The organism is uncultured Hymenobacter sp., from assembly GCF_964242765.1.
In the GTDB taxonomy this organism is placed as follows: Bacteria; Bacteroidota; Bacteroidia; order Cytophagales; family Hymenobacteraceae; genus Hymenobacter.
This window is the reverse complement of record NZ_CAXTBM010000010.1, coordinates 1-115,343: the sequence shown is the minus strand read 5'-3', so window position 1 is coordinate 115,343 and position 115,343 is coordinate 1. Positions and strand designations below refer to the sequence as shown.

Sequence of the window (115,343 nt, the reverse complement as noted above, 5' to 3'; positions counted from 1 at the left end):
CTTCTTACCGTTTCTGTTTCGCTTAATTGCTTTATGTTCCGCCGCTTGCTCGTCTTATTTGCTGTTGCTGGCAGCTTGTTGGTTTTCACACGATGCGCCTCGGTGGAAGTGCAAAGTGCTGCAACCATCTCGCAACGGGCTATTCGTTTAGAGCAGGCCGAGCCTTTGCTGCTGGACTCGGCGGCGCTAAGCGCTGCTACGGCGTCGGCAGCAGATGCGGCAGTTGAGGTACCTAAATCCTTGAATGATTACCGGGCAATGATAGCCGCCGCCGATGCCCTGTTGGCTAGTACACCCGGCGACGTGCAGGTACTGCTGGTACGGGCCAAGGCGAAAAGCCACCTCAAATACTACGATGCAGCTATTGCCGACTGCAACACGGCGCTGCGCTTGGCTCCTGCTTCTGCCAGTGCTTTTTATCAGCGCGGCCTCAACCGCCTCAAGATGAAGCAGTACCCGGCCGCCATAACCGATTTAACGAAAGCCATTCAGCATAATCCGCAGTATAAAGAAGCCTTTTTCGGACGCGGGGCGGCCCGTATGCAAACCCTTAACTTCCGAGCGGCCATTCCAGATTTTACCGAAGCCATCCGCCTCGATCCCCAGTACGCTGATGCGTATGAGTATCGGGGTATCAGCTATGCCTCCATCAATAAGCCCGCCGAAGCTAAAGCTGACCTGGAAAAAGCCACCCAACTCAACCCGAAAGCCGCGCAAAGCCTCCGGCGCTACGTAGAGCAATAAGGTTACTTCCCAACCAGCAGCTTTAAGTAAAAGCTTGGCTGACGCAGCCGCTCACGCATGTCTAGGTCCAAAAACATCATCGAGAGAGTTTCGGCGATGGTAGGGTTGTTGGCCGCGCGGTTGGCAACGAAATTGAACAGCCACGGATAACTCAACAGGCGCTGCATAACGCGGCTCAAACGCAACTCCTGCCCCAACCGATTGTACACGGCTTTGTCGTAGCCAGCTAGAAAACCAGCGCTGAAATCTTGGGCGACAAGGGCGCGGCCAACCCAATCGGCCGCGTGCCTACCCGATACCATGGCGTGGCTGATACCCTCGCCGCTGAAAGGGTCGATGAGCGAGGCCGCGTCGCCGAGTAGCAGGTAGTTCGAGCCCGAAAGTTTGCGGCGTTTCGAGCCCAATGGCAGCCCAAAGCCCCGGACCGGCCCCAGACGCTCGGCCTCGGCAAATCGGTCTTTCAGGGCCGGATGGGTGGCAAGCATATCGGCGAGCCGCTCGCGCAGGTTCACCTTTTTCTTGGATACGGCCTCGGTGAGCATGCCAACGCCTACGTTGGCCTCACCGTTGGGCAGCGGAAACACCCAGAGGTAACCCGGCAGAAAGTCCTTGATGAAGTGCAGCTCAATGAAATTGTCGGGGTGCAGGTTGCGCACGCCGCGGTAATAAGCCCGCAGGCCGGCGCAATGATGTGCTGGTTCCAGTGCGTGCCCCCCAATCTGCCGCGCAAACGACGACTGCGCGCCGTTGGCCACTAGCAGTAACCGCGTTAAAACCACGGGCACACCCGCGGCATCCGTTAGCAGCCAACGGCCGTCGGGTTGCTGCTGATGCCCACTGATGTCAACACCTTCGCATAACTCGATTTCGGGGCGGCGGCGCACTTCTTCGATCAGGAAGTTGTCGAAGTCGATACGCTTGCTGATGTGGCCGGCGGCGCGGTCGGTGGCGGCGTTGTAATTGGGTTTGAACGGTACGGCTAGCTTGCGGCCATTGGGCGCGTAGAAATCGATGCCCCACGAGGGAAGTTGCACCGGCGCGGCCTCCAGGCAGGCAGGCAGTGAGGCATCAATCCGGCGCAGCTCACTCAGGACTTTCCCACTCAGCGCGTCGCCGCACACTTTGTCGCGGGGGAAGGTGGCGCGGTCGAGGAGTAGGCAGGACTGGCCGGCATTAGCGAGGTGCAACGCCGCCGTAGCACCACCCGGTCCGGCGCCCAGAATACAGATTTCAGTTTCGAGCATCAGGGCGAAGGTAACGCTCTTGCGGCTGCTTGTTTATGGCTTACCGTTCAGGAGGAAGTGCCGGATGTGGTTCCTGCCCAGGTTCAGCTCGAAACTGACTTCAATAGAGGCAAACGGCGGATTGGATTTGGCTGGTGAATTTGTGTAGGTTGACCGCCAGATGTAGTGAACGTGTACCAGATACCCCACTTGACAGCCGCCTGGCACTGAAAACTACCCACCAGAAACCTATCTTCGCCCCCATGACAAAATTGCTCGACGGAAAAGTAGCCCTGATTACGGGCGCATCCAAAGGAATCGGCCGCGCCATTGCGGTACATTTTGCCCAGCTTGGGGCGCAAGTGGCTTTCACTTACCTCTCTAGCGTGGAGAAAGGCCAGCAACTCGAACAAGAACTGGCTGCTCACGGCACTAAAGTGAAGGGATACCGCTCCGATGCCTCCGTGTATGCGGAAGCCGAAAAGCTGGTGGAGGACGTGCTAGCAGATTTCAGCAAGCTGGATATTCTGGTCAACAATGCCGGTATTACGCAAGATGGCCTACTGATGCGCATGAGCGAGCAACAGTGGGACCAGGTAATTGCGGTGAACCTGAAGTCGGTGTTCAACCTCACCAAAGCGGCCACCAAGCCCATGATGCGCGCCAAAGCGGGTAGCATCATCAACATGACGTCGGTGGTCGGCATCAAAGGCAACGCTGGCCAGGCCAACTACGCGGCTTCGAAATCAGGCATCATTGGCTTCACGAAGTCGGTGGCCCTGGAGCTAGGCTCGCGCAACATCCGTTGCAACGCCATTGCCCCTGGTTTCATTGAAACCGAAATGACCGATGCCCTCGACCAGAAGCAAGTGGACGAGTGGCGCAAGGCTATTCCGCTGCGCCGCGGCGGTTCACCCGAAGACGTAGCCAAAGCCACCGCTTTCCTCGCCTCCGACGATTCCAGCTACATCACCGGCCAAGTATTGCAGGTTGATGGCGGCATGCTGACCTAAGCAAATCTGTTGGTTGCAGAGGCATTAAATAACATAGAAAGGCCGTCATGCTGTGGAAGCATGACGGCCTTTTACTTATGCCAACTATCTATTCCGTCAACTTGAAGGAGGCGGTTTGTACGTCGCGGGAGTTGCCACCGACGAATACTTGGAAGTCGCCGGGCTCGGATACGAACTTGAGGTCGGTGTTGTAGAACTTCAGGTCGTCGGGGGTTAGCTGGAAGGTAAGGGTGCGGCTCTCCCCTTTTTTCAGCATCACTTTTTGGAAACCTTTCAACTCTTTTACCGGGCGCGAGATGGAGCCAACCATGTCGCGGATATAGAGTTGGGCTACTTCTTCGCCGTCGTAGTTGCCGGTGTTTTGCACAGTCACTTTCACATCGAGGGTGGCGTTGGGGCTTAGGGTGGTAGTGCTGAGTTCGGGCTTGCCGTAGGTGAAGGTGGTGTAGCTTAGGCCATACCCGAACGGGTAGAGCGGGTCGTTGCTAACGTCCATGTAGCGCGACTTGTACTTGTCGAGCGCCACACCGGCGTAGGGGCGGCCAGTGTTTTTGTGGTTGTAGTAGAGGGGTACCTGCCCCACCGTTTGGGGGAAAGTAGCCGTGATTTTGCCAGCCGGGTTGTAGTTGCCGAACAGCACATCAGCAATGGCGTTGCCGGCTTGGGAACCCGCAAACCAGGTTTCCAGGATGGCATCGGCGTTTTTGTCTTCCCAGCTTAGCGTGAGCGGCCGGCCGTTCATGAGCACGAGCACCAGCGGCTTGCCAGTTTTCTTTAGTGCTTTAAGCAACTCCAGTTGCTGGCCCGGCAGACCAATATCGGCGCGGCTGGCAGCTTCGCCCGTCATGCCCTGCGACTCGCCTACTACGGCCACCACTACGTCGGCGCCTTGGGCGACCTGCATGGCTTCCTGAATCATAGCCTCTGGGGTGCGTTTGTCGATGTTTAGCTCGCCGCCGTGGGCATTGAGGCGGGCTATCATCTGCTCGTCGTCGGTGACGTTAGCGCCTTGAGCGTACACCACTTTCACGGCGCTGCCGGCCACATTCTTCAAGCCCTGCTCCACCGAAACGGCTTGTTTCCAGTCGCCGGCGCCGCTCCAGTTGCCAATCATGTCGCGCTGGCGGTTGGCTAGCGGCCCGATCAGGGCAATGGTTCCCGACTTCTTGAGAGGCAGCGTGTTCTTATCGTTTTTGAGCAGTACGAGGCTCTTCCGGCTGATGTCGCGGGCATCGGCAATGAACTGCTTGTTCATCATGGTGGCCTTCGCGCGCTTGTCGGTCACGGCGCGGTACGGATCTTTGAACAGGCCCAGGATGTATTTGGCTTCTAGCACGCGGCGGCAGGCCACATCAATCTGCTCTTGCTTCACGGTGCCGTCTTTCAGGTTTTGCGCCAAGTTCTTCAGGAAGATTTCGCCCACCATGTCTTGGTCGATACCGGCATTGAGGGCCAGCGCCGACACCTGCGCATCGTTGCCCATGCCGTGCGCCGTCATTTCGTTGATGGCGGTGTAGTCGGTGGCCACGAAGCCTTTGAAACCCCACTGCCCACGCAGCAAGTCGGTCATCAGCCACTTGTTAGCGGTGGCGGGGATGCCGTTGATGTCGTTGAACGAACTCATAACCGAACCCACGCCCGCGTCGATGGCAGCTTTGTAGGGCGGCAGATACTCGTTGTACATGCGCACCAGGCTCATGTCGGTGGTGTTGTAGTCGCGGCCGGCTTCGGCGGCGCCGTAGAGGGCAAAGTGCTTGAGGCAGGCCATGACGCTGGTGAGCTTGCTCATGTCGGTGCCTTGGTAGCCGCGCACCATTACGCGGGCAATTTGGGCACCGAGGTATGGATCTTCGCCCCCACCTTCGGCAATGCGGCCCCACCGTGGGTCGCGGGCAATGTCCACCATCGGCGAATACACCCAGTTGATGCCATCGGCGGCAGCTTCTTCGGCGGCAATGCGGGCACTGCGCTCAATGGCTGTCAGGTCCCAGGAGGCGGCCACTCCCAACGGAATCGGGAAGATGGTGCGGTGGCCGTGGATGACGTCGTAGCCGAAAATCAGCGGAATGTGGAGGCGCGATTCTTTCACGGCCAACTCTTGCAGCTTGCGCGCCGCTACGGGCGTATAGGTGTTGAGCACGGCCCCTACGTTGCCCTTCCGAATGTTGGCGTCCACATCTTTACTCACCACTGGCCCCGTCACGTCGAAGCCTACTGATACTAGGTTTAGCTGCCCGATTTTCTCTTCCAGGGTCATCTTCTGCATCAAATCCGCAACGAACTTACTCATCTTGGGGTCATCGGCAGCTGCCGTGGCGGCAGTGGCAGTTAAGGTGGTTTTTTGGGCTTGTAGCTGTGGGGTCAGCGAGAGGCCAAGCGAAAGCAGCAAAGCGATTCGGAAGGTACTTTTCATGTGGGAATGAAGGGCTATGAGTAGGATGGTGAGGTGAGCGAATGCGAAAGTAGAGGGTTGTGCTTTATCTAGCTTCTGCTTATCGAAGCATCGCGCGTGCTAACGTCAGATCAAGCATGACTTCGTTATGGTTTACTGTGCGGCACGTGTACTCTCCTATTTCGCTGTCACGACGGGAATACGGGAGGAAACGCCGTTTTCGTTGATGGCTTCTATGGTGAAATAGTAGGGCTGGTCTTTGTCCATGCCTTTGAAGTAGTAGTCGTTTTGGCCGTGCACCATAATGCAGTTGTAGAGCTTGTCGGGGCTGATGCCGACGTGGATGTTGTAGGCATACGCGTTGTCGGTGGGCGTCCATTTCAGCCAGGCGCTGCGCTTGTCCTTCTCGGTTCGGAGCACCACGAATCCCTTCACCAAATCGGGTACAGAGCCACTTCCCCGCCCGAACACGCGCAGGCCGCTGATGGCAAACTTGCCAGTGGGCATGTGCACATTTTCCAGCTTGAGGTAGCGGGTACGGACCGGCTCGGCTAGCTCGATGTAGTCGTGGGGTACGTCGGTTTTGTTGGCGCTTTTATCGACCAGCATTTTCCACTTCTTGCCGTCCAGGGAGTGCCAGAGCTTGTATTGATGATAGATGTTCAACTGCTTGCCGAGAAACTGCGCATCCTGGTCGGCGTAGTTTATTTGGATGGCGTGCACGGTGTTGAGGCCACCTAAATCGGTTTGCAGATACTCCCCTTTGTTGCCCGTGGCCGCGCTCCAATACGTTCGGATGCTCTCATCAACCGCGTAGTTGGGCAGGTAGCTGCCCAGCGTGGAAGATACTTGCACCGGCTTCTGGTAGTTGAGCAGCATCCAGCCCGCGAAACGACTCTTCAAATGATCCTCGGAACTGGTGGGCAAATAGTGCGGATAGTCGCCGAAGGTGGTATTGCTGTAGAGTACGCCGTCTTTGTCGAAGCCGGCGGGCCACAAGCCGAGCCGCCGCTCGAAGTTGTTTTTCACTGATACCACCATCGTAGACAGATGCCACCAGTTGCCGTAGGTGTCTTGGAAGGTGTTGCCGTGACCGGCCCCGCGAGCAAAGCCGCCAGGCTTATAGGCAAACGGGTTGTGCGGCTGCGGCTTGAAAGGACCCAGCGGTTTGTCACTCACTTGCACGCCGTCGGCGTAGCCGCTGAATTCGGTGCCGGGCGCGCCATATTGGAGGTAGTATTGCCCGTTGTACTTGTTCATCCAGGCGCCTTCCATGAACGGGTCGAGGAAAGTATTGTCGAGGTACTCGCCGAAACGCTGCCAGCCGAATTGCTTGTCGTTTAGGCCGAACATCTCTTTCCGCTCCCCAATTGGCTGGAAAGTTTTGCGGCTGATTTGCTGCCCATAGAGCGGATATACGTTGCTGCTGCCCCAATACAGGTACAGCTTGCCATCAGTATCCAGAAAAAAATCCGGGTCCCAGGCGCCAATCTGGAACGGGTCGACGGCGGGCTTCCACTCGTTGGCTTTGGGATTGGTGCTCATCCAGATGGGAAAGTTTTTTTCCTGCGTGGAGCCATACACGAGCAGGGTATCCCCGAGCACGAACACTGCTGGCGCGCACAAATCGTCATACACCTTGTGCTCGGGCCGCAGAAAGGAGCGCGAAATAAACTTCCAGTTGTAGAGGTCGGGGCTGTGCCAGTAGCCCCACTGGTTGGTCGAGAACAGGTAATACTCGCCCTTGTAGAGCGTGATAACCGGGTCGGCGGTAGCGCGGTGCTTGCCGGCTTCAGCGAAGTTCGGGATGGGCGTGTAGCCGTAATCTAGGTTCAGCGGATTGCAGTACGTGCGCTGGCCAGGGCTAGAGGTGGGTTGCGCCTGCGCGGCCAGGCTTAGCAGAAGTAGCCAAATAAGGCACCCCACCCCCCGGATGAAGCTTTTCATTCTGATTTCTTGATCTGCGGGCTTTCGAAACCGAGCTTGGTGAGGCCACGCTGCACGTCGGGGCTGCTCATGAAAAGCTTCCAGAGCAAACCGGTCCGGTGGTTTTCTATCATGCCCACAATGGGCCCTTGGTCGATGGCGAGGTGCGACTTGGCGTACCAATTATGGTGCTCACTGAAGCCATCGACGAAACCGTATTCGCTCCAAATGTTGTCGCCGAGGTCGTTGTAGAAGTGCTTGAGGGCAGCCATCGACTCGGCGGGCGCGTAGGGCATGGCGGAGAGGGCGGCCGTGGGCGAAATTACGCCGAGGTCTTCGCTAGGCGAGTGGGCGGCGTAGCCTTTATAGCTGTCGGAGGCGGTGAGGCCCCAGCTGTTGGGACCGTAGCCTTTGTACTTCTTGGGGTTATCGACGCAGTAGGCGTAGTTGATGCGGGTGTGCGCCTGGTTTTGCTGCATGTAGTCGGCGTACTGATCTTTGAGGCCACGGGGGTCGAGGCCGAGGAAGGTGTAGTGCGAGAAGAACAGCGGGCCGCCGTAATCGAAGCCCAGGGGCAGTTTGGTTTTATAGAACTCCTTGCCATTGCGGAAGTAGTCGCCGGTGGCCCAGCCTTGGTCGTACACCTTCTTGTCGATGGCGTATTTGGGCGAGGACGCGGCCAGCACGTAGGTGATCAGACACTCGTTCCAACCGTGAATCTGGTGGTTCATGCTCCAGCCATTATTGGGGCTCCAGTGCCAGTATAGCACGTTTTGGTTGCCTTGGGTGTGCCAGTTCCACTCTACTCCTTCCCACATCCAGAGAATGTGGTTGCGTAGCTCCTGCTCTGTTTTGGTTTCCTGCGTGAAGTATTGGCGGGCACAAATCAAGCCTTCAAACAGAAACGACGTTTCCACCAAGTCTCCCCCATCGTCCTTCTGGCTGAACCGGATGACCTTACCGGTTTCCCCATTCAACCAATGTGGAAATACGCCGTGAAATGAATCCGATTTTTCTAGAAACTTCACGATTTTCAGGATGCGCGTGGCGGCCTGCTCCCGCGTAATCCACTTGCGGTCCGCGGCCACGATGATGGCCATGATGCCGAAGCCCGTGCCACCGGTCGTCACCACCTCGTTGCCGTACTCGTAGGCCACGTTGCTCCGCTCGCGCGCCATACCCGACACGGGGTGCCCGAAGTCCCAGAAGTAGCGGAACGTTTGCCGCTGCACTTGGTCGAGTAGTTGCTCGTCGGTTAGGTTGCGGGGCCGCTGCCGCGGGTCGAATTTGGTGGTTGATGCTTTTTTCGGCGCTGGCTTCTGCTGCGCGCAGAGCAAGCCAGGCAGCAACAAGCACAGGAAAATGAGAATTTTTGTGTTCATAGAGTAGTGCGTGCAACAGTGTAGCCAGAGCTAAAAAGCTAGCGCCCCTCCCAGTGTTGCTGCAAACAGGGAGGGGTTAGCCTCAGGTCGAGCATTGCTCTTTTAATAGCCGGGATTCTGCGTGAGTTGGCCGCCGCTGAGGTCAATTTGTGGCTGCGGGATGGGGTACAACTCGTTTTTGCCTTTCACGAAGGTTTTGCCTTGGGCGGCGAAAATGGGCACGATACGACCGGGCTGCACACTTTCCTGGCGTACTAGGTCAAAGAACCGGTCTTGCTCTAGAGCTAGCTCCACGCGGCGCTCCTGCCAGATTTGCGTGAGCGTAGGAGCTGTGATGCCCGCTAGGCCGGCGCGGGTGCGCACCAGGTTCAGGCTGGTAGCAGCGGCGCCGGCGTTGCCGGTTTGCAGGGCGGCTTCGGCGTTGATGAGCAGCACGTCGGCGTAGCGCAAGATCCGGACGTTCTTGGGCAGGTAGTCGTTGTTGCCGCAGTTGGCTTCGCGGGTGCGGCTGTGGTAAGCCTTGTAGCTGTAGCGCAAGCCTTCCACCGAGTCTTTGCTCGGAATCCGGAAACCGTCCCAAAGCACGGTGCCGGTGGACCGCTGACCAGCCGGAGCCGTTGGGTTGATGAAGATAATAGAGCCGGCCCGGCGCACGTCGTTAGCTTCGTAGGCATTGGCCAGGTCCTGCGTGGGCGTGTTGAAACCGAAGCCCAAGTCAGCCCAGCCGCCACGCCCGCCGGAGCGGGGCCCCTGGCTGACGGTGTAAATGCTGACCGCTGAGTTGTTGCAGGCCGCGTTAATCCCCGTTTGCACTTCGAAGATGGATTCCGAGCTGTTCGCGCCCGGCGTGCGCCACACGTCGGCGTACGTCGGATACAGCGCGTAGGCCCCCGACCGGACCTGGATGATTTCGTTGGTTAGGGCGTAGGCTTGCTGATAGTTTTTCTGATACAAATACACCTTGGCCAGCATAGCCTGCGCGGCGGCCTTGGTGGCCCGGCCTGGTTGCGTGGCAGCTTTCAGCGCCAGATTATCTGCCGCAAACTGCAAGTCACTCACAACAAGTTGGTATATCTGCTCGGCGGTGGCGCGGCGCTGAAACTCCGGGTTGTTGATTTCCGAAGTAGCGGGCACCCGGTCGAGCAGAGGCACGCCGCCGTAGAGGCGCACCAGGTTGAAATAGAAGTACGCGCGCAGGAAGCGCACCTCGCCTAGCAACTGGTTTTTGGTGGCCTCCGGGGCGGGGCTCAGCGGAATCTTGTCGAGAGCCTGGTTGGCGCGCGATATGGCCTGAAAGTGCCCGTTCCAGACATTATTGATGACGCTATTGGTGGATGTCAGCGTGAAGTTGTCCACGGCGGCGGCATCAGCGTAGTCGTTGGGCGTACTGCCTTTGTCGGCGTCGTCGGAGGCAATATCGGTCAGGATGATGAACTGGAAGCTGTGCACGTCGGGACCGAAACCGCCGAGGTACAACACGTTGTACACGCCATCAACCAGTTTTTGAGCGGCGGTGGGGTCGGTCCGGATGGCGTCTTCGCTGAGCTGGCCCTGCGGGGCCACGTCGAGGTAGTCGTTGCAGCCGCTAACCAGCGCCAAAGTGAGTGCCAAAGCCGCCGTGCCGGTACGGCGCGAGAAAGAGGTGGGAAGTTGGAAAGACATCGGCGTAGCTTATTTGAAGTTGACATTCAGGCCCAGCGTAATCACGCGGCTGATGGGATAAGAAGTGGCTTCGATGCCCGAATCGAGCGGACCACCCGCCAGTTCCGGCGTGAAGCCGCTGTAGTTGGTGATGGTGAACAGATTTTGGGCCGAGGCAAACACCCGCAACGAACTCAACCGGAACCGCTCCAGCGCCGTGCCCGGCACCGTGTAGCCCACCACTAAGTTGGTTAGCCGCATAAAATCACCCGATTCCAGAAAGTAAGTGGAGTTGGGCAAACTGCTCGGAATAGACCGTGGGTTGGTGTTGGAAGGGTTAGCGGCCGTCCACCGGTCGTTGGCGAAATCGGCTTCCACGTTGTCGGTGCCGGTGGTGCGCAGCTGCTTTTTGGCGTTGTATACCTTGTTGTTGAGGTTGCCCGACAGCACCAACGAGAAGTCTACGTTCCGGAAGTTCAACCCGCCATTGATGCCGTAGTAGATAGGCGGCTGGTACGAGCCGAAATACGAGCGGTCCAGCAAGTCAATCACATTGTCGCCGTTGGTGTCGGCGTACTTCAGGTCGCCGATTTGCGGGGTGCCGAAGGTGGAGCGCGGCGAACTGGCAATTTCATCGGCCGTTTGGTACACGCCAATGGCATCGAGAAGGTAGAAGCTACCGGCGGCCACGCCGTTGTCGGAGCGCGTGACGAGGTTGGTGCCGCCGAACAGGGCCTGGCCGCCGTTCAGGTTGGCAATGCGGTTCCTGTTAAAGGTGGCATTCACCCCGAAGTTGTAGCTCCAATCGTTACTGCCTCCGAGGCTGGCGCGCCAGTTCAAGCCCGCTTCAATCCCTTTGTTGGTGATGTCGGCGGCGTTGGTGATGTACTGGTTGTCGGGGTCGCCGAGGATGCCGGGGATGGTAACCGGAATCAGGGCGTCGGAAGTGGTTTTGTCGTAGTAGGTTACTTCACCGGTCAGGCGGTTGTCGAGCAAGCCAAACTCCACGGCCACGTCGTACTCGGTGGTGGTTTCCCAGCGCACGTTCTGGTCCTTGAGCTGCGTGATGGTCGCCCCGAGCACCGGCTGGTCATTGATGACGTAGGGAATGTTGGAATTGGCCGTTACCACGTACGAGTTGGCCGGAATCTGGTCGTTGCCGAGTTGCCCGAAGCTGGCGCGTAGCTTGAAGAAGTTCAGCACGCCGTTGTCTTGCAGAAAGGCTTCGTCGGAAACCACCCAGCCCAAGCCTACCGAAGGGAAAAAGCCGTTGCGGCGGTCCTGGTTGAACTTCGACGTCGCGTCACGCCGCAGGTTGGTCGTGAACAGGTACCGGTCCTTGAACGTGTAGTTGACGCGCCCCAAGAACGAAATGCGGCGGTCCTTGGCCGGCAAAAACGGGTCGGGGTCGAGCGGGTCAACGAAGCCGTTGACGGCCGTATTCGGGTCGCCGGCGTTCAGATACCACTGATTCGGGTCGGCGGGCACATCCCGGCGCGAAGCCGAGAAGGGCGTAAACTGGCCTTCTTCCACCACCTGCCCCACCAGCACGGTCAGGTTGTGCTGGTCGTTGAAGGTTTGCTGAAACGTGGCCGTGTTTTCCCAGAGGTAGCGGTAGGTATCGTTTTTCGTGATGTTGAGGTTGCTGCGCTGGTTGCGCTGGTTGCCGCCCGTGGTCAGGAAGGTGTTCTGGTCGTTGAGGTATTGGTAGTCGTACACGCGGCGGTTCAGCGCGTTCAAATCCACGTTGATAGCCGAGCGGAAAGTCAGCCACGTTACGGGCTTCACGTCAATACCCACGTTGCCTTGCAAGCGGTTTTCAAGCAGCTTGTTGTCGTTCTTCTCGATATCGAGCACCGGGTTGCCCACGTTGCCGAAAGCCGAAGTGTTGCCGTACAAGTCGCCCACCTTGGCCAGAATAATCGGCGCCGCCCGGTAGGCATTGCCGTAAGCCGTCCCGATGTTCACGTCGCGCGCATCAGCATGGCTAAACGAGGCCTGCGAGCTGATCGTCACCTTGTCGGACAGGTCGAACGCCGTGTTGGAGCGGACGGTGAGGCGCTGAAACTTGTTGTTGATGACGATGCCATCATCCTGTAGCAGATTGCCCGAGAAGTAGTAACGAACATTCTCACTAGCACCAGAAACGGCCAGATTGTGGTTCTGGTAGGTGCTGCGGCGCAGAATCTCGTCGTACCAATCGGTAGTACCCGAGAAGTCGGGAATGGTGGTAGTCGGCGACGTGTCGCGGAGGTAGCTCACGTATTGGTCGGCGCTGGCCATGTCCACGAGGCGGGCGGCCTGCTTGAAGCCGCCGGTGGCGCTGTAGCTCAGAATCGGCTTGCCGAGCTTGCCTTTCTTGGTGGTGATGATGATAACGCCGTTGGCCCCGCGCACCCCGTAAATAGCCGCCGCCGAGGCATCCTTCAGCACGTCGATGGTTTCGATGTCGGCGTTGCTTAGGTTGCGGATATCGGTGGTTTGCACGCCGTCCACCACGTAGAGCGGGTTGGCGCCGGCCAGCAACGTGCCCGTGCCCCGGATGCGCACCGTGGGCTGCGAGTTAGGCGCGCCGTTGGTGGTGATTTGCACGCCGGCAATCTTGCCCTGCAAGGCTTGGGTGGGCGTTTGCACCGGCTGATTCACAATTTCGTCGCCTTCCACGCGGGCTACGGCCCCGGTCAGGTCGCGCTTACTTTGCGTGCCGTACCCCACTACCACTACCTCACTCAGCGCCTTGCTGTCGGGCGCCATGGTGAGGTCGACGGTGGTGCGGCCCCCGATGGCCACTTCCTGCGCGGTGTAGCCCACAAACGAAAACACCAGGGTGCCATTGTCGGGGGCGGTGAGGGTGTAGGTGCCGTCGGGGCCGGTTTGGGTGCCGTTGGAAGTGCCTTTCACTACCACGTTCACGCCGGGCAAGCCCGAGCCGGTTTCGTCGAGCACCCGGCCGGTTACGTTGATATCGGCGGTGGTAAGTGGCTTAAGAATGATGTCGTCTTCTACAGCCTCGTACTTGATGTGCAACGGGTCGAGCAGCTTGTGTAGCACATCGGCCAGCGGCTCATCGGTGGCCGTTATCGACACGCGCCGACTAGCGCCGATTAGCTGCTTGCTGTACTGAAACCGCACATCCGACTGGCTTTCAATCTTGTTCAGCACCGCGTACATGGGCTGGTTGCGGGTTTCGAGCGTAATGGGCTGCTCCAAGAAATCTTGGGCCTTGGAGGGGTGCGGCGAAGCCAAACTAACCGTGCTTAGCAGGGTAATGCCCAGCGTTTGGGCGAATACCACGCGCCGGAGGAAGCGGCCGGAAGGGGAATGGGGTAATAAGGGAATCATGCGAAAGTGGGAATTAAGTGGAGTCTCATGACGAGGCGAGAGTTTTTCGCGGTCTGCCAGCGCCCATCCCCCGAAACGACAGGTGACAACAGCACTGGCAGAAGGTGGCATGCGGGGCGGCTATCTACTCATAGGCAAGTGCAAGGAATTAGGTGGCAGCCCCGGATTAGCTACCCTGGCAGCCGGGACCGTGAAACAGGATTTGCGCATTCTCTTCTTCGTAGGAGGCGCCCAGCGTTTTGCAGAGCACATCGAGCTTGCCGTACAGCGACTTATTGCGCAGGGCCAGCGTTACGGTGCAACTCGCCAACGCCTTGTTGTCGAATACGATGTGCACACCGTAGGCTTTTTCCAGCGCCGTCAGCACTTCCGCCACGGGCCGGTCGTCGAACACAAACGACTGCGACGTCAACTGTACCGGCTGCGCCACCAACTCACGCTGCAACTGCTGGCGCCCAGGCGAGTATACCGCCTGCTGGTTGGGTAGCACCACAATGGCGGCGGGCAGGGCTTTGCTGGCTGAGGCGCTGGCCACGGGGCGCGGACTCACGCGCACGCGCCCCGTTTTCACTTCCACCACCGCCTCTTTCTGGCCTTGGTAGGCCTGCACCGTGAAGCTGGTGCCTAGTACGGTGGTCAGCATTTGGGTGGTGTACACCTGAAATGGACGCGCGGTATCGCGCTGCACTTTGAAAAAAGCTTTGCCCACCAAATACACCGGCCGTTGCTTCGCCCCAAACCGGCGAGGGTACTTCAACTGGCTGCCCGGCGAAAGCTGCACCCGGCTACTATCGGGCAGGGTAATGCTGACCACCCGCTGACTATGGTTAGGATACACCACCCATTGCGTAGCTGGTGTGGCCGTAGTGCCAACCACTTGCGGTTTAACTACCGGCCAGAATTGCCGGGCTCCTATCCCTAAGCCCAAGGCCAGCACGGCCGCTGCGGCCCACCGCGCAGCTGGCGCCGCCAACCACGCCCGATCTTCGGGATCTTCTTTTAGGTTGATAGTTTGTTCACTGATTCGGTTCCAGAGGGCGAGCCGAATGGCTTCCTGCTCTTGTGACGTTACGCGTAGTTCCTGCTCATCACCTAATGCCTGGTACCAATTCTCGACTAAGCGCTTTTCTTCCGCAGTGCAAGTTCCCTGCTGATAGCGCTGCAATACGTCCCGTAAATCTGCCTTATCCATATAGTATCGTATAGTTGTTTGAATCACAGGACGAGGCTTCTATCCCTATAGTCGGCCAACTGCGCTTGCACCCTAGCCTATTGTGAAAATATTTCGCAAAAAAGCCCAACTATCGGGCGGCAGTTGGGCTTCTGAGCCTTTCAGAACATATTTGGTTTAGCACCAGAACGATGTAGAGACGCGACACTTCGCGTCTCGGCGTTGCTGACGTTGTTCAAGCCACATGGATTAGGTCGTTCAACGAGGAGACGCGAAGTGTCGCGTCTCTACATCGTTCTGGTGGCATACACTATGCAGTGTAGCGCTGCATGCCGTTCGCGCTACTGGCGTGGCAAATGCTACCAGAGGTACACTAGCAGCACGGCAATAAAGTCGCGCAGGCTAACGCGGAGCAGCTTTAGGGCGCGCGTGAGGTGGTACTCCACGGTTTTGCGGGAGAGGTTGAGTTGGCCGGCGATTTCGGGTACCGATTGGTGTTCGAATCGGCTCATCAGAAATACTTGCCGCGTGTGTTCTGGCAGATGCGTCAAGCTGGCTTCCAAAGCGCCCGATAAGTCGTGGGCGGCAATGGTGTCTTCGGTGCTGTGGTCGGGCTCCGGCAGATGGGCGCGGCTGTAGTGCAGGTAGCCGGTTTCCGAGAGGCGCAGCTTAATCAGGTCGATGATGCGGTAGCGGACGGCCGTGAACAGGTAGCTTTTGAGGCACTGAATGTGGTTGGTTTGGCGCTTGTGCCAGAGCGAGGTAAATACGTCTTGCACCACTTCTTCGGCGGCTTCCCGCGAGTTGAGCTTGCGGTACGCCACGCACAGCAGCTGATACCAGTACCGCTCGTACACTTCGGCAAAGGCCCGCGTATCGCCCTCACTCAGGGCGCGCACCAGAGCTTGATCATCCCACGCGCTGCGGGGCACGAGCAGCCTTACCTTTAACCGCGGGGCGCGCGCCATGGGATAAAGCCAATTAACAAACAGCAACCATTCGGACTTGGGGGCATGTCTTGCAGGCAACAAAGGTGGGCGGAGAGCCTAGACAACTGGAAACGAATGCCAACTTCAACGATCCTCCCACGGCCGGGTTCTATCCGGGAGGTACTACAGCCTGTTGTTTAGGCATTGAATATAAAAACAACTGACAAATGTTCTATACGTTGTTCAGCTTACGAAGGACATTAGCTGAGCGATACAGCTAACTACTGATGAATATTTGTTGAAAGGACACCAGCAGAATCTGTTGACCGTCCTGCTTCGATAAGCGGATGCCAGATGAAGCAGGACGGCCTTTAGTTTGCTGTCTACACTCCCTACTGCCGCCGAATAAACGACTTGCCACTGAACTGTTGTTGAAAGCAATCCGTGGATAGGTTCAGTCGAAAGGCGTGCGCTACGTCAAGTTAGGGTACCTTTGCAGAGGCCTTCGCCGGAAAATCGGCTTTTTCAAACAACAACAAAGAACTTGGGGTTGTCAGGCTTCGGTCAGGAAACCTCGTAGCTCAACACGTACCCGTCGCGCCATTTCAAGCGCAGCCAAGCTTTTCATGAAATCAAAACTTGCACTGGTTCCCCTCACATTGGGCGGGTTCGGCATCGGCATGACGGAATTCGTCATGATGGGCATTCTGCCCGATATAGCTAGCGCTATGCGCATCACCATTCCCGAGGCGGGGCACTTTATTTCGGCGTATGCGCTGGGGGTAGTAGTGGGCGCGCCGTTGTTGGTGGCCCTCACGGGCAAGCTTGCACCCAAGAAGATTCTGGCCTTACTGATGGGCTTGTTTGCTGTCGGTAACGGACTTTCCGTGTTGGCTCCCAACTACGAGCTTATGGTCTTGACCCGGTTTATTTCCGGCTTGCCGCACGGTGCCTTCTTTGGGGTGGGTGCGGTGGTGGCGGGCCGCTTGGCCGAGCCGGGCAAGGAAGCGCAGGCAATATCCATCATGTTTGCGGGCCTCACCATTGCCAACATCATCGGCGTGCCCATTGGCACTTATTTGGGGCATACCTACAGCTGGCGGATTCCTTTCGTGCTGATTGTGGTGGTGGCCCTGCTTACAGTGCTGAGCGTGTGGCGCTGGCTGCCCAACCTGCCCGCCAAGGAAAGCAACCTGCGGCAAGAGTTTCAGGCCTTTACCCACTTAGAGCCCTGGATGATTATTGGCATTACCATCCTCGGCAACGGAGGGTTTTTTGCGTGGTTCAGCTACATCGTGCCGTTGTTTACGGAGGTATCGGGCTTCAGCAACAACGCCGTTACCTTCCTGATGGTGCTGGCGGGCGTGGGCATGGCCCTGGGCAACATTCTGGGCGGTTGGCTTACCGACCGTATGTCGCCGCTCCGGGCTACCACGTGGCTGTTGCTGGCTATGGCCACCTCCTTGCTCGTAATTCCGGTTGCGGCGCACTACCAGATTCCTACCATCCTGATAACCATGCTGACGGGCGCTCTGGCTTTCTCGACGGCGGCCCCCATCCAAATGCTAATGATTCGGTCGGCGAAGGGCTCGGAAATGCTAGCTTCTTCGCTCAGCCAATCGGGCTTCAATACTGGCAACGCGCTGGGCGCTTACTTGGGCGGGCTGCCCATTGCGGCCGGCCTGGGCTACACCTCACCCGAATGGATAGGGGCGGCGCTGGTTGCGGGCGGCATCTTGTTTTGCATAGCACTGGTGGCCAGGCGGCGGAAGAAGGTCCAGCTTGAATTGGCATTGCGGTAGGTCGTGCTGAGCGTTTGGGGCGCCGGTAGCAAAGCGCCTATCTTTAGCCAGCAGCCTCACTTGTTTGGGCTGACGCCTACTCATGAAGCTTACATTTCTACTGTTTCTAGTACTGCTGCTGGCTTTGGCTACATTGGCGTATCCGCGCCTGCAACACCGCCTCACCCGCTACCAGCAGGCCCGCCACGCCGAAACTGCTGTAGCAATTCTTGCACCCAAGCTTCACGACGGGGACCTGATTTTTCAGACGTCCACCTCCGCTCAAAGTCGGGCCATTCAACTTGCCACCCATTCGCCCTACAGCCACTGCGGCATCTTGTTCAAGCGCAACGGGGAATGGCGCGTATTCGAGGCCGTACAGCCCGTAAGCGAAACCTCCCTTGCCGCCTGGACAGCGCGGGGCCAACGTGGCCGATTCGTAGTAAAGCGCCTGCGCGATGCCGAAACGGTTCTTACTCCTGCCGCCTTGCAACGGCTGCAGACCGCGGGTGAGCAATACCGTGGTAAGAGCTACGACCTCTACTTCGGCTGGTCCGACGACCGAATTTACTGCTCGGAGTTGCTCTGGAAAATGTACCAGCAGGCCACCGGCCGCCAAATCGGCCAACTTGAAACCCTCCGCGAATTCGACCTCAGCCACCCCGCCGTGCAAGCGAAGCTCAAGGAGCGCTACGGCAACCAGATTCCGCTCACGGAGAAGGTGATTTCGCCAGTGCGGATGTTGGAGAGCAAGGAGTTGGTGGAAGTGCGGTAAACGAAAAGCGCCGTCCTGCTTTCTTTCAAACCCGTATCTTCCCTCATGAACCCGATTGAAATAACGCAGTACATCGGCCTGAATCCCGAGGTTCGCTTTGGTAAGCCCGTAGTGAAAGGCACCCGCACTACGGTAGCAGAAGTGCTGGAGATGCTAGCCAACGGCATGAGGCCAGAGCAGATTCAGGAAGACTTTCCAGCCCTGGGGCCACCCCAAATCCGGGCGTGCCTGCTGTACGCGGCCTACAAGGAAAGCATCGTTCTAGTAGCCGCCTGACCTCATGCGTCTGCTGCTTGATGAGAATATTTCCTGGCGAGTAACAACCTACGCCCGCACTGCGAAGCTGTCCTGCACGTCCGGGACATTCAGCTTGCCAGTAGCCCCGATACCTCTATCTGGCGCTACGCCAAACAGCACAACTTCCATCTGCTAACGAAAGATGAAGACTTTATCCGGCTACTGCTCATCGAAGGATTTCCGCCCAAAGTCATAGCAATTATCAATGCGCAAGTGCCAGTGAAGGACTTAGCTGCTTTTCTGCTTGCTCACCTGGAACAGGTACGGGCTTTTCTGACTGAGCAGGAACCTTCGGAAATGCTGCTGTTACGCCTGCCGTAATTCCAGGCTACGCCAGTAACCTATTTGCCTTTGCAAGCGCAACTGGAAAACGCTACAGAAACCGAATTCCGCTGACGGAAAAGGTGATTTCAGCAGTGCGGATGTTTGAAAGCAAGGAGTTAGTGGAGATGCAGTGAACAGGTTTAGAACCTGTAAGAAATTACTCTTTTTCATTCCGAAAGATGAAGTCTATTCTCCATTAGCCATTTCTTAGCTTGCTCAACAACTACGTCTGCAATATCCTTTCCGTTAGCTTCAGGCCAATAATACTGATGTTCATTGCCGTAATCTAAATCGTCCCAAGCCCACCAGAGCAAGTAAAAATCATAAACGCAACTCTCGTAGTTATGATCCCGGCAGTATCTATATACCCTTGCCAAATTCTCCTTTACATCTTCACCTGTTGCAATCTTTTTGATGAAGTAACTGCTGTAGCTCAGTATCGCTTCCTCACCTTCTTTTATGTTTATGCCTAGGTCTTTCAAAGCCTCTTTCACGTAACTTATTGTCTCATAAAATAATGCAGGCTTCTTTAGTCCTGCCAATGTATAGAGAGCTTCCGATTCATAGCCAAGAACCATCATCTCTAATGCCCAATCAACAAAAATATCTGTCTTAAAATCAGGAATTTCTTTAAAAGCAACGACTTGACTTGTCAATTTGCTAGTCATATCTTTTGTAGTTGTGTGATTAACTGATGTTACTTACGCACGACTTGCGCTTACTTGCTGGAAAGGCACTTTACCAGCGCAGTGAAAGGGTATTTCCAGCGAGTCAGCACAGGCACTGCGTAACATCGGTGATTAAATGTAGGGACAGCTGCCAATTCTATATCCTCCCTCGCAACTCCCTAACTTAGCCCACGCCGCTCTTCAGTAGCGGCGGCTAAACTAAGGCACGCAACTCTACGGCCTGTTTTAGGGTTCTTGGTATTCTCACTCGCTATTCCTGTCTTTGATTTCCGTCGCTGCTTCTCCCTGGTTTATTCTGCTGTGCCTGGCTGCGGGCGCGGGCTATGCGGCTCTGTTGTACTCAGCGAAGGCCCCTTGGAGCAAGGCGCTCAACCTCGGGCTAGCCGCGCTGCGTTTTGTGGTGGTGAGCTTGTTGTGCTTTCTGCTGCTTTCGCCCTTCCTCAAAACGACCACCAACACCACCGAAAAGCCCACGCTAGTGCTGGCCGTCGACAACTCGCAGTCGGTGGGGCTGTTCACGCCGCCGGCCGTGCTCAGGCAAGCCAAAACGGGGCTGCAACAGCTCACCGAAACCCTGCGCGGCCGGGGCTTCAACGTGGAAACCCGCACGCTTGGCGCTGCTACCGCCCGCCCTGTGGCGCCCGACTCGGTGCAGTTCAACGCTGCTGCTACCAATCTGGATGAACTGCTCACTGGCGTCCGCGAGACGTATGAGGGCCGCAATTTGGCGGGGGTAGTGCTGGTGTCGGATGGTATTGTCAACCAAGGCCGCTCCCCTGCTTACTCGGAGTTCAACTTCCCAATCTATTCGGTGGCGGTGGGCGACACGCTGCCCAAGAAAGACCTGAACCTGCCCACGCTGAACTACAACCGAGTGGCGTTCAGCGGCAACAAGTTTCCAATTGAAGCCGAGGTGACGTATGATGGTTTTGCGGGCGGCACGGCGGTAGTACAATTGCGCGAGAATGGCCGGGTGCTGCAAACGCAGCGCGTCCGCCTACCGGCCGGCCAGCGGCGCACCAAAACCACATTTACCCTTGTGGCGCCCGCGCCCGGTAAGCGCCGTTACGAAGTGGTGGTTGCAACCCAACCCAGCGAGTTCACTACGCTCAACAACAGCAAGTTTGCCTACGTCGAAATTGTGAAAGGCAAGCTACGGGTGTTGCTAGCCGGCGCGGCCCCTCACCCCGATTTGAAAGCCTTACGCGCCGCCATTCAGCAGAACGACAACTTCGACCTCGTCACGTATTTGCCCGGCATCAGCCCATTGAAAAGCCAGGATTACGATGTGGCTATCCTGCACCAGCTACCAGCGCGGGACGGCGCGGGCGCGGAGGTGCTGGCGCAGGTGCGGAGCCGCCGGATTCCGGCCCTCTACATTTTGGGGGCACAATCGGACTTCAATGCCTACAACAGCGCCGGCGCGGGCCTGACGGTGCTACCCCGCGGCTCGCAAACCGACGAGGTAACGCCCGTGCTCAACCCCAGCTTTTCGCGGTTCACTTTCGAGGAAGACGCGCTACGCCGCTTCACTTCCTACCCACCCGCACCAGTTCCGTTCGGCGACATACGCCTGAGTGGTGGGGCTGAAGCAGCGTTGTTTCAGCAGGTAGGCCGCCTTCGCACGCAAAAGCCGCTGTTGGTATTCGGGGGCACCGCGGCGCAGCGCCAGGCTACGCTACTCACGGAAGGTAGCTGGCAGTGGCGCCTGCAGGAAGCCGTGGAGCACGATGACCGGCCCGATGCCTACGACCGGCTCATCGTCCGCACCCTGCAACTGCTCACCCAGAATGCCAACAAAAAGCGTCTCGACGTGTACCCCACGCAGGATGCTTTCAGTACCCAAGACGACGTAACCTTCGGTGCTGAGACCTACAACGCTATTTTCGAGCGCACCTACGGCCAGCAAATCACGCTCACGCTTACCGATGAGCAGCAGAAAACCCGCACCTTCAGCTACACTAATTCCGAAGACGGCGCGCCCCTGCACATTGGTACGCTGCCCGGCGGCTTTTACCGCTACGCCGCCCGTGCCAACCTCAACGGCCAACCTCAGCAAGACCGCGGCGAACTACTGATTCAGGAGCAGCAGCTAGAAGCCCTCGACGCCCGCGCCGACCATAATCTACTCTATCAACTCGCGCGCCGCAGCGGTTCCCGGCTCTATTATCCGCAGCAATTCACCCAGCTCACTCAGGACATCCTGAAAGCCGATTACAAGCCCGTCATCTATTCCCAAGAAGACTTAAAGGACCTCATCAACCTGAAGTGGCTGTTCTTCCTAATTCTGGCTCTGGTGACGGTGGAGTGGGCCACACGCAAGTATTCAGGCGGCGTGTAAGGCGAAGCGCCAGCAGTACGATACTACTGGTTCAGGTAAAGTAAAATCAACGCTGAAACGTCCTTGCTACTGAATTGCTTGCCGCTTCGGGAGGCTAAGGTAGCCGTGGCCTACATTGGAAAGCGAAGACAGGTACTGCATGTGCCAACCATCACAGCATACCTGAACGTGCAATAGGTAGGCGTACACGCATGAGAAAACCACTAAAACGCTTCCTTTTGACAACGAGCGGCATCATCGGCACTATTCTACTGGCAGCAGTGGCCTTCACAGGACTAAGCTCGGAGTTCGGCGGCAAGCCCACCAAGGCCGAGCGGCAGATTTACGCACAGTCGGGGCATTATCAGGACGGTGAGTTTGTAAATCTAGTGCCTACTTCCGTCTCGACTGGCGGCAGCTTCGCGGCCACCATGTGGAAGTTTATTTTTCACAAAGACCCGCACGCCACGCCAACTGGGCCGTTGCCTATGCAGCAACTGGACTCGCTTGGCATCACGCGCAAAACGCCAGACCTCGTGCGCGTAACGTGGTTTGGGCACTCGGCTAGCTTGGTGGAACTAGCCGGGAAAAATATCTTGCTCGACCCCATGCTGAGCGTCGACCTGGGGCCTAGCGCCTGGCTGACGCCTGCTCGCTACAATTCCATCCTGCCCATCAGCCCCGAGCAACTGCCGGCCATCGACGCCGTGTTGATTTCACATGACCACTACGACCACCTCGACTACCAAACCATCCGGCGTCTCAAAAGCAAAGTTGCTCGTTTCTACGTGCCGTTGGGCATTGGTCCGCACCTACGAGCGTGGGGCGTGGCCCCGGAGCGCATCACGGAAATGAACTGGGGCGACGAAGCGCAAGTGGACGGCCTAACGGTGGTGTGCACGCCCAGCCGCCACTTTTCGGGCCGCGGCCTGACCAACCGCAATTCCACACTGTGGAGCTCCTGGGTGCTTAAGTCCAGCACGAAACGCATCTTTTACAGCGGCGACGGGGGCTACGGCCCCCATTTTAAAGCCATTGGCGCCACCTATGGCCCCTTCGACCTCGCTTTGATGGAATGCGGCCAATACAATGAAGATTGGGCCGAGATTCATATGATGCCCGAGCAAAGCGTGCAGGCGGCTGTTGATGTGCGTGGGAAGGTGATGCTGCCAGTTCATTGGGCCGCCTTCACCGAAGCCAACCACGCCTGGACCGACCCCATCGAACGGGCCACCGCCGCGGCTATGCGTCTGCATTTGCCACTCACCACACCCCAGCTTGGCGAGTTGGTTACGTTGGGCACTACCCCGCTTCCTAGCTTGCCGTGGTGGCGCGGGGTGCGTGGAAAGTAGTGAAAGGCCCAAAAGGCGCGTAACTTTGCGTTATGCGTTACATTCTGGTCAACAAACCCTACGAAGTCCTCACTCAATTCACCGACGAGCAAGGCCGTGCCACGCTCAAGGACTTTGTAGCCATTCCGAACATTTACCCCGTCGGGCGGCTGGATTTCGATTCCGAAGGCCTCGTGCTGCTCACCGACGACAAGCAGCTCCAGCATCGCCTTTCCGAACCTCGCTTTAAAGTAGCCAAGACCTACTGGGTGCAGGTAGAAGGCATTCCGACCGAAGAAGCGTTGGAGACGCTGCGCCGCGGCGTGGACATCAAAAGCGGCTTTACCTCCCCCGCCGAAGCCCGCTTGTTGCCCAACGACACCGAGCTGTGGCCCCGTAGCAAGCCCGTTCGCTTTCGGGCCAACATCCCTACCAGTTGGATTGAAATCACAATTTCGCAGGGCATGAACCGGCAGGTGCGCAAGATGACGGCGGCCGTAGGCTTCCCGACGCTGCGGCTAGTCCGCGTGGGCATTGCCGAGCTGCGCGCGGAAGACCTGGCGCCCGGCAAATGGCGCGAGCTAACCGACCAGGAAGTACAGGCCCTGAAAGAAGATATGGCGGCCCAAACAGCGGCAGCCGGCACCTTCAAAACGCCTGGCAAGGCTGAAACCTTCTGGCCGGGGGGCGTCCGTCCGGCTGGCGCCAAGCCGGCCCAGAATAGCGCTGGGGGCTACAGCCGAGGCGGTTTTGGGGGAGCAGGCAACCCGAAAGCAATTGATGGTGATGGCCGTTCGGCAGGGAGCCGGGGCTCGGGCCGCAACAGCGGGGGCACTTTCAAGGCAAAGCCTACGGGTGGCAAGGCAGGTGGTGGCAAAGCAACCCCTGGCAAAACCGGCAGCAAGCCCGGTCCTAAATCGGCAGGGCGCGGCAGTACTGGTCCGGCCGGGCGGGGCGGGGCCGGCCGTAAGCCGGGTGCCACCGGCAGCAGCCGTAACGGGCGCGGCTAATGGCCAGAACTTCTTCGCGCAAACCCCAGCGCCTCCGGCAACTGCTTTTGCTGGCGGTGCTGGGGTTGGTAGTTGTTAATGCAGTAGCGTTTTTTCATGCCTGGCGCTTCACGCATTTCACCGCCGAAGCCGGCCCCCACACCGATAACCCCGAGCACCTTACGCCGCTGCAAAAATTTGGCGTTTTGCTTACGGGCCTCAAAAATCCGAAGCCTCGCAACCAAGTCACGCCAGCCTTCCCGTACCGTACTATCTACCTCAGTAGCCCCAATGGTCTATTAGAAACCTGGTACAGTCCGGTTGCACGGCCCCGCGGCACCGTGGCGCTGTTTCACGGCTATACTAGCTGCAAAAGCAAGCTGCTAACCGAAGCCGCCTATTTCCGCAGTGTTGGTTACTCCGTGCTTCTCACCGATTTTGCTGGTAACGGCGGCTCCACGGGCAACGTCTGCACGGTGGGTTACCACGAAGCCGCCGATGTGGCGGCCGTAACGCGCTGGCTGCAACGCCGGCCCGGCTCCGTGGTGCTCTACGGCAACTCCATGGGCGCCGAAGCCATTCTGCGGGCTGAGAGTGAACTAGGCGCACGCCCAACGGCTAACCTTATCGAATGCCCCTACGGCAGCATGCTTGAAACGGCGGCCAACCGTTTTCAATCCATGCATGTGCCGCCTTTCCCATTGGCCAACCTACTAGTGTTTTGGGGTGGGGTGCAAAACAACTTTTGGGCATTTGATTTAGATGCCACCCACTTCGCAACCACTATCAGCACCCCCACCCTGCTCATGTGGGGTGAAGCCGACCCGCGCGTAACGCGCCAAGAAACCGATGCCATTTTCGCCAACCTACGCGGCCCCAAGCAACGGCAAGATTTCCCTCGTTCCGGCCACGAACCTTATTGGCGCAAAAATAAAGCGTTGTGGGAGCAGACCATAGCTGGCTTTTTAGAAAAGCAATAGCATTAAGTTCTTGCTTGACACAGGCATACAACAAATACTTCAGTATATCAGCGCTACAAGTAAGCTATAAATAGCTACCATCATTCCGAATGACACCTAATTTATAATTGTCTATGCTCTCATCCTATGCAGCGCAGAGCTTGCAAATATTATTAGATGCCTTTCCTGCTTTCAAGGATTCGGTAAAAGAGCAAGAAGATTATTTTGAAATCGAGGTTCGGTCACCGTCTGGTTACGAGTTATGTATATCTACTGATTGTAATGAGTTGACAGTATATTTTGCTGAACACCATCATCATTTCAGCAATTTTGACGAGCAGAAAAACATTGAAAATCTGCCTGCTGAAGATGCAGCCGCCGCTATCCAATATCTGCGTGACTTGCTTACAGGTGTAACTGGTATTGCGGTATGGTATAAGAATGGAAAGTTTTTAATGTCCCATACTTTCCTGTTACAGGATGGGCCTTATGCTTATCAAACTAACTTTATTCAAAGGTGGCTGATGCGTAAGCGCACTGTTGATGTTAGAGTTTGGTCATAGCTGCACGTAACTCTTGCTAGCTTACGCTAGCCGCACCATACCCTGCCCTGCTGGCAGAATATGCCGCATCCAGAAATTTCATAGAAGTCAGTCCGGCGGATAGTTCGTATGGTGCACCTTTAAAAATGACAATCTGTCACAAATAAAGCACTTTGCTGGGGCTGGTACGAGCCTTGTAACTCCCCCCGTGCGAATGATTCGCACTTATAACCTGACACCTCAACTACTCCATAAACACCATTAAAATGGGCAAAATAATTGGTATTGACCTCGGAACCACCAACTCGTGCGTGGCCGTAATGGAAGGCAACGAGCCGGTGGTAATTCCGAACAGCGAAGGCCGGCGGACGACTCCGTCGATTGTAGCTTTCCTGGACAACGGTAAGGGCGAGCGGAAAGTCGGTGACCCGGCCAAACGTCAAGCCATTACCAACCCTACGAATACTATTCAGTCGATCAAACGCTTCATGGGCCGCGGCTTTGGCGAAGTGACTGAAGAAGCTAAAAACGTATCCTACGCGCTAGAGCGCGGTTCTAATAGCACGGTTGCCGTGAAAATTGGCGACCGTCAATATACGCCGCAGGAGATTTCGGCGATGGTGCTTCAGAAAATGAAGCAGACTGCTGAAGACTACCTCGGCCAGACCGTGACGGAAGCCGTTATTACGGTTCCTGCTTACTTCAACGACGCCCAGCGCCAGGCTACTAAAGAAGCTGGTGCCATTGCCGGCCTTGATGTGAAGCGCATCATCAACGAGCCGACTGCTGCTGCCTTGGCCTACGGCCTCGACAAAAAGCACACCGACCAGAAGATTGCTGTGTACGACCTTGGCGGTGGCACCTTCGATATCTCTATTCTGGAGCTCGGCGACGGCGTATTTGAAGTACTTTCTACCAACGGTGACACCCACCTCGGCGGTGACGACTTCGACCAAGTAATCATCAACTTCTTGGCAGAAACTTTCGCTAGCGAAAACGAAGGCCTCGACCTGCGTAAAGATGCTATGGCTCTTCAGCGCTTAAAAGAAGCTGCCGAGAAAGCCAAAGTGGAACTGTCTTCTTCGACCGAGACTGAAATCAACCTGCCGTATGTAACGGCCACGGCTTCGGGTCCCAAGCACTTGGTGGTGAAACTGAGCCGCGCCAAGTTCGAGCAGCTAGCTGACAGCCTCGTGCGTCGGTCGATGGAACCCTGCAAAAAGGCACTGCAAGACGCCGGTTTGAGCACATCGGATATCAACGAAGTTATCCTCGTAGGTGGTTCGACCCGTATTCCGCGCATCCAGGAAGAAGTAGAGAAGTTCTTCGGTAAGAAGCCTTCAAAAGGTGTTAACCCCGACGAAGTAGTGGCCATCGGCGCTGCTATCCAAGGTGGTGTACTGACCGGTGAAGTGAAAGATGTACTCCTGCTCGACGTAACCCCGCTTTCGTTGGGCATTGAGACGATGGGCGGCGTTATGACCAAGCTCATCGAGTCGAACACGACTATTCCGACCAAGAAGTCCGAGACTTTCTCCACGGCTTCCGACAATCAACCTTCGGTGGAAATCCACGTGTTGCAAGGCGAGCGTCCGCTGGCTTCGCAGAACCGCACCATTGGCCGCTTCCACCTCGACTCGATTCCGCCAGCACCCCGCGGCGTTCCGCAAATCGAAGTAACCTTCGACATCGACGCTAACGGTATTCTGCACGTATCGGCCAAGGACAAAGGCACCGGCAAAGAGCAGAAGATCCGCATCGAAGCTTCGTCGGGTCTCACCGACGCCGACATCGAGCGGATGCGCAACGAAGCCGCTGCCAACGCCGAAGCCGACAAAGCTGAAACCGAGCGTATCGGCAAGGTGAACGCGGCTGACTCGATGATCTTCCAGACCGAGAAGCAGTTGAAAGAGTACGGCGACAAACTGAGCGCTGGCAACAAGACGGCCGTTGAAAATGCCCTTGGCGACCTCAAGAAGGCCCACGAGAGCAAAGATATCAGCCAGATTGACACCGCCATGGAGGCTATCAACGCCGCTTGGCAGGCTGCCTCGCAGGAGATGTACGCCGCCACCCAAGGTGGTGCCGACGGCCAGCCCGGCGCTGATGGTGGCAACCCCTTCGGCGGTGCCGGCCAGCCGAATGGCAACGGCCAGCAAGGCCAGCCTCACGACAACGTAACCGATGTAGATTATGAAGAAGTAGGAACCAAGTAGTCATCGACTATCAACTAGAAAAGGCCCGAAGCATGTGCTTTGGGCCTTTTTTTTTGCCCATTGGTTGCGCAGTGAGGTTAGGTTTTACAGCTTTATCCTACTCCGAGCAGTTGTCCTTCCGACGCAGGAGGAATCTGAATTAATCTACTCGAAGGCTCTACTCAGATTTCTCCTGCGTCGGAAGACACTCGCTTTGCGCAATGGTAAATATCAAGGTAGTCCCAAGGGATAAAAGTCAACGTACTGTTCAGATGATAATACGAGCCGCACCGGTGGCATAATCAATACATCTTTAGCACTACCTTCACTGGCCCTTTCGTGCGCCGCATCTGTTAGGGCGCCGTTTTGACCGGGGCTGTTTAGCCCTCGTTATCCAACTGGCATTGAGTCTACTCGGTCTTTAGGTTGGGCACTGTCGAGCCGGCAGAATACTGATAAGAGCCGCGTCGAAGCCGCGCAAATCGTTGGCAACTGGCCGCAGACGTATGAGCAAGACCGCGCAAAACTCCGCTGAACCGTCCAGCAAGCCGAAGCAAAAGCTCGACAGACCAGCGGTAAAACAGGCCAAAGGCTTCTCGAAAGCTGCTTTGTTGCACCTTTAGGCTTGAGCTTAGATACTGTGGCATCGGCAGTTGAGGACCGCAACGCCACCCCAGAAGAAGTAGCCAAGCCAGATATAGCCGCTGCTTAACTTGCTGTTTATAATTCAATAAAAAAGAAAAGCCCTGCCTCACGGCAAGGCTTTTTGTGGCTTAGAAACCTGTTGCAGGCGGCTATTCTAGTTTGGAACAGGTTCTCAGCTAGTCACTTCCTTTGCTCTTTCGGAACTAGCTGCTTCTTCCAGTTCTTCCTCTATTTCCTCTTCGAAACCTTCCCGGATTTTCTCGTGTGCCTCTTGATGGTCCTCGGTGTCGGCTTCCTCGGCGTTTTCCTTTTGCTCTTCTTTGGCGTGAGGCTCGTAGCTGAGCTTGATATAGATGGGAAAATGGTCGGAGCCAACGTAGGGCAAGCGCTGGATGTCATCGACCTTGAAATCGGGCGAAACGAACACGTGGTCGAGGGGCCAGCGCAGCGCCAGATAATCGGCGTGAAACGTGGGCAGTAAGCCGCGCCCTACGCGGGGGTCCATCAGGCCACTTATCCGCCGAAACAGTTCGGAGGTGTGTGACCAAGCCACGTCGTTCATGTCGCCAAAAACGATGGTGGGTTCCTCTTTCTCGTTTATTTCCTCGCCTACTAGCAGCAATTCGGCGTCGCGCTTGGTACTGGTTTTCGATTCGGCAGGCGCGGGCGGCTTGGGGTGCAGGCCGTAGAGGCGCACCCACGTTTTGCCGTCAGGCAACTGGACGCGGGTGTGCAACGAGGGCACGTCGTCGTCGAGCAGGTACTTCACTTGGCACCCCTCCAAGGGCAGCCGGGAGAAGAAAAGCAGCCCATAGGTGTTGTCGAGGGGCTCGTGGCAGGTGTAGGGGTGCGTTTTTTCCAGGGGCTTCAGCTGCTCGTGCCACCACTCGTCCGTTTCGACCGCCATGATAACATCGGGGTCTACCTGTTGCAGTACCGTTAAGGCCATGTCGCTGTGCTTGTTGTATTGCAGCACATTCATTACAGCCAAACTTATCTGCTTTTCTTTATCCTTTAGCGTGCTATCTCCTACCTGCTTTCTGGCTATCGGGGTATAAGGAGCAATCCGCACCGACTGATAAAGCACCACCGCGCCGAGCGCAGTCATCAGCCCCGGACCTAGCCAACCAGGCAATTGGTGCCAGCCAAGCAGCCAAGCCGCGCCCACTACCAGTATGGTTACGCCCACAATTTGTAAGCGCGGAAAATCAAATATCCGAATCCACCAGGCCGTTTGGCGCAACAGGGGCAAGAGGGTAGCTACCACCGCCAGTATGGCCAACAGCAACGTAAGGCTATGCGCTAGTAGAATCCAGGTAGGGGCGTTGAGGGTGGGCACGGGTGGGGAAAGGAGAGGTGTGGGAACGAGGGAGCAAGTCTAGCAAGTCGGCACTTTGCAAGTACCGCGCCATGAGAACGGAAGGTCGTCAGTTACATGCTCGTCTGTACGCTGAAGCGGCCTTACGGTTGACCTGTCAAACATAACATTTTCCTGATTGCCGCTTCTATTAAGGCGTGTACCTTTGTGTTGCCTCTCACTGGCTCCTGCTGCATGGAAATTCTGCTCGCCACCTTTACCACGCTGTTTTCGGTCGTCAATCCTTTTGGAGCTATGCCCGTATTCCTGACACTAACCGAAGAAGACACGCCCGCTGAGCGGGCCAATATTGGCCTGCGGGCCTGCCTCTACATGATTGGCGTGTTGGCGGTGTCGTTTTTTGCGGGGCAGTACGTACTCAACTTTTTTGGCATCAACATCTACCACCTGCGCATTGCGGGTGGCATCTTGCTCATACGCTCCGCCTTCGACTTGCTTACGCCCGGCGGCAACCGCTCGAAAGTTTCGGAAGCCACGCTGGAAGAGAGCATGCACAAAAACGATGTTTCTTTCACGCCACTAGCCATGCCCATGCTTTCGGGACCGGGCTCGATGGCCGTCTGCATTGGTTTGTTTACCGAAAAGCTCAGCTACCTAGATATGGGCCTGATTGTGCTGGGCTTTGTGCTGGTGGCGTTTGCCGCTTATATTATTCTGATGTCGTCTCTGCGGCTAACCCGATTCTTGGGGCGGCCAGGTATGGCGGCCCTAGCCCGCATTATGGGCTTTATCACCTTGGCTATCGGCGTAAATTTCATGGCGTCGGCCATCAAGGCCCTGTTTCAGGAATAGCCCTTGAAGTTAGCTTGCGGCTCTTGGCTGAAACGGTACTTGTAGAGATAACTAGCCGGCTTAGAAAGCGTGCGTGCTGCTTCTTACGCGCACCACCTGAAACTTGGCACTGAATTTTGCTGGCAGCTAGTTTGTCGAAAGGTTTCCGGGACCCCAGGGCCTTTTCCGGAGAACCCGGCCGTGGCTACCCGCTAATAAGCTGTTTCAGGACTTTTCACTGCCAGATTGTGTGGTACCTTGTAGCCGATTTCTATGCCACTGCGCCTTCTATGCTTAAAAACGACCTTCTCCTCCGTGCCGCCCGCGGCGAAGAAACCGAACGTACACCCGTATGGCTGATGCGCCAAGCCGGCCGCATCCTCCCCGAATACCGCGCCCTACGGGGCCGCCTCAGCGGTTTCAAGGAACTGGTTGAAACGCCCGCCCTAGCCGCCGAAGTCACCATTCAGCCCGTGGATGCGCTGGACGTAGACGCCGCCATCATCTTCTCCGACATTTTGGTGGTGCCCGAAGCCATGGGCCTAACCTATGAAATGCTAGAAGCCAAGGGTCCGCTCTTCCCCGAAACCATCAAAACCGCGCAGGACGTAGCCCGGATGCGCGTTGCCGACCCGGAAGAGCACCTCGGCTACGTGCTGGAAGCCATTCGCGTCACTAAACGCGCCCTCAACGGCCGGGTGCCGCTTATCGGTTTCGCCGGCGCCCCCTGGACTATTCTGGCGTACATGGTGGAAGGCCACGGCTCGAAAACCTTCAGCAAAGCCCGCCGGATGCTGTACGCCGAACCGGCACTAGCCCACGAGTTGCTCGCCAAAATCACCGCCACGACCATTGCCTACCTGAAAGCGCAAGTGGAAGCCGGGGCCAACATTGTGCAAGTGTTCGATTCCTGGGCCGGTATTCTGCCGCCCGCGCACTACCAAGAATTCAGCACGCGCTACATAGCGGAAATCTGCCGGGCCATTCCCGAAGTACCCGTTACGGTATTTGCTAAAGGCGCCTTCTGGGCCGTGGAAGAGTTTGCGCAGTTGCCCTGCCGTACGATTGGGTTAGACTGGAACCAGGATGCGCGCACCGTGCGCCCCTTGGTCGGCGACAAAACCCTGCAAGGCAACCTCGATCCGTGCGCCCTCTACGGTAGCCCCGCCCAAGTGCGTGCCGCCACCACCGCCATGCTCGACCAGTTCGGCCCGCACCGTCACATCGCCAACCTCGGCCACGGCGTCTACCCCGACACCAATCCTGACAACGTGAAGGTGTTCATTGAAACGGTGAAGGAGTATAGCCCGAAATTGCGCTAACCTTCAACGCCTTGGCGACTTCCAATCTCTTTATTGCTAACGCAGCCCGCCCTGTAGGCGGGCTGCGTTCTGTTTATGTGCATTTCACCAGATGCTCCCTGTTTGCAGCGAGTTTACTGAGTTGCTGTTGGCGAGAGTTCAACTCACGGCTATTGTCAACCAACTACTACGGACAGAATGATTGTATTTTTTATCCAAACCGCTACTTGCCAGCTACTTATCTCATCTACATGAAACGTCTTTTCCTACTGCTGTTGCTCTTTGGATGGTGCACTAGCCAGAGTGAAGCCCGCAACCAAGTGCGAGTGCTGCTTCGGGTGCAGCCCGAAACCAAGCAGTTTTGGTGCCGCTACACCCTAACTCTGCCCGCCAATGCCGCGCCCTCGCAGATTCTGCTTAACCTCAACAAGCAATACAAAATTCTTTCCGTACGCAGCCCCAGGGCCAAGCAGCAGCGCATCGAGCGGTATCTGTATTTGGTTTTTCAGGATACGATGCAAGGCATCAACCTCAGCTATGCCACCCAGGACCGACGAGCCAAGGAAATTACCGTAACCTACAAAGGCACTCTAACAGCAAAGTACGCCACCGACCAAGTAATGGAGCTTAGCGGGCACACCGCTTGGATGCCCCTGCTGCCCTACAAAGACTATGAAACAGTTGACTATAAGCTGGACGTAGAAGCGCCCAGTGCCTACTCCGTTATCAGCTCCTCCCCGCCGATCAGACGACGCGCCGGACACTACAGTTTCGAGGGCGCAACTTGTGCCATTGAACTCACAGCCTTGGTAGCCAAGCAGTTCAACCAGCTTGCTTCTGCTTCGGCAGCACCATTAGTTACCGTATACAAAGCCGGCCGCCCATTCATTAGGCTGGACTCTCTACTGTTGAGCGAGTCAGAACAAATTATTGCTTTCTATAATCAATCGATTGGCCGCCGGGATGCTATTACGCGCTTTTCCATCTTTTTGCCGGGCACCGACCGGGATGCTTTTGGACTGCGGGATAACGCCACGGTCATAACGTATCCTGACTTCGACATTCGGAAACAAGAGGACCATTTGATTCTGGCGCACGAAATCAGCCACAAATGGTGGGGCTACGGCGCCTACGGTGACTACAACGATTGGCTCAACGAAGCTTTTGCCACGTATTCGAGTTTTCTCTACCTGCGGGCCGCCGGTGATACGGCCGCTTACCGACAGGCACTAAACACCAAGATCAAATCGGCAAGCGGCGCGCCGGCTATTATCGGGTTCAATAAACTCGCCTACGACCATGCCACCTACCGTCGCGTAATTTATGATAAAGGCTCCGTCGTGTTGTCGGCCTTGCACAACCGGGTGGGCGACGCGAAATTCCTGGATATTCTGGCGGCAACCGCCGCGCAGAAAACAGCCACCACCGACGCCTTTCTAAACTTAGTTGCTCAAGAAGTGGGCGAAGAAACCCGCCGCTGGCTAAGAGCTGAACTTACGCGGTAGTTGCACCAACCAAGCAAGTCGGCTTCGTGTGCGCATTTCCTTACGCTGAAAGCTGCAACCCTACTCCCTGGGCCTCTTCTAGCAACAGCTGTTTTTCAATCGGCACAACGCCTACCTGCTCGCAGACCAAGCCACCACCCAGGTTAGCCAGCGCCGCCGTAACGGAAGCTGGCAGCTGTAGCGCTACGCACAGCGCCGCAATACTAATAACGGTGTCGCCAGCGCCGGACACGTCGGATATGGTGCGCAGATGGGCCGGCAGATACGTGCGCTGCTCGTGCCCGTTCTCTACGAAGACTCCCCGCTCGGAAAGCGTGACCAGCACAATTTCCGGAGTAAGCAACTCACGCAGGCGCGTTACGGCGGCCTCGAAGTGGGGCCGGTCGGCATCGGTGTCGCTGAACTCCAACTTGAGCCCTTCGCGCAGCTCTTTCAGGTTGGGCTTGAACAGCGTGCAGTGACGGTAAGCCAGAAAATTCTTCTTTTTGGGGTCGACTACGGTGGGGATGCCGCGCTGCCGGGCCAAGCCAATGAAGTGCTGAATGCTAACCTCGGTGAGTACCCCTTTGTCGTAATCCTCGAAAATCACGACGTCAACGCGGGATAACAGCGCTTGGTAGCGGGCCGTTAGCTGCGCGTTTTCTTCCGCGTTCAAGTTGGTTTCCACCTCCGAATCAATACGCAGCAAGTGCTGACCGGCGGCCAGGATGCGCTGCTTCACGGTAGTAGGCCGGTGGGCACTGCGCACGACGCCTTCGGCGGAGAGGCCCGTGGTGCGCAGCAACTCTAGTAGCTGGTCGCCGCCTTGGTCCTCCCCTATCACCGCGCACAGCAGCGGCGTGGCGCCGAGCGCTTGCACGTTCAGGGCCACGTTGGCGGCTCCCCCGAGGCGCTGTTCGGTGCGGCTTACGTTCACGACGGGCACCGGCGCTTCGGGCGAAAGGCGGGTGGCTTTGCCCCACACGTATGCATCCATCATGACGTCGCCCACAACAAGCACCGTAAGCTGATTGAAGGCATTGAAAAGTTCGGGAAGCGTAGTGGGGGCGGCAGGTACGGGCATTCTGGCGGTTTAGGATAAGGCCGCAAAGGTACATGGTCCTACGAATTCCCTGAGTGGGCTCGTAGGACCATGTCCAGACAGGTGCAGCAACCTACTAGTGGCTCGCGGGAGACTAGCCGAATCCGTTGCCGTCTACTTCAGCGTTGCCAGGCTCTTCTTGATTCGCTCGAAGGCTTCGCGCAGCTTCTCATCGGCGGCGGCGGTGCTGAACCGGATGCAGTTGGGCGCCCCAAATGCCCGGCCATCGACGGACGCTACGTGGGCATCGCGCAAAATGAACAAGGCGAGGTCGTAGGCATTTTCTATGGTTTGGCCATCGGGGGCCGTCTTGCCGAAGTAGCCGCTCACATCCGGAAAAATGTAGAAGGCGCCACTCGGGGTAGGTGTGCGCAAGCCCGGAATATCTTTCACTAGCTCCAGCACCAAGTCGCGGCGGCGGTGGTAAGCTTCGGCCATTTCGTCGGCCGTGGCCCGGCCCCCTTGCAACGCCACAATGGCGGCCCGCTGGGCAATAGAGCACGTGCCAGACGTAATCTGACTCTGGATTTTCTCGCAAGCACAGGCAATATCAACGTGGGCCGCAATGTAGCCCACGCGCCAGCCCGTCATGGCGTAGCCTTTCGAGAAGCCATTGACGGTAATTACCCGGTCTTTGATGTCGGCGAATTGCGCGATGCTCACATGCTCGCCCACAAAGTTGATGTACTCGTAAATCTCATCGGCCAGCACGTATACCTGCGGGTTGCGGGCTACTACGTCGGCAATGGCGGCCAGCTCTGCGCGCGTAAACACCGAGCCCGTCGGGTTGCACGGCGAGGAGTACATAATGAGCTTGGTACGGGGCGTAATGGCCGCTTCCAGTTGAGTTGCAGTGGCTTTGAAGTCGTCTTCAATTGAACCCACTAGCTCCACGGTAACTCCTTCGGCAAGCTTCACTATCTCGGTGTAGCTCACCCAATAGGGCGCAAACACGATAACCTCGTCGCCGGGGTTTACTAAGCTTAATACAACATTGGCCAACGACTGCTTGGCGCCGGTGCTAACCACAATGTTCTCGTTCTTGTAGTCGAGGTTGTTGTCGCGCTTCAGCTTTTCGCAGATGGCTTTGCGCAGGTCGGGGTAACCGGGAACGGGCGTGTAGAACGTGTAGCCCTCGTCGAGAGCCACTTTAGCAGCATCCTTGATGTATTGAGGCGTCTGAAAATCCGGCTCGCCAAAGCCTAGGTTAATGACATCGATACCCTGAGCACTCAGTTCCCGGCCCTTTTTGACCATGGCAATGGTCTGCGATTCCTCCATGGCTAATATCCGGTCGGATAGCATGGACGTGGGTGACTGAGCGAGCGTGACAGCTTGAGACATAACTACAAAGACGAATTGGTGAAGCGAGCGAATGTAATGAGTGTAGCGTAATTAATCAGCACCAAAAATAGATTGCTACACAAGCTAACTACACAGTATTCACCTTCTACCACCGCAAATTCATCCTCCTTTCTTGTCCGTAGCTGTCGGCGATTTCAATGAGAGCCTAACCGTCATAGGTGCTCCTCCCAATTGATAACGCTACTAAACGCATTAAAAACGGGTTTTCCTGTCGTAAAGCGACTGATTATTGCCCCACCGGATAGCCAAATACTTCTTTTTTCGTCGCCTTATTTCTTCTCGGCGTATTTCCGAAGAGTAATTATTTCCAACGAATCTACAACTGCTTTCTAACGCCCGTTTTTGCTTGAAGTGCGGGCGACAGCGGCTAGGCCACGCCATGTCTTTTAGCGGTTCAGTCGCAGGTGTGGATTGCATAATCTGGCATCCCACCAACGATACTCCTTGAAATAGCGGTAGCAAAAATTGCTTTCTGCCTATTCCGTTCCCAGCCACCGAAAGCGCCGGAACAGAATGCTTATGTCGGTACTGGGCTCGTAATCCTTGGCGTAGAGCAGTTCTAGGCGGCGGCGAGTGGCTTCGGTGAGCGGGGTGGCGGCCTGGGCTACATCGGCTGGCGACAGGATGGCGCGGGCCAAGCGACCCGGCGCCGCCGCGTGCAGCATGCCTACCCACGTGCGCGTACCACCGAGCACGCGCAGGCAATTGCGTACAAACCCTCCTTTGTTGAACTGAAACCCGACCAGCAGCGGCGCGGCCATCAACAGTAGCAGACTCGCCAGAATATCTAACACGCGCTTGTTGCGCACTTGCTGCGGCCGAAACAGGTTGAGCGTGATATCGAGAGCGTAGTAGTCGCCAGGGACATCTTTAGACGAGCTACCGATGATATACTGGCTGTCTTGGGGCAGTATTTTGTAGGCCACCGGCGGGTGCTGAGGTAAGCTGACCATCAAGCCAATAATCTGACTAGCTGATAAATCCTTACCGCAAAAAATCAACTCATCCAATGCGTAAATGCGGATGATTTCCGCGAGTTGCCGCACTTCGCCTAATTGGTCGTCGGACGGCGGCGGGGGTGCTACAGTAGCGGGAGCTTCCGCCACAGCAGCCATCACCGCCGCCCCCAACCGGGAAGCGCCTCCCCAAGCGGACGCAGCGGCCGTAACCAGCGCACTTTCGCGCACTACCACGTCGGGGCTGGCATCGGGGCTTATGTAGCCGATAAGACGAGCTTGTACGCCAGAGTGCTCCAGCAACCGACGTACCCGCAAGCTTTCCACCGATGAGCCGACAATGGCTACATTTTTCTGGCGCCGCTCATTCAAACGCAAGTCATGATAGCGAAGAAAATGCGTGGCCATCATCCGCACAACCAGCGCTGCTACGGCCCATACGCCGCCCAGCACAATCAGCGCTTTCGAGAAGCGCCACGCATCGAAGAAGTTGCTGATAGCTGAAATCAGGACCGTACCCAGGAAGATGCCACGGGCAATGCGCGAGGTTTTGCTCGGCTGGTCATAGGCGCCGCTGAAGTAGGCGGAAGTAAGCCAGACCACGATATAGGCCGGTACCGCCACCAACATAAATTGCGCCGGGTAAGGCGTGCGCACAAACTTATGGTTGTGTTCCCAGTAGGTTTTCAAAAACGAAAGTCCCACGTAAATCAAACCAGCATCGAGGAGCACGGGCGCCGCTCTAGTTATAAAACGCTCGGCTACCGCTACACCCGCCCGCAACCAAATGGCGGCGTTGATGAGCAGCGAAAACATACCCGCCTGCTTAGGGGCGAAGTGCTTGCGGGCAAAAATCACCATGGCCCGGTAGAACACGAACACATAGTTAACGCTCGTGCGCTTGGTGCTTTCGCCTTTGTAATGGATGATACGGGTGTGAGGAAAATAGTAATTTTTCCACCCTCCCTGGGTAATGCGGTACGAGAGGTCGATATCCTCGCCGTACATAAAATAGTCTTCGTCGAGCAGGCCCACTTGTTCCAGCGTTGCCTGGCGCATCATCATAAAAGCGCCGCTCAGCACCTCCACTTCGTGCGTCTGGTCTTTGTCGAGAAACCCGAGGTGGTAACGCCCGAACTTGCGCGATTTTGGGAACAGCTTGGCTAGCCCGAAAATCTTGTAAAATGCCACCCAGGGCGTGGGCAAGCCACGCTTGCTTTCCGGCAGAAACTTGCCTTGCCCATCCAGCATTTTCACACCCAGGCCGCCCGCATTCGGGTGCTCGTCCATGAACGCGCAGCACGCCCGGAAGGTGTCTTCCTCCACCACCGTGTCGGGGTTGAGAAGCAACAGGTACTCGCCCTGGGTTTCCCGCAGGGCTTGGTTGTTGGCAACCGAAAAGCCAGGATTGTCTTTGTTTTCAACCAGGATAACCTCCGGAAACCGACTCCGCACCATAGCCACGGAGCCATCCACCGAATTGTTGTCTACCACAAAGACCTCGACCGGCTGCTCCAGCTTTTCCGCTGCCCGCCGCACCGAGAGTAACGCTTGCTCTAGGAAGTAGCAGACGTTGTAGTTGACAATGACGACAGAAAGCTTCACGGGCGCAAAACGGACGGCTAATTCTGGAGAGGCAATGTAAGATACGCAGAGTAAAGCCCCGGAACTACAGGCACTGGTACCGACGAGTTCCTGCCTCAGCTATATTGTACACCACATATCACGTATATATCAGAAAAACAGTGTTTTATTTAAAGCAATAACGGCGGCTCGGAAGTCGGCGCGCGCAATTAGAAACTGAATGTTAACCTTGCGCAAGGCAAAACCAGCACTCATGATGTTGATATTGGCCTCGGCCAGGGCCCCGGCCGCCTTCGCCAGCAGACCCGGTTGGTCGATGTTGGAGCCAATCAGACACACCATGGCGGCCTTCTCCACGGTTATCTTTTCGTACTTCTCTTGCAGGTCTTGTACCAACTTTTTGTTGAAGTCTTTCTCCCAGATAACTACCGAGATACTGTTGGCGCTGGTGGCCTTGAAGCTGTAGCTGATGCCCAGGTCGTAGAAGGTTTGCATGATGTGCAGGTCGTAACCGGCAGCACCCACCATCAACGGGTCGTACACATCAATGATTAGCACTTTTTCGGTACCGGTAATAACTTCCACCCGCTTGGTCGGCGACACGTAATCTTCGGTGATGAGCGTGCCGGGATGCTCGGGCTCGAAGGTGTTCTTGATGCGTAGGTTGATCTTGTTGATTTCCAGCGGCTTCGACGCTTTGGGGTGAATTGCTTCCATGCCCACGTCGGCTAGTTGGTCGGCTACATCGTAGTTAGTGAAGCCAATAGGTTCACAATTGTTTACCCCCACCATCATGGGGTCGGCGGAGCACAGATGGTATTCTTTGTGAATAATGGCTTCTCTGGGTTTTACGGCCACTGCTATCTTGCTGAAAGTCACTTCCGAATACCCTCTATCGAACTCACGCATAATACCTTCAGTGCCTTTCACGTAACCCGTGACAATGCAGATGGTTTCGGCGAAGTTGATCCGCTTGAACGCGTGCCGAATGCGCTGGTCGATGGTATACGACTTATGGTCGTGAAAGCCGCTCAAATCCACTAGCGTAGCGTTGATTCCGCGGTTTTGCAGGATATTAACCGAGTTGAATGCCGAGTGCGTTTCTCCAATGGAAGCCAGAATTTCGCGGGCGGCTTGCAGAATATTATAGCTGCTCACGTAGCCGGAAGCCAGGATATTGGTTAGGCTGTTGAGGTAAGTTTGCGCATCCTGAATGCGCTGTTCAATAAAGGCGTCGGCTACGGTTAGGTCCAGTCCCAGCGGCTCGTACTGCCGGTTTAGCGCCTTGAGTTTGGTGGCTACTTCGGCCAGCGCCTGATGAAACTTCTTGTATTCGGTGATGCGGTGGTAGACGCCGGGTTCCCCGGTTTTCTTGTTTTCGAGCAGCCAGTTGGTAACTCCAGCATAGGCTGACACCACAAAAATCCGGTTGTAGAGTTCAGCACCCGTGCGGTTGAATTCAATGATGTTGCGCAGCACGTCGCCGAAGGCACTCATCGACGTACCACCTATTTTTTCTACGGTGAGCATGAAAAGAAACAAAGGTTGGAAGGCAAACATAGACACCAAGACCCACATATTCAGTATGCAAGGCAACACCTCAACCGCTAGTTGCCAACCTGAAATGCATACGCACTTTTGTCTGGGTAAGGATTGCCCAACAAACTAACCCCAATGAAAAAGGCCATCACTTACCGTGATGGCCCTTCAGAAAGCAAGCAAAACGAAGTTGCTTTTATTTAGCTTGACGCTGACGCTCTACTATGCTGCGGCCGAGCGTGATTTCGTCGGCGTACTCCAACTCGCCGCCCATCGGAATGCCGCGGGCAATGGAACTGATGTGTACTTCGGCGAAGTCGCGCAGCTTACGCGAAAGATAGAAGGCCGTGGTATCGCCCTCCATAGTAGGGCTGATGGCCAGAATAACTTCTTTAATTTCCGAACCCGGCACGCTAATGCGTTCCACCAACGACTCGATCTGAAGGTCGCTAGGACCCACACCTTCGATGGGCGAGATGACGCCGCCCAGCACGTGGTAGCCGCCTTTGTACTGACCGGTGTTTTCGATGGCAATTACGTCGCGAATATCCGACACCACGCAAATGGTGCTATGGTCGCGGAGCTTGTTGGCGCAGATGGTGCACTCGGCCGTGTCGGAAATATTGTGGCAAGTGTCGCAGTAGCGGATGTCGAAGCGCATTTTGGCCAGTGCTTCGGCCAGTGAAGCGGTAGTATCCGTCTCGGCCTTAAGCAGATGGAGAGCTAAACGCAACGCGGTTTTTTTACCAATGCCGGGCAGCTTGGACAGTTCCCCAACGGCGTTTTCAATCAGTTTGGAAGGAAAATCCATTTAGTTGATGTGCTGATTTTTGATGTGCTGATGAGCTGGTTTTTGATGTGATGACTGCCAATCAGCACATCAACACAGCAAAAACCAGCTTATCAGACTACGTCGGCCGAAATGCCTCGGTCGTGAATGGCGGTACACATGGCGGCCAGTTCGTCATAAACGCCATGCTTAACGGTGCATTGCCCTTTGTAGTGGATGAGCAAGGTGCACTGCTCGGCCTGTTCCGGCTCGTGACCGCACACATCGATGAGCGTTTTGATGACGTGGTCGAAAGTATTGATGTCGTCGTTGTATACAATTAGGTCACGCACATCAGTGGTTTCTTCCAGCAACAAGACGTCTTCGTCGTAGTCGATTTGTGGTTTGCTATTCATGGTACAAAAGTACGTAAAAGCAAGCAAAAAAACGGGATTTACGGCCTCTGCCGGCCTTATATAACCTCTTGAAGAGCAGAAACGTTTCGGCACTTTCGGGAAAGTATTGCTTGCTCACTACCAGATACTTGCGAACTTATGTCCAAGAACAAGAAAGGTCGGTGAGGTCGGTGGTATGAGCAGCCCGGCGCCGTAGTCTCTTAGCAGAAGGGAGAGCTTGGTCCCGGTAGCGAAACCGACGTATTTTTTGCTGCTGAGTGTTCTCTTTTCACTAAACGCCATATTGAATCCCTTGCCTGCCGTTGCTTGTGTAGGTAGCATTTGTGGTGCAAGTCGCCTCTGCCCGCTAATAGAAACAAACTATCAACGATGGAAAATGATGTTAAGCGCAGTCTGCATCCCGAGAGCAGGAAGCAGCTTGGTTGAATTTTAAGATCTTAAAACGAACACCCCTTTCTGTTCACGGTGGCCTTAATGCGAGGCACCGTAGGCGGTCAAATTAACACCATACTCACTGTTGGGAGAACCAGTGTAAGCCCCGCAAGTTGCCGGAGCCTCGTGGTGAAAGCTGCCATTTTTGCGGTTCCACCGTGAGAGCGTCGGCGGCTTCTTGACTGCGCGCCAAGAAAGTGAACAGCCTTCATGCTGTCATCGCAAAAACTGGCAGGCAGCGCACCACTCAGAACTCGGCAGTATAAAAGGCCCTGTCTCAGTTTCCGATAATAGCAAGTGAGCTTATTACCGCACAAACTAAATCAGGGCTACTGCTACAAAATACCTACCTACCAACTAGCTGCTCCGTTTCTACTTTATTTGAAGTCCCATTCGCCGCTTTACTACGCTATGCCCGTTCCGTCCGCTGACTTCAAGAAAGCCATTAACCGCCTCTCCGACAAGGAAAAGGAAACCTTGCTACTACGCGCAGCGCGCCGTGATGCTGAACTCTACGACGCGCTAAGTTTCGAGCTGCTGCCCGATGTAACCATTGAAACCGTGTTCGAAGAATCCTCGGACCGTATTCACGAGCTATTTGCGGTAGGTGCCACGGGTCGGCTGCTCAACCGCAGCCTTACCAAAGCCCTACAAAAAGCCACTAAAGAAGTGGCTCGTGCCCGCCGCATCACCAAAGACAAGCGCTTGGAAATCGACCTCAACCTGTACATCCTGCGCCTGATCTTCGACAACTACACCGGTCAGTTCGATAGCGTGTACGGCGGATTCTATACGGCTACGGCTCGGCTGGCTGGCCGCACAGCGCAGCTAATAGTTGGCAATTTGCACGAAGATCTATGGCTAGAGTACAAATCAGAATTAGATGATATCCTGACTCAGTTGCACACACGCACCAAAAGCCACACCCTGAAATTTGCGCTACCACGTGAACTTGTTTTACCCGACTGATAGACTTCTAGTGCAGTTTAAACCTTCTTTGTATTCTACTCGGATAATATTTTAATAGAGCGTGAATTTGTAATAGGGAGTTAAAAAGAGAAGAATTGAACTGTTAGCTTTGGCTGTTTGATTTTTCATTTTTCTCGTTTCATTACAATTCTACTTCTATTTATGTTTAAGCATTTCACTCGTCTTGTAGCAGTCGGATCTATACTTGTCGTCACAGGCTGCGCGGGTAGCTACCGGGCTATTCAGCCCGACCGGATTGCTACGTACCAGTCCACTGCCACTGCTTCTCCAGTGGAATTTAGCTATCAGTACAGTGCCCTGATTGCGCGCGGTGGCAACAAAAAATACTTGAAGAAAGAGCGCAAGCGTGGTTACCAAGTGGTTGCCGTGAAGGTTAAGAACAATACCGGTGCCGACTTGCTATTCGGCCGCGACTTAGAGCTGTCGTTCGGCGACCGGCCAATTGTTCCGGTGCCCGCTGTGCAGGCAGCCAACGACCTGAAGCAAGGCGTAGCTATTTATCTGCTGTATGTGCTGGGCATCGGGCAGATTGGCGGCACCACTGATCCTTTCACTGGCCAGACTACGGGCGGCACTTTGTTTCCGTGGGGACCGTTTGTGGCCGCCGGCAATATGATAGGCGCTGGTACGGCTAATGCAAACTTGCGCAAAGAGTTTGTTCAGTATGACATGGCCAATAAAGTAATTCGGGCCGGCGAAACTGTTTTCGGTATTGTTAGCTTGCGGGAAGGCAATGTTGCGCCACTTAACTTGTCACTTCGCAACCAAGGCGCCGCCACTTCAACTCCCGCGCAACCAGTGCAACAGCCAGCACCTCAAGCCCCTGCTAGTTCACCTGCTCCTGCCGGCTCAGGCCGCTAGAGAACGAATAGTTGCTAGACACAAAAAAGCCCTGCTGGCAAATGCCGGCAGGGCTTTTCTATTAAGCTAACTTATTTTCTAAGACTACTTAGATGCTTTAGCTGGTTTAGCGGAAGCGCTTTCGCCAGGCTCATTTTTGGCAATAACGTTGAAGCTCATCGTGAAGTCATCCATAATGGCTTTGTCGCCGATGCCTTCGAAGAACGACTTCGAGCCGTACTTGATATCGAATTTGGTGCGGTCGATGGTGGCGGTGCCACTAGCGGAAGCCAAGTTACCTTTCACGCCTACTTTGGCCGGGAAGCTAATAGGCTTCGTGATGCCTTTGATCGTCAAGTCACCGGTGATGGTGGCGTTGTTGCCGGCGGCATCGACTTTCATCGGGGTTACTTTCGTGATGTTGAAAGTAGAAGTTGGGTTCTTGTCGATGGAAAAGAAATCATCGGAGCGGAGGTGACCCATCAATTTGCCGTTGGTTTCGGCATCCTTGATGTCCTCGATTTTCAGCGAGTTCATGTCTACAGTGAACATGCCGCCTACAATCTGGTTGCCACGTACTGTTACCGTGCCGTCCTTGAACTGCACATTGCCGTTGTGCTGGCCAGTGACTTTTTTACCCGCCCAGCCCAAAGTGCTCAACTGGGTTTGCAGTTTATAGGTTTTCTCGGCCGCTTTGTGGCTGGTGGCAGGGGCTTTGCTGGTTGAAGGCGTGCCGGCCATTGCGGGAGCTACAAACAAGGAAACAGCTAACAGAGCTGGTAGAATGATCTTTTTCATGATAAAAGCAAGTGTGAAGATGAGATGTAAAATGAAAGTGTTGCTGAGGGAACCGTCAGTCGCGGATTTTATCTAACAGGTCACTGAGTAGCGTTACTTCTGCTTCAGTTAGTTTGCGCAGCAGGGACTCGCGCTCGATTACTTTGTCTATTTCAAGTAGCAGTTCCAGGCCGGCATCGGTGATGCGGATGTCGACTGCACGGCGGTTGCTGGGGCACACAGTGCGCGTCACGAGTTTTTTAGCTTCTAGCTTGTCTACGATGCGAGAGGCGTTACTGGTCTTGTCGAGCATTCGCTCGATGAGCAGATTCACGGTAGCTGGTTTGGGATGCTGACCGCGCAAAATCCGGAGTACATTAAACTGAGGGAGCGTAATTCCAAATTCCTTGAATTGGCTTGCGTTGCGTTGCTGAACCCATCCCGATGTATATACCAGATTGATTAAACCCTTCTGAAAGCTGTCTTTAAAGATAGGCTGTTTGATTTCGTCCTCTATTTTCATGGCAAGGAAAAGGCTACCTTGGAAAGGCGTTGCAAATATATGTACATACATTTAATGTTCCAACACTGTTTCCAAAATATTTTTAGTTTCGAATTTACTTGTTTGAATCCACAGATTTTTTTGTTCTATCCACTGTAAAAGTAGCTTTTCATCTTATTTCATGAATATACCACTTAAGCGGCCGCTCCTGCTAGCATTGTTTGCCCTGATTTTAAATACCCCTCATCAGATAATAGCCCAATCCAAAACCACGCCACCCGCTGAAGCCATTGCTGCTCACTCAACCGACCGGTTCCTTATGCAGGATGGCACCGTGCTATTGATGCAAGGAAACCGTTCCGAGTTGCTTTCCAGGAACGTAGTACTGCCAAACGGAACCAAAATAAACTATAAAAGCGGCATCGTCGAATTCACCACGGGCAAAAAAACCACGCTCCGAGAAGGCGACTACGTGAAAATGAACGGCGATATCGTGTACGCCACGCCTGCTAGCGCCGCGGCGGCCCGTGGCGATAACTCGGTGCCAGCTACTGCGCAGTACAACAAGTATGTAGAGCGCGGCACCACTGCCACGAGTACCAGTGTATCGGCCACGCCCGTTTCGGAAGAGCTGCCTGCTTTGCTTACGCGCAAAATTCAGCTCCTGAACGAGAAGATCAGCTTGATGACGCCTAATCCCGCCAACCAAGCGGCCCTCAACAAGTTGAATCGGCAGCTTGAAACGCTGGATGGGCAAATTAATCGGTGAAGCTCCCGATAAGGCAAGCAGGCAGCTCTACGCTTCCTGCCAATGCAACAACCCGGCTTCTTCGCGCACCAACCCAAACGGTTCGTTCTGAACGATAAGTAGGCCGTCTAGGTCGCAGATTTGGGTTAGAGCACTGATTTGCAGTGCTCCCCAGATCCCCAGCGAGGTTTCGACCATGCAGCCGATCATCGTTTGCAAGCCGTGGGCCTGGGTTTCGCGCAGGATGCGCAGTCCGATACGGTAGCCACCCGCTTTCATAAGCTTCATGTTTACGCCGTGAAACTGCTGCGCTATAGCTTCAAAATCGGTGGTGTCGGTTACGGATTCGTCGGCGAAGAGCGGCCAAGGCGAGCGGGCACGCAGGTACTGGTAGTCGGTGGCGTGGGTGGCCGGCAGGGGCTGCTCCAGCAGGCGCGCCTGTAGGCCCGGCAAGGAGGCTACCCGCTCCACAAAAGCAAGTACCGCATCGGCATCCTGCCAGGCTTCGTTGCCATCGATGATGAGGGGCCGGCCGGGCAGTACGCGAGTAAGCTCACGCAACAAGTCGTAACCGCTTTCTTCGTTCACTTTCACTTTCAGAATTTGAAAACGGGCCATCTGTTGCTCTCGCACGAATTCGGCCACGTCGCTGGGAGGCATGATAGGTAGCGTGAAGGCCGTGGGTACGGCACGGGCTGGTTCGGGGGCGCCTAGCCATTGCCAAACTGGCTGCCCCACCTTGGCAGCGGCCCAGTGCACAAACGCCGATTCAAGAGCAAAGCGCAAGGCATGCGCTGGTGGATACGCCGCCAGAAATTCCTGCAACTCGGTTTCTGTTTGCACTTTATCGAGGCCTGCTTGCAGCAAAGCGGTGAACTCCAGTTGAAGTGCTTCGGGGGTTTCGCCATAGCGGATGTTAGGCGCCGCTTCCCCCATCCCAACGGGTCCCCCTTTCGGGTCGTGCACCTGCACGATAAGGTTAGTTTTTGTAGTGGAAGCGTTGCGCGAAATCTTCCAGGTGAAGCGCAAAGGTAAAACGCGGGGCGTAAGGGTCCAAACAAGCATGCAGTAACAGAAAAAGCCAAAAATAGGAGGCAAGAGCCGTCTTTTCACTCAACCTTGAAACCGATTATGGTTTATTGAAACTAACTGGTTATTCACTCCTGAAATTCGGCTTGCGCTTCAAGCCCCATAACAATCATTTATTAGCGTTCGGCCAGGAAAAACATAAAGGAATTAGTATATAAACTTATTTAGTAGCAGCACTTCATCTCACACTCCCTCTGGCACTACATGTACAACCAAACTTGCGCTATCAAGAAGGTTCGATAGATCCATCTGAAATTCACTTTCATTAATCTTAATGCGGTTTTAAGTTAGTTGTTAACGTTCCTAAATAAGAGAGGTAACTACCTCGCCAGCAGGCCAGCCCAAGCCACAAAAAATCAGAGAAATATTTCACTAAAAATGTGAACAATTTATAGCCAAATATATTTCTGGTCCCGTTTAACGTGGCAAGTTCCCTCCCGCCCTCTTGCTATACGAACATGCTTACCCCGCTATTACAGTTCCTTCTATATAAGCCAGCAATTAAAAGCGCACACCACGTTTGCGGCGCTACGCTACGGGGTATTCGCGTCAAGATCAGTCTTTGTTTTGGGCTGTTATGGCTTGTTCAAATAACGCACCCGCAGTTGGTCTTTTCGCAAACTGGAATTCCGGGTTTGACGGCCGACTACTACCACGGCTATTTCTACGATACGCTTAGCTTTTTTAATACTACCACTCCGCTTGTTCGTAACCGCCCAATCGAAAATATAAATTTTGCGGAAGCCGAAACCGACAACTTCGGGGTGGGACCCGTTGCTACGTATTACCGCCCAAATCATCCCGACGAGTTCAGTGGCCTCTTTCAAGGTAAGCTGTATGTGGCTACCGCAGGCCAGTACACGTTTTATTTGGGCTCTGATGATGCAGCCTATTTTTGGCTTGATGATAACCCGCAGCCATTAGCCTTCAACGCCGGAGACAAGCTTGGCTTCCGTGAGACTTCTAAAACTTGCCCGCTAGCCGCCGGCATACACACCATCAAAATCCATTACGGAGAACATGGCGGAAGCCAAGGCTTGATGCTGCGCTACCAGGGGCCGGGCCTAGTTAAACAACTAGTGCCAAATGGCGTGCTGTACTCACCGGCCCTACCTGTGTTCACGCCGGTACTCACCACCTTTGATGTGACCCTCAAAAGCCGACAGGTAGCCTTAAACTGGGCGACCACCAGCGAGCAGAACAGCGAATTGTTCGTGATTGAGCGGTCCACGGATGGGGTCACTTTCGTGGAGTTGCTCCGCCAGCCCGGAGCCGGCACTTCCTCTGAACCACACGCGTATGAAGCCGTGGACCGAAAACCAAAAGCCGGGATGAATTTCTACCGCGTCGTGCAGTTCCGCAGCGACCGGCCTCCGGTTTATTCGCCCATTAAGGCCGTTGACCTTCAACCGATCCAATTTGTAATTGATGTTTATCCCGTACCCAACAACGGCACCTTCTTCGTGCGTGTTCAGCCGGCCGACATTGAAATTGTAAGGCTGGAAATGCTGGACATGAGCGGCCGCCGCATGTACAAGCGCGACGTGCCGCTGTATGAGGGCACCTCGCTGCGCATGCAACCCGACTTATCGACGGGGATGTATCTGATACGGCTGACGACCAACGAAGGCACCGCCCTGAAGAAAGTACCCCTGGGCGGTTAAAGCACCCCACTCACCAAGTTTTGTAAAGAGGACCGTATGGCGGTCCTCTTTGCTTTGTTGAACCTCCAGAATAAGTTGGTTTATTGCGAGCAAAGAGCAGGCAATCGATAAGGAAGCCCAAAAACCTATCTTTGCTACCTTCACCTTCCTTCCCTTTGCTGCCGCGTATGAAGTTTTCGCGACTTGTCTCCGTCGTTCTGCTACTGGCCCTGGTGGCCGTATTGCTTACCGTTCTCACCTCTTATCAGTTGATTGCGCTCGACCCCGCAGTGGCCCGGGCAGCGCGCTGGCTGTTTCTGGCTGCTTTCGTGGCCTATGGAGTTCAGCGCCGCTCCCTCACGTTCTGGATTGTGGTCAGCATGTTTGTTGGGGCCGAAATCGGAAACGACTTTCCGGCATTCGCCGTGAACCTGAAAGTGCTCAGTGACGTGTTCCTACGGCTAGTCAAGACCATTATTGCACCGCTGGTATTTGCCACGCTGGTGGTCGGCATTGCCGGCCACGCCGACTTAAAGCAGGTAGGTAAAATGGGGCTCAAGGCCCTGATCTATTTCGAGGTGATTACCACGTTTGCCCTTTTCATCGGGCTGGCGGCCATCAACCTAACCAAGGCCGGCGTCGGCATCAGCCAGGCGGGTGTTGCCGCCGAAGCCGAAAAGCTGGAGCCCGTCAAGCAAACCACTGCCGACATCATCCTGCACATCTTCCCCGAAAACATTGCCAAATCGGTGGCCGAAGGGCAGGTGTTGCAAGTGGTGGTATTCGCTATCATCTTCGCTATCGGGCTGGCTATGGTGCACCAAAACAAGCGCCGCCCGATGCTGGAAGTGATTGACAGCTTATCGGAGGTGATGTTCAAATTCACCAATGTAGTGATGTTTTTCGCTCCGATTGGGGTAGGCGGCGCCTTAGCTTACACCGTAGGCAAAATGGGTTTCGAGCCGCTCAAGAACGCTTTTTACTTGCTGCTCACGCTCTACGTGGCGCTGCTAGCATTTCTGCTGCTGGTGCTGTTGCCGGTGGCGCTGCTCATGCGCATTCCCGTTAAGCGTTTCGTGCAGGCCATTGCCGAGCCGGTGAGCATTGCCTTCGCTACCACGTCGTCGGAGGCGGCGCTGCCACGGGCTATGGAAGCTATGGAAGGCATTGGCGTTCCGCGCCGTATTGTGGCCTTTGTGATGCCAACCGGCTATTCCTTCAACCTCGATGGCACGACGCTGTACTTGTCGTTGGCAGCCGTATTTGTGGCGCAGGCCGCCGGCATCGAGTTGTCGTTTGGGCAGCAACTGGTGATGGTGTTTACGCTGATGCTTACTTCGAAAGGCGTAGCGGGCGTACCACGGGCTTCTCTGGTGATTCTGCTGGCTACGGTGGCTTCCTTCAACTTGCCATCTTGGCCGGTATTCATTATCCTCGGTATTGATGCCTTGATGGATATGGCTCGGACGGCGGTCAACGTTATTGGCAACTGCTTGGCCACGGCCGTAGTGGCCCGCTGGGAAGGCGAGTTTGTAGACAACTACGTGGCTCCCGAGCCCATTGAAGGCCTGGCCGAAGTTGATAGCAGTTTGGTGCAGCAGTCACACTAGAACGCTGCATCTGCACAGTTATCACCTACTTCGATGCCTCTGCTTTTCTAAGGTAGAGGCATTTCTTTGCGCATAAGGCTGTGTAAACTATCCGTGGTTAACGCCTGCCGCCGGAAGCAAAATCTAGGGCGCAGGTCCGGGCTGTGCGCTTTATCTTCGTGGTTTCAGTGGCAACGAAGTGGAGCAGGAACTACAGCGCAAGATTATTCATCTGGACATGGATGCCTTCTATGCCTCGGTGGAACAACGCGACCAGCCTACGTTGCGCGGACGGCCCGTAGCCGTGGGAGGCTCACGGCAGCGAGGCGTAGTGGCGGCGGCCAGCTACGAGGCGCGGCAGTTTGGCGTGCGCTCGGCAATGGCTTCGTCGGTGGCGCTGCGCAAGTGCCCGGAGTTGGTGTTCGTGAAGCCGCGCTTCGAGGTGTACAAGGAAGTGTCGCGGCAGATTCGAGCCATTTTTGCGGAGTATACGTCCCTTATCGAGCCCCTGTCGCTCGATGAAGCGTATCTCGACGTGACGCATAACCTGAAGCAGATCAACTCGGCCACACAGCTAGCCCAAGAAATCAGGGCCCGGATTCTGGCCGAAACGCAGCTAACGGCTTCGGCGGGTATTTCCTACAATAAATTCCTAGCCAAGCTAGCCTCCGACTACCGAAAACCGAACGGTCAATTTGTAATCAAGCCAACCGAAGGATTGGCGTTTGTTGAGAAACTCACGGTAGGGCAGTTTCACGGCATCGGGCCGGCCACGGTGGCCCGGTTAAATCAGTTAGGCATCTTTACGGGCTTGGATCTGCGGCAGCAAACAGAGGCTTTTCTGCGGCAGCACTTCGGTAAGGCCGGCACGCACTACTACCACATTGCCCGCGCCCAGGACCACCGCCCAGTGGTAGCCGACCGGGTGCGCAAGTCTATTGGCTCGGAAACCACCTTCGAGCACGACTTGCTCACTCACGACGAGCTACTAGCGGGGCTACAGCCCGTACTGGATGCCGTGTGGGCCGCTAGCCAGCGCACCGGTGCCGCCGGCCGCACCGTAACTCTGAAAGTGAAATATGCTGACTTCCGGCAAATAACCCGGAGCCGCACCTTTCTGGCTTCCATCCGCACCCCTGAGCTGTTAGCACAAGTTAGTTATGAGCTATTAGCGACCCTGCTGCCGCTGCCACTCGGGGTGCGTTTGTTGGGCGTGGCCCTTTCCACGCTGGAAACGGAAATAGAAACGCCCGGGCAGCAACTGATGCTACGATTCTAGCTGGTGCCGATTGGCGGAAGCATAGTTCTGGTAGTTTCAGCCCGCACAGGACGTAGTGTTCGGGCACCAACTTAGGCTGCTTTAGGGACGCGGCGCTTCTTGGTTTTCTTTTTTGGTTTGCGACGGCGGGCGCCTAAGCGTTGACGCTCGGCCTTGCGCTCGGCGCGCGCCTCTAGGCGCTGGGGCAGCCGGGCCGTCAGTTGTTCTCGCACGTACTGGGCCAGAACCGAGAGCGGAACAGAATGTGCGTTGCGTACCACGTTCAACACCTCCCGGCGACGCAGCCAGCTAACGCCCGTCAGGCCTTGGGCCATCAGAAACTGGCGTACTTCTTCCAGTAGCAGCAAGTCCGCCACGGCAGCCCGCTCGACGGTGGCATTGTAGAGCGCCGGCCGGTGCACACACAACTCGCCCGGCGACGCTACCAGTACCCCCACCCACTCGGGTAGTAGGGGCAGCAACTTAGGCAAGTGCTTTTCGGTGACGATAAAGGAAACAAAGTCGTAGGCGCCAGCATAGCAGGTTAGCTGCCGGCTTACCCGTTGGAGCGTGTCACCATCGCCTTTCACTTCGTAGCCGTGCATAAACTGCTCGGTGATGTGCACCACATCGACGCGGGTGCTGCCCGTAGGTAACTCATCGACGTACACGCCGCCGGTAAGCAGCGGATAAAGCAGGGCGCGGATTTCCGGGTCGTTCATTGCGGGGCACAAGATACAGCACGGGCGGCGTTGAAAAAGTAACGAGTTGGCACCAATTGCCTGCCTTTTCAGTCCATTGGTACTCTCAGGTCGTCCTACTGCGCTTGCCGAAGCATCTCGCGCACTGCGCTTGTGGTGGTAGACCAGTTTACCACGCTAGCAAGCTGTTTACAGGTGCGCAGAGGCCAGATCAAGCAGGACGCCCTAAAAAGCGGCAGTCCACACACGCTAGTTGGTTTGCTGGAATATATTTTCGGCCGGCACCTTAAACTCTGTCTTCATTGCTCGATCTATAAAAATGAAACAGCACAATCCTTCTTGCAATGAAAAAAAACCTATTTAACTCCCTGACGCTGGTTCTTGTGCTGCTGACCACGGCCCTGACCGCCCCCGCCCGCGGCCAGCAGCAGCAAGACAATCATCCGGTGCGCCGCGAAATGCAAGTGTACGTCGCGCAAAACGTGTTGCCGGTGGTGCGGCAACAGCGCCAGAAGCTGGAAACCCAACTCGCCACCGCCGACAAAGCGCAGCTAGCCATCTACCGCACGCAGCTCAAGGAAGTACGCCAACGTGGCCAAGCGCTTCGGCAGAGTTTCCGCAGCGCCCCGAGTAGTGCTCCCAAAACCGCTGACCCTGCCAGCCCACAGGCGCACTTTACCGAAGCGCAGCAACAGCAACTTCATCAGCTACGCGCCGAGACTCGGACCATCCTGCTGAATGTAAATCAGATGACCGAGAAGTACGCTAGCAACATTACGCAGCTGCTCCAGGAAATTCAGCCGCAGAAAGAAAAATGGGCAGCGGATATGCAGGCCATTGCGTTTAAAAATGTCACTCCCGAGCAGCAAGAGAAGCTCGGCCGATACAGAGGCCGGGTGCAGCACCGAATTGGCGCAGGCCGGTATTTGCGGCCGACCGCCTTCCTTCTGCTAGACCCCGCTGCTCCTGCCGCTACGCCAGCGGAACGTGAGGCAAGCGGCACCAGCCTTTTCCCAAACCCCGCAGCAGCCACCAACCAACTAGAGTACACCGTAACCAAGGCGGGCCCCGTAACGGTGGAATTGCTTGATAGCCGCGGCAATGCCCTACGCACCGTAGCGCAGGAAGTGAAGCAGGAGAAAGGCTCCCATACCCTCGAAGTCAACCTCGCTGAATTGCCGAAGGGCACTTACTACTACAAAATAACCACCCGCGCCGGCTCGGAAACTAAGCGGTTTGTAAAAGAATAAGCGGCCCTCTTTTACCGTTTAAAAAGCCAATCTCGTTCTGGGGTTGGTTTTTTCCGTTTGCCCCTTGCTTCTTCCACTACCTGAAACCGTCAGCCATCTAAAATGATGCTTGACACTGCCGCTGCCTTATCGAAATAGGTATTTTACGACGGCTGCCAAACCTACGCGTATAGGCATGCCCACTCGAATCCCTTCTATCTTTGCCCCCTATGCTCCGCAACCCGCTTACCTGGCTTCTGCTCTTTGTTATTTCTACCGCGCTGGCGGCTTGCTGCGGCTCCGTGGCCTGCGACTGTCGAGATGAACTAGATGATGTCCTGGTTTTTCGGTTCAACCTTGACACCACTACTTCCTCCGGTTTTCGGGCCAGCCAGCTCGACACGGTTTACATCCGGCGCGTGCCCCTCGATACAGCGCAGCGCCCTCGCACCGAGACAATAAGAGTAACCGGCGGAAGACGCCCGGTAGTGCAAACGGTAGCCATCAATAACAATCAGCCTTTCGTCCAAAGCGGCTCCCGCAAGCTCGACGAATACAATTACACCATCTATCTAGGCAAGCGCGACGTCCCCACCGACAGCTTCTTGATTACAAACGTCTTGCTGCAAGACGAGATAGTGGGCAATGGCTGCTGCTCCTGCAACTCCAACATCCGCAAAGAGCTTAGAGTTGATGCGCAACGCTTTGATTTAGCGGACCCTACCAACCGGGACTTGCCCGACACAGTTCTGCTTAATCGTAAAAGGTAACAGCTACCGAACGTCCGGTAGAAGAAGGATTTGCGTATAGAACTATGCTCCCGGTAGTGAGCCGCAATGATTTGGCTACCTTCGGTGTTGTTGCTTTACCTATGCTACCCGAACCTACAATTGCCCGCAAAACTCTCTCGGAGTTTCCTTTTAAATCGACTCTTAGTTTCGAACCGATTATTGCGTACTGGCAGGCCCACGAGGATGATCAGAATCCGGGTTTGGCCTTGCTGGCGCGTGCCATTGGGGAAAAGGTAGCCGAACAATCTTGGGCCCGAGGCCCTATCACGGACATGGCCGTGCTGGAATGCAACTGCGACCTAGTAGAAACGCTGATGCTGGCTATGTTTCCGCCGGCTTCCTTTAACTCCGATATAAGCGGGGCTATTGCGCCGTTTCAGCGGTATAGCTTCTACCACACGCCCCGCTTTGCGGAGGTGCTGCTGACGAGTTCCAAAACCATCAAGCAGCCGCTCAATATCGACAACCGAGTCCTGGAAATTCATTCCACCCGAATGGCTTACCAGTTGATTCTCGACCAAGTATACGGGGTGCAAATGCCTCAGTACGGGACTATCATTTTCACCGTACCCGACTACAGCATTGGGCTTTATCGCCATTACGGCGTTGATTTCAACACCACTTTTCTTAAAGTGCGGGTGGTAGGCGGCCCACAGCCCGAGCTTACTTCCGAGCAAATAGAGCGCCTCACTCGCAACCCTCACCGCATCGACATCTGGCAGGAGCTACTGCCCGTGGATCGGTTCGAGTTGGAGGGCTTCCACATCCTGCACCTAGTGGATGTTACCGACCAGGAAATCTTGTCGGAGCTGAAATACGACTTGCTGGAGCGCGACGTACTGCAAGCCTCCGACCGGCTCGAGCAGATTCAGGAAAAACTGCGCGTGCTGTTTGGGCGGCCGTTTTTGCAGCTCGGCATTGCGGCCTACGACGAAAAGAAGCAGGCTTTCGTGGATTTCGGCCGCAAAATCAACCACAGTTTCCTCACCAAGCAGCTCCACAGCCAGGACGCCGGCTCGGGCTTCCGGCAGATTTACCGTGAGCTGTGGCAAAACCGCCAGCCGTTGGTGCTCGAAAACGTGGAAACGGCCGACATTCCCGAAGATTTGCGCCAGCAGATTCTGAGCTTGGGCATTCGCTCGGCTATTCTGGCGCTGCTGCCCTACGGCGATGATACGGTGGGCTTGCTGGAGTTGGGCTCGCCCAATATCGGTGACCTCGACGAATTCGACGTGGAAACGGTGGCTCAGTTCGTGCCGTTGTTTGCGGTGGCCGTGAAGCGCAACGCCGAGGAAATTCATACCCGCGTGCAGGCCATTATCAAGGAGAAGTTCACGGCCATCCATCCGACTATGGAATGGCGCTTTACTAATGCGGCCCAGAACCTACTGCAAAAAGTGGAAGACGGCAACCGCAACGCCGAGATGGAAGACATTGTCTTCCATGATGTCTTTCCGCTGCACGGTTCCTCCGATATTCGCGGTAGCAGCACGGCCCGCAACGAAGCCGTGCAGGGCGACTTGATTGAGCACCTCACGCTGGCCAACAAAGTGTTGAAAAAGGCGGCCGAATTTCAGGCGCTGCCTATTCTCGACGAACTGAAATTCTATGTCAACAAAAACCTGCGTCGTTTGCGCCAGGGTATTGTGTCGGGGGATGAAGTGAGCATTTTCGAGTCGTTGAAAACCGAAGTAGAACCACTGTTCGAATACTTGGGACGGAACACGCCTGCTTTGGAGCCGGTTATCAGCCAGTATTGGTCGAACATCGACCCGGAGCTTGGCATTGTCTACAAGCGCCGCAAGGCCTTCGAGCAAAGCACCACCCTACTCAACGACACGGTGAGTGACTACCTGGACGAGGAAGAGGAAAAGGCGCAACTGATGTTCCCGCACTACTTCCAACGCTTCAAAACCGACGGCGTGGAATATAACATCTACGTGGGCGCATCCTTGGTGGAAAACAAGCCGTTTGACATGGTTTTTCTGAAAAACCTGCGGCTGTGGCAACTCCTGGTGATGATAGAGATTACGCGCCGCTCTGCTACCCTCAAGCCCCAATTGCCCGTTCCGCTCGACACCACGCAGCTCATTCTCGTCCACGGCCAATCGTTGAGTATTCGGTTCCGGCAGGATGAGCGCCAGTTTGATGTAGACGGCGCCTACAACATCCGCTACGAAATCATCAAGAAGCGCATCGATAAGGCCACCGTGCAAGGCACTGGCGAGCGGCTAACTCAGCCCGGCCACATTGCCATCGTCTACACGCAGCAGCGCGAAAGCGAAGAGTACTGCGAATACCTGGATTACTTGCAAGACCGCGGCCTGCTCGAACCCGAAGTGGAAGAGTTGGAATTGGAAGAGCTACAAGGCGTGAAAGGCCTGCTGGCTTTGCGCGTGAAGGTGAAGCTGGAATAGACACCCGGGAGTAAGGCCCTTTCCTGCTTGGTAAGCAGAAAAGGACCTTATTTTTCGCTCGCAACTCACGCTTCACAGCCAACAATGCCAGCGCTACTCGACAATCAGGCGGCGCAGGACGCGGGCTGAGCCCGCGTGCACACGTAGCGCATACATGCCTGAGGCTAAGCCGGCTAAGCTTAGCTGCTGGTGCAAGCCACCGGCGGGCAGTGCAACCGTGCGCGTGTGCACAACCCGGCCCAACGCGTCGGTGAGCGTGAGCGTGGCCTGCCTTGCACCGGGTACGGCTGGCAACTCCACAGTGGCCGTGGAGTGGGCCGGATTCGGGCTTACGCGTAGTGCATTCAGGCTAGCCGAAGAGTGGGTTGCCAGCAAATTATTACAGGAGCCTGAGCCGGTTAGCGGATTTTGAGTGGTGAAAAAAGGACTCTGGTTGAGAGTCGCTTGCTCGCTGGCGCGCAAATAAGTGGCGGGATAGGTGATGTATCCTAAGTACATCAGGTCGTTGGCGTCGCAGGAACTTTGGCCCTCGTCGCAGCCGGGAGGATGGGGCAAGCCGAAAGCGTGGCCTAGTTCGTGGCCCAGTCCGCCCACCCAGCGGCAAGGCGGGTACTGCACCGGTTCCGAATCGGTGGGGCAGTAGCGGATAGCAGGTTCACCAACTAAGCCCCGCAAATCGTTGGAACCTACCACCAGGATTCCGCCGCCCCCGCAGCCGCCGCACTGCCCGCAGCCCGATTCGGCGTCGATGTAGATGGCGTACACGTAGTTCGGGTCGTTGTAGCCACCACCCGTTGCGGCAAAGGCATCTTGGGCTGCGTTGTAGAAAAACTGGGCAAATGTGTCTCCATTGGGGTTGGTCTGGTACCAAGCTACCGAATGGGTTGTTTGGTAGGTCTCGACCACTGGCGTGTGCAGGCTGAACGTTTTGTTGTTACCGAGTTGCTGCTGATACCAGCGTTGTAGGTCACGACCGGCGTTGGCAATGGCCCCTGCGTAAATTGGGTTGATAGTTCGGTCGCTCGGAACCAGATAGATAAGCCGCACTCGGGGAGCAATTAGCAAACTCGGAGATGCACTCGGAGCGGCCAAGCCGAAAACTTGGTCAGTAGCCGGCCGAACCGGGTTTTCGGGTCGGCACGAATGCAGAATCGGGCGTATGGAGGGAGTTGAATTAGTTGGTTGGGCTTGGGTTATGTGGCCTGCCAGTAGCAGTGACAGCGCGCATGCTATGCGCAGAAACAGAGTTTGAGAAACGAGTTTCATACAAGCATAAAGAACAGGAGCATTCATGAAAGCCACCGCCACTACCATTCTGCCTTGAGCCGGCGAATGAGAGGCCGCAGCACAAGCTGATTTAGCCTGCCTATTAAATATATATAAAAACTAATATTATTTTCTGTGTATTTCTATCCCCTGCTACTTGCTCGTGCCTCCCAAGTCGTTGGTGCGCGCTAGTTCTGTTCATTGCGCATTCGCCTAGCCCATCTGCTGCTGCTCTCGCCACCATAGCCGCAAGGCGATGCGCAGCAGAATCAGCCACAGGATGCCTGCGGCAAAGCCGGCCAGCACATCGGTGGGGTAGTGCACGTGCAGATAAATGCGGGTAAAGCCAATGACCACAGCCCACAGCACCAGCAGCACAACCCAAGCCGGGTGACAACGGTGTCGCCAGAGCAACCACGCCAGGCTGCCGTAAAGGGCCATCCCAATCATGGCGTGGCCACTTGGAAAGCTAAGCCCTTGCTGAAACAAGAGCGCCGATGAAGGTCGGGTGCGGTGATAGTGTGTTTTGAGCAGTTGATTGAACAGCGAAGCGCCCAACACCGCTAGAAATACTTCCAATGCTTCGCGCTTGCGCCCCCACCAACGCAGTAAAGCAGGTCCTAATGTGCCGGCTATAATTAGGAAGGGGAACGACGCAAAGAAAGTGATGAACTTCGCAACGGAAGTAAGCCAGGGCCAGGTGGTGCGCAACTCGTCCATGTGCTGAAAACCCCAACTATCGAATTGCGCGGAGTTTGCTACGAATACCACCCGCGTCAGGTAGAAAAATAGCAGCAACGATGCTATGAATGCGCCTCCCACTAGCAGCACTTCCAAAGTCAGGAAACTAACAACGGCGAGCAGGCGGGCAGTGATAGGTTTCTTCATCACAGACAGATAACGCAGATTTCCTGCTGATTACGCAGATGCAGTTCTTGTTGGTTGGCTAGCCGCCGCCGAAAGCTGGCTCCGGAGAGGGAGGATATAAACGCAGAAAGCCGGTCCATTCCTGGACCGGCTTTCGGGGTGCGCTCGGGGAGACTCGAACTCCCACACCTTGCGGAACTGCCGCCTGAAGACAGCGCGTCTACCAATTTCGCCACAAGCGCAAAGTAGTTACCAAACCACAAATTCCCGTTCGGAATGCTATTTGGTTCTGCAAAGATAAGGGCATTTTCTAAGTGAAGGCAAATTCTTGGCTAAAAAACCAAACAAATCTTTGTATTAAAACCTGCATTCAGACCTTATTCAGGCTGTTTTCCAGTTGATTGCGCTTGAATCTTGAGCGGTTTTCTCGCCCGAATTTCTACCTGTTTCAGCAGCGGAATTGCAACTATCAGCCACACTAGTCCGGCCATCAAACCGGCCACCACATCGGTAGCATAGTGCACACGCAGATAGACCCGGGTAAGGCTGATGAGAGCCACCAGTAGCACCAGTCCCCCGATCAACGACCAGCGCCAAGTGGCCTTTCGGATGTGCGTGTAGGCAAGGTAAATCAACAAGCCATAGAAGGAGGCGGAAATCATGGCGTGCCCGCTCGGAAAGCTGAGCCCCGTTGCCGACACCAGCGGCAGCAGCGGCCGGGGCCGCTGGTAGAACTGCTTGAGCGCCAGGTTGAGCGTGATGCTGCCCAGGGCCACCACCGGCACGAGCAGGGAGTTCCAACGGTGCTTACGCACCAGCAGAAACCAGTTGATTAACAGGCAAGCGGCCACCATAATAAAGTTGCGAGAAGCCAAGAACGTAACCGCCTCCACCCACTGCTGCCGAGGCCCGAGCAACTGCCGCGTCCAGCGGAAAGCAGCGGCATCGAAAGTGGCCGGATCCTGGTCGAACACCTCCCGGCTCAGCGCCAGAAACCCCACTACTCCCGCAATGCCAAGCACCAGCGTGACAGCAAACTCGGTGAGAAAAAGGATGGACATGGCCCGCAAGCGGCGTAAATGCCTGGTCATAAGCAGCAGGATAGCGTAAGCAGGGATGCTTGAAGCCCGGAGCGGAGTAGGTCCGGTGGCAGGATAACGGTTTCGTCAGGGCGGCCGTTGCCTGCCTGAATTTGTGGTCTAAGCAAACATGCATGTCTCCTTCCCTTCCTGATGCCGGCTTCGACCGGGTAGCAGCCTTCTACGACCCGTTGAGCCGGCTCGTGTACGGCCAGGCGCTACTACACGCCCAGCAGCACGCCTTGGCGGTGGGGTTGCCGCCCGGTGCGCCGCACTTGCTTGTTGTTGGGGGCGGCACGGGGGCCGTGCTACTGGAAATCCTGCACCTGCGGCCCCAGGCCACCATCGTGTATCTGGAAGCGTCTCTCCTGATGCTGGATAAAGCCCGGTCCCTGTTGCACCGCCAGCGCCCAACGGCGGTGCAGCAAGTAAAATTTCAGCTCGGCACAGAAAAGGCCCTAACCGGTCAGCAGGTTTTCGACGGCCTTATTACCTTTTTCTTTCTCGACCTGTTCGACCCGCTACGACTGCGGCAGGTAGTGGCGCAGTTAAACGCAGTTCGTCGGCCCGCGGCGCCTTGGCTGCTGGCTGATTTCGCGCCGCCACAAAGGTGGTGGCAGCGGGGGTTGCTGTCGGTTATGTATGGTTTTTTTCGCCTCACGACGGGTATTACTGGCCGCAACATGCCCCCTATTTCGGCGGAACTAGCGCGGTTGGGCTTGCGAGCAGACCAGCAAAAACGGTTTTTTAAAGGCATGGTGGAAGCGTCGGTGTGGATACCGTGGAGCGCCTGACGCAGAAAGCTGTTCCCCGTTGTTACGCTATTGGGTATCGGCAACGTCGGCTACCTTTAGCGCGTCCTTCGCTTTCTTTTCTCTCTTCTTTTGATGATTCGGAAAACTGCTGCTGCTTTTTTGCTGGCGCTGCCGCTGGCTTTTTGTGAACCCGTGGCCGCGCAGGCGCCCGTTGCGTACACGGTTGCTTTTCCTAATGCCGTACACCACGAGGCCCGCATCAGCGCCACGTTTGCACAGTTGCCAACGGGCCCTTTGCAGGTGCGCATGGCCCGCTCGTCGCCGGGGCGCTATGCGCTGCACGAATTCGCCAAGAACGTGTACGATGTGAAAGCCACTGACTCGAAAGGCAAAACCCTGAACATCAGCCAGCCCGACCCGTACGGCTGGGACGTAGCCGGCCACGATGGCACCGTCACGTTCAGCTACACGCTGTTCGGCGACCGGACCGATGGCACCTACGCCGGTATTGATATTCGGCATGCCCACCTCAATATTCCGGCCACCTTGGCATTCGCCCGCGGCCTGGAGCAGCGCCCGGCCGAAGTGAAGTTTGATTTGCCCACGGGCTGGCAAGTGGCTTCGCAACTGCGGCCCGATGCAGCTAAAGGCACCTGGTACGCGCCTAACCTGCAATACCTCATGGATTCGCCGACTTCGCTAGGACCGCAGAAAACGCGCACCTGGCAGGAACAAGGCCGCACCATTGAAATGCAGGTACTGCACGAAGGCACCGATGCCGAGCTGGACAGCTACGTGGCTCAAGCCAAAAAGGTGGTAAAAGAAGCTGCCGCTGTTTTTGGGGAGTTGCCGGAGTACGATTTCGGGCGCTACACCTTCGTTGCCAACTACCTGCCCCAGACCAGCGGCGACGGAATGGAGCACCGCAACTCCACGTCCCTCACCAGCAACCGCCCCCTGCGTGGTCCCGGCGCCCTCGACAACCTCGGCACGGTGTCGCACGAGTTTTTCCACAGCTGGAACGTGGAGCGTATCCGTCCCAAAGACCTGGAGCCCTTCGATTTCGAGCGGGCCAACATGAGTAGCAACTTATGGTTTGCAGAGGGCTTCACGCAGTATTACGGCGAGTTGCTGCTGCGCCGCGCTGGCGTCTACACCGACCAACAATACTGCGCGGAAGCCCTGAATGGCCTCGTCAATTCCATTCTGCTTTCGCCGGGGGCGGCCCTGTACTCGCCGGTGCAGATGAGCCAGCAAGCCCCTTTCGTGGATGCCGCCGCCGCCATTGACCCCAACAACCGCGCGAACACCTACCTCAGCTACTACTACATCGGCGGGGCCAATGCCTTGGCGCTGGATTTGGAGCTGCGTGAAAACCACAAAACCACCCTCGACGCCTTCATGCGCGCCGTGTGGCAGCAGCACGGCAAACCGCAGCGCAACTACGCGCCTGAGCGCCCTTATACCATCCCCGATTTGCAGCGGGTGCTCGGCGAAGTCAGCAAAGACACCGCCTTTGCCGGGCGCTTTTTCCGGGAGCATATTTATGGGCATGAGTTGCCCAAGTTCGAGCAGTTGCTCACGCCGGCTGGTTTACAGCTCCGCAAGGCCAAGGCCGGCCAAGCCAGCTTTGGCCTCACGCGCCTCCAGTTCCTGCCCGACAGCAGCGGCGCGGTACTGCCCGCTACATCCATTGTGGGCAGCCCGCTCTACGTCGCGGGCATCGACCGGGAGGACGTGCTACTCAAATTCGATGGCCAACCGCTGAAGCGGGCGAAGGTGCTGCAACAGCTTCTGGCCAAGCACAAGCCCGGTGATGTGGTACCGCTGGAAGTGCGCGCCCGCGACGGGGTGCGCACCGTGCAGGTCACGCTACAAGAAGACCCGATGCTGGAGGTTGTACCGCTGCCTACCGCCACTCGCCAGCAGCTTGCCTTCCGCAAAGCGTGGCTGAACGGCAAAGCCAAGTAGAATTGTTGTTCCGACCGCAGGGAAGAATCTAACTTGAAATCGTTCAACGAAATACTTCAGCTTCCTCCCTGCGGCCGGAATGACAGGTTACCGCTTGTATTTTACAACATGCCCTCCCCACCCCTCGACCAGCGCCTGTGGCTGCTGTACGCCATTATCCTGATTGACATCATTGCGGGGGCGGCTATTGGGCCAGTGATGCCAGAATTTGTGCGCGGATTGCCCGAGCCGCAACTGTGGCTGCTGGTCGGGATGGGCATATTCCTGGGCGTGCAGCTGTTTTCGGCGCCACTGCTCGGGCGTTTGAGCGACGGATACGGACGGCGGCCCATTTTCATTGTGTCGGCGGTGGGCACGCTCCTGGCCAATGTGCTGCTGCTGCCGGTGCGGGCGGGCCTGTATTTCGCGAATCGCGCCTCCGACGGCCTTACCAATGGCATGTACGCCACGGTGCGCTCGGCCATCACCGACATTTCGCCGCCCGAGCGGTTGTTCAAGAACCTCGGCTTGGAGGGCGCTATCATCTCGCTGGGCTTTGTATTGGGGCCTATGGCGGCCGGAGTGCTGCTTACTGCTTTGCAGGTGCCGCCCGCGCAGCAGGCCACCTATGTGGTACGACTGGCCGTAACGCTGGCGGCGCTCAACATTGGATTGAGCTTGTTGCTACGCGAAACGCATCAGCAGCGCAATGGTGTGCGCGGCAGTGAGCTTCGAACTGAGTTGGCTCGTTCGATCAATCCGCTCACCCTCTGGACCAGGCTGCAAGTGAAAGATGCCAGCAACCCCGGCGTCCGCCGGATTGTGCTCACCCAAGTGGCCCTTACACTCAGCACCGGCTACTACGTGTACTTCGTTCCTTACATGAGCTTAGGCGAGCTACGGATGGATGCCCGCACCATCTCCTACTTCTTCATGTTTTTTGGGGCCTTGAGCATCGTGTTGAACTACGGATTCTACACCTACCTCGCCGACCGCATCAACCAGCGCCGCGCCATTGTGTGGTTGGCCGCGCTCGGCACGCCGGTGCTGGTGGGCTACGGGCTAACGGGAGCTTCTCGGGAGGCCTTTGTGGTGTTGGTTGTGCTGGATTGCCTCACGCTTTCCTTGATTCAGGGCTTGCTGGAAGGGCTGCTGGCCCGGCGCACCACGGACGCAGACCGGGGCGAGATATTCGGGTTGAACCAGGCGTTCCAGGGGCTGGCCAGCTTCGGCTCCACGCTGGTTTGCGGGCTACTCTCGGTGCTGGATTTGCGGCTGCCGTGGGCGTGGTTTGCGTTGTGCCTGGCACTGGTGGCCGCACTGGCTTGGAACCGTAAACCACCGCCTTCTTCCGCAACCGAAGAGTCGGGGCAGGCAGCCTGATGGGAGCTGTTGCCGACTAGATTATATTCGACTGTTTTCACTTCACGCGCACTTGGTAGTGGAAATCGAGGCTGATTGTTGTAATGAATCCTGTCAATAAGCGATACAGTGTTTCAAACCAGACAGCAACCTCCTTTTACTACCTGCTTGCCATGCCTATCTTCGATGATATAGCCAAAGCCGCCAAAGACTTTTTCGTGGAAGGCGACGACACCCCTGCAACTCCTGTCTCCACCAGCCAGGCGCAGCCGCTGGCCAGCATCCCTCCTTTCGCTTCCGCGCAGTTGAGCGCAGCGTCAACCGCTAACGCTTCTGCAACGCAACCCGAACAGCGCCACTTAGACCACATTGCGGGGTTGCTGGCCGGCGACGGCAAGGATTTTGGGGCGTACATGAAGATGGTGAAAAGTATGGCCGCCGCGGGCATGTCGGGCTCACTGCTCTACCAGACAGCTTTCAATGCTTTTGCTGCCGTAACCGGGGCCACTGTACCTGGTTTGCTCGCTTCGGCAGTTAAGTTTGAAAACGCGCTGGAATCAGACCGCAACAAAGTGCTCGAACGTCACCGCGAAAAGATGGGCGAAATTAAAATTGCCAATGCCGCGCCGAGCACCCTGCTGCAACTGACGGCCCAAGAGCAGCAACTAACGTTGGAAATCGCAGAGTTAGCCCAGCAACTACAAGCGAAGCAGCAACAGCTAACCGAAACGCAGCAGCAGCTAACCGAAGAGCGGCAAAAAACGCAGTCGGCGCTGGCTAGCTATGAAGCAGCCAATACCAGTGCCTTAGCCGAGCTACAAACGCACCGCAAAGCCGCCGAAACGTTTTTGGTGGCCAGTGGAACGCTCCCTAAATAGAAACGCACCTGCGTTCCAGGCACCAGGCAGCAGCTAGCTTGGGAAAAGCTGGAAAAGCACGGCTCGTGTGTTATCTTTCAAGAAAATGCACCTCTAATGCAGCCTTTGCGTTGGATATCTTATCCATCCGGTATCTGTATCGACTGACTTTCTCGCTGTCTTATGCTACGTCTCTCTATTTTCCTTGTGAGTTTGCTGCTCGTCGGCTCCGCAGCGGCCCAAACCATGCCTATGGCCAACGTCGGGCTGGCTACGTCTTCGCCTACCTTGCCTGGTATATTTGGTTCGCGCCAAAGCTTCCGCGTCAATGCTGGGTTTATGACGGCGGGCCGATACGGGTCAGCTTCGTACGTTAGCCCCGAGTTGGGTTACAAGCTTAGCAACCGGCTTACGGTGTTCACGGGCTTAACCTACATGCGCCTCAACCCGGGCATAACCACCTACTCCGGTGGCGACGGGGCGCCCCGAGCTTGGAGCGGCACCAACCAATACATCGTACAGGCTGGCGCGCAATACGCCGTATCGCCGCGGCTGGCCCTCACGGGTACGGCGTGGAAAGATTTGTCGGGTTCCGTACCCAGAGGTATGGTGGTGAATCCGTATGCCGGTTTCGGCGGAAACATGGGCTCGGGCGTGAGTTTGCGCGCCGATTACATGATTACCGAGAACCTGACCATATCCGGCGGCATTCGGACCAGTAACGGACAATCCAGCACCTATCCGGGCTATTCGCCTGGTCTGACCGGCGGCGGAATGTGGTAGGCGCCACCTATTCGTTGAAATTGTTGCACATAGCCTGAAGACCTCCCGATAGGCTTGGTTCTTCCTGCCTTCAAACTTCTTGCTCACAAATCCACGCAAAGCCTCGGGAATCTTCCGGGGCTTTGTTGTTTCTTTGGCTCCCTTCATTCTTATCTGCCCGCATGGCTGCCCGCCCCACGTACGTCCGCAACGAAAAGCTGAAAACGATTCGACCTAATTACTTAGGCAACAAGATGATTGGCGCCCAATTCTGCAACGGAGAAGAGCTGTATGAGCCTAGCTTCAGCACGGTGCTACGCTGGCAAACCACCAAGAACCCGCAGAAAGAAGAAAAAAAAGTTGACACTTGGGTACCCGACGTGAAGGACTGCACCGCTTTTCTGAAGAGCACCGACGACGGGCTGGTATGGCTGGGGCACGCCAGCTTTGTGCTCCGCGTAGGCGGCGTCACGCTGCTCACCGACCCCGTATTGTTTTCGTCATTTGGCTTGCGCCGCCGCCATGCCCTCCCCTGCCGCCACGAAGACCTTACCGGCATTAACTACCTGCTGCTCAGTCACGGGCACCGCGACCATCTCGACGCTGAGTCCATCAAGTTGCTGGCTGGCCAGAACCCAGCTATGCAGGTCCTGACTTCGCTGCGGATGACGCCGCTGCTGCGCGGTATGGCGCGTGGGCTACAGGTGCAGGAGGCCGGGTGGTGGCAACAGTACGACTTGGGGCCCACCGCCCCATTCGAGCTATTCTACCTGCCTGCCTCGCACTGGCACCGGCGCGGCCTCAACGACCTGAACCGCGTGCTGTGGGGCAGTTTCCTGATTCGCACGCCCGACTTCCGTACCATCTACTTCGCGGCCGATACTTCCCTGGCCGACCATTTCGAGGACATCGAGAAGCAGTTTGGCCCGCTCGATATTGTGCTGATGCCGATTGGCGCCTACAAGCCGCCCTACATGATGCAACTAAGTCACGTAAACCCGCACGAAGCCGCCAAAGCGGTTAACCAACTGCGAGCCGGCCACGTGGTGCCCATGCACTACGGCACCTTCGACCTTTCCGATGAGCCCGCTTCCGAGCCGTTGCGCGAAATCAAGACGGTGGCGCATGGCGGCATGCTGCGCGGCGAGCTGCACACGCCCGCCGTGGGCGAAGTGATGCGCTGGCAGGAGTGGGAATAGAAATTATCTTGGGGAAGCGCCGTCTGTAGCTGATTCTATAAACTCACTTTCAACGACAAGCCACTACTCCACCGATGCTAGTTACCAACTGTTGCTGAGCAGTATCCGGACTTCCCGTTCCAATAATAACGGGCTGAAACCAACATAAATTAAGTAAACCAGCTATATTAAATACAATTAATTTGGTCATAAATTCCTTTTAATATTATTTTAATCATAAATTTTGTAAACATTTTTTATTTTTAATCATTCTAGTTGCGTTAAGTACGAATTGACAGAGGGCAAGCTTGCTAGATGTTCCCTATTCGCTAAGTAAGCCGTACAGGGTGTATTTTCGCCCGCCGATGGCTCACGTTAGCCTGACGGGTTTCGGGGCCTTTAGCACTTGTCCCTTTCGCATCTATTATGGCCTCCAAAAATTTAGTTTTACCACCGCCTACTCCCTGGCAGCGCCTTACGCGCATGCTCGAACCGGAACGCCGTTCCATCCGTTACATTCTCTTCTACGCCATAGCTATCGGCCTGATTGGCTTGACATTACCGCTGGGTACCCAAGCAGTATTCAACCTGCTTTCCACGGGGGCGGTGTTCAACTCCACTTACATCCTGATTGGGGTGGTGGTGCTGGGCGTGATGCTGGGCGGTTTTCTGCTCATCGGGCAGATGACGATGGTGGAAGCCATTGAGCAGCGCTTGTACACCAAGGCCGCCATTGAGTTTGCGTACCGGCTGCCCCGCATCAAGCCGGAAATGCTGGAAGGCGAAAACCCACCCGAGCTGGTCAACCGCTTTTTCGACGTTTTGACGGTGCAGAAAAGCTTGAGCAAAGTTCTCATTGACTTGATGTTTGCCGGCGTCCAGATTCTGTTCGGCATCATTGTGCTGTCGTTCTACCACCCGGTTTTCATTGGGTTTGGCTTGCTCACGCTGCTGCTATTGGTGCTGATTTACATGCTGAACTACCGCCGGGCCATGCGGACCAGCCTGGAAGAGTCAAGTGAGAAGTACAAGACCGTAGATTGGCTGGAGCAGGTAGCCGGGGCGCTGCCGGAGTTCCGCGACGACCCTGCCGCGCAGAAGCTTGCCCTGCAACGCACCGACGAGCTAACGGCCAAGTACCTGCACGCCCGCAACGACCATTTCAAAGTATTAAAGGGGTATTTCCGCTGGTCGGTGGTGCTGCGCACTTTGCTAACGGGCGGGCTGCTGATAGCCGGTACGCTGTTTGTGGTGTCGCGGCAGATGACGCTGGGGCAGTTTGTGGCGGCCGAGGTGCTCATCGTGCAAATCAGCAGCTCCATTGAGAAGCTGGTGATGGGCGTGGGTACCATCTTCGACATGCTGACCGGCGTGGAAAAACTGGCCGTAGTAACGGATTTACCTCTCGACGACAAAGAAACCGCTGTAACTCATGCTTAATCTGTCAAATCAAACGGTGGACAACGCCGTCTGGGACCAGGAGTTGCACCGCTCCCAAGCGGAGCTACTCGACCCTAAGGGCGGAAAACGCTTAGGCCGGGTGTTTATGGTTGTTGGGGCGGTGTTCATTATTATTCTGTTTCTGCCGTGGCGCCAGACCATCGAAGGCACCGGCGCACTTACCACGCTCAGCCCCCAAGACCGGCCCCAAACCGTGCAGAACGCCATTGCGGGCCGTATCGAGCACTGGAACGTGCGCGAAGGCCAGTTGGTGAAGAAGGGCGACACGCTGCTCACCATTTCCGAAATCAAGGACGAGTACTTCGACCCCAACTTGCCCGAGCGCCTGCGTGAACAGCTGGCAGCCAAGCGCGGCAACGTAAACGCCAACGTAGCCAAAATCCAGGCTACCGACCAGCAGCTGACGGCCCTGCGCCGCACCCTGACCGTGCAGCTGGAAGCCGCCGGCAACCGTGTTACTCAGGCCCGCAATACCGTTTCCATCGATAGCGCCGATTTGGTGGCCGTCACCAACTTCTACCAGATTGCCAAAAACCGGCTGGCCCGCTACGAGGAAGGCTACAAAAACGGCCTGTTCTCCCTCACCGACATTGAAACGCGGCGGCTGAAACTTCAGGAGGACTTGGCGAAAGTAGTAGCCCAGCGCAACAAGCTGCTGAACTCCCAACAGTCGTTGGCCAACGCGCAAATCGAGCTGGCCAACCTGCGGGCCAAGTACGAGCAGGACCTGGCCAAAACCTTGTCGGACCGCAGCTCGGCCGTGTCGAGCCAGGCCAGCTCGGAGGGTGAAGTAGCGGCGCTGCGCAACAAAATCAGCAACGTAGAAGTGCGGCGCGGCTTGTACGTGGTGCGGGCCCCGCAGTCGGGCTTTGTGGTGCGCACGCTCAAGGCCGGCATCGGCGAAACCATCAAGGAAGGCGAATCTATTGCCACACTGCAACCCGATGCGCCCGTGCTGGCCGCCGAAATGTACGTGCGGGCCATGGATGTACCGCTGATTCAGCGGGGCCGCCCCGTGCGCATCCAGTTTGACGGCTGGCCGGCAGTGCAGTTTTCGGGTTGGCCCTCGGTGGCCGTGGGCACGTTTGGCGGCACCGTAGCGGTGATTGACGTGGTGAGCACCACCAACGGCAAGTACCGCCTGCTGGTACGCCCCGACCAGCACCACGAGCGAGACCACCCGTGGCCGGCGCAGCTACGGTTGGGCTCGGGCGTGTACGGCTGGGTTATCTTGGATTCGGTGCCGGTGTGGTACGAAATCTGGCGGCAGCTCAACGGTTTCCCGCCCAGCTTGCAAGCCGCGCCCAACGAGGCTCCAATAAAAGCAGAAGCGGAAAAAAAGTAGCACTATGAGGATGCCGACTATCACTGAACTTGTGGGTTGTGGCACCCGCGGGCGGCACTTGCTTGCGGTGCTTTTGCTGTTGGTGGCAGGCAGCACCCAGGCCCAGGACCCGCGCCTGCCTGCCCGAAAGCCCGGTTTGGAGCCCGCCCCGCTGCAAACCCGCCAGCTGGCCGCCGACCGGTTGCCGACGGATACGGCCCGCGTGTTTTCGTTGCAGGACCTGGCCGATTTGGTGTTTGCCAACCACCCGGTAGTGAAGCAGGCCGCCCTGCTCAGCGCCGATGCGCAGGCGCAGGTGCAGCAGGCCCGCGGCGGCTTCGACCCCAAACTGGGCGCGGGCTTCGACCGGAAACTGTTCGGCGGCACCGAGTACTACAACAACTGGGGGAACGAGCTGAAAGTCCCGATCTGGCCGGGCGGCATCGACCTGAAAGCCAGCTACGACCGAATGGTGGGCACCTACGTCAACCCCGAGTACCGCACCCCACTCGACGGGCTGGCGGGCGTGGGCCTGTCGGTGCCATTGGGCCAGGGGCTGCTGATTGATGCCCGCCGCAGCACCCTGCGTCAGGCCCGCATCATGGTTGCGGCGGCCGAAGCCGACCGGGTAAAGCAAATCAACGAAGTGTGGCTGCAAGCCGCCAAGGACTACTGGAACTGGTACTATTCCTACCAGCAAACTCTGCTCATTCAGGAAGGCGTGAATTTAGCTGAAACTCGGTTTCGGGGCATCAGTCTTCGCGCCTTACTCGGCGACCAAGCCCCCGTCGACTCGGTGGAAGCCCAGATAACCGTGCAGGACCGGCAGGTGCAGGCCGAGCAGCTACAAGTGGAGGTGCAAAACGCCCGACTGTTGCTGTCCAACCACCTCTGGAACCGCGACGGGCAGCCCGTGGAGCTGCCCCGCTACGCCGTGCCCCAGGTGCCATCCCTCACGCGGGTGGACTCCGTTCGATTCGAGCAGTTGCGGGAGCTGGCCGCCGACCGGCACCCCACGCTTATCAAGCTCGACGCCAAAATCCGGCAGCTGGGCGTGGAGGAACGCTACCGCCGGGAACTGCTTAAGCCCAAGCTGAACGTGAGCGGCACCCTGCTCAGCCGCGGCGACTTCTACCGCTCCGAGATGCCTACTTATTATAATTTCGGGCGCGACAACTACAAACTGGGCGTTGATTTTGCGCTGCCGCTGTTTTTGCGGCAGGAGCGTGGCAAGCTCCTGCAAACCCGCCTCAAGGTGCAGGACGCCACCCTGGAGCAGCAGCAAAGCCGCCGCACCATCGTCAACCAGGTAAATGCGGTGTACAACACCCTCAAAGCCTACGAGCGGCAGCTACAGGTGCAGGCCCAAACCATTGCCAATCAGCGCATTCTGCTGCAAGCCGAATTGCAGAAGTTCGAGTTGGGCGAAAGCACCATCTTCCTCATCAACGCCCGCGAAACCAAGCTCATCGACTTGCGGCTGAAACAGGAAAGTATGCGCGCCAGCTACGAGAAGTCGTTGGCGGAGCTGTACTACTACGCCGGCACCCGCACGCTGGGCGCGGAATAAAGTTTGACTAGCTGAGAGGCCCATATAGTAAGCGCGACCCTCAACTAGCCAAACTTTCTCTCTGCTGTTATTCAACTACTCTATTCAACTACCAGCCGCTGGGTTAGCACTTCGTCGCCCTGAAACTTGAGCACGTACACGCCGGGCTTCAGCTTGCTGCCGAGCGTTATGGTGGAAGCGGCTTTGGTAACGGGGATTTGCAGGGTCCGCCGACCAGTTATATCAAGCACTTCGATGTTTTTGATGTGGAAGGCATTCGCTCCCAATTCCACCGTCACATTGTCTTGGGTCGGGTTGGGATACACCTTAACGTATTGCGCGGCGTTTTTTGACTTGGTGCCCAGAATGGTTACCGTACCCAGGTAGCGTGTGGCAAACGTGAGGAAAGCTGGCCAATCGGGGGCGTCGGTGTGGCCGCCATTGTGGAAGCGGTACCCGATGTCGCCAATGATGTAGGCTTGGTCAATCACCGGCTTTGGGTCATTCATTATCAAGCCTTGGCGGCCCAGCAATTGGTAGACCGGCGACGCCCCGACGCCCGTCAGGTAGATGCCGTACGGATCGGGCCAGGTATCCTGCGTGCCAGCGTTCATAAACATGGGCCGCGGGGCGCAAAGAGCCAGCAGCGAGTGGGCATCCACCGGCAGGTCTTCGAGTTTGCGGGGCAGATACGTACCCGGCGTTTTGGGACCCATCCAGCGGAAGAAAGCCCCGGCCATCCAGTGATACTCCTGGTCCCAGCCCGAATTCTCGACATCCTGCCCCCAGTGGCGGCGGTTCATTTTGGTGCCTAAGCTACCCGCGCAGCTCGGGTAGCCGATGGCCAGCCGGGGCTCGTACGCCATGGCAACTAAAGTGGCTTTGCCGTAACGGGAATGACCCGTCAACCCAACTTTAGTGGCATCAACGCTCGGGTCGGTTTCAAAGTAGTCGATCAGGCGGCTTACCCCCCAGCTCCAGGCTACCAAGCTACCCCAGTCAGTGGGTTTGCGCCAGTTGCCTTTGTTTACCAGGCCAATCAGGTAGCTGCTAAGCCCCGCGCCCCCGTTGAAATCCGGCTGCAAGGCTGCATTGCTATAGATACAGATGCCCCACCCAACGGGCCGAACGTAGTTCCAGTACGTGTCAAGAAGAGCAGGCAGGCCCCCAAAGCCTGGATTGAACACGATAATAACGGGCACTTTCCCTACGGCATTGGTTGGCACGCGCAGGGTAGCCGTAATCTGGGGTCGGTTGCGCACTTGGGGGTAGCGAGAAATGTCGATAATCCCGGTTATAGCTTTTTGGGTGTAGGCGCCGGTACCAGTGCCGCCTGTGGTCGTCACGGTGGAAAACGTAACGCTCGGCAACACGCTGTCGGCCGGCATAACGCCGTAGAGCTGCTCTTTCACGTCTTTCACAATCTCGGGCCGGCGCAGCGTCCACCACTGGTCGGAAGTCGTAATGGCCCGGCCGCTCTTCATGCGCAGCAAATCAATGGCTGGGTAGTCCCACACCCGCCAGGCTTCGGGCCCCGGCCAAAAGCCGCTCGGCTTGTCGTCGTAATTGGTCCAGAGCCCAAAATCCGACCGAGACACAAAATAGCCTTGCGAGGTTTGCCAGTTTCCTTCCGGGTTGGCCGGATCGGTGGGGTAGGCGCCGGGCGTCCGGTTGGGGTCTTGCATCTTGGGCGGCAACGTCGGGAACGTGATGCCAAGCTGCCACACCATTTGGTTGCGGTCCTGGTTGTTAGTGACGGTAGCCGGCGGGAAGGCAGGATACGGCCCTTGGGCTTGTGCGGCAAAGCGCAGCACCAGCAACAGGCAAAGTAGCAGTGATTTAGTGTGGGGAAGAAGTGCTTTCATAGAAGTGGTAGGTTTTAGGTGACGTGAGTTGAGCAAGGCAATCAGTGGAGTATTGGCATAGGCCGGCCTAGTAGGTACAGGAAAACCGATATGCCTGACAAACACAGGTCACTAGCTAGTGATAGTCGGGCACGGAGCATTTTCATAAGAATGTGTTGTTTTCTACACGTTGCGGGCCCTATCTCTCAACAGCTTGGGGGCGTCAGTAAGACGGCTCTTTTGGAATATACCCGCTGAGTCGCCCTTTATGTACTGGGGTTAGGCTCGCCTACCACCATATTGGCAAAATCAAAAGACCGGTATCGTTTTCGAAAACGATACCGGACATAATTTTACTACCTGAGTATCTGCTGCTTTTCAGGTTATACTTCCGCGGCGCCAGCCTCCGCATGCCTGCTTATACCTGCCGCTATAAATAGGTATAGTTCAAAAACAGTGCTTGCTAACAGGGTTTAGCGGCTAGATAGAGGCTGTATTGGGTGCTACTGTGTAGTTGCAGCCGCCGCTGTATCTTTACCTCCCTGTTTCTCGGCCTGCTATGTCTCCTACCCTTATTCTGAGCCTGATTGCGGGCTACTTTGTTGTTCTCATCATCATCTCGATTCTGACCTCGCGCAAAGCCACGAGCGAATCGTTCTTCATTGCCAACCGCAATGCGCCCTGGTACATGGTGGCCTTTGCCATGATTGGCACTTCGCTGTCGGGGGTCACCTTTATTTCGATTCCGGGCATGGTGGCCACCCAGAGTTGGAGCTACATGGCAGTGGTGCTGGGCTACACGGTGGGCTATCTGGTGATTGGCACGGTCCTCATGCCGATGTACTACCGGCTGCGACTGGTATCTATCTACACCTATCTAGAGCAGCGCTTTGGGTTTTGGAGCTACAAGACGGGCGCGTTTTTCTTTCTGATTTCCCGGGCCGTGGGGGCTGCGTTCCGGCTGTTTCTGGTGGCGGGCGTGCTGCAATTTGCCGTTTTTGACGGCCTGGGCGTGCCATTTGCCGTCACCGTGTCGGTCAGCATCTTCCTGATTTACCTCTACACCTTCCGCGGCGGCCTCAAAACCATTCTCTGGACCGATACTTTCCAGACCATGGCCATGCTGGTGTGCGTGGCCGTGAGCATCTACCTGATGGCCGATGAGTTGAACCTTGGCTTTGCGGGCCTCGTGAAAACCGTGCGCGAAAGTGCCATGTCGCAGATCTACTTCTCCGACGTCAAAGACGACAAGTTTTTCTGGAAGCAGTTCGCCTCGGGTGCCTTCATCACCATCGTCATGACCGGCCTCGACCAGGATTTAATGCAGAAAAACTTAAGCTGCCGCAACCTCGGCGACGCGCAGAAAAACATGTTCTGGTTCACTATTGCCATCGTCATTGTGAACGTGTTTTTCCTTTCGCTGGGGGTATTGCTCTACCAGTTTGCCGCCGCCAAAGGCATTACGTTGCCTACCAACCCGGCCACCGGCCAAATCATTGGCGACAACGTATTTCCGCTGCTGGCCACCAACCATTTCACGCTCTTCGCGGGGGTGGTGTTCATCCTCGGCATCATTGCCGTCACGTACGCTTCCGCCGATTCGGCCCTAACAGCCCTTACCACGTCGTTCTGCGTGGACATGCTCGACATCAAGCAATACGAGGAAAACAAGCAGCGGCAGGTGCGGCAGCTCACCCACTTCGGCTTCTCGCTAGTGCTCATCGTAATTATCCTGATTTTCCGGGCCATCAATGACCAGAGCGTTATTACGGCCGTGTTTAAAGCTGCCGGCTACACCTATGGGCCGTTACTGGGGCTCTATGCCTTCGGGCTATTCATGGGCCGCGGCCTCCACGACCGCCTGGTGCCGGTGGTTTGCGTGGTTGCGCCCTTGCTCACGTACTTTATCAACGCCAACTCTAAAGCTTGGTGGGGCTACGAGTTCGGCTTTGAAATTCTGATTCTCAACGGTTTGCTCACCTTCGTTGGTTTGCTCGCAATTTCGCGCCCCCGACTTATTACAGAAATGAACCCTGTTGGGTAAGGGTTGTTTAGGAAGAAGCGTACGTACCTTTACTGTTTGCAGCGCAGAAAATCCAGCGGATTTGCTTTGTTTTTCGCTGGTATCTTGTATCCCTCGATGAGTGGATGTGAGGGTTTGCGTCTGCAAGAGCAGTTATAGTGCAGGATCTGTTGTGCTTGTGGTGTACTATTTTCTATGGTTTCAGGGGCTGCGTGTGCTACTTTATTTTCTATGAAACGTGTCCTTCTTTTGCTTCTGCTTGTGGGTCCGGTCTTGGCGGCCAGCGCGCAGCAGTCCGCCGCGTCTTCCTCCCAACCGACCGAGCTGAAGGCGGGGCGGATGCAGGCGCAGGCCCGGCCAGCAACTAACCGCCCCGATGTGGCACCGCAGTTTCCGGGCGGTGCAGACGCATTAGGAGCGTTTTTTCAGTTGAACATCAAGTATCCGGAGACTTCCGGCGTCAGCAACCCCACCGGCAACGTAGTGGTAACGGCCACGATTGAACCCAGTGGCCGCCTGACCAATCCGGTGGTGGCGCAGTCGTTGTCGCCGGCCCAGGACGCGGAGGCGCTGCGGGTGCTGGCTTTACTACCGGCCTTCAAGCCAGCTACCCGAAAAGGCCAGCCCGTGCCGGTACAAATTAGCTTGCCCGTGCCGTTTGGCAATGGGCAGATTCTGAAAGTGGAGCAGGCAAACAACAAAGATGAATAAATGCAGGAGCTACACGCTAGAAGCCAGGAGGCAGGATAAATCCTGGTACCTTTTACTTTCTAGCATCTAGCTTCCAACTTCTATACAATGGCCCGAAGCGGATTGAATACAAGCGGTGCGACTCTTGACCAGGACGCACCCAAGAAGAAATTAACGAAGGAGAGCTTTCGGCAGGGCCTGCGGATTTTTCGGTACGTGCTACCGTACCGCGCCAAGTTTATTGTGGGAATGGTGCTGCTGGCCCTATCCAGCGCCACCGTTATGGCCTTCCCCTGGATTATTGGCAAGCTCACGGACTCCGCCAACGGCAAGCCTTTTGTGCTGCCCAATGGCACCGCAATCAGCATCAATCAGATTGCGCTGGGTCTGTTCGGCGTTATTCTGTTACAAGGGATTTTCTCGTTTGGCCGCATCTGGTTTTTCACGCAAGTCAGTGAGTTCACCGTGCGCGACATTCGGCAGGCACTCTACCAGAAGTTTGTCACCCTGCCGATTCCCTATTTCGAGAAAAACCGCGTTGGGGCCATCACCTCGCGCATCACTTCTGATGTGGGGATGATCCAAGACTCGTTTTCCCTCACGCTGGCCGAGCTGTTTCGCCAAATTATGACCTTGGTAGTCGGCATCGTGTTCATCATGATGGTGTCGGTTAAACTCTCCTTGTTCATGCTGCTCACTTTTCCACCTATTGTGGTGTTGGCCATGGTTTTTGGGCGCAAGATTCGGGTGCTGGCTAAAGTCACGCAGGATGAGCTAGCCAAAACCAATGTCATCGTAGAAGAAACCTTGCAAGGCATTAACACGGTGAAGGCTTTTACCAACGAAAAATTCGAAACCAACCGCTACACAACTTCCCTCACCCGCACGGTACAGGCGGCGCTGAAAAGCAATTTGTACCGCGGCGGCTTCGTTTCGTTTGTAATTATTGGGTTGTTTGGCGGTATCATTCTGGTGCTGTGGCGGGCGGCTTCGTTGGTGGCTGCCGGGCAAATGACCATCGGCGACCTAACTTCGTTTGCGCTCTACACCATCTTCATTGGCGCTTCCGTGGGAGGCTTAGGCGAGCTATACGGCAAAGTGCAAAGCACCTTGGGCGCCTCCGAAAGAATTCTTGAGATTCTGGACGAGCCCTCCGAGCCAACCCACCAGCCCCGCGTGGCGGGGTTGGCCCCCCTGCAAGTGCGTGGCGACATCGACTACCGCAACGTGGCCTTCCGCTACCCCACCCGCCCCGATTTGCCAGTGCTCAAGGATATCAGCTTCGATATTCAAGCCGGCGAAAAGATTGCGCTGGTCGGGCCATCCGGCGCCGGCAAGTCCACGATTGTGCAGTTGCTGATGCAATTCTACGAGCTGAGCGACGGGAAGATTCTGATTGATGGCCGTCCGGTTAGCCAGTACGACCTCACCGAACTGCGCCGCCACATCGGCATTGTACCGCAGGAAACCATCTTGTTCGGGGGCAGCATTCGGGAGAACATTGCCTACGGCAAAACCGACGCCACCGACGAAGAAATCATTACGGCCGCGCGCAAAGCCAACGCGTGGCAGTTTATCGAGTCGTTCCCGGAAGGGCTCGACACGCTGGTTGGCGAGCGGGGTATCAAGCTCTCGGGTGGGCAGCGTCAGCGCGTGGCCATTGCCCGCGCCATCCTGAAAAACCCTGCCATCCTCATCCTCGACGAAGCCACGTCTTCCCTTGACAGTGAGAGCGAGAAACTGGTACAGGGCGCCATGGACGAGTTGATGCAGAACCGCACCAGCATCATCATCGCCCACCGCCTGAGCACCATCCGCAAAGTGGACAAGATCTTGGTTATCGACGGCGGCCGCATTGTAGAGCAAGGCACCCACGACGAGTTGGCCAACAACGAAAACGGGCTCTATGCCAACCTGCTGAAGCTACAGTTCGAGCTAAGCTAAGGCTGTAGCACGAGGCCTGGGCTTCGCGCATCGAACAACGATGCCCGTTGTTGCGGCGCGGTGCCAAACGCTCAGTGACGCGCGAAGCGCAGGCTTGGCGCTACAACAGCCTCTCAGCCCCAATATGGCGGCTTTCGTACAATTCCGTTCAACAAGTCGCTAGCCCTAAGTTGGCGTTACGCTATGTCTCTTGCACAAACCAAAAACCGGCTCGGCTTGCTTTCCTTGGTGGTAAGCATAGCACTGGTATTGGTGAAATTTTACGCCTACTATCTCACCCGCTCGCAAGCCGTCCTGACGGATGCGCTGGAGTCGATTATCAACGTTTTCACGAGCGGCTTCGCGCTCTACAGCATCTATTTAGCGAGCCTGCCCAAAGATGAAAACCACCCGTACGGCCACGGCAAGGTGGAATATCTATCGGTGGGATTTGAAGGCGGCTTGATTCTTTTTGCGGGGGCTTATATCTTTTACAGCGCTACCAGTACCCTGTTGCACCCTCACGTGGTAGCCCGGCCCGATTCGGGATTGTGGCTGCTGGGAATTACAGCTGTAGTCAACCTGGCTGTGGGCTATGTGTTGGTAGGAGCGGGCCGGCGGCTGCACTCGGTGGCACTGGTCGGCGACGGCCAGCACTTGTACATTGATGCCCTGAACACGATTGTGTCGTGCGCGGCGCTGGCGCTGGTGTTCTTCACGGGCAATGTGCTCTACGATACCATTGCGGCCTATTTGCTCGGGCTCTTCATCACGATAAACGGGTACCGGATGTTGCGCAAGTCGGTGGCAGGTCTCATGGACGAGTCGGATGTGAAGACGGTGGGCCGCGTGATTCAGGAGTTGCAGCAGCACCGCCAGCCCGCTTGGATCGACGTGCACAATCTGCGCGTGCTGCGCTACGGTGCCGATTTGCACATCGACTGCCACGTAACGCTGCCTTATTACTTCAGCTTAGAGGAAGTACATTCTGAAGTTCACCGCATCGAGAAGTTCATTCAAACCCGGTTCGAAGTGGACACGGAAATGTTCGTGCACGCCGACCCTTGCAACTTCTCGGCCTGTTCGCACTGCCACATGCCGGAGTGCCCGATGCGGCAGCACCCCTTCACCCGCGAAATCTCCTGGACCGTTGCTAATACCGTGAAAAACGAACGGCACCAACTGGCGGAATCGGAATAGACAGTCAAAGCCAAAAGCTTTCTGTATGAGATGGGTATGAGCTAGCGCGGAACAGATTTCCGGGCTACAACCACTACTGCAAGGCGAACTTCACATCACGGATTCAAAGAATGGCTCTGCCTCTGCTTGCCCCCGGCGTCATAATGACGGCCAACGAATTTGTAGCCGTAAACTTTCGGTTGTGGCAGCAACAGTCCGCTACGCGCCGCCGTCACTGGTTGCTTGGGGCAGCGCTGTTCTTGCTGAGCGTAAGCGTGGGACTGGATGCAGCACAGAACGGCCGGATTAGCAATTCAAATACCGTGCTTTTTCTCGGCCTGGGAGCACTCTACGGCTTGTTTCGCTTGCGTTTGGTGCGCTACCAATTGCGGCGTGGCTACGCGAAAAACGTTGTACTGCACGCCCCTACGGACTTTACCTTCGATGCGGAGATGCTCCGGGGCCACACTGACAACAGCCGCTTCGAGGCGCGCTGGAGTGCGATGCGCCGGGCCGTGTGGGTGAAGCCGAACTGGCTGCTGCTTTACCCCACTGAAACCGCTTGCTACTACGTGGACTTGCGCCGCCTGCAAGCTCCCGCTACGCCTGAACAGCTGCTGGCTTTAGTGAGGGAAGCTGGCATTTCGGTGCGCGAACTATAATGGGGTTGTTGGTATAGGGGGTTATATAGCTACGACAGAATTTAACGTTGCCTTGATTCTATCAAGCTAGTAACCTACCTCCATGGTTTCCATCCTTACGCAGCCCCGCCGGCGCCAGATTCACCGTCGCAACTTGTCGATTCCAGAGGTATGGCCACTGGCGATAGTGGTAGTTGTGCTCTTTCGCTGTTGTCTAGCTATTACCCCTTTGAAGCATATGGGGCCTGATGTTGACCTACCCACTTCTTCTGGTATTACCTGCCTGCCTGATATGCGTCGCTATGTTATCACCATTAGTAAAGACAACAAACTTTTCTTTGACGTCGAAGATGAGTTGTATCGGACCATAGTTATTGAGCAGGTAGCATTGCTTCATAGCATTCGATTCACCCTCCCGCAACAGCAGGAACTGCACCGGCTGCCATACCTAGCCATAGATATGCGCAGACTCCCAGAATACTTTTCCTCTTCCCGAACACAACGCTATGCGCTTCTCGAGACGGGTATACCAGCTGAGCAGTTAGAAGAATACATAGATGCTACTCGTCGTGTGTACCTGGAACGTGCTGGTTTGCAAAGCTTCTGCTTTATTCAGGCGGATAAGAAAACTCCTTTTGCCAACGTCCGCCCTATCATTCAACTCTTACAGAAACGCAACATCAACCGCTTCTACCTACGAACTACTAGGGAGGAAAGGTGATATTTTGATTGTTGTGCTTTGCCTAACTACACTGAAACCCGCGCTCCAACGCGGGTTTTATTACTTTTAACCAAGAATCAATTCCATTTCCCCCTTTTCATGAAAGCACTTCTCTCACTCACCGCTGGTCTGGCCCTACTCGCCGCTATTCCACAAGTAACTCACGCTCAGATTGCTACTCCTGCTGCCAGCCCCAAAAGCACTATTCAGCAGCGTGTAGGCCTCACCGATATTACCATCACTTATTCGCGCCCAAGCGCTAAAGGCCGCACCATTTTCGGCGATTCTACCACCAAAGCCGTGGTGGCTTATGGCAAGCGGTGGCGCACGGGCGCTAACTCCACTACCACCATCAAGTTCTCGGACGATGTAACCGTGGAAGGCAAAAAAGTGCCAGCCGGCGAATATGGTTTGTACACCGTACCGGGCCAAGCAACGTGGTCGGTGGTGCTAAGCAAGAACACCAAACAAGGGGCTGATGTAGCCGGCTTTAAGGCCGCCGACAACGTGGCGAGCTTCACCGTGAAGCCTTACAAAACCACCACCAAAGTGGAAACCTTCACCATCAACTTCTCTGACCTGACCCCAGCCACGGCCAGTGTAGATATGCTGTGGGAAACCACTGGTGCCAAATTCAAAGTAACCTCGGAAGTGGATACCAAGGTAATGGCCCAAATCGACGAAAAAGTAGTGAAAAACGCTACTCCTACCGCCAACGACCTCGCCGCTGCCGCCGTCTACTACCACGACAACAACAAGGACCTGAAGCAGGCTCTGACTTGGATACAGAAAGCCAACGAAAAGGACCCTAAGTTCTGGAACGTGCACACGGAAGCTAAAATCCGAATGAAAATGAAGGATTATAAAGGGGCTACCGCCGCCGCCGAGCAGTCCAAGAAATTAGCCCTGGCTTCTACCCCACCAAACACCGACTACGCTAAAATGAACGAGGACCTGATGGCAGAAGCCAAAAAGCCCGCAGCAAAGTAAGCACTTGCTATTCTCCTGCGCGACAGCAAGCAAGAGACTAAGCCAACCATCGAAAACGCTCTCTGCTATATAGCAGAGAGCGTTTTTGCTTTATGCTTTTTCTTACAGCACCCGGCACTGTGTGACCTACATCAGGCTCCTTGATTCTGAAGCAAACCAGGTCTGGGGGTGAAACTTTGATAGCAGGCAGCTAACAGCATCACCAATCCGCACCCAATGATGTTGAACCAGAGGTAGCCAATAGCAGTCAGCCAGAACAGTAGCAGCACAATAATCTCGGCGAGAATAGCGGCCCAAAATACCGCCTTCCCACCGATAGATTTCATAAAGAACGCCACCACAAAAATGCCGAGAATGGTGCCGTAAAAGAGCGAGCCAAGGATGTTGACGGCTTGGATCAGGTTTTCAAGCCGGGCAGCAAACGTGGCAAAGCCAATGCCGAGTACGCCCCACACAATGGTTGCCCAACGAGAGGCACGCACGCAGTGCTCCCCACTCAGGTGCGGGCGACTAGGGCGGTACAAGTCCACAACAGTAGTGGAAGCCAGCGCATTAAGACCAGACGCCGCCGAACCCATGGCCGCCGACAGCACCACCGCAATCAGCAAGCCTACAAGGCCCTGCGGCAAATACCGCAGCACGAAAGTCAGGAACACGTAGTCGGTGTCCTTGGCTTCTGCCGAGGGAGCCGCTTTTTTCAGCAGCGCCTGTGCCTCGGTGCGCAGGGTACGGGTGGCCTCGTTGGACGCTTGCACTTGCGTTTGAGCGGCCACTATTTGGCTGGCATTATGGGTGCGCAACGCTTCTACCAGTTGAGTGTTGGCTGCTCGTTTCGCCTCGAATAATTGGCTGTGCCTCCCTTCCAATGCGCGGAGCGCAGGACCGTGTTCCGCCGATTGGGTTACTTGGTCGTGGACGGGACGGTTGAAGGTGAGCGGGGGCGCGTTGAACTGATAGAACACAAAGAGCAACACCCCAATAAGCAAGATACCGAACTGCATAGGCACTTTCACGAGGCCGTTCATGAGCAAGCCGAGGCGGCTTTCCGTGATGTCGCGGCCGGCTAAGTAGCGCTGCACCTGGCTTTGGTCGGTGCCGAAGTACGAGAGGGCCAGAAACAAGCCGCCCGTCATACCCGACCAGAAGTTGTACCGGTCGTTGGGGTCGAAGTGGAAATCGACGAGGTTGAGTTTGCCTTGGTTCCCGGCTACTTGCATGGCCTCGGTGAAGCCGATACCGGCGGGCAGATAATGCACCAGCAGGTAACCCGCCACCACCATGCCCGTGAAAATAACGCCCACCTGCCACTGCTGCGTGACGGCCACAGCTTGCGTGCCGCCGGCCACTGTGTAGAAAATCATCAATCCGCCAATCAACCAGACCGTCAGGTTGATATTCCAGCCCAAAATAGCCGACAGCACCAAGGCCGGCGCATACAGCGAAAGACCATTGCTAAGGCCTCGCTGCACCAAAAACAACAGAGCCGCCAGCGTGCGGGTGCGCCTATCGAAGCGCCCTTCCAAGTATTCGTAGGCCGTAAACACCTGGAGCCGCTGGTAAATTGGGACGGCGAATACCGCAATCAGCACCATGGCCAGTGGCAGGCCGAAGTAGAACTGAATGAAGCGCATGCCATCGTCGTAGGCCTGGCCGGGCGTACTAAGAAAGGTGATGGCCGAGGCCTGCGTGGCAATGATGCTTAGCCCGATACCCCACCATTGCGCCTGCCGGTCGCCGAGCAGATAAGAATCCATGGTTTGACCCGCGCGGCGCGTGCGCCAGGTGCCGTAGCCTACAATAAAGAGCAGCGTACCACCCAACACCAGCCAGTCGAGTAAGCTCATGAACCGAAAAGCTGGGTGAGATACGTGAAAAGCCCTATTTCTATTGCCAGCGCACTCAGCACCACCCAATACCAGGCACGCCAAGAAGGCAACAGCGGAGGCTTTTCACTTTCGGATTGGGCGGGCATAGGGGTGGAGCGTGGGATCAATGAAATTCTATTCCTCTTAATCTGCCGGCCCTGCTGAGGTTGCGAAGGATACATTGCTCGCAGTGCCATTGCCGAGCAACAATGCTTGTAGGAAAAGTTGCTTCGCAACCTCAGCAGGACCGGCAGATTAAGAAGTAACACGAGGTACTCAGTACTTTTACAGTCTTACTTACCCAATGACACCATATTTGTCAAAAGGCGGTACGCACCGGGCACACCGGCGGGCAGTTCCCTGAAAAACGAGAGGCCGGTGTAGATATAATGGCCTTTGCCGTAGTCGGCGACCAGGATGGCGCTTTCCTTGGCGGACTCGTTGGGGTCGTGGCTGCTGATGACGGTCTGGTACTTGGCATCCCACTGCGAGGGATAATAGAGGCCTTGTTCCTGCACCCAGCCTTCAAAATCCTTGGCAATTATCTTGTTGGGAGTGGTAAGCAAGGGCTGCTGCGGCTTGAGAAACGTAACGGCGGCGTTTTCCACCGCTACCCGGTCGTTGGAGAGCGTGAGCGAATACGGCCCTATCTGGGGCATAACGGTGCCGCGGTTTACCACGTACTGCACCACCATGTTGCCGCCGTTTTCCACGTAGCGCAGTAGCGTTGGCTGTAGCGTCTTAAGCTTATCTACGGTGTTATAGGCCCGCACACCCAACACCACCGCATCGAAGCGGCGCAGGTTCTGGTCGGTGATGTCCTCGGGTTTGAGCAGTGTAACGGTGTAGCCAATCTGGCGCAGGGCGTCGGGCACCTCGTCGCCAGCGCCCATCAGGTAGCCGATTTCCTGTCCCTTGCGCTTGAGGTCCAGCTTCACGAGCGGGGCCACGGCTTCGGGAAAAAGCGTCTGGGTAGGAATGTGGTTGTACGCTATGGCTTGGTAGCCGCGCGAATACGATTGTCCATCCACGGTAGCCACGGCGCGCAGTTCATTTTTGCCCTCGGCCGCGCCCGCGCCGGGCTGCACCCGGAACTGTACCGTTAACTCGGCGTCTTTGCTGGCGAGGTCGAACGGAATACTGGCGGGCTCGGCTTTCCAGCCGTTGGGCAGCGCGAGGGCTACCGTACCCTTCACGCCTGCTTTGCCTGCTCGCAAGGTCACAGGCACCGTCTTAAACTGAGTATCGGCAAAGACATAAGCCCGACCGGCTATGTTCACGGCCACGGGCGGCACCACGGCCAGTGGGCGGTACTTCTCGCCTTCCACCGGGTCGGTGCTTTTGTACTGGACGGGAACTGCGTAAAATAGCGGTGTGCCCAGCACCTCTACCTGAAAACCCACATAAGCCGACACCGGATTTTCGGGTAATCCAATTAGGTTTTGTTGGTTGACTAGCAACATAGAGTTACGGTCACGTACTCGTTGCCGGTTTTTCTCACCTCCTCCCCCATCATTCAAGTACACGGGAGGCACTGCTACCACGTTCGGCAATTGGGCTGTTCCAGAGGCAGTACTTCCTTTAGCCAGCAACAGCTCTTCTGGCACTCGGTACATACCCACAGTGCCTACTTCGCGCAGCCAATACGGTTGCGAGTTTGTTAGCTCAGGAGCTAACCGCACAGGCAACCGCAGATTAACTATCTTTTCAGGAGCCAAGGTTAGCCCTAAGGTAGTATCACGGCCAAACCCCAGCGCCCCAGCGCCGCGCACTAGCACCGGGATTGACGAGCGGCTTAGCAGATCCAGACGTAACGTTACGGCTTGGCCTGGTGCGGCGGTGGGCTCCGAAGCGGTAGCTTCCATATATAGGCCTAAGCAAGCCCGAATCGACTCCTCTATTTGTTCCTGCTTGGTCTTAACCCAGAAGTACTCTGGCACCATATGGTACGCTTTCGAACCGCCCAGCGTTTTCGCATTTTGGTCGAGCTTCAGGATTTCGGCCCGCACTTTCAGCAGCGCCGCCACACTCGCCGACGGATTCGCCGCGTCATACTTGCGAATTACCTCCTCGATTAGCTTGCCCACGGCCGCCCCGCCGGGCACGCGGTTCCAGGTCATGTCCACGCCCTCGAAGGGGTCTTTGGCGGCCTTCTCGCCTTTCACCTGCTGCAAGTATTCCAACGCTTCGCCACGGGTGGCAGACGAACCAAAGCCCTGGCTTTTGTGCTGCGAGCGGCTGCGGGCGGCAATTTCGCCGTAGCTCTGGCCGAGCAGCGGGTTGTAGCCGCCCGCGTCGAGCTTGAGGTAGCCGCTCATGTCTTCGCCCGCCTTCACGAAGAAGCTGCCGGTGTTCCAGTAGAGGCGCTTGGGCTGCCATACTTGCACGTACTTCAGCTGCTCGGGGAAGCGCTTGGGGTTGCCAGCCGCATCGAACGCCTCGGCGGCCAGGATGGCGGAAGCGGTGTGGTGGCCGTGGCCGGCACGACTGTCGGGTGGGAAACGGGTGATGAGTACGTCGGGGCGGCGCTGCCGGATCACCCAGACCATGTCGGCAAGCACCTGCTCTTTGTCCCAGATGGTGAAAGTTTCCTCGGCGGTTTTCGAGAAGCCAAAGTCGTTGGCGCGGGTGAAAAACTGACGGCCGCCATCAATACGGCGAGCCGCGAGCAACTCCTGCGTCCGAATGACGCCGAGTTGCTCGCGCAGTTCCGGACCGATAAGGTTTTGGCCACCGTCGCCGCGGGTACAACTCAGGTAACCGGTTTCCAGCAGCCGGCCGTTGGCGAGGTAGGCGATGAGGCGCGTGTTCTCGTCGTCGGGGTGAGCGGCCATGTAAAGAACCGAGCCCAGCACGTTAAGCTTTTTGAGGCCTAGTAGAATTTCCGACGAAGAATAGGTTTTGGGCGCTTGAGCGAAAGCAACCGAGGCCGGCAGCAGTGGCAGTGCCGCCAGCAGCACGGCAGCACAGAAAGAACGTAGGCGCATCATGAAGAAAAGTGAAAGCAAGAGCGGTAAAGATACAGGCCGACACGGCAGATTGCCTTCCGCCGTAACCCACCACAACGTGAGGCGCCGGTTTCAGGTCACTACACCAAGTAGTTTGCAACCAACGAAGCCCCTCTTCCCGGCGCACACCCAGGATAACGCCCCAGGCCGACGAGCATAAGGCAAACCATTGCACAAAAAAAGTCCTCCCACGGGGAGGACTTTTCTGTTTGGCAAGGCCAACTATTCCTTCAACAGCTTAAGTGCTTGCTGTTCGCCGTTCAAACTTAGGCGTAAGTGATACAAGCCTTTTGGCAAGCTGCTCAGTTCCGGCAGCTGAACTTGGCTGGTGCCCGCATCCAGGAGTAAAGGCTGATTGAACACCGTGCGTCCTAGCATGTCCGTTACTACAACGGTGCCGGAGCGGGTACTTTCCTGCGCAGGTAGCGTCAGCGTCACCTCGCTGCTGAACGGATTGGGAGCAGCTATGAGGGCCGCCAATGCCCCTGCTTTACCGAAACTAATTACCTGAGGGCCATATATTCCCTCTTTACCATCGAAGTCTATCTGCCGCAAACGATAGTAACGTACGCCAGTCTTTCCATCCTCATTATCCACATACGTGTAGGTGCGGCGGCTCATTTCACTTCCCTCGGTCTGGCTCGGCACGAAGCCCAACGCCCGAAAGGTGCGGGCGTCTGTGGATACTTGCACTTCATAACCGCGGCTATTCGATTCAGAAGCTGTTTCCCAGCTCAGTAGTGTATTAGCACCCTGACGCTTCGCATCGAAACGGGTGAGCGTAACGGGTAGAGGGCGTGGACAGCTTGCAGTAGAAGGATCTACACGCGTATCACCCTGCGTAATAGTAAAGAAGGCAACATAGTTCGCCCCGTTATTGCTATAATAATTCGTACCAGTACCGCAACCCTGATAATCCGATTCTATGTAGACCTCAATAACATAACTTCCTGGCTGCTGGCCTCTTACTAAGTCTACATTACCTTGATCATAAACCCATATTTGGTCACCATTTCCTATATCTCTCCCAAAAGGCAAGCCTAGATCACAGATCGGCGTGCCAGCCCGATTGCCAGCCGGATAGACCAGATATTTTATCCTAGCATTAATAACATCACAACCGCCATTTTTGTACGTTTTTGCTTCAGCCCCCTTCAGTATGAAGGTTTCATCCGTACTGAAAGAGCCGAAATTCAAGCCGGTAAAATCTGTGTTAGGTGTATCAGTTTGAGGATTTAGGTCATAAAAAATAGAACGCGTATTTTTGGCATTAAGAATAATAAAGGCTTGGTTGATACCCGAATCAGCCAGCAGCTTATGAGGAAGGAACACGGCAGACAGCAGCAGGAAAACCAGCCAAGTTTTGCGACTGAGCCCAGTTGTGGGGAAATGCGGTGAGGGTGCGAGTAAAGTCGTTTTCATAGAAAAATGGTAGAGAATGGAACAGGCAAATGAAATAACAGCAGCTTAGTCTTCGCAGCAGGTGGCTGATGGACGGCAGAATGAATCGGATACTAGAGTTTCTTCAAGGCTCTTCCCACGCTCACCCCAACGCCATTAAAACGAGCAGAACCCTATTTGCTATTGGTTCAGTGCTGCAAACTTACACAAAATCGGTTCTTGTATTACATTTCTATGAAATAGTTGAAGAATACAAGAGCCTAGGATAGTACTATATCCTCTTTGGCTCTCTTGCTAGATTGGGCACTATTATGCGTCTCTTTTAAGACGCACTGCGTCTTTAATTCGGAATTTGTTTCCCTACTTCAACAGCAAAGCTGAATTATGCGAGCCAAATTTTGTTGTGGTCCGTACGTCCGCTTTCCCACTGCTTATCTTTTCTAATGTCCTTTTTATTTTCTTCTCGGCTGCACGGTCTTGGCTTGGCCTGGTTGCTACCCCTGGTTGGTCTGGCTCAGAACCCCACTCCTGCTGCTTTGCCGGCCGTTCCCATCCAACAGTGGTTTCACCTCGACCCAACCACCGATAAAGTGCTAGGCGTCAGTGCCAAACGCACGTACGAGGAATTGCTGAAAAACCGGACTTCCACGCCGGTAGTGGTAGCCGTTATTGATGCCGGCATCGACACGGCCCATGCGGATCTGAAACGGGTGTTGTGGACCAACCCGCGCGAAATAGCCGGCAACAGCCAAGACGACGACCAAAACGGCTACGTCGATGATGTGCGGGGGTGGAACTTCCTGGGTGGTAAAGACGGGCGCAACGTGGACGTGGAAACCTACGAGGACACACGTTTGCTGGCCAAGCTTAAGCCGCTCTATGAAGGCAAAACGCGCACAGCCGTTCCCGTGGCCAAGCGCGCCGAGTACGACCTTTATCAGAAGGTGAAGCGCAGCCAGTCCACCAAGATAACCGAGAACACCACTCAGTATCAGTCGCTCAGCGAAAACTACAAGCTAACCGAAGCCGGCGCCGAAAACCTGCGCCAGGCGCTGAACGTGCCCCGCCTCGACACGGCCACGCTACGCCTCGCCAAGCCCACCGATCCAAGTTTGTTACGGGCCACTCTTAGCCTCGATGCCAACCTGCGGTCTGCGGGTTACCCTGACCTCGAAACCGTGCTCAAGGATATGAAGGAAGGCATGGACCAAAGCAAAAACTTGCTCGATTTCAGCCTTAACCCTGCTTTCAACCCGCGGGCTACCATCGTCGGCGACGACCCTACCAACGTAGCAGACCGCTCGTATGGCAACCGTGATACGCACGGCCCCGACCCGTCCCACGGCACCCACGTAGCCGGCATTATCGGCGCCGACCGCACCAACAACTTGGGCATTTTAGGCCTTGCCGACAACGTACGCCTAATGGCGGTGCGGGCCGTACCCAACGGCGATGAGCGCGACAAAGACGTAGCCAATGCCATCCGCTACGCCGTCGACAACGGAGCCAGCATCATCAACATGAGCTTCGGCAAATACTACTCGCCTCAGCGCGAGGCAGTGGAAGAAGCTATTCGCTATGCCGAAAAGAAAGGCGTGCTGTTAGTGCACTCGGCGGGCAACGAAAGCCAGGATATTGATACGGAAGTGGAATTCCCGTCGCCGGTCTACCTCAACGGCAAGCGCATTCCCAACATGATAACTGTGGGGGCCAGTACTCGTCTCAACGACAACCACATGGTAGCCGAGTTTTCCAACTACGGCAAAAAGAACGTGGATGTATTTGCTCCCGGCAACCAAATTTATTCTACGCTGCCCGGTCAGGAGTACGGCAACAAAAGCGGCACCAGCATGGCCTCGCCGGTGGTAGTTGGCATTGCCGCGGTGCTGAAATCGTACTTCCCCAAGCTTACGGCAGAAGATATGAAGCGTATCATTCTGCAATCGGCAGTGGTATACCACACCAAAGTGCTGAAGCCCGGTACCAACAAAGAAATTGATTTCGCCGAATTATCGAACACTGGCGGCCTGGTGAACCTCTACCAAGCCGTACAGCTAGCTGCTCGCCAAACCCCGTAAGCTGCCCTAGCTAGTATCACAAAGAAGCCCGGCGTAACTCTTGTTACGCCGGGCTTCTTTGTGATACTAGCTACGCTAAGCACGATGCGCTACAAACGGGCTCGATTTAAAATATCGAGGCGGAATCCACCCAAAGCCAACGGTGGCATTGCTAAACGTGGATACGGCAATGGAACCGGGCCCCACTGATTCTCGACCGTCTTACTAGGCAATAGTAAAAGCACCAACAACGGCGGCAGATTCAAGACCGGCACAACCAGTGCCAAGGCGTACCAGCCACTCAGGCCGAGGTCGTGGAAGCGGCGCACAGCCAGCAAAGCCGCCGAACCTGTGCAAACAACAATAAGCAACGCCACCAATCCTGAATGCAGCCAGTTTGTAGTACCAACAGGAGGATGAACCAGTTCCAGTGGAATCAAGACCATTACCAGTTGAATCCCATAACCAAATCGACATAGTCGGCCCTGAAGGAAGGTTAACTGCTGCATAATTTAGGATAGTGTTAGAAATTTATCATTCGAGTCAATCACGAGTGCCAGCTACTTCCAAAAGCTAAGCCACTTCAGCTTACTCTGTGCTTCGGAACTCCCAATATAGAAATTAAGAATCTAATTGCAATGGTACTTTTTAAGCTTTCCAATATTGATACTTATGCTGCATTTACTTAAAAAATGCAGCAAAAAGCCGAGCTATCCAAATGCAGATTTTGCTGCCTCATGGGATAAGCTCACCAGATAGTAACCATTCAACGGTAACTGCGCAGTCAATTTACAAGGTATACACGCTATTGACAGGTGTTTGCAGATAGGCTATCGGGTGAAAATCTTTCTACTGCCCAAGTACTTTATACATGTTAGTGGTATAGGCCTTTGCTCACTACCAGCTTTTCATACGTGTTGCCCTCTATCAATGCTAATTAGTGTTTTTACTATTCCCCTTATAATTTTATCTTATTTCCAGATAAACAAAGAAGCATCACTTATCTAGAAAGAGGCAATATCAATGATGAGGTTAGCGTTGCTGGTCAACTATTCTCCCGTTTTGGTACGTAGCAAGCATCTCGTTTCTGGATTTGGGTGATTTTTCTGGCTGCAAAGACAGGGTAATACGCTAGCGGAAGCTACCTCATCAGGTGGCCGAACACGTACCATCGAAACACAATTGTATTCAGGATATAACTACCCGCCGCGCTCAGTACTACAGTCAGCAAGGCGCGCCAGCTTGCCCCCGCCCAACTCAGGCCCAACCCGTTCCGCCCAATCAGGGAGAGGTAAAGCAGAACGACAAATACCTGCACGGCAGGTGCAACACTTGTGGTAGCCAATACCTTGTACTGCATAGCCCACAAAACAAACCAAATTAAAGCCAGGTAAAGGTTGAAAGCAGAACCAACGACAACGTGCACGAAAAACGACTCGGCATAATTGAGTTTTCGGTTGCGGTATATCAACCACGTAAAAAACGAGTACATAGGTAGCGCCAATAGCAACCACCAAACGTTGTAGTACTTACCTAAGTAGTTGAAGTAGTTGACCATGCGTGCTAGCTGATCAGCGGGCATTCGGCCTGTGAAGCGGCGTTGCATTTCCGCTCCGGTGGCTTCGTAGTAATGAAGCAGCGCGGCAGCGGCAGTAGCTAAGCCCACAACCAAAAGCAGAAACTGAAAAGGATTGAAGTACCGCTTGCGCCGCCCCGCCAGGTAGTCGGCCACCAAGCGGCCAGGGTGGAACAGTAGTTGTGGCACGTAGCCCACAATAGTGTTGTCGGCGTGGGTGAAGACGTGAACCAGCTCATGAACTACGTGGCCTACCGTAAGCCGGTGTGGCTGCCGCTGCCCGCACTGCGGACAAAACGAGCCGGATAGCAGCGGATGGGTACAATTCAAGCAGCGGGCAGTGGAATCAGACATGGCGAGCAAACAGCAAGGGCTATATGCAAGTAACTGAATTCTTGGTCGGCCAACAATAACTGGTGGCTGCCGACCGCGCCGCGCCTCTTACCTTCGTGGTATGATCGATTCTTTAGTTTTACAAGACCTCTATATCTACCCGGTTAAGTCGTTGGGCGGCATTCAACTCACCGAAGCAACCACTGAGCAGCGCGGCCTTCGCCACGACCGGCGCTGGCTGCTCGTTGATGAGCGCAACCAGTTTATGACGCAGCGGCAAACCCCGGCTATGGCGCTGCTGCGCGTGGCTCCGGCCTACAATGGTTTTCTGCTCACGCACGCCCAGCGTCCCGATTTGCTGCCGCTTTACATTCCGTTCGAGGCTACGCCAGAGCGAACCTTGTTCGTGACCATCTGGGACGATATGGTGTTCGGTTGGCGCGGCTCCCGCGAGGCCGACGAGTGGTTGAGCGAAGCGCTAGGCCGAGTGTGCAAGCTGATTTATATGTCGGATATGGTGCGGCGCGATGTGGAGCCAGATTGGAATCCGGAAGGCCAGCTCGTGAGCTTTGCCGACCAATACCCGTTTCTGCTGATTGGCCAAAACTCACTCGATGATCTGAATTCTCGCCTCACTGACCCCGTATCGATGGACCGGTTTCGGCCCAACCTCGTGTTCAGTGGCGGCGCAGCTTTCAGTGAGGATACGTGGGCACAGTTTCGGGTTGGGGAAGTAACCTTCCGGGCCGTGCGGTCCTGCGCACGGTGCGTCATGACTACGGTAGATCAACAAACCGCTCTACGAAGCCCCGCCAGCGAACCACTACGCACACTGGCCACCTACCGCACCATCGACAAGAAAGTGATGTTCGGGCAAAACGTAACGACCACCGAAAGAGGCTTACTCCGTGTTGGTAGTGTGGTGGAGGTGCTTAGCCTGAAGCCGTGAAATCGTGAAAAAGTGAAGCTAAGGGTTTGCCTGTCTCAGCCGCAAGGTTTGCGCAAACAGCGCCCAAGATTCACTATCTCCTAAGTTCATTACTCCACTTCATGGACCGCACTTTTTTACTTAGCTTCCTGCGCCACCTGGCGGCAAACAACCACAAGGCCTGGATGGACGAAAACCGCTCAGCTTACCACCAGGCTCGGGCTATTTTTGCGGCGCTGGTGCAGGAGGTGCTAGCCGGGCTACAGGAGTTCGAGCCAGATCTGCGTGCGCTTACGCCTACCGACGTTATGTTTCGCATCAACAAAAACGACCGTTCGCAGCGCGACCCAGAGCCGTACAAGCGGCGCATGGGGGCAGGTATGAAACGCGGCGGCCGACACGCACCCTGGGCCGGGTATTTTCTGGCCGTGCAGCCTGAAGGCCAGACCTGGATGGGCGCCGGCATCTGGAAACCTGACACAGCTAGCCTAACCCGGATACGGCAAGAAATTCATTACAACGGCGCCGAGTTTCAAGCGCTGCGTGAGGACCCAGAGCTTCAGCGCTATTTTCCGGCGGGCCTGCAAGGGGAGCGGCTGCAACGCCCGCCCCGCAGCTACAACCAGCAAACCCCCGACTTGGAATGGCTGCGCCTAAAGGAATTCCGCGTCTCGCAACCCTTCCCCGACAGCGAGGTGCTACGCCCCGATTTTGTGGCTCGCGTGGTTGCGGGCCTGCATACCACGCAGCCGCTCGTGCAGTTCCTCAACCAAGCTATCGGTGCCGAACACTGAACTACTTGGCACGATTCAGCCCAAGGGCTGCCTTCATGCCACAGCTTTATAAAGTACCCTTCTAGCAAGTCCAGACAGGTCGTCATATTCACCTGACGACCTGTTTGTTTGTTGCCTTACCCCTTAGAACAAGCCAAACAGGGTGCTGTTGATTCGCTCGATGATGGTGCCGAGGTCTTCGGGATTCTGCACGTAGTCGAGGTGGTTGACATCAATAATGAGCAGCTTGCCATGCTTGTAGTTGGCTATCCACTGCTCGTAGTGCCCGTTCAGGTTTTTGAGGTACTCAATCTTTATGTTGTTTTCGTAGTCGCGGTTGCGCTTCTGAATTTGATTGATAAGCCGGGGCAAATCGGCACGCAAATACAGGAGCAGATCTGGTGGACGCACCATGTTAATCATCGACTCGAACAAGCCCAGATAATTCCGATAATCCCGCTCGGTCATCAGCCGCGAATCGTGCAGGTTGGCAGCAAAAATGTGCGCATCCTCATAGATGGTGCGGTCCTGAATGACGCCCTTGCCCGCGGCTTGCAACTCCTTGATGCGCTGCGTCTGCTGAAAACGGCTGTTTAGGAAATATACCTGCAAATGGAAGGCCCAGCGGGGCATATCGTCATAGAAATCCTTGAGGTAAGGATTGTGGTCGACGTCTTCCAGAAATACTTCCCAGTTGAAATGGTGGGCCAGCTTGTTGGCTAGCGTGGTTTTGCCAGCTCCAATGTTGCCGACGATGGCAATGTGCATACAAGTGAAGAAAGAATGCGTGGCCGGCCGCCGTGGCTCAGCCCAAACAACAAAAGTACAGAATCCAGTAGCTAGACCCGCACCCCTTTTTTTCATATTAATTCTTTTCTATATTAACAAAAGAGTTCAGCCAGCGCGCCTCCAATGTCCGTTCCTCTGTTTCCCGCCCAGCCCGAATTAGCCGTAGCTCATTCTTGGTTTCCAGGTCCTGATGCGCAGGATATGGGGCTGGTGCTGGATGTGCACGGCGCTCCACTGCTTCAGCAATTTTACTACCCAACCGAGCAGTTGCTTTACGTGCAATGGTTTGGTAATCTCACCGCCGAGTCGGTGGTGACTGGAGCCCGCGCCGCACTCCAAACGCAGGAGAAGCTACGGTTTCCTTTACTGCTCAACGATAAGCACGACGCTACCGGCGACTGGAGCGAGGCCCTGGAATGGTTGGAATTCGAGTGGCTGCCCCAAGCTCATACCTTAGGACTCCGGGCCTTTGCCTACGTTTTTGCTCCAGACCTGAGCAACCAGCTGGCCTCGCTAGACTTTGTAGCCCGCTCCAGCCAACTGTTGTCTATTCAGGTTTTCTATGATACCGCTACCGCCCGCACTTGGCTGCAAACGCATCTGCCGCAGTGAAATAAGCCTCCGAAACGCAATTGCAACTCGGCCTTACTTGTCAATAACTTCTTTAGCGTCCCGAGCGGCTTCGAGGGTGCGAAATTCGCCCTGCCAGGAACGGATCCGCACCCGGTCTTCTAAAGGAAGCTGCTCGCGTACTTGTTCGTAACGAGTGTTCAAATTTGCAAGTACGGCGGCGGCTTTGCTCCAATCGGCGGCAGTCCAGTCGCGGCGCTGCTCACGAGTAGAACCAATAAAGCGGGCGTACAGGTCAGGCAATTCGGTGGCGCGGGCGCGGCTCAACACCACTTTTTCACCTAGCAAACGGTCCTGGGTTTGCTGTGCGGTTTCAGGGCGGCGCGCCTTGGAATCAAGGCTATCCTGTTTGGCGGCCCAATCTTCGTAGCGTTTCTTTTGGTCGCCGTATTCGCGCTTGCCTTGCGCCGAGAGGCTGTCTACGCTGCGGTCGATGCGCTTGCTCTGGCGCTCGAACTCGGACGTGAGACGCGGCATTTCGCGGCGGACATCCGCTTCGGCACGGTCCAGCTTATCACTCACCCAATCACTGAAAACGCGCAAATCCCGCTCTACCCCGGCGGCGGTTTGGGAAGTGGTCGTTTTTTGCGTTGCTGGCTTTTGCGTAGCCGGCTTTTGAGTAGTCGTTTGCTGGGCTTGGGTGGTAGAGGCCAAGGCAAGCGTAGCTAACAGGAGCGACAGGGGAAAAGCGAGACGTTTCATAGGGAACAGGTAAGGGAATTGACCTATCAACGGTCGAGAACTAGTTGGTTATACGTCGGCTTGGCAATTTCCGGCCCAAAACGGTGAATTAGGCCCTCAAGTTCGGTTCTTACTTGGAAAATGCCGTTTTTGCAGCCTATGTCTGCTTTTGCTCCCGCTGCTATTACCATTCGGCCCGCCGCTCTGGCCGACATTCCCACCATCATCGAACTGGCTGAAGCCACCTGGGAACCCACTTACCGCTTCATCATTTCCAAAGAGCAAATCGACTACATGTACCGTGTCATCTACACGCCAGCCTCGCTGCAACGCCAGATGACCAACGACCAGCACACGTTTCTGCTGCTCTACACCGACGACCAACCTGCGGGCTTCGCTTCGTTTTCGCGTTTGGCCCTGGAAAGCAACGTTTTCAAGCTGCAAAAAATCTACGTGCTGCCTTCCCACCAAGGCCAGGGCTTGGGCCAGCACTTGGTGGCTGCCGTAGAAGAAGTTAGCCGCTCGGCTGGGGCCCACGCACTAGAGCTAAACGTGAACCGCAACAACCCAGCGCTAGCTTTCTACGAACACCAAGGGTTCACCCGGCACCGGGAAGAAGATATTCCTATTGGGCCCTTCTGGATGAACGACTACATTATGCGTAAGGAACTACGCTAATCATAACGAAGTGGGTTGGCAATTCAGAGAGGTGTTGATGTTCAAATTACGCCATCGGCACGAGTGGAACAGTAGCATCCCTACGTCACCCCTTCTTTATCACCTTTCACCGTTTTACCACTTCATCATCTCACTACATGGCTACGAAACTCACTGTCCTTAGCAATGGCTCCCTCCGCGTGGAGGGCACCGATATTGAACTTGTTGATGCCCAGGGACAGCCCTACGGCTTGGGTGGCCGCGAACGAATCAGCATCTGCCGCTGCGGCCTCTCCAGCCAAAAACCCTTCTGCGACGGGTCGCACAAGGGGCATTTCGAACACGCCGCCATAGCATTTGATTTGCCAGCTCCCAAGCCCGCTACGCCGCCCGCTACGCCCCCTATCAGCCCTGACCTGGGCACGCAGGCCCAGTAAGCCTACCCCAAAATGCCACAAGCCCCTGACACGCTCACGACTGTCAGGGGCTTGTGCATTTAATTTACTCGGAGTCTTGCTATTGCTACGCAAGACAAGTTAGGCGACTAGTTGCCGTAAGAACAGAAGACATTACGACATTCCAAGCTGGCAATCAGTTGGCGAATTTTAGACGCTTACGCTTGAAACAAGGAATCGACGAGGCTCACATATTCCTGACGAGCCTCGTCGGCGCTTTTGCCTTTGAGGCTGCTCCAGGCATCGTACTTGGCAATGGCTTTGAAGTCGAAGCCGCCAGGCCTCTCGCCAGTTACATCGCCTTCGGAAGCTTGTTTGTAAAGGGAATACAGCTGAAGCAGCACTGTGTTGGAAGGTTTGCTGGGCAATTCTTTGCTACGAGCGGCAGCGGCTTCAAATTCTTCGGGAGTGGCCATGAGTGAATCAGTGAATGAAATGGTAAGTGAGGAATGGGCCGGAAGGTACGGAGCGCAACAATAATTTACGCTGCAAGCAGCCTTTTTTAAGACGACTTCTCCTGCTCTCAAGACGCTACGCACTTCTAGCCCGCGGACCCAGCGGCAGCAGACTTCAAGCTACAGGCCCATCATTCAGTTGAAAAGTTTTTATTTAGGCGGGCACTGGCTGTTCCTGTTCAACCAAACTCTTCTATGCATCGAAAAACACTTGTACTCTCTGTTCTAGTCCTGGCTTTAAATCTGCCTACTGCGCAGGCCCAGAAAACGTACTTGCACTGCGGCCGCCTGCTGGATATGCGTCAGGAGCGCGCCCAAACCGAAACCACGGTGGTTGTGGAAAACGGCCGCGTGGTATCCGTGCAGAAAGGCTACCAGACCGGTGGCCCCACCGACAAGGTTATTGACCTGAAGAATCGGACGGTGCTGCCCGGTCTCATCGACTGCCATGTGCACCTCGAAGATGAAACCAGCAAGGACGGCTTTCTGAAAGACCTCACCCAGAACCCGGCCGACGTAGCCTTTGGCAGCCTCAACTATGCCCGCAAAACCTTGTTGGCGGGCTTTACCACGGTGCGCGACCTAGGTGGCTCGGGCGTGAACGTGGCCTTGCGCAACGCCATCAACCGCGGGCAGGTAACGGGGCCGCGCATCTTCACGGCCGGCAAGGCCATATCGGGTACGGGCGGCCACATGGACCCCACCAACGGCTACCGCCTCAACCTGATGGGCGTACCCGGTCCGGCCGAGGGCATAATCAATGGCGCGGACCAGGGCCGCCAGGCCGTACGGGAGCAGTACAAGCGCGGCGCCGACCTCATCAAGATTGCCAGCACCGGCGGCGTGCTAAGCGTCGCTAAAGACGGCTCGGCACCTCAGATGACCGAGGCCGAAATACGGGCGGTAGTGGAAACAGCGCACGACCTAGGGTTGCGCGTGGCTTGCCACGCCCACGGCGCCGAGGGCATGAAGCGCGCCGTTCGGGCCGGCGTGAACAGCATCGAGCACGGCACCCTCATGGACGACGAAACCATGCGCTTAATGGTGAAGAATGGTACTTGGTACGTGCCCACCATCACGGCCGGCAAATCGGTAGCCGATTCCGCCAAAATTCCGAACTACTACCCGCCCCTGGTGACGCCTAAGGCCCTGGCCATCGGTCCGAAGCTGCAAGGCACCTTTGGGCGGGCGTACAAGGCCAAGGTGAAGATTGCCTTCGGCACGGACGCCGCCGTGTTTCGGCACGGAGTGAATGCGCTGGAGTTTCAGTACATGGTGGAAGCCGGCATGCCCGCCTACGAGGCGTTGCGTAGCGCCACGGTATCGGCCGCCGAGCTACTCGACCAAACCGCCAACCTCGGCACGCTGGAACCCGGCAAGCTCGCCGACGTGGTAGCCGTGGAAGGCGACCCAACCCAGGATATCAAGGCAATGCAGCAAGTGCGGTTTGTGATGAAGCAGGGCGTGGTGTATCGGCAGGAGTAAGCCCAACGGCTGGCTGGGCTTAGCTTTTTGTTGCAAGCAAAAATTTTGGTTTGGCTATACAACAAAACGCTTGCAGCCATCCTCTTTACGCCGCTTACTTCTTGCCTTTGCTTCGTCGCTACTTCCACCTTTTACGCTTTGCCCGTGAGAATCATTACTGCGCTTGCCACCTTGTTGGTTGTAGCCGCCGGCGTCCCTGCCCTGGCCCAAACCGAGTTGAACACACCCCCTACGGTTCCGACTACATCACCCAAGCCCGGCGTACGCACCAGCCGGCCTCCTGTGCCCATTGCCCGGCCCACTGATTTAAGTGCTTACCGCACCTCCACACTGGGCATCGACCTGGGCTGGGGTGGGCCGTATGGGGGTTTGGGAATCAATTATGCTTATTTAATAGGTTCTGCCACCGACATCAACGTAGGGGTGGGCTATGGGTTTGGCAGCAAGATTAGCATTGGCGTGCGGCAATATCTAAGTCCAGCCAGCCGCCTTTCCCCTTATCTTGGCATTAATCTGACCCGTTCGGGCATGCTCGACAGCCTAAATGTGACGCTGGATGAAGGGAAGCCTACCGAGGAGCAAGCAATCATTCGGCTAGCCAAAAGCACGCAACTGCACCTGCGCGCTGGCGTGCGGTGGCAGCCCAGCCGCGTTGGGCTCATTGGCACTGTAGGGTATGGCGTACGCCTCTCCGGCGACCCAGCCACCTATACCACTCCCACCGGGCAGCAGGCCTCCAATAGGATGCGCAATACCTGGGGTATATTGAGTCCTGGTGGTCTTGAAATCTCCTTCGGCATGAGCATAGGTTTGGGCCGATAATCAGCACGCATTTACTCTTTTTTTCTATTGACTTCTCCTGGCCCTTCTTCGCGTTTGCTGCGCCTGCTTGGCATGGGGTTCGGGCTGGCTGTGGTAGTGGGCGGCACCACCGGAACGGGCGTGCTCCGCTCGCCCCGCGAAGTAGCTGAAGCCGTGGGCTCGCCAAACGGAGTGCTGCTGGTGTGGTTGGCGGGCGGGTTTTATGCGCTACTGGGGGCTAACTCCATTGCCGAACTCGGGGCCATGCTGCCCCAGGCCGGCGGTTGGTATGGCTATGCCCATCGCGCTTTCGGCGAGTTTGTGGCAGTGGTAGTTGGTTGGGGCGACTGGGTGAGTAGCTGCGTAACCGGCGCCTTAGTGGCCCTAATGATGGCTACGTACGTAGCGGCGCTAATGCCCGCGCTGGCCGGCCACGAACGCACGGTAGCGGCTGCCGCAGTAAGCGGACTCGGGCTCATCCAATGGCGCGGCTTGCGCGAAGCCAGCCGCGCCCAAGAACTAACGGCGTTACTTATGGCGCTGGCGTTGGCGCTACTACTGACGGGCAGTTGGTGGCTGCCTACCGCCCTGGCTACTACCAGCGCTAGCGCACCAGGGCCGGGCGCGCTGGCGCTGGTAGTGGCGTTTCAGGCCGTCATTTTTGCTTATGACGGCTGGTACGCGGCTATCTATTTTGCCGAGGAAGACCATGATCCGGCCCGCGCCGTACCGCGCTCCATGCTTGGGGGCGTGGGCCTCGTCATCCTCACCTATGCCCTGCTCAATGCGGCGCTGCTGCACGCTCTACCGTTCAGCCAGTTGGTTGGCACCGAATTACCGTTGGCGGAAGTGGCCGACCGGCTGCTGGGTGCCTGGGGCCGGCGCGCTATGCTGGCTGTGGCGGTGCTGGGTCACTTAGGTGTGCTCAACTCGGTGCTGCTGATGGCAACGCGGGTGCTGTTTGCCTTGAGCCGCGACGGGCACCTCCCCCGCCCCTTGGCCCAGGTGCACGAGCGAGGCACGCCCCGCCCCGCCTTGCTGGTAGCCACCGGCCTGACGCTCGTGCTAATGGCCACGGGCAGCGCCGAGCAATTGCTGGCCGTCACCAGCATCTTGTTTGTGAGTTACTATGCTGTAGGATTTGGCGCCGTGCTTTGGCTGCGCCGCACGGCTCCTGAGCTGCCCCGTCCTTACCGTGCCTGGGGGCATCCTTACACAACCGGGCTGGCCCTGCTGGTTTCCGTTGGCTTTCTGATAAGCAATGCCGTGGCCGAGCCTGGCAATACGCTCCTGGCCGCTGGACTTGTAGCGGGCAGCTATCCGCTATATAAATTATCCACTCGCAAAAGCACCCGATAACGAGTTGCTTAGTAGGCAATGCAGCACCTCAACTATAACAATTGCCGGGTAACTCCGCGTAAAGGGATGAATTTGCGTTTCCCTTTCTTCCTCCATGAAGCCATCCGACCTTAACACCCTTCTCAAGAAATTTTTGCAGTACAAGCTTACCTTGGCTTTTGCTGAAAGCTGCACGGCAGGTTTACTGGCTTCTGAATTTGTGAAAGGCGAAGCTAGTAGTGAGGTATTGCTCGGCTCTGTCGTAACGTATCATCCGGTGGCCAAGCAGCGCCTGCTGGGCGTGAAGAAGGAAACCCTGGCCATGTACACGGCCGAGAGCCAACAGGTCACCAACGAAATGGTGATGGGCTTGCACAAGCATTTGCCCACCGCTGACATCTGCGTTGCCGTAACGGGCCTGTGCGGTGCCGGCGCCTCCGAATCCGATGAAAAGCCGGTTGGCACCATGTACTTCACCATTCTGCACGAGAACCGCGCCAAAGAGCTGCGCCAAGAGTTTGAAGGCAACTGCGACAAGGTGCGCCAACTAGCGGTAGACTTCATCTTTCAGCACCTCGGCGAACTACTCGACAACTACGCCGAACAGCACGCCAACGACGCCATTGTCACTAAAATCAAACAAAGCTGAACGGCGAAAAAGTGAGTTTGTAGACCACTGAAATCAAGTTCTGCTGAGGCTACTGGTGCCGTGAAAATATCAATCTCACTGTTCTGCAAACTCACCGTCTCACCGATCTACCTATTCCAACTTATTGGGTAGATCAAGCATCAGCTTTAGATTTTGGCGAACGACGTCGCCCATAGTGCGGCAGCGGTTGAAGGCGTTGGTTTGGTGGTGCAGGTTTAGCTCGTTTTTGAGTTGAGCTACTTTTTCGGGCGGCGCTAGCTCTTCGCGGCGCATGCAGTCCATGAGGGCTTTGAGGCGGTAGCGTTCTAGGCGCACCCGGCGCAGCATCAGTACCCGCTCCTCGGTTTGATACTGGCGGATGGCTTCGGCCTTAAGAAAACGGCTGCACATCTGAATCACGGCCAGATTGTCCTTGAAATACTGCGGCAGATACATGGTTTTGCGGCCTTCGTAGCTCTGCTGATCGAAGTCGATGGCCCGAACGCGGTACTGCTCGGCCTCTAGGTCGGGGGTCACGACGATTACATAATTATAGGAGCGCATATCGCCCAGCAACCGGGCAAAGCACCGCTCGTTGAATTTCACGAATTCCTTGGCAATACGCACTTGATTGAACTGCATCTGCGGCATGCGGGTCCGAATGAAATCGTCGCCGGGAATGCCCGCAATGTGCTCTTCCACCAGCGTGTCGCCGCTCACGAGGTAGCTTAGGCGGTTCGGCGACAGGAGGTGCTCTAGCTCCAGGCCGTAGATGCGCGAGGCATCGGCCGTTTTCACGTAGAAGTAGTCGTAATTGTCGTTGAGGCGGTTGACGATGCGCACCCGAAACGGGTTGGAATTGCCGAAACGGCAGTAGTCGATACGGTCGGCCAGCAGATGGTCGGTGAACGACAAGTCGCCGTCGGTTTTAAGCAGGGCGTACACTTGAGCTAGGCCCTCGCTCAACTCGCGCAGGGTTTGGGGCTCGTAGAACACCGTTTCCCATAAGGTGTCGTTGCCATGCCGGTCGAGCAACGGAAACGCGCCGCTGAAGTACGTGAGGTCTCGGTACGTGATGGGCAGCTTGGTTTCCCGGTCGTACTGGTGCAAATACTCGCGCAGCGCCAACTTAACCGAGTAACTAAGCTTCTTTTTCGAGATGAGCGCCATAAGAATAGGTGACAAGTAACGCGGGACAACTAGTTAGGCAAAAAACGCAATGCTTGGTCTAGCATCCGTCCACAAACAACCTCCTGCTCGCCATTGCCAAGTTCAGTGGGACGTTGTTGAGAAACAGGCCTGATGCTTGGGTTTTTTCCTGATTTCATACCAGGCTTATCTCCTAATAACCCAACATCTTACTCGCCTATTCGCCTTAACTTTACGAGTCTATCTACGGGTATAGCCGCTACATCATGAAAAAACCATTTGTTGTTCTGCTTTGCTTGGCCTTACTGGTGCCGGTTACGTCGCCGGGCTGGGGCTTTTTCGCGCACCGCACTATTGCACAGTTGTCGGTGTATGGATTGCCTTCCAGCTTGCAGCCGTTTTATTTCCGGCATATGAAGGAAATCGTGAAGCTTTCTACGGCTCCCGATGAACGGCGCGACTCCGACCCCAAAGAAGCCCCCAAGCACTTCATCGACATGGACCACTACGGCGACGACCCGTTTGGCCTCATGCCGAAAGCCTGGGAAAAAGCCGAAGCCAAATACACAGCCGATACGCTCCGCAAGTATGGTACGGTGCCGTGGGAAATAATAGAAGTGAAAGACAACCTCACGGCCGCTTTCAAAGCCCGCGACACCGCGGCCGTTGTGCGCCTTTCAGCCGACTTGTGTCACTACGTAGCCGATGCTTTCGTGCCGCTGCACACCACCGTCAACTACGACGGCCAGCTCACCAACCAAAACGGGTTGCACTCCCTCTGGGAGTCGAAACTGCCCGAGCGCCACATTGCCGAGTACAAGCTCGACAACGAGTCGGCGAATTACCTGAAAGATCCACTATCTGCTATCTGGCAGGTAATTCAGAAGTCGTACGGCTTTTTGGGGGCTACTTTCGATATGGAAGAGAAAGTAACGCGCAGTTTCACCCCCGAAACAAAATACGTGTACTCTCACAAGTACGGCAAGACCCGCCGCTCTTACTCCGATGCCTTTGCTGATGCTTACCACAAAGAGGTGGGAGGCATGGTTGCCTTCCAGCTCAAGCAAGCCCCCGCGCTGGTTTCGTCGCTTTGGCTAACCGCCTGGCGTGATGGTGGCAGCCCTAATCTATCGGAACTGCTGGCCAAAAAGCAATCTAAAGAAGAAAAAGAAACCCTAGACAAGCAGTTGGGAGTGTGGAAAGACAACGAGTTGGTTGCGCAGCAGATGCTCCTTTCGTTGGAGAAAGAGAAGGCTACCGTGCAGGCCGACCAGATCAACTCGGCGGTGGATATGACCGCGCCAGTGCTGGAAACCGCCTCCCCCGCTGATCCTGTTCCCGCTGCCGCCGCAAAGGCCAACACCCTTGTGCCAGGTGCTCCCGCGGTGGTAGGAGCCGAAAAGGTGAAGGTGAAATCCAAATCTGCCGAAGGCAACACCAAGCAGAAAGAGAAAAAGCAGAAACCTGCCAAAAAGAAAGACGACGGCTGGGGGACACCGGCCGGCTCGGGCTGGTAAAGCGTTTCATCAACCGGAAAAGGCGCCCTTCGCTAAGCGAAGGGCGCCTTTTTTATTTTCAGCGCCTGTATCACAGACCCATTCAACCTGCGTCAGCTTGGCTTAAACAAGCGTAGGATTTCTCTTACTTCCTACCGGGCTTGCTAAAAATGAGAAAAGGAGGAATTTTATAACATGCTTGAAACGACACCCACAACCAGCAAGTTAACAATCACTCCTATAGGCATTTACATTTATTAACTGCTCGGAAAAACGTGCGCGAAAAGTGCGTTTAGTTAAGCTCAACATAACGACAATATAACCGCTCCGTAAAGCCTGACAACCTTGTCTGCTTAGTGCTGGCTCGGGAAATGTCCTCACACTCCTAAATTCTGAGCTATGATCTTGCGTTATGACCGGCTGGCCGTGGACCTGCCCAAACCCAAAAACCCTTCACCTAACGACGCAGCGGCCATTCAGGAACTGCTTGGGGGCAAGTATGGAGAGATGTCCACACTAATGAACTACACGTTCCAGTCGTTCAACTTCCGGGGGCGGAACCGGTTACGGCCGTTCTACGATTTGACTTGCAGCATCGCCGCCGAGGAGTACAGTCACATCGAGGCTCTCTCGTACGCTATCAACTTGCTGCTGACGGGTCAAACAGTGCGGGGCAAAAACCCAGTGCCGGCCCCATTGGCTGATGCCAAGGATGCTCGCAACAGCTACCATTTCCTGAATAGCGCTCAAACGGCCTTGCCGGTTGACTCGATGGGCAATTTCTGGACTGGCCAGAACGTGCACAGCAGCGGCAACCTGAAGCTGGATTTATTGCATAACTTCTTTCTGGAGTGCGGAGCCCGTGCCAACAAGATGCGCGTGTACGAAATGGTAGCCGATCCCTGCGCCCGCACAGCCGTGGGCTATTTGCTGGTGCGCGGTGGCTTGCACGTAGTAGCGTATGCCAAAGCGCTGGAACTTTTGACCGGTGTGGAAGTGACGAAACTGGTACCCGTACCTGACCTAAGCAACGATAAGTTTCCGGAGGCTAAGAAGCTGCAAGATGAGCAGAAGCTGCACCTCAAGCTCTATACCTTCAGCCCCGACGACTACAAGCAAGCCGGCATTATCTGGAACGGTAAGCACCCCGAGGACGGCCAGCCGCTAGAAGTAATTCAGGGTGGTTTCGAAGGCGTACCTTATCCTGTATTAGAAGAAGAGCCCCAGCTTAACTCGCCCGGCGCCGACGACTACGATCCGGAGATGTTCAAGGACATTGCCCGCAAGCTTGGCGTGAAGCTCTAAGCTCGGTGCTACAGCAGTTGCAAAGACGAACCCGCTAATCCGGTTGTAGCCACAGATTGCAACTGATTGCTATGTTTGAGGTGGCTACCGGAAGGTAGCCACCTCATTTGCGTTCTAGCCTGCGTACTTCCTACCTGTTTGCTCTGCCTATGTCTGCTCCTACCCCACGCCTTGCGGTTTCGCTTTCCTTGCTGCTACTCGCTTCGGCTTGCAACCGCCAGCAGCCCGTTGCGGAGACGGTTGCCCCTCGGCCATCGGCGGAGCGGCAAGTGCCGGGGCCAGCCCTTACAGCCATAGCGGATAGCAATGCTGCGGCCTTGCTACTGCCCTACGGCAAACAGTACCCGGCCTCGGAGGTAATCGTGCATACACGCCTCGGCGACATTCGGGTGAAACTCTACGACGACACCCCGATCCACAAGGCCAACTTTTTGTTGTTGTCTCGCAAGGGTGTGTTCGATGAAACGGTGTTCAATCGGGTTGTGAAAGATTTTGCGGTGCAGGGCGGTGCTTCCGACCACCGTACCATCCGCTTGGCTCGCTACCGCCTGCCGCCCGAAATTCGGCCGCAGCACTTCCATAAGCGCGGCGCCCTCGGCATGGCGCGCTACGACGACGATGAAAACCCCGGCCAACTCTCGTCAAACACCGATTTCTACTTCGTACAGGGACAGAAAATGACGCCAGATCAAAGCCAGGCTATGGCCGGCCGCCAGTTAACTCCCGTACAACAAAAAGCCTATGCTACCGTCGGCGGCGTTCCGTCCTTGGATGGTAAGTACACTGTGTTTGGCGAAGTAGTGGAAGGCCTCGACATCGTCGATAAAATAGCCAACGAGCCCGTAGACCCTTACAAGTGGCCCAAGAAAGATGTTGGCATCAAGATAGAAGTGGTGCAATAGCGCGGCAATTCCACCCTACTGAGGCTTATACCGGACGCGCGAGCATCAGGGGCGGCGTACTTGTACGAGCCGGCTTTTGGTTATGTCGCCAGGCTGCTCCTGTAGCAGTTCCGTTAGTTCGGCGCGGGTGTAAGCTATACTGTTAGTTGAGGGCTCGAAAGCCAACTGGCGCAGGTCGGCATCGGCGGCGGGAGAATCTTGGCGGGCCGGGTGCAGATAGGCACTGTCAGGAGTGATGCGGTAGAGGTGATAGAAAAAGTAGCGCGTGGCAGTGGTGCCCTGGGGCTGAAATTGCACCACATACACGTCGCCAACTTTAGGGTTGGCTACTTGCTCTTGCACAGAATCCGAGCAAGAGGAGGCTAGCAACAGGGGCAGCCAAGCAAGCCAGTGGAAGGTCTTTTGCATGCGGCAAGATAAAGGAGTTGCTCGTTATGCGTTGCCGACTGCCGGTTTGCCCGCCCAACCAACGTTTGGCAACGCATAACGAGCAAAAAAAACGGCTCACAAATGCGAGCCGCCTTTCCAACAATCAAATCGGAGTAAGCAGTGCTTACCAAATCTTGGCGCGCTCCGTCTGGGCGCGTACCATCTTAGCATCTTCTTTGCAGCCAAAGGCTTCGTAGAATTGCGGCATGTTCATAAGCGGGCCGTTGGTGCGGAACTGCGCTGGCGAGTGTGGGTCGGTTTGCACTTGCTGGCGCAAATATTCTGGCCGGGCATTCGTGCGCCACACCTGCGCCCACGATAAGAAGAAACGTTGTTCGGGCGTCAAGCCATCATACTTCGGGCGCGGCCCATTGCCATACTGCTTCGTGAGCTGCTTTTGCAGCGCCGAATAGGCAATGTTGAGGCCCCCAAGGTCCGCCAGGTTTTCACCCATTGTTAGTTTACCGTTTACGTACACCGAGTCCAGAGGTTGGAAAGCCGAGTACTGCTTGCCGACCATATCAGCGCGCTGATTGAACTTGTCGGCGTCTTCTTTGGTCCACCAGTCCTTGAGGTTGCCTTCAGCGTCGTACTGACGGCCTTGGTCGTCGAAACCGTGCGTGATTCGTGGCCGATAACGGCGCCCATCCCGCCGTAATTTACGGCATCGTCGGCTTTAGGGTCGAAGAAGGGCGGTTGCATGATGCCGGCCGGGAACACAATTTCGTTCATCGGCGGGTTGTAGTAGGCATTCACTGTGGGCGGCGTCATTCCCCACTCGTTACGGTCGATGGGCTTGCCAAACTTGCTGGCATTGTCCATAGCCGCCCACTTGCGAGCGGCCAGCACGTTCTTCAGGTAGGACTCCCGCGAGATTGTCAGCGCCGAATAGTCTTTCCACTTGTCTGGATAGCCGATTTTGACGGTGAAGGCGTTCAGCTTTTTCAGGGCTTCTTGCTTGGTGGTTTCGCTCATCCAGTCTACCTGCCGGATGTGGTCGGCCATGGCTGCGCGGATGTTGTTTACCATCTCCAGCGCCTTGGCTTTGGTTTCGGGGGTAAACGCCTTATCAACGTAAAGCTGTCCGAAAGCCTCACCCAAAGCGCCATCGGTGGCGCGGTTCATGCGTTTCCAACGGGGCTGCTGTTGCTTGGCTCCGCTGAGCACTTGTGAAAAGCGAAAAGCTTCGTCGCCGTACGCTTTAGGCAGCGCTGATGTCAGCGACGATACCGTGTGCCAACGTATATAGGTTTTCAAGTCAGCCAGGGGCTCCTGCTTCAGCATTGCGCTTTCCTCCTTGAAAAAAGCGGGCTGTCCTACAATAATTTCTTTGGCTGCGTCCAGCTTCATGGCCGGTAGCGCCGCAGACAAGCCGAAGTTTGGAAACTGCTTGTTGAAAGCAGCTACCGTCATCTTGTTGTAGTTGGCGTAGGGGTCGCGCAGATCAACGCGGCTCTTGCTGGCTTTGGCCAAACGAGTTTCCAACCGCATCACGGTGGCCGCATTTTTAGCGGCGGTAGCCGGGTTGTCGCCCAGCATTTTGAACGTATTGGTTAGATACGTTTTGTAAGCGGCCTGAATCGACTTGGAGCGGGCGTCGGCTTTGAGGTAGTAGTCTCGGTCGGGCAGCGAAAGGCCCCCTTGGTAGATTTGGACGGCGTACTGCGTGCTGTTCTTCTCGTCTTGGCCTACGCCAATGTTGAAGAAGGCCCCGGTACCCGCCAACTGCTGGCGCACGATTTCTGCTTGTACCCCTTTCAGGTCCTTGATGCCTTGAATACGAGTCAGTTCGGGCTGTAGGTACTTCAAACCAGCCTTCTCAATAGCTACCGTATCCATCGCCGAAGCGTAAAAGTCGCCTACTTTTTGGGCATTGCTGCCTTTGGTGGCGGTGGTATTGGCAGCGGCTTCCTGTAGAATTTGCCGCATCACCGCATTATTCTTATCAGAAAGCTCATTGAACGAGCCCCACCGGACCTCAGCCGCTGGGATTGGATTGTTCTTGTACCAGTTGCCCGAGGCGTATTGGTTGAAATCTTGGCAAGCTGAAGCCGAGGCGTCGATGTTAGCCACGTTTAGGCCAACGCCTTTAACATCGGCTGGCTCAGTGGAGGCTACATCGGCTCCTTTGGGAATAGCTAAATCGGGCTTGATGGTAGTAGTAGCCGGGCGGGATTTGGGGCCACCAGTAGAGCAAGCCGCCAGCGTCAAACCCGTAAGAGCCACGGCTGCTAGCGTCATGCTGTTGCGTTTTTTCATGGGAATAAAGTTGGTGTGTTCTTCGGGTCTGAGATGTGATATGCGGCTATAACGAAGGCATTGCTGTTTGCTTGTTTAGGGTGGAGACAAGAATTTCCAACACCCAAATCAGGTAGCTACTCACAGATGACAGGTAAACTCAATCAAAGGCTGCCCGACCCTGATTTCTGCCCAATTTATACCAAGCATAGTACAATACCAACTGCATCGAGTATCCCATTTAAGGAAGAATACCTATAAACAAGTTAAAGTGCTAGTACCTAAATAAATAAGTTTTATACAAAAACATTATTATTTGTAAAAAGGTAGTTATACCTGAAAAAATTAGAAAATATAAACAAAGTAAAACCAATCCTATTCTGCTGCTGTACTAAAAATTCCAGGGAATATCTTCTTCTCATCTCAATAATCAGAGCCACGATCGAATTGCTCGTTAATACAATCGTTACTTTGTGTTTTCGCTTAACCGTATGGGAGCGTTTTTTTGGTTGTTTACTGGCTTTTTCATGCCTACTGCCTTAGTTACCGGCTGCGCCGGCTTTATTGGTTCTCACCTAAGCGAACGGCTACTAGCCGACGGCTACCGCGTGATTGGGCTCGACAATTTTGACCCGTTTTACGACCGGGCCCTCAAACGAGCCAACTTATCGGCCTCGCTGAGAGAGTTAAATTTTGTGTTTTATGAATTGGATCTGCGAGATGGTCCTACTGCTCTCGCAGCGGCACTAGTTACCGAGCAGGTGGACGTGGTAGTGCACTTGGCAGCCAAAGCTGGAGTGGGCCCCTCGGTGCGCGAGCCGGCGGCCTACCTCGAAGCCAACGTGCTGAGTACCGTGCATTTGCTGGAATGGATGCGGCAAGCGGAAGTAAAAAATCTGTTTTTCGCGTCGTCGTCGTCGGTGTATGGCAATACGGTGGAGCTGCCGTTTCGGGAGGATATGGCGCTGCTGGCGGCGTGTATTTCGCCTTACGCCGCTTCCAAGCTAAGTGCCGAGCAATTCATCTTCACCTATCATCACCTCTACAACCTCAACGTGCTGAATGCCCGGTTCTTCACCGTGTATGGTCCTCGCCAACGCCCCGACCTAGCTATTCATAAGTTTGCGCGCCTGTTGCGAGCTGGTCAGCCGGTACCCGTGTACGGCGATGGTTCCACCGCCCGTGACTACACCTTTGTAGCCGACACCGTGGACGGCATAGCGCGTGGGGTTGCTTATCTACTGACCCACCCAGGCACCTACCAAACCATTAACCTCGGTAACAGTAGCCCGGTTAAGCTGCTTGATTTGATAACGGCCGTGGGCACGGCCGTGGGCGTCACGCCGGTACTCGACCAGCACCCCATGCAGGCCGGTGACGTAGAAGTCACGTATGCCGATATCAGCAAGGCCCGCCAGCTTATCGGCTACAACCCCCAAACAACCTTAGCCGAAGGATTAGAGCAGTTTGTGCGCTGGCTGCAAGAAACGGAGGCGGCCCCGGCTTCTCTGCCACTGGCGCCGGTGTCGGCATCCTAGCTAGTTTGATCGGAGGGCAAGCAACTAGCAAGGCCTTGTAGCTTAGGGTTTGCTGTGCTAGACAAGTAAGAGGCAATTTCCACTGCCGAAACCGCTATCCAAGACGGCTGCTTATAAGTTGCCGCTCGAATCATTTTTTAACGTAACTGCTACCCCCTAGCTACTCAGAGCATCCAGTAAATCCATGCGTTCTTCTCTTACTGCGTCTTCCTGGCTGCGGCCGTTTACCGTGTTGCTCGTGTGCTTTTTCAGTTGCTTCGTGCACTTAGGCGCCCCCGAGGTAAACCTAATGGAGGCGCGCAATTTTGTGGCGGCCCGCGAAATGGTGGAAGGGGGCTCTTGGCTTATTCCTACCATGAACGGCGCCCTGCGTGTGGCCAAGCCGCCGCTCCCCACCTGGGCCGTGGCCTTCACCGAGCAACTAACAGGCCCCACCCAGGACCCCAGCATCCTGCGCCTACCCGCCGCCATCATGACCACCCTACTGGTATTTTTCTTTTGGGGCCTGGCACGGCAGCTTATTCGGGAGCAGCCGGGCGAAACGGAAGCGCCGGGCCGTACTGCGTGGCTAGCCACGTTGGTACTAGCCAGCAGCCTGCTGGTGATTACCGTGGGGCGCGAAGGTCACTGGGACATATTCGCCAATAGCTTTCTGGTCGGTTCCCTTTGGGCCTTGGCCCGCGGCTGGTTCACAGAAAAATCAGGTTGGAAGTGGTTTGCGCTGAGCGGCTTGCTTTTGGGTGGTTCTATGCTAAGCAAAGGCCCTGTGGCCCTGTATGCCGTGTTGCTGCCGTTCCTGGCAAGCTTCGGTGTGCTACGGCTGTATCCGGAGCGGGGCCCCGTGCGCCCACCACGACGCTGGGGGTTGCTGCTGGCTCTGGTCTTGGGGTTAGCGGTGGGTACGGCCTGGCCTATTTATCTGGCCGTGCAGCATACCGTCGCCCCCGCGGCGTTGGCAGTGGCCCGCGTTGAAGTAACCTCCTGGGGCGAGCGGCACGTGCAGCCGTTCTGGGAATATTGGAACTTCCCGGTATTTACAGGCATCTGGACACCGATAGCCTTGCTGGTGCTAGCAGTGCCTTTTGCCAGTCCCCGGGCCGGGCGCTACATTCCTTACCGGGCCGCGTTGGCTTGGCTGTTAGTAGCATTCTTGCTGTTGAGCTTGGTGCCGGAGAAGAAGGAACGGTACCTGTTGCCACTTATGCCGCCGCTGGCTCTGCTGATAGGTGGCTTGCTGCGGCATCTCGAAACTGTACTGCGCCATGGTCGGCGCCCTCGCCCCGAAGCCACGCTAGTCCGGATTTGGGCCGGGCTGTTGGCTGTGGCCTGCTGCTTGTTTCCGGTGGTGCTGGTTTTTATGAAGCTAGCCGCTTACGGACCGGGTTCAGTTCCGTTTGCGGTTACGGTAGTGGTGTTCCTGCTGCTGGCGGCCGCTATTGTGTGGTGGGGTTTCCGGCAATACCAGGTCCCGGCACTAATGGCTAGCTCTATCACGGCTATGGCCTTGCTGCTGGCTTTGCTGGCCCCAGCCTATCCTCTCTGGACCAACCGCCGGGCCGAGCCCGGCCTGCGACATATCGAGGCATTGCGCCGCAACCCGGCACTGGCCCGTCTGCCCTGGTACACGCTCGAAGAACTGCACATCAAGCGCATTTGGGATGCCGGCCGTGCTGCCCCGAGTTGGCCCCGCACCCCCGACTCCGTGCTGGTCCGCCCCCGCGGTCCAGTTGCCGTTCTCACGGGCTCCAACATCGCCAAGAAACTCCCGCGCGCGTGGCGCAACCAAGTACGTCTGCAAGTAGTGGACAGCTTCTACCTCGACCGCCAACGGAAAGACGGCCGCTGGCGCGTAACACTAGTCACCCCGGTGAGTAATTAAGCTAGGAAGGTTACCAAGTACATGTTGGCCTTAAGTAGTTGAAACGACTTACCCGATTACTTTGCTACTCCGTTGCTCGCCGATGCCACTCCCTCGCGCCGCATCAATACAATGTTGCGCGCATAAACCACCGTACCGAAGATATTGCCCACGATGAGCACCGTATCAACGGGGTGGCGTAGAATGGCATAAGTCAAAATCAGGACAGAACCCACGAAGCTCACCACCCAAAAGCCGAGTGGCAGCACCGATTCGCCTTTGCGTTCCGAGTACAGCCACTGATACACGAAACGCATCAAAAAGATGGTCTGGCCGATAGCTCCGAGTGCTAGCACCCCGCTCGGAATGCCGTGGCTGAGCATAGCCCGCAAGCTGAAGTGCTGATTGCCAACCACAAACCAAACCAGCATAGCGAGCGGGAATACGTAGGCCGCAGCCCGAAACAAGTTACTTAGCTTGCGCCACTCACCCAGCAATTGCAGGTTGCGGATGTAGATGCCGTAGCTGATGAGCTGCGCGCCCAGTATCACGGGGTCGTGGCGCAGCATGCCGTAGATGATCATCAGAAACGACGAAACCAAGCTAATCTGCCAGAACAGCGTGGGCACCAGTACCCGCCTGGCCCGCTCGCTTTGCACCCATTGCAACACAATGCGGCTGCTAAAAAGCAACTGCGATGTTAGCCCAATGCCCAAGGCCACTTGCTCGACTCTAAGCATGATCGGCGGCGCGGTGCTGCTCTCCTATTTCGTAGTTTTTCCAGCGGCTCCTGATCCAGCGGAAGCCGAACGTGTCCACGAGTGGCTTCCAGGCCCGATTCCAGAGGTTGTACTTGGCCGTACCCGCAAACCGTGGAAAGTGCTGCACTGGTAGTTGCTTCACGCGCCCACCCTGCAACTGCACCAAAGCCCCCAGAAAGCGGTGCATACCGTGAAACAGCGGAAGCCGGCGGGCGTACTCAATCTTGATAATCTTCAGCGGGCAGCCCGTATCCTCGATGCCGTCGTTGATAAGCGTCCGACGCACCGTATTAGCTACTTTCGACGATATCTTTTTCACGAACGTGTCCTGCCGCTTGGCCCGGATGCCATTCACCATGTCGTAGTCGGGCAGAAATTCGAAGAACTTCAGAAAATCGAGCGGCGAGGTTTGAATGTCGGAGTCGATGTAGCCGACCAGCGTACTGCGGCAGTGGTCGAAACCAGCCTTGATGGCGGTGCTCAAGCCTTGGTTGTAACTCAGACTGATAAATTCGTACCGAGGATTTTGCCGACAGATATCGCGCAATAGCGCCAGAGAACTGTCTTTCGATCCGTCGTTGACGAACAGTACGGTGGTCGGGACGGGCGTCTGCTCCAAAAACTTGTTCATTTCCATCACAAACTGCGGCAAGCTTTCTTCTTCGTCGTACACCGGCACTAAGACCGTGAGCGTTTGCTGGGTGAGATAGGAATGAAGCGGAGCAGCCATAACAGAATGTAAAAAACGGAGCGCAAGGTAGGCAGGTTTTGAACCTTCTACCGCACGGCCGGCCGGCTCGGCTTTTCGGCAAGAAGTCGGCACCGATTTCCTTGGGGTTTGCTTTCCTGGTTGTATCCTGCCTTACGCGCCGTTCCAAAGCGTTACTATACACATCAGGGCTGGGAGCCAACTACCTGCACCGCTTGGTAAAGAGGTCTGCGGACAATGCAGTCCACCGGCTTTGGCGTCAGCTACAGCCTGGCGGCATTACTTTCTTCCAGAAAAACAGGCCTTAAATCATATCCTGCACGTGCGGCTTAGTGTCAGCAACGCATAAGCCGTACCTTTAGGGCCATATGCCACCGCTCTATAACCGCCGTCCCGAACCGGGTCTATCCTCTTCTTTGCCCCCTGTCGCCCTGCCGCTGGCCGAGTTGTTGCTGCGCGTAAAGCAAAGCTTAAGCGAGCGGTTCGCCGATTCGTACTGGGTGGTAGCCGAAATTGCCGACCTCACCCTGCCCCGCTTCGACGGCGCGCATTGCTACCTCACCCTCACCGACCAGCACCAGACCGGCCGCGGTGCTCAGCTGAAAGCCCAGGCCCGCGCCACTATTTGGAGCCAACGCTACCAGCAACTCGCCCCCGTGTTCGAGGAGCACACCGGGCAAGAGCTGCGGCCAGGCCTGAAAATCATGCTGCGGGTGCAAGTGAAATTTCACGAGCAGTATGGGCTTAGCCTCGATGTGCTAGCCATTGACCCCACGTATACGGTTGGTGAGCTGGCCCGGCAGCGCCTCGAAACTTTGCGTAAGCTTGCGGAGAAGGGGTTGCTCGAACGGCAGCGTGTTTTGCCGTTGGCCTTAGCTCCGCAACGCTTAGCTATCATTTCCTCGCCCACTGCGGCTGGATTTCAGGATTTTGTGCAGCACCTAGGGGAGTCGCCCTATGCTTTTTCGCTGGCGCTATTTCCGGCCAGTATGCAAGGCGAAGACTCACCGGGCAGCATTCGGGCGGCCCTAGATACCATCCGCAAACGCCGCCACTACTTCGATGCAGTCGTTATCATCAGAGGCGGGGGCTCGAAAACCGACCTGCTGGCTTTCGATGATTATGGTTTGGCAGCCGCCATCGGGGCTTTTCCGCTGCCTATCCTTACGGGTATCGGCCACGAGCGCGACGAAGCAGTGGTTGACCTCACGGCGCACTTGGCGCTGAAAACCCCTACTGCCGTAGCAGCATTCCTCGCCGACCGCCTAGCCCGCCTCGATGCTGTATATGACGGGTATGCCGGCCGCATTCGGGAACTGGCGACGCAGCAGCTTCAGGAGGCCGCGGCCCACCTCGACCGAGTGGGTCGGCGAACCCACTTGGCCGCGCAAGAGCAGTTAGAGGACCAGCGCAGCGTGTTACGGCAGCGAGTGCGGGCCGCCGCGCCGCTGGCGCGGACGCGCTTGCGGCAGCAAGAGGTGCAGCTCGGTCAGCAACGCTATGCTCTCCAACGCGCTGCCCACCAGGCGGCCGTGGGTCAGCAGCGCCGCTTGGTGCATTTGGGTATTACACTGGCCCGCCGCTTCCGCCGCTTGCACCGCCGGCGTCGGGAGCAGTTGCTGCACCAGCGCTACCAGCTTCAGTTAGCGGCCGAGCGCTTGTTGCACCGTGCCGAAGTGCTGTTACTGGAAAAAGCGAACCAGCAGAAAGACGCCTTAGCCAGTAAACAAAACGGCATTCCCATCTGACCTCGCAGGAAAAGCTATAATTGATGTTGTGTGCTAAGACCAGCTGTGCTCATCGGGCACCCGACCAACGTGCCTGGCCTTAGCTTCTCGTCCTTTCATAATTTCACCACTTTCCCATGGATACTACGTATCGTGACGCAATAGCAGAGCTTGAAACCATTTTGCGCGCTCTGGAAACCGACACCGTAGATGTAGATGAACTAACTGCTCGGGTACAACGCTCCGCACAACTTATCCGACTCTGCAAGCAGAAGCTACGCACTGCCGAAGATGCTATTGACCGGGTATTCGAGAACTTAGACCAGGACGAAGACGAGCTGCCCGCCCCTCCCGAGGAAGAAGCGCCCCCACTCTTCGCTCCACCAACTCCCAAACGCTCTCCTCGCCCGCCACGCGACACGAGTGGCGGGTTGCTGTTTTAAAGCAAGCGTGCACAGCAAGTAAAATACGGAAGATGATGGTCAACAATGTGCTTTTTCATATATTTGACTGTACTAATTGACAGTACAGAAGCACTGCATCGTTCGTTCCAGCTCTATTTTTACTTGCTTTTTATGGAATCTCTTTCTTCAAACAACCTCTTAGATGAGCGTCTGCCCAAGAATACGGTAGGAGAGCGAATCAGCTTTGAGGAAGCAAAGACTCCGA

General features: G+C 55.9%; 94 protein-coding genes, 1 tRNA gene and 1 pseudogene. 57 read left to right on the top strand and 39 right to left on the bottom strand.

Annotated features, from left to right (window positions below):
• Positions 1-33: 33 nt before the first annotated feature.
• Positions 34-744 carry a tetratricopeptide repeat protein gene (locus ACFE7X_RS06275; protein ID WP_375434813.1) on the top strand — a complete coding sequence of 237 codons (711 nt, stop codon included), beginning with the start codon at positions 34-36 and terminating at the stop codon, positions 742-744.
• Positions 745-746: 2 nt separating this feature from the next.
• Here ACFE7X_RS06275 and ACFE7X_RS06270 read toward each other — a convergent pair whose 3' ends face one another.
• Entirely contained in the window at positions 747-1,988 is a 1,242-nt protein-coding gene (locus ACFE7X_RS06270) for an NAD(P)/FAD-dependent oxidoreductase (protein WP_375434812.1), read from the bottom strand.
• Between the two features lie 242 nt (positions 1,989-2,230).
• Here ACFE7X_RS06270 and fabG point away from each other — a divergent pair, with 242 nt between their 5' ends.
• Positions 2,231-2,980, top strand: coding sequence for a 3-oxoacyl-[acyl-carrier-protein] reductase (gene fabG, locus ACFE7X_RS06265; protein WP_375434811.1), 750 nt, complete (start codon positions 2,231-2,233; stop codon positions 2,978-2,980).
• 88 nt (positions 2,981-3,068) lie between these two features.
• Here the strand turns inward: fabG and bglX are convergent, their stop codons facing one another.
• The 7 genes from bglX to ACFE7X_RS06230 form a co-directional block, all read right to left on the bottom strand.
• The gene (bglX, locus tag ACFE7X_RS06260; protein WP_375434810.1) at positions 3,069-5,393 is read right to left on the bottom strand and encodes a beta-glucosidase BglX; all 2,325 of its coding nucleotides are present in this window, start codon (positions 5,391-5,393) and stop codon (positions 3,069-3,071) included.
• A 156-nt stretch (positions 5,394-5,549) separates the two neighbouring features.
• Positions 5,550-7,319 (bottom strand): family 43 glycosylhydrolase, encoded by a 1,770-nt coding sequence (locus ACFE7X_RS06255; protein ID WP_375434809.1) that lies wholly within the window; start codon positions 7,317-7,319, stop codon positions 5,550-5,552.
• A complete protein-coding gene (locus ACFE7X_RS06250; RefSeq protein ID WP_375434808.1) occupies positions 7,316-8,680 on the bottom strand; it encodes a glucoamylase family protein in 1,365 nt (454 codons plus the stop codon). Before ACFE7X_RS06250 ends, ACFE7X_RS06255 begins: the two co-directional genes overlap by 4 nt.
• A gap of 102 nt (positions 8,681-8,782) precedes the next feature.
• Complete coding sequence (locus ACFE7X_RS06245; protein ID WP_375434807.1) at positions 8,783-10,342, bottom strand: RagB/SusD family nutrient uptake outer membrane protein; 1,560 nt, start codon at positions 10,340-10,342, stop codon at positions 8,783-8,785.
• Positions 10,343-10,351: 9 nt separating this feature from the next.
• Positions 10,352-13,663, bottom strand: coding sequence for a SusC/RagA family TonB-linked outer membrane protein (locus tag ACFE7X_RS06240; protein WP_375434806.1), 3,312 nt, complete (start codon positions 13,661-13,663; stop codon positions 10,352-10,354).
• Between the two features lie 166 nt (positions 13,664-13,829).
• Positions 13,830-14,855: a FecR family protein gene (locus tag ACFE7X_RS06235; RefSeq protein ID WP_375434805.1), complete on the bottom strand. Its 1,026-nt coding sequence runs from the start codon at positions 14,853-14,855 to the stop codon at positions 13,830-13,832.
• A 338-nt stretch (positions 14,856-15,193) separates the two neighbouring features.
• Positions 15,194-15,802 carry an RNA polymerase sigma-70 factor gene (locus tag ACFE7X_RS06230; protein WP_375434804.1) on the bottom strand — a complete coding sequence of 203 codons (609 nt, stop codon included), beginning with the start codon at positions 15,800-15,802 and terminating at the stop codon, positions 15,194-15,196.
• A 587-nt stretch (positions 15,803-16,389) separates the two neighbouring features.
• Between ACFE7X_RS06230 and ACFE7X_RS06225 the strand changes: the two genes are divergently transcribed.
• The 4 genes from ACFE7X_RS06225 to ACFE7X_RS06210 all read left to right on the top strand — a co-directional run bounded on the left by ACFE7X_RS06225 (position 16,390) and on the right by ACFE7X_RS06210 (position 18,937).
• On the top strand, positions 16,390-17,565 hold the full coding sequence (locus tag ACFE7X_RS06225; protein WP_375434803.1) for an MFS transporter: 1,176 nt from the start codon (positions 16,390-16,392) through the stop codon (positions 17,563-17,565).
• Positions 17,566-17,647: 82 nt separating this feature from the next.
• Positions 17,648-18,319, top strand: coding sequence for a YiiX family permuted papain-like enzyme (locus ACFE7X_RS06220; protein ID WP_375434802.1), 672 nt, complete (start codon positions 17,648-17,650; stop codon positions 18,317-18,319).
• A 45-nt stretch (positions 18,320-18,364) separates the two neighbouring features.
• Positions 18,365-18,595 (top strand): DUF433 domain-containing protein, encoded by a 231-nt coding sequence (locus ACFE7X_RS06215; protein ID WP_375434801.1) that lies wholly within the window; start codon positions 18,365-18,367, stop codon positions 18,593-18,595.
• Between the two features lie 33 nt (positions 18,596-18,628).
• Positions 18,629-18,937, top strand: coding sequence for a DUF5615 family PIN-like protein (locus ACFE7X_RS06210; protein ID WP_375434825.1), 309 nt, complete (start codon positions 18,629-18,631; stop codon positions 18,935-18,937).
• Between the two features lie 170 nt (positions 18,938-19,107).
• On the opposite strand, the gene ACFE7X_RS06205 is transcribed toward ACFE7X_RS06210, so the two are convergent.
• Complete coding sequence (locus ACFE7X_RS06205) at positions 19,108-19,608, bottom strand: hypothetical protein (protein ID WP_375434800.1); 501 nt, start codon at positions 19,606-19,608, stop codon at positions 19,108-19,110.
• Between the two features lie 283 nt (positions 19,609-19,891).
• On the opposite strand from ACFE7X_RS06205, the gene ACFE7X_RS06200 reads away from it, so the two are divergent.
• From ACFE7X_RS06200 to dnaK, 6 genes are all read left to right on the top strand, one after another.
• A complete protein-coding gene (locus ACFE7X_RS06200; RefSeq protein WP_375434799.1) occupies positions 19,892-21,970 on the top strand; it encodes a VWA domain-containing protein in 2,079 nt (692 codons plus the stop codon).
• 218 nt (positions 21,971-22,188) lie between these two features.
• Complete coding sequence (locus ACFE7X_RS06195) at positions 22,189-23,301, top strand: MBL fold metallo-hydrolase (protein ID WP_375434798.1); 1,113 nt, start codon at positions 22,189-22,191, stop codon at positions 23,299-23,301.
• A 32-nt stretch (positions 23,302-23,333) separates the two neighbouring features.
• Positions 23,334-24,290 carry a pseudouridine synthase gene (locus ACFE7X_RS06190; protein ID WP_375434797.1) on the top strand — a complete coding sequence of 319 codons (957 nt, stop codon included), beginning with the start codon at positions 23,334-23,336 and terminating at the stop codon, positions 24,288-24,290.
• Positions 24,290-25,249 (top strand): alpha/beta hydrolase, encoded by a 960-nt coding sequence (locus tag ACFE7X_RS06185; protein WP_375434796.1) that lies wholly within the window; start codon positions 24,290-24,292, stop codon positions 25,247-25,249. The genes ACFE7X_RS06190 and ACFE7X_RS06185 overlap by 1 nt, the downstream gene beginning before the upstream one ends.
• 113 nt (positions 25,250-25,362) lie before the next feature.
• On the top strand, positions 25,363-25,791 hold the full coding sequence (locus ACFE7X_RS06180; protein WP_375434795.1) for a hypothetical protein: 429 nt from the start codon (positions 25,363-25,365) through the stop codon (positions 25,789-25,791).
• 245 nt (positions 25,792-26,036) lie between these two features.
• Complete coding sequence (dnaK, locus tag ACFE7X_RS06175) at positions 26,037-27,986, top strand: molecular chaperone DnaK (RefSeq protein WP_375434794.1); 1,950 nt, start codon at positions 26,037-26,039, stop codon at positions 27,984-27,986.
• Positions 27,987-28,782: 796 nt separating this feature from the next.
• Here the strand turns inward: dnaK and ACFE7X_RS06170 are convergent.
• Positions 28,783-29,949 (bottom strand): endonuclease/exonuclease/phosphatase family protein, encoded by a 1,167-nt coding sequence (locus ACFE7X_RS06170; protein WP_375434793.1) that lies wholly within the window; start codon positions 29,947-29,949, stop codon positions 28,783-28,785.
• Between the two features lie 213 nt (positions 29,950-30,162).
• On the opposite strand from ACFE7X_RS06170, the gene ACFE7X_RS06165 reads away from it, so the two are divergent.
• The 3 genes from ACFE7X_RS06165 to ACFE7X_RS06155 all read left to right on the top strand — a co-directional run bounded on the left by ACFE7X_RS06165 (position 30,163) and on the right by ACFE7X_RS06155 (position 33,565).
• Positions 30,163-30,780 (top strand): MarC family protein, encoded by a 618-nt coding sequence (locus tag ACFE7X_RS06165; RefSeq protein WP_375434792.1) that lies wholly within the window; start codon positions 30,163-30,165, stop codon positions 30,778-30,780.
• Positions 30,781-31,049: 269 nt separating this feature from the next.
• Positions 31,050-32,081, top strand: a complete 1,032-nt coding sequence (gene hemE, locus ACFE7X_RS06160; RefSeq protein ID WP_375434824.1) for a uroporphyrinogen decarboxylase — start codon at positions 31,050-31,052, stop codon at positions 32,079-32,081.
• Between the two features lie 230 nt (positions 32,082-32,311).
• Entirely contained in the window at positions 32,312-33,565 is a 1,254-nt protein-coding gene (locus ACFE7X_RS06155) for a M1 family aminopeptidase (protein WP_375434791.1), read from the top strand.
• Positions 33,566-33,605: 40 nt separating this feature from the next.
• On the opposite strand, the gene ACFE7X_RS06150 is transcribed toward ACFE7X_RS06155, so the two are convergent.
• The 6 genes from ACFE7X_RS06150 to ACFE7X_RS06125 form a co-directional block, all read right to left on the bottom strand.
• Positions 33,606-34,628, bottom strand: coding sequence for a bifunctional heptose 7-phosphate kinase/heptose 1-phosphate adenyltransferase (locus ACFE7X_RS06150; protein WP_375434790.1), 1,023 nt, complete (start codon positions 34,626-34,628; stop codon positions 33,606-33,608).
• A gap of 132 nt (positions 34,629-34,760) precedes the next feature.
• On the bottom strand, positions 34,761-35,990 hold the full coding sequence (locus ACFE7X_RS06145) for a pyridoxal phosphate-dependent aminotransferase (protein ID WP_375434789.1): 1,230 nt from the start codon (positions 35,988-35,990) through the stop codon (positions 34,761-34,763).
• A gap of 497 nt (positions 35,991-36,487) precedes the next feature.
• Positions 36,488-38,572, bottom strand: coding sequence for a glycosyltransferase family 2 protein (locus ACFE7X_RS06140; protein WP_375434788.1), 2,085 nt, complete (start codon positions 38,570-38,572; stop codon positions 36,488-36,490).
• A 129-nt stretch (positions 38,573-38,701) separates the two neighbouring features.
• Positions 38,702-40,081, bottom strand: a complete 1,380-nt coding sequence (locus ACFE7X_RS06135) for an aspartate kinase (RefSeq protein ID WP_375434787.1) — start codon at positions 40,079-40,081, stop codon at positions 38,702-38,704.
• A 205-nt stretch (positions 40,082-40,286) separates the two neighbouring features.
• The gene (gene recR, locus ACFE7X_RS06130; protein ID WP_375434786.1) at positions 40,287-40,901 is read right to left on the bottom strand and encodes a recombination mediator RecR; all 615 of its coding nucleotides are present in this window, start codon (positions 40,899-40,901) and stop codon (positions 40,287-40,289) included.
• Positions 40,902-40,993: 92 nt separating this feature from the next.
• On the bottom strand, positions 40,994-41,275 hold the full coding sequence (locus tag ACFE7X_RS06125; protein WP_375434785.1) for an ATP-dependent Clp protease adaptor ClpS: 282 nt from the start codon (positions 41,273-41,275) through the stop codon (positions 40,994-40,996).
• Positions 41,276-42,118: 843 nt separating this feature from the next.
• Here ACFE7X_RS06125 and ACFE7X_RS06120 point away from each other — a divergent pair.
• Both ACFE7X_RS06120 and ACFE7X_RS06115 read left to right on the top strand, forming a co-directional pair.
• Positions 42,119-42,676, top strand: a complete 558-nt coding sequence (locus tag ACFE7X_RS06120; protein ID WP_375434784.1) for a hypothetical protein — start codon at positions 42,119-42,121, stop codon at positions 42,674-42,676.
• 162 nt (positions 42,677-42,838) lie between these two features.
• Positions 42,839-43,558 carry a hypothetical protein gene (locus ACFE7X_RS06115; protein WP_375434783.1) on the top strand — a complete coding sequence of 240 codons (720 nt, stop codon included), beginning with the start codon at positions 42,839-42,841 and terminating at the stop codon, positions 43,556-43,558.
• 84 nt (positions 43,559-43,642) lie between these two features.
• On the opposite strand, the gene ACFE7X_RS06110 is transcribed toward ACFE7X_RS06115, so the two are convergent.
• Both ACFE7X_RS06110 and ACFE7X_RS06105 read right to left on the bottom strand, forming a co-directional pair.
• Positions 43,643-44,335, bottom strand: coding sequence for a YceI family protein (locus tag ACFE7X_RS06110; RefSeq protein ID WP_375434782.1), 693 nt, complete (start codon positions 44,333-44,335; stop codon positions 43,643-43,645).
• 55 nt (positions 44,336-44,390) lie between these two features.
• A complete protein-coding gene (locus ACFE7X_RS06105; RefSeq protein ID WP_375434781.1) occupies positions 44,391-44,837 on the bottom strand; it encodes a MarR family winged helix-turn-helix transcriptional regulator in 447 nt (148 codons plus the stop codon).
• A gap of 160 nt (positions 44,838-44,997) precedes the next feature.
• Here ACFE7X_RS06105 and ACFE7X_RS06100 point away from each other — a divergent pair, with 160 nt between their 5' ends.
• Positions 44,998-45,585 carry a DUF6799 domain-containing protein gene (locus tag ACFE7X_RS06100; protein ID WP_375434780.1) on the top strand — a complete coding sequence of 196 codons (588 nt, stop codon included), beginning with the start codon at positions 44,998-45,000 and terminating at the stop codon, positions 45,583-45,585.
• A gap of 27 nt (positions 45,586-45,612) precedes the next feature.
• Here ACFE7X_RS06100 and ACFE7X_RS06095 read toward each other — a convergent pair whose 3' ends face one another.
• Positions 45,613-46,629: a dipeptide epimerase gene (locus ACFE7X_RS06095; protein ID WP_375434779.1), complete on the bottom strand. Its 1,017-nt coding sequence runs from the start codon at positions 46,627-46,629 to the stop codon at positions 45,613-45,615.
• A gap of 629 nt (positions 46,630-47,258) precedes the next feature.
• On the opposite strand from ACFE7X_RS06095, the gene ACFE7X_RS06090 reads away from it, so the two are divergent.
• The 3 genes from ACFE7X_RS06090 to dinB all read left to right on the top strand — a co-directional run bounded on the left by ACFE7X_RS06090 (position 47,259) and on the right by dinB (position 51,164).
• Positions 47,259-48,317, top strand: a complete 1,059-nt coding sequence (locus tag ACFE7X_RS06090; protein WP_375434778.1) for a T9SS type A sorting domain-containing protein — start codon at positions 47,259-47,261, stop codon at positions 48,315-48,317.
• A gap of 167 nt (positions 48,318-48,484) precedes the next feature.
• Entirely contained in the window at positions 48,485-49,906 is a 1,422-nt protein-coding gene (locus ACFE7X_RS06085) for a dicarboxylate/amino acid:cation symporter (RefSeq protein WP_375434777.1), read from the top strand.
• A gap of 178 nt (positions 49,907-50,084) precedes the next feature.
• Positions 50,085-51,164 (top strand): DNA polymerase IV, encoded by a 1,080-nt coding sequence (dinB, locus tag ACFE7X_RS06080; protein WP_375434776.1) that lies wholly within the window; start codon positions 50,085-50,087, stop codon positions 51,162-51,164.
• A gap of 71 nt (positions 51,165-51,235) precedes the next feature.
• On the opposite strand, the gene ACFE7X_RS06075 is transcribed toward dinB, so the two are convergent.
• Positions 51,236-51,865 carry a sce7726 family protein gene (locus ACFE7X_RS06075; RefSeq protein ID WP_375434775.1) on the bottom strand — a complete coding sequence of 210 codons (630 nt, stop codon included), beginning with the start codon at positions 51,863-51,865 and terminating at the stop codon, positions 51,236-51,238.
• 323 nt (positions 51,866-52,188) lie between these two features.
• Here ACFE7X_RS06075 and ACFE7X_RS06070 point away from each other — a divergent pair, with 323 nt between their 5' ends.
• The 3 genes from ACFE7X_RS06070 (at position 52,189) to ACFE7X_RS06060 (ending at position 56,281) form a co-directional block, all read left to right on the top strand.
• Positions 52,189-53,094 carry a T9SS type A sorting domain-containing protein gene (locus ACFE7X_RS06070; RefSeq protein ID WP_375434774.1) on the top strand — a complete coding sequence of 302 codons (906 nt, stop codon included), beginning with the start codon at positions 52,189-52,191 and terminating at the stop codon, positions 53,092-53,094.
• A 209-nt stretch (positions 53,095-53,303) separates the two neighbouring features.
• Positions 53,304-53,843, top strand: a complete 540-nt coding sequence (locus tag ACFE7X_RS06065; RefSeq protein ID WP_375434773.1) for a hypothetical protein — start codon at positions 53,304-53,306, stop codon at positions 53,841-53,843.
• A gap of 101 nt (positions 53,844-53,944) precedes the next feature.
• The gene (locus ACFE7X_RS06060; protein WP_375434772.1) at positions 53,945-56,281 is read left to right on the top strand and encodes a GAF domain-containing protein; all 2,337 of its coding nucleotides are present in this window, start codon (positions 53,945-53,947) and stop codon (positions 56,279-56,281) included.
• A 93-nt stretch (positions 56,282-56,374) separates the two neighbouring features.
• Here the strand turns inward: ACFE7X_RS06060 and ACFE7X_RS06055 are convergent, their stop codons facing one another.
• From ACFE7X_RS06055 to ACFE7X_RS06040, 4 genes are all read right to left on the bottom strand, one after another.
• Complete coding sequence (locus tag ACFE7X_RS06055) at positions 56,375-57,547, bottom strand: T9SS type A sorting domain-containing protein (protein WP_375434771.1); 1,173 nt, start codon at positions 57,545-57,547, stop codon at positions 56,375-56,377.
• A gap of 213 nt (positions 57,548-57,760) precedes the next feature.
• A complete protein-coding gene (locus ACFE7X_RS06050) occupies positions 57,761-58,435 on the bottom strand; it encodes a phosphatase PAP2 family protein (RefSeq protein WP_375434770.1) in 675 nt (224 codons plus the stop codon).
• 139 nt (positions 58,436-58,574) lie between these two features.
• Positions 58,575-58,656, bottom strand: a tRNA-Leu gene (locus ACFE7X_RS06045).
• Between the two features lie 135 nt (positions 58,657-58,791).
• Positions 58,792-59,475 (bottom strand): phosphatase PAP2 family protein, encoded by a 684-nt coding sequence (locus ACFE7X_RS06040; protein ID WP_375434769.1) that lies wholly within the window; start codon positions 59,473-59,475, stop codon positions 58,792-58,794.
• Between the two features lie 152 nt (positions 59,476-59,627).
• Here ACFE7X_RS06040 and ACFE7X_RS06035 point away from each other — a divergent pair, with 152 nt between their 5' ends.
• From ACFE7X_RS06035 to ACFE7X_RS05995, 9 genes are all read left to right on the top strand, one after another.
• Entirely contained in the window at positions 59,628-60,287 is a 660-nt protein-coding gene (locus ACFE7X_RS06035) for a class I SAM-dependent methyltransferase (RefSeq protein WP_375434768.1), read from the top strand.
• A 93-nt stretch (positions 60,288-60,380) separates the two neighbouring features.
• A complete protein-coding gene (locus ACFE7X_RS06030; protein WP_375434767.1) occupies positions 60,381-62,219 on the top strand; it encodes a M61 family metallopeptidase in 1,839 nt (612 codons plus the stop codon).
• A 108-nt stretch (positions 62,220-62,327) separates the two neighbouring features.
• Positions 62,328-63,581 (top strand): MFS transporter, encoded by a 1,254-nt coding sequence (locus tag ACFE7X_RS06025; protein WP_375434766.1) that lies wholly within the window; start codon positions 62,328-62,330, stop codon positions 63,579-63,581.
• A gap of 152 nt (positions 63,582-63,733) precedes the next feature.
• Complete coding sequence (locus tag ACFE7X_RS06020; protein WP_375434765.1) at positions 63,734-64,438, top strand: hypothetical protein; 705 nt, start codon at positions 63,734-63,736, stop codon at positions 64,436-64,438.
• A gap of 162 nt (positions 64,439-64,600) precedes the next feature.
• On the top strand, positions 64,601-65,200 hold the full coding sequence (locus ACFE7X_RS06015; protein WP_375434764.1) for a hypothetical protein: 600 nt from the start codon (positions 64,601-64,603) through the stop codon (positions 65,198-65,200).
• 161 nt (positions 65,201-65,361) lie between these two features.
• Complete coding sequence (locus ACFE7X_RS06010; protein ID WP_375434763.1) at positions 65,362-66,378, top strand: MBL fold metallo-hydrolase; 1,017 nt, start codon at positions 65,362-65,364, stop codon at positions 66,376-66,378.
• Between the two features lie 405 nt (positions 66,379-66,783).
• The gene (locus ACFE7X_RS06005) at positions 66,784-67,797 is read left to right on the top strand and encodes an ABC transporter transmembrane domain-containing protein (RefSeq protein ID WP_375434762.1); all 1,014 of its coding nucleotides are present in this window, start codon (positions 66,784-66,786) and stop codon (positions 67,795-67,797) included.
• Positions 67,790-69,163 (top strand): HlyD family secretion protein, encoded by a 1,374-nt coding sequence (locus tag ACFE7X_RS06000; RefSeq protein ID WP_375434761.1) that lies wholly within the window; start codon positions 67,790-67,792, stop codon positions 69,161-69,163. The genes ACFE7X_RS06005 and ACFE7X_RS06000 overlap by 8 nt, the downstream gene beginning before the upstream one ends.
• Positions 69,164-69,173: 10 nt before the next feature.
• Entirely contained in the window at positions 69,174-70,712 is a 1,539-nt protein-coding gene (locus tag ACFE7X_RS05995; protein WP_375434760.1) for a TolC family protein, read from the top strand.
• 80 nt (positions 70,713-70,792) lie between these two features.
• On the opposite strand, the gene ACFE7X_RS05990 is transcribed toward ACFE7X_RS05995, so the two are convergent.
• Complete coding sequence (locus ACFE7X_RS05990; RefSeq protein WP_375434759.1) at positions 70,793-72,556, bottom strand: T9SS type A sorting domain-containing protein; 1,764 nt, start codon at positions 72,554-72,556, stop codon at positions 70,793-70,795.
• A 538-nt stretch (positions 72,557-73,094) separates the two neighbouring features.
• Between ACFE7X_RS05990 and ACFE7X_RS05985 the strand changes: the two genes are divergently transcribed.
• The 7 genes from ACFE7X_RS05985 to ACFE7X_RS05955 all read left to right on the top strand — a co-directional run bounded on the left by ACFE7X_RS05985 (position 73,095) and on the right by ACFE7X_RS05955 (position 80,702).
• A complete protein-coding gene (locus ACFE7X_RS05985) occupies positions 73,095-74,579 on the top strand; it encodes a sodium:solute symporter (protein WP_375434758.1) in 1,485 nt (494 codons plus the stop codon).
• 210 nt (positions 74,580-74,789) lie between these two features.
• Positions 74,790-75,269, top strand: coding sequence for a TonB family protein (locus ACFE7X_RS05980; RefSeq protein WP_375434757.1), 480 nt, complete (start codon positions 74,790-74,792; stop codon positions 75,267-75,269).
• Between the two features lie 87 nt (positions 75,270-75,356).
• Positions 75,357-77,192: an ABC transporter ATP-binding protein gene (locus ACFE7X_RS05975; protein ID WP_375434756.1), complete on the top strand. Its 1,836-nt coding sequence runs from the start codon at positions 75,357-75,359 to the stop codon at positions 77,190-77,192.
• A gap of 183 nt (positions 77,193-77,375) precedes the next feature.
• A complete protein-coding gene (locus ACFE7X_RS05970) occupies positions 77,376-78,371 on the top strand; it encodes a cation diffusion facilitator family transporter (RefSeq protein ID WP_375434755.1) in 996 nt (331 codons plus the stop codon).
• A 110-nt stretch (positions 78,372-78,481) separates the two neighbouring features.
• Positions 78,482-79,012, top strand: coding sequence for a hypothetical protein (locus tag ACFE7X_RS05965; RefSeq protein ID WP_375434754.1), 531 nt, complete (start codon positions 78,482-78,484; stop codon positions 79,010-79,012).
• 82 nt (positions 79,013-79,094) lie between these two features.
• Complete coding sequence (locus tag ACFE7X_RS05960; protein ID WP_375434753.1) at positions 79,095-79,712, top strand: biopolymer transporter ExbD; 618 nt, start codon at positions 79,095-79,097, stop codon at positions 79,710-79,712.
• 99 nt (positions 79,713-79,811) lie between these two features.
• Positions 79,812-80,702 (top strand): DUF2911 domain-containing protein, encoded by an 891-nt coding sequence (locus ACFE7X_RS05955; RefSeq protein ID WP_375434752.1) that lies wholly within the window; start codon positions 79,812-79,814, stop codon positions 80,700-80,702.
• Between the two features lie 131 nt (positions 80,703-80,833).
• Here the strand turns inward: ACFE7X_RS05955 and ACFE7X_RS05950 are convergent, their stop codons facing one another.
• From ACFE7X_RS05950 to ACFE7X_RS05935, 4 genes are all read right to left on the bottom strand, one after another.
• Entirely contained in the window at positions 80,834-82,546 is a 1,713-nt protein-coding gene (locus ACFE7X_RS05950; protein ID WP_375434751.1) for a sodium:solute symporter, read from the bottom strand.
• Positions 82,543-82,674, bottom strand: a complete 132-nt coding sequence (locus ACFE7X_RS05945; protein ID WP_375434750.1) for a hypothetical protein — start codon at positions 82,672-82,674, stop codon at positions 82,543-82,545. The genes ACFE7X_RS05950 and ACFE7X_RS05945 overlap by 4 nt, the downstream gene beginning before the upstream one ends.
• A gap of 186 nt (positions 82,675-82,860) precedes the next feature.
• Positions 82,861-85,557 carry a PIG-L family deacetylase gene (locus tag ACFE7X_RS05940; protein ID WP_375434749.1) on the bottom strand — a complete coding sequence of 899 codons (2,697 nt, stop codon included), beginning with the start codon at positions 85,555-85,557 and terminating at the stop codon, positions 82,861-82,863.
• Between the two features lie 240 nt (positions 85,558-85,797).
• Positions 85,798-86,997: a T9SS type A sorting domain-containing protein gene (locus ACFE7X_RS05935; protein WP_375434748.1), complete on the bottom strand. Its 1,200-nt coding sequence runs from the start codon at positions 86,995-86,997 to the stop codon at positions 85,798-85,800.
• Between the two features lie 422 nt (positions 86,998-87,419).
• On the opposite strand from ACFE7X_RS05935, the gene ACFE7X_RS05930 reads away from it, so the two are divergent.
• Complete coding sequence (locus tag ACFE7X_RS05930; protein ID WP_375434747.1) at positions 87,420-89,054, top strand: S8 family peptidase; 1,635 nt, start codon at positions 87,420-87,422, stop codon at positions 89,052-89,054.
• A gap of 89 nt (positions 89,055-89,143) precedes the next feature.
• Here the strand turns inward: ACFE7X_RS05930 and ACFE7X_RS05925 are convergent, their stop codons facing one another.
• Positions 89,144-89,542 (bottom strand): DUF805 domain-containing protein, encoded by a 399-nt coding sequence (locus ACFE7X_RS05925; RefSeq protein ID WP_375434746.1) that lies wholly within the window; start codon positions 89,540-89,542, stop codon positions 89,144-89,146.
• A 632-nt stretch (positions 89,543-90,174) separates the two neighbouring features.
• A complete protein-coding gene (locus ACFE7X_RS05920; RefSeq protein ID WP_375434745.1) occupies positions 90,175-90,963 on the bottom strand; it encodes a DUF3667 domain-containing protein in 789 nt (262 codons plus the stop codon).
• Between the two features lie 100 nt (positions 90,964-91,063).
• On the opposite strand from ACFE7X_RS05920, the gene ACFE7X_RS05915 reads away from it, so the two are divergent.
• Together ACFE7X_RS05915 and ACFE7X_RS05910 are read left to right on the top strand one after the other, a co-directional pair.
• Positions 91,064-91,891, top strand: a complete 828-nt coding sequence (locus tag ACFE7X_RS05915) for an MOSC domain-containing protein (RefSeq protein WP_375434744.1) — start codon at positions 91,064-91,066, stop codon at positions 91,889-91,891.
• A gap of 101 nt (positions 91,892-91,992) precedes the next feature.
• Positions 91,993-92,664, top strand: coding sequence for a DUF2461 domain-containing protein (locus tag ACFE7X_RS05910; protein ID WP_375434743.1), 672 nt, complete (start codon positions 91,993-91,995; stop codon positions 92,662-92,664).
• A gap of 123 nt (positions 92,665-92,787) precedes the next feature.
• Here ACFE7X_RS05910 and ACFE7X_RS05905 read toward each other — a convergent pair whose 3' ends face one another.
• On the bottom strand, positions 92,788-93,411 hold the full coding sequence (locus ACFE7X_RS05905) for a deoxynucleoside kinase (RefSeq protein ID WP_375434742.1): 624 nt from the start codon (positions 93,409-93,411) through the stop codon (positions 92,788-92,790).
• Positions 93,412-93,555: 144 nt separating this feature from the next.
• On the opposite strand from ACFE7X_RS05905, the gene ACFE7X_RS05900 reads away from it, so the two are divergent.
• Entirely contained in the window at positions 93,556-94,044 is a 489-nt protein-coding gene (locus ACFE7X_RS05900; protein WP_375434741.1) for a hypothetical protein, read from the top strand.
• A gap of 33 nt (positions 94,045-94,077) precedes the next feature.
• On the opposite strand, the gene ACFE7X_RS05895 is transcribed toward ACFE7X_RS05900, so the two are convergent.
• The gene (locus tag ACFE7X_RS05895; protein WP_375434740.1) at positions 94,078-94,764 is read right to left on the bottom strand and encodes a hypothetical protein; all 687 of its coding nucleotides are present in this window, start codon (positions 94,762-94,764) and stop codon (positions 94,078-94,080) included.
• Positions 94,765-94,902: 138 nt separating this feature from the next.
• Here ACFE7X_RS05895 and ACFE7X_RS05890 point away from each other — a divergent pair, with 138 nt between their 5' ends.
• Together ACFE7X_RS05890 and ACFE7X_RS05885 are read left to right on the top strand one after the other, a co-directional pair.
• Positions 94,903-95,421, top strand: coding sequence for a GNAT family N-acetyltransferase (locus ACFE7X_RS05890; protein WP_375434739.1), 519 nt, complete (start codon positions 94,903-94,905; stop codon positions 95,419-95,421).
• 137 nt (positions 95,422-95,558) lie between these two features.
• Positions 95,559-95,837 carry a CDGSH iron-sulfur domain-containing protein gene (locus ACFE7X_RS05885; protein WP_375434738.1) on the top strand — a complete coding sequence of 93 codons (279 nt, stop codon included), beginning with the start codon at positions 95,559-95,561 and terminating at the stop codon, positions 95,835-95,837.
• Between the two features lie 176 nt (positions 95,838-96,013).
• Here the strand turns inward: ACFE7X_RS05885 and ACFE7X_RS05880 are convergent, their stop codons facing one another.
• On the bottom strand, positions 96,014-96,271 hold the full coding sequence (locus ACFE7X_RS05880) for an acyl-CoA-binding protein (protein ID WP_375434737.1): 258 nt from the start codon (positions 96,269-96,271) through the stop codon (positions 96,014-96,016).
• A 234-nt stretch (positions 96,272-96,505) separates the two neighbouring features.
• Between ACFE7X_RS05880 and ACFE7X_RS05875 the strand changes: the two genes are divergently transcribed.
• From ACFE7X_RS05875 to ACFE7X_RS05860, 4 genes are all read left to right on the top strand, one after another.
• Positions 96,506-97,795: an amidohydrolase family protein gene (locus tag ACFE7X_RS05875; protein ID WP_375434736.1), complete on the top strand. Its 1,290-nt coding sequence runs from the start codon at positions 96,506-96,508 to the stop codon at positions 97,793-97,795.
• A gap of 144 nt (positions 97,796-97,939) precedes the next feature.
• Positions 97,940-98,617, top strand: coding sequence for a hypothetical protein (locus tag ACFE7X_RS05870; protein ID WP_375434735.1), 678 nt, complete (start codon positions 97,940-97,942; stop codon positions 98,615-98,617).
• Between the two features lie 27 nt (positions 98,618-98,644).
• A complete protein-coding gene (locus tag ACFE7X_RS05865; protein WP_375434734.1) occupies positions 98,645-99,955 on the top strand; it encodes an APC family permease in 1,311 nt (436 codons plus the stop codon).
• Positions 99,956-100,049: 94 nt separating this feature from the next.
• On the top strand, positions 100,050-100,583 hold the full coding sequence (locus ACFE7X_RS05860; protein WP_375434733.1) for a CinA family protein: 534 nt from the start codon (positions 100,050-100,052) through the stop codon (positions 100,581-100,583).
• Positions 100,584-100,694: 111 nt separating this feature from the next.
• Here the strand turns inward: ACFE7X_RS05860 and ACFE7X_RS05855 are convergent, their stop codons facing one another.
• Positions 100,695-101,732, bottom strand: coding sequence for a hypothetical protein (locus ACFE7X_RS05855; RefSeq protein ID WP_375434732.1), 1,038 nt, complete (start codon positions 101,730-101,732; stop codon positions 100,695-100,697).
• Positions 101,733-101,977: 245 nt separating this feature from the next.
• Here ACFE7X_RS05855 and ACFE7X_RS05850 point away from each other — a divergent pair, with 245 nt between their 5' ends.
• The 3 genes from ACFE7X_RS05850 to ACFE7X_RS05840 all read left to right on the top strand — a co-directional run bounded on the left by ACFE7X_RS05850 (position 101,978) and on the right by ACFE7X_RS05840 (position 105,414).
• On the top strand, positions 101,978-103,228 hold the full coding sequence (locus ACFE7X_RS05850; RefSeq protein ID WP_375434731.1) for a zinc dependent phospholipase C family protein: 1,251 nt from the start codon (positions 101,978-101,980) through the stop codon (positions 103,226-103,228).
• A gap of 378 nt (positions 103,229-103,606) precedes the next feature.
• A complete protein-coding gene (locus tag ACFE7X_RS05845) occupies positions 103,607-104,512 on the top strand; it encodes a manganese catalase family protein (protein ID WP_375434730.1) in 906 nt (301 codons plus the stop codon).
• A gap of 149 nt (positions 104,513-104,661) precedes the next feature.
• Positions 104,662-105,414 (top strand): peptidylprolyl isomerase, encoded by a 753-nt coding sequence (locus ACFE7X_RS05840; protein ID WP_375434729.1) that lies wholly within the window; start codon positions 104,662-104,664, stop codon positions 105,412-105,414.
• A gap of 45 nt (positions 105,415-105,459) precedes the next feature.
• Here the strand turns inward: ACFE7X_RS05840 and ACFE7X_RS05835 are convergent, their stop codons facing one another.
• Together ACFE7X_RS05835 and ACFE7X_RS05830 are read right to left on the bottom strand one after the other, a co-directional pair.
• Positions 105,460-105,822, bottom strand: coding sequence for a hypothetical protein (locus tag ACFE7X_RS05835; protein ID WP_375434728.1), 363 nt, complete (start codon positions 105,820-105,822; stop codon positions 105,460-105,462).
• 145 nt (positions 105,823-105,967) lie between these two features.
• Positions 105,968-108,084: pseudogene (locus ACFE7X_RS05830) on the bottom strand (M13 family metallopeptidase).
• 524 nt (positions 108,085-108,608) lie between these two features.
• On the opposite strand from ACFE7X_RS05830, the gene ACFE7X_RS05825 reads away from it, so the two are divergent.
• Positions 108,609-109,619, top strand: coding sequence for a GDP-mannose 4,6-dehydratase (locus ACFE7X_RS05825; RefSeq protein WP_375434727.1), 1,011 nt, complete (start codon positions 108,609-108,611; stop codon positions 109,617-109,619).
• Between the two features lie 184 nt (positions 109,620-109,803).
• Complete coding sequence (locus tag ACFE7X_RS05820; protein WP_375434726.1) at positions 109,804-111,498, top strand: ArnT family glycosyltransferase; 1,695 nt, start codon at positions 109,804-109,806, stop codon at positions 111,496-111,498.
• 56 nt (positions 111,499-111,554) lie between these two features.
• Here the strand turns inward: ACFE7X_RS05820 and ACFE7X_RS05815 are convergent, their stop codons facing one another.
• Positions 111,555-112,217 (bottom strand): lipid-A-disaccharide synthase N-terminal domain-containing protein, encoded by a 663-nt coding sequence (locus tag ACFE7X_RS05815; RefSeq protein ID WP_375434725.1) that lies wholly within the window; start codon positions 112,215-112,217, stop codon positions 111,555-111,557.
• Entirely contained in the window at positions 112,210-112,968 is a 759-nt protein-coding gene (locus ACFE7X_RS05810) for a glycosyltransferase (RefSeq protein WP_375434724.1), read from the bottom strand. Before ACFE7X_RS05810 ends, ACFE7X_RS05815 begins: the two co-directional genes overlap by 8 nt.
• A gap of 347 nt (positions 112,969-113,315) precedes the next feature.
• On the opposite strand from ACFE7X_RS05810, the gene xseA reads away from it, so the two are divergent.
• Entirely contained in the window at positions 113,316-114,695 is a 1,380-nt protein-coding gene (gene xseA, locus ACFE7X_RS05805; RefSeq protein WP_375434723.1) for an exodeoxyribonuclease VII large subunit, read from the top strand.
• A 116-nt stretch (positions 114,696-114,811) separates the two neighbouring features.
• Entirely contained in the window at positions 114,812-115,117 is a 306-nt protein-coding gene (xseB, locus tag ACFE7X_RS05800) for an exodeoxyribonuclease VII small subunit (protein ID WP_375434722.1), read from the top strand.
• Positions 115,118-115,343 lie beyond the last annotated feature (226 nt).

Bases quoted from the DNA above. Each gene is read 5' to 3' on its own strand.
- ACFE7X_RS05915 (WP_375434744.1), top strand. From the start codon at position 91,064: ATGATCGATTCTTTAGTTTTACAAGACCTCTATATCTACCCGGTTAAG.
- ACFE7X_RS06030 (WP_375434767.1), top strand. From the start codon at position 60,381: ATGATTCGGAAAACTGCTGCTGCTTTTTTGCTGGCGCTGCCGCTGGCT.
- xseB (WP_375434722.1), top strand. From the start codon at position 114,812: ATGGATACTACGTATCGTGACGCAATAGCAGAGCTTGAAACCATTTTG.
- ACFE7X_RS06110 (WP_375434782.1), bottom strand. From the start codon at position 44,335: ATGAAAAAGATCATTCTACCAGCTCTGTTAGCTGTTTCCTTGTTTGTA.
- ACFE7X_RS05905 (WP_375434742.1), bottom strand. From the start codon at position 93,411: ATGCACATTGCCATCGTCGGCAACATTGGAGCTGGCAAAACCACGCTA.
- ACFE7X_RS05835 (WP_375434728.1), bottom strand. From the start codon at position 105,822: ATGCAAAAGACCTTCCACTGGCTTGCTTGGCTGCCCCTGTTGCTAGCC.
- ACFE7X_RS05925 (WP_375434746.1), bottom strand. From the start codon at position 89,542: ATGCAGCAGTTAACCTTCCTTCAGGGCCGACTATGTCGATTTGGTTAT.
- ACFE7X_RS06060 (WP_375434772.1), top strand. From the start codon at position 53,945: ATGCTACCCGAACCTACAATTGCCCGCAAAACTCTCTCGGAGTTTCCT.
- ACFE7X_RS06190 (WP_375434797.1), top strand. From the start codon at position 23,334: ATGCGTTACATTCTGGTCAACAAACCCTACGAAGTCCTCACTCAATTC.
- dnaK (WP_375434794.1), top strand. From the start codon at position 26,037: ATGGGCAAAATAATTGGTATTGACCTCGGAACCACCAACTCGTGCGTG.
- ACFE7X_RS06255 (WP_375434809.1), bottom strand. From the start codon at position 7,319: ATGAAAAGCTTCATCCGGGGGGTGGGGTGCCTTATTTGGCTACTTCTG.
- ACFE7X_RS06155 (WP_375434791.1), top strand. From the start codon at position 32,312: ATGAAACGTCTTTTCCTACTGCTGTTGCTCTTTGGATGGTGCACTAGC.
- ACFE7X_RS05995 (WP_375434760.1), top strand. From the start codon at position 69,174: ATGCCGACTATCACTGAACTTGTGGGTTGTGGCACCCGCGGGCGGCAC.
- ACFE7X_RS05855 (WP_375434732.1), bottom strand. From the start codon at position 101,732: ATGGCGCTCATCTCGAAAAAGAAGCTTAGTTACTCGGTTAAGTTGGCG.
- ACFE7X_RS06135 (WP_375434787.1), bottom strand. From the start codon at position 40,081: ATGCTCACCGTAGAAAAAATAGGTGGTACGTCGATGAGTGCCTTCGGC.
- ACFE7X_RS06075 (WP_375434775.1), bottom strand. From the start codon at position 51,865: ATGAACGACCCGGAAATCCGCGCCCTGCTTTATCCGCTGCTTACCGGC.
- ACFE7X_RS05955 (WP_375434752.1), top strand. From the start codon at position 79,812: ATGAAAGCACTTCTCTCACTCACCGCTGGTCTGGCCCTACTCGCCGCT.
- ACFE7X_RS06220 (WP_375434802.1), top strand. From the start codon at position 17,648: ATGAAGCTTACATTTCTACTGTTTCTAGTACTGCTGCTGGCTTTGGCT.
- ACFE7X_RS05965 (WP_375434754.1), top strand. From the start codon at position 78,482: ATGGCTCTGCCTCTGCTTGCCCCCGGCGTCATAATGACGGCCAACGAA.
- ACFE7X_RS06165 (WP_375434792.1), top strand. From the start codon at position 30,163: ATGGAAATTCTGCTCGCCACCTTTACCACGCTGTTTTCGGTCGTCAAT.
- ACFE7X_RS05935 (WP_375434748.1), bottom strand. From the start codon at position 86,997: ATGAAAACGACTTTACTCGCACCCTCACCGCATTTCCCCACAACTGGG.
- ACFE7X_RS06100 (WP_375434780.1), top strand. From the start codon at position 44,998: ATGAATATACCACTTAAGCGGCCGCTCCTGCTAGCATTGTTTGCCCTG.
- ACFE7X_RS05945 (WP_375434750.1), bottom strand. From the start codon at position 82,674: ATGCCCGCCCAATCCGAAAGTGAAAAGCCTCCGCTGTTGCCTTCTTGG.
- ACFE7X_RS06215 (WP_375434801.1), top strand. From the start codon at position 18,365: ATGAACCCGATTGAAATAACGCAGTACATCGGCCTGAATCCCGAGGTT.
- ACFE7X_RS05850 (WP_375434731.1), top strand. From the start codon at position 101,978: ATGAAAAAACCATTTGTTGTTCTGCTTTGCTTGGCCTTACTGGTGCCG.
- ACFE7X_RS06115 (WP_375434783.1), top strand. From the start codon at position 42,839: ATGTTTAAGCATTTCACTCGTCTTGTAGCAGTCGGATCTATACTTGTC.
- ACFE7X_RS06065 (WP_375434773.1), top strand. From the start codon at position 53,304: ATGCTCCGCAACCCGCTTACCTGGCTTCTGCTCTTTGTTATTTCTACC.
- ACFE7X_RS06010 (WP_375434763.1), top strand. From the start codon at position 65,362: ATGGCTGCCCGCCCCACGTACGTCCGCAACGAAAAGCTGAAAACGATT.
- ACFE7X_RS06020 (WP_375434765.1), top strand. From the start codon at position 63,734: ATGCCTATCTTCGATGATATAGCCAAAGCCGCCAAAGACTTTTTCGTG.
- ACFE7X_RS05885 (WP_375434738.1), top strand. From the start codon at position 95,559: ATGGCTACGAAACTCACTGTCCTTAGCAATGGCTCCCTCCGCGTGGAG.
- ACFE7X_RS05970 (WP_375434755.1), top strand. From the start codon at position 77,376: ATGTCTCTTGCACAAACCAAAAACCGGCTCGGCTTGCTTTCCTTGGTG.
- ACFE7X_RS05900 (WP_375434741.1), top strand. From the start codon at position 93,556: ATGTCCGTTCCTCTGTTTCCCGCCCAGCCCGAATTAGCCGTAGCTCAT.
- ACFE7X_RS06040 (WP_375434769.1), bottom strand. From the start codon at position 59,475: ATGTCCATCCTTTTTCTCACCGAGTTTGCTGTCACGCTGGTGCTTGGC.
- ACFE7X_RS05880 (WP_375434737.1), bottom strand. From the start codon at position 96,271: ATGGCCACTCCCGAAGAATTTGAAGCCGCTGCCGCTCGTAGCAAAGAA.
- ACFE7X_RS06145 (WP_375434789.1), bottom strand. From the start codon at position 35,990: ATGTCTCAAGCTGTCACGCTCGCTCAGTCACCCACGTCCATGCTATCC.
- ACFE7X_RS06240 (WP_375434806.1), bottom strand. From the start codon at position 13,663: ATGATTCCCTTATTACCCCATTCCCCTTCCGGCCGCTTCCTCCGGCGC.
- ACFE7X_RS06050 (WP_375434770.1), bottom strand. From the start codon at position 58,435: ATGAAGAAACCTATCACTGCCCGCCTGCTCGCCGTTGTTAGTTTCCTG.
- ACFE7X_RS06120 (WP_375434784.1), top strand. From the start codon at position 42,119: ATGCCCGTTCCGTCCGCTGACTTCAAGAAAGCCATTAACCGCCTCTCC.
- ACFE7X_RS06105 (WP_375434781.1), bottom strand. From the start codon at position 44,837: ATGAAAATAGAGGACGAAATCAAACAGCCTATCTTTAAAGACAGCTTT.
- ACFE7X_RS05860 (WP_375434733.1), top strand. From the start codon at position 100,050: ATGAAGCCATCCGACCTTAACACCCTTCTCAAGAAATTTTTGCAGTAC.
- ACFE7X_RS05985 (WP_375434758.1), top strand. From the start codon at position 73,095: ATGTCTCCTACCCTTATTCTGAGCCTGATTGCGGGCTACTTTGTTGTT.
- ACFE7X_RS06035 (WP_375434768.1), top strand. From the start codon at position 59,628: ATGTCTCCTTCCCTTCCTGATGCCGGCTTCGACCGGGTAGCAGCCTTC.
- fabG (WP_375434811.1), top strand. From the start codon at position 2,231: ATGACAAAATTGCTCGACGGAAAAGTAGCCCTGATTACGGGCGCATCC.
- ACFE7X_RS06230 (WP_375434804.1), bottom strand. From the start codon at position 15,802: ATGGCGCGCGCCCCGCGGTTAAAGGTAAGGCTGCTCGTGCCCCGCAGC.
- ACFE7X_RS05960 (WP_375434753.1), top strand. From the start codon at position 79,095: ATGGTTTCCATCCTTACGCAGCCCCGCCGGCGCCAGATTCACCGTCGC.
- ACFE7X_RS06085 (WP_375434777.1), top strand. From the start codon at position 48,485: ATGAAGTTTTCGCGACTTGTCTCCGTCGTTCTGCTACTGGCCCTGGTG.
- ACFE7X_RS05890 (WP_375434739.1), top strand. From the start codon at position 94,903: ATGTCTGCTTTTGCTCCCGCTGCTATTACCATTCGGCCCGCCGCTCTG.
- ACFE7X_RS05975 (WP_375434756.1), top strand. From the start codon at position 75,357: ATGGCCCGAAGCGGATTGAATACAAGCGGTGCGACTCTTGACCAGGAC.
- ACFE7X_RS05940 (WP_375434749.1), bottom strand. From the start codon at position 85,557: ATGATGCGCCTACGTTCTTTCTGTGCTGCCGTGCTGCTGGCGGCACTG.
- ACFE7X_RS05825 (WP_375434727.1), top strand. From the start codon at position 108,609: ATGCCTACTGCCTTAGTTACCGGCTGCGCCGGCTTTATTGGTTCTCAC.
- ACFE7X_RS06185 (WP_375434796.1), top strand. From the start codon at position 24,290: ATGGCCAGAACTTCTTCGCGCAAACCCCAGCGCCTCCGGCAACTGCTT.
- ACFE7X_RS05895 (WP_375434740.1), bottom strand. From the start codon at position 94,764: ATGAAACGTCTCGCTTTTCCCCTGTCGCTCCTGTTAGCTACGCTTGCC.
- ACFE7X_RS06235 (WP_375434805.1), bottom strand. From the start codon at position 14,855: ATGGATAAGGCAGATTTACGGGACGTATTGCAGCGCTATCAGCAGGGA.
- ACFE7X_RS06025 (WP_375434766.1), top strand. From the start codon at position 62,328: ATGCCCTCCCCACCCCTCGACCAGCGCCTGTGGCTGCTGTACGCCATT.
- ACFE7X_RS05845 (WP_375434730.1), top strand. From the start codon at position 103,607: ATGATCTTGCGTTATGACCGGCTGGCCGTGGACCTGCCCAAACCCAAA.
- ACFE7X_RS06125 (WP_375434785.1), bottom strand. From the start codon at position 41,275: ATGAATAGCAAACCACAAATCGACTACGACGAAGACGTCTTGTTGCTG.
- ACFE7X_RS06275 (WP_375434813.1), top strand. From the start codon at position 34: ATGTTCCGCCGCTTGCTCGTCTTATTTGCTGTTGCTGGCAGCTTGTTG.
- xseA (WP_375434723.1), top strand. From the start codon at position 113,316: ATGCCACCGCTCTATAACCGCCGTCCCGAACCGGGTCTATCCTCTTCT.
- ACFE7X_RS06180 (WP_375434795.1), top strand. From the start codon at position 25,363: ATGCTCTCATCCTATGCAGCGCAGAGCTTGCAAATATTATTAGATGCC.
- ACFE7X_RS06095 (WP_375434779.1), bottom strand. From the start codon at position 46,629: ATGCTTGTTTGGACCCTTACGCCCCGCGTTTTACCTTTGCGCTTCACC.
- recR (WP_375434786.1), bottom strand. From the start codon at position 40,901: ATGGATTTTCCTTCCAAACTGATTGAAAACGCCGTTGGGGAACTGTCC.
- ACFE7X_RS05950 (WP_375434751.1), bottom strand. From the start codon at position 82,546: ATGAGCTTACTCGACTGGCTGGTGTTGGGTGGTACGCTGCTCTTTATT.
- ACFE7X_RS05815 (WP_375434725.1), bottom strand. From the start codon at position 112,217: ATGCTTAGAGTCGAGCAAGTGGCCTTGGGCATTGGGCTAACATCGCAG.
- ACFE7X_RS05980 (WP_375434757.1), top strand. From the start codon at position 74,790: ATGAAACGTGTCCTTCTTTTGCTTCTGCTTGTGGGTCCGGTCTTGGCG.
- ACFE7X_RS06150 (WP_375434790.1), bottom strand. From the start codon at position 34,628: ATGCCCGTACCTGCCGCCCCCACTACGCTTCCCGAACTTTTCAATGCC.
- hemE (WP_375434824.1), top strand. From the start codon at position 31,050: ATGCTTAAAAACGACCTTCTCCTCCGTGCCGCCCGCGGCGAAGAAACC.
- ACFE7X_RS05910 (WP_375434743.1), top strand. From the start codon at position 91,993: ATGGACCGCACTTTTTTACTTAGCTTCCTGCGCCACCTGGCGGCAAAC.
- ACFE7X_RS05990 (WP_375434759.1), bottom strand. From the start codon at position 72,556: ATGAAAGCACTTCTTCCCCACACTAAATCACTGCTACTTTGCCTGTTG.
- ACFE7X_RS06015 (WP_375434764.1), top strand. From the start codon at position 64,601: ATGCTACGTCTCTCTATTTTCCTTGTGAGTTTGCTGCTCGTCGGCTCC.
- bglX (WP_375434810.1), bottom strand. From the start codon at position 5,393: ATGAAAAGTACCTTCCGAATCGCTTTGCTGCTTTCGCTTGGCCTCTCG.
- ACFE7X_RS06245 (WP_375434807.1), bottom strand. From the start codon at position 10,342: ATGTCTTTCCAACTTCCCACCTCTTTCTCGCGCCGTACCGGCACGGCG.
- ACFE7X_RS06005 (WP_375434762.1), top strand. From the start codon at position 66,784: ATGGCCTCCAAAAATTTAGTTTTACCACCGCCTACTCCCTGGCAGCGC.
- ACFE7X_RS05920 (WP_375434745.1), bottom strand. From the start codon at position 90,963: ATGTCTGATTCCACTGCCCGCTGCTTGAATTGTACCCATCCGCTGCTA.
- ACFE7X_RS05840 (WP_375434729.1), top strand. From the start codon at position 104,662: ATGTCTGCTCCTACCCCACGCCTTGCGGTTTCGCTTTCCTTGCTGCTA.
- ACFE7X_RS05820 (WP_375434726.1), top strand. From the start codon at position 109,804: ATGCGTTCTTCTCTTACTGCGTCTTCCTGGCTGCGGCCGTTTACCGTG.
- ACFE7X_RS06225 (WP_375434803.1), top strand. From the start codon at position 16,390: ATGAAATCAAAACTTGCACTGGTTCCCCTCACATTGGGCGGGTTCGGC.
- ACFE7X_RS06270 (WP_375434812.1), bottom strand. From the start codon at position 1,988: ATGCTCGAAACTGAAATCTGTATTCTGGGCGCCGGACCGGGTGGTGCT.
- ACFE7X_RS05810 (WP_375434724.1), bottom strand. From the start codon at position 112,968: ATGGCTGCTCCGCTTCATTCCTATCTCACCCAGCAAACGCTCACGGTC.
- ACFE7X_RS06070 (WP_375434774.1), top strand. From the start codon at position 52,189: ATGAAAAAAAACCTATTTAACTCCCTGACGCTGGTTCTTGTGCTGCTG.
- ACFE7X_RS06055 (WP_375434771.1), bottom strand. From the start codon at position 57,547: ATGAAACTCGTTTCTCAAACTCTGTTTCTGCGCATAGCATGCGCGCTG.
- ACFE7X_RS06250 (WP_375434808.1), bottom strand. From the start codon at position 8,680: ATGAACACAAAAATTCTCATTTTCCTGTGCTTGTTGCTGCCTGGCTTG.
- ACFE7X_RS06000 (WP_375434761.1), top strand. From the start codon at position 67,790: ATGCTTAATCTGTCAAATCAAACGGTGGACAACGCCGTCTGGGACCAG.
- ACFE7X_RS05875 (WP_375434736.1), top strand. From the start codon at position 96,506: ATGCATCGAAAAACACTTGTACTCTCTGTTCTAGTCCTGGCTTTAAAT.
- ACFE7X_RS06205 (WP_375434800.1), bottom strand. From the start codon at position 19,608: ATGACTAGCAAATTGACAAGTCAAGTCGTTGCTTTTAAAGAAATTCCT.
- ACFE7X_RS05930 (WP_375434747.1), top strand. From the start codon at position 87,420: ATGTCCTTTTTATTTTCTTCTCGGCTGCACGGTCTTGGCTTGGCCTGG.